The 115,343-nt window shown below is 49.6% G+C and carries 119 protein-coding genes and 4 pseudogenes (1 of these 123 running past the window's edge); 17 read left to right on the top strand and 106 right to left on the bottom strand.

Annotation, left to right across the window (positions count from 1 at the left end; genetic code table 11):
* The 13 genes from SD71_RS21330 to SD71_RS21270 all read right to left on the bottom strand — a co-directional run.
* Positions 1 to 530 carry the beginning of a sensor histidine kinase gene (locus SD71_RS21330; RefSeq protein ID WP_041067868.1) on the bottom strand. It extends 826 nt beyond the left edge of the window, so the window shows 530 of its 1,356 coding nt (coding positions 1-530); its start codon is at positions 528 to 530; its stop codon lies beyond the left edge, outside the window.
* Positions 527 to 1,270, bottom strand: coding sequence for a response regulator transcription factor (locus tag SD71_RS21325; protein WP_052476504.1), 744 nt, complete (start codon positions 1,268 to 1,270; stop codon positions 527 to 529). Before SD71_RS21325 ends, SD71_RS21330 begins: the two co-directional genes overlap by 4 nt.
* Before the next feature lie 56 nt (positions 1,271 to 1,326).
* Positions 1,327 to 2,220 carry a diacylglycerol/lipid kinase family protein gene (locus tag SD71_RS21320; RefSeq protein ID WP_041067865.1) on the bottom strand — a complete coding sequence of 298 codons (894 nt, stop codon included), beginning with the start codon at positions 2,218 to 2,220 and terminating at the stop codon, positions 1,327 to 1,329.
* A 47-nt stretch (positions 2,221 to 2,267) separates the two neighbouring features.
* The gene (locus SD71_RS21315) at positions 2,268 to 3,698 is read right to left on the bottom strand and encodes a UDP-N-acetylmuramoyl-L-alanyl-D-glutamate--2,6-diaminopimelate ligase (protein ID WP_041068083.1); all 1,431 of its coding nucleotides are present in this window, start codon (positions 3,696 to 3,698) and stop codon (positions 2,268 to 2,270) included.
* 144 nt (positions 3,699 to 3,842) lie between these two features.
* Complete coding sequence (locus SD71_RS21310; protein ID WP_041067863.1) at positions 3,843 to 4,376, bottom strand: DUF2179 domain-containing protein; 534 nt, start codon at positions 4,374 to 4,376, stop codon at positions 3,843 to 3,845.
* 22 nt (positions 4,377 to 4,398) lie between these two features.
* Complete coding sequence (gene ehuA / locus SD71_RS21305; protein WP_082034400.1) at positions 4,399 to 5,184, bottom strand: ectoine/hydroxyectoine ABC transporter ATP-binding protein EhuA; 786 nt, start codon at positions 5,182 to 5,184, stop codon at positions 4,399 to 4,401.
* A 4-nt stretch (positions 5,185 to 5,188) separates the two neighbouring features.
* Positions 5,189 to 5,851, bottom strand: coding sequence for an ectoine/hydroxyectoine ABC transporter permease subunit EhuD (gene ehuD, locus SD71_RS21300; protein ID WP_041067859.1), 663 nt, complete (start codon positions 5,849 to 5,851; stop codon positions 5,189 to 5,191).
* Positions 5,852 to 5,853: 2 nt separating this feature from the next.
* Complete coding sequence (ehuC, locus tag SD71_RS21295) at positions 5,854 to 6,507, bottom strand: ectoine/hydroxyectoine ABC transporter permease subunit EhuC (protein ID WP_041068079.1); 654 nt, start codon at positions 6,505 to 6,507, stop codon at positions 5,854 to 5,856.
* A 1-nt stretch (position 6,508) separates the two neighbouring features.
* Positions 6,509 to 7,378: an ectoine/hydroxyectoine ABC transporter substrate-binding protein EhuB gene (gene ehuB, locus SD71_RS21290; protein WP_052476522.1), complete on the bottom strand. Its 870-nt coding sequence runs from the start codon at positions 7,376 to 7,378 to the stop codon at positions 6,509 to 6,511.
* 212 nt (positions 7,379 to 7,590) lie between these two features.
* Positions 7,591 to 8,052: a divergent PAP2 family protein gene (locus SD71_RS21285; RefSeq protein WP_041068077.1), complete on the bottom strand. Its 462-nt coding sequence runs from the start codon at positions 8,050 to 8,052 to the stop codon at positions 7,591 to 7,593.
* A gap of 107 nt (positions 8,053 to 8,159) precedes the next feature.
* Entirely contained in the window at positions 8,160 to 9,128 is a 969-nt protein-coding gene (locus tag SD71_RS21280; protein WP_041067855.1) for an ABC transporter permease, read from the bottom strand.
* A gap of 100 nt (positions 9,129 to 9,228) precedes the next feature.
* Positions 9,229 to 9,720: a DoxX family protein gene (locus tag SD71_RS25280; protein ID WP_082034399.1), complete on the bottom strand. Its 492-nt coding sequence runs from the start codon at positions 9,718 to 9,720 to the stop codon at positions 9,229 to 9,231.
* Between the two features lie 43 nt (positions 9,721 to 9,763).
* On the bottom strand, positions 9,764 to 10,216 hold the full coding sequence (locus SD71_RS21270) for a hypothetical protein (protein WP_041067853.1): 453 nt from the start codon (positions 10,214 to 10,216) through the stop codon (positions 9,764 to 9,766).
* A 109-nt stretch (positions 10,217 to 10,325) separates the two neighbouring features.
* Here SD71_RS21270 and SD71_RS21265 point away from each other — a divergent pair, with 109 nt between their 5' ends.
* The gene (locus SD71_RS21265) at positions 10,326 to 10,613 is read left to right on the top strand and encodes a hypothetical protein (protein ID WP_041067851.1); all 288 of its coding nucleotides are present in this window, start codon (positions 10,326 to 10,328) and stop codon (positions 10,611 to 10,613) included.
* Here the strand turns inward: SD71_RS21265 and SD71_RS21260 are convergent.
* The 22 genes and pseudogenes from SD71_RS21260 to SD71_RS24105 form a co-directional block, all read right to left on the bottom strand.
* The gene (locus SD71_RS21260) at positions 10,604 to 11,452 is read right to left on the bottom strand and encodes a 3-hydroxyacyl-CoA dehydrogenase family protein (protein ID WP_041067849.1); all 849 of its coding nucleotides are present in this window, start codon (positions 11,450 to 11,452) and stop codon (positions 10,604 to 10,606) included. The two genes, SD71_RS21265 and SD71_RS21260, sit on opposite strands and share 10 nt — an antisense overlap.
* A gap of 24 nt (positions 11,453 to 11,476) precedes the next feature.
* Complete coding sequence (locus SD71_RS21255; RefSeq protein WP_041067847.1) at positions 11,477 to 12,658, bottom strand: acetyl-CoA C-acetyltransferase; 1,182 nt, start codon at positions 12,656 to 12,658, stop codon at positions 11,477 to 11,479.
* Positions 12,659 to 12,694: 36 nt separating this feature from the next.
* On the bottom strand, positions 12,695 to 13,987 hold the full coding sequence (locus tag SD71_RS21250) for a dihydrolipoamide acetyltransferase family protein (protein ID WP_041067845.1): 1,293 nt from the start codon (positions 13,985 to 13,987) through the stop codon (positions 12,695 to 12,697).
* A gap of 55 nt (positions 13,988 to 14,042) precedes the next feature.
* Positions 14,043 to 15,023, bottom strand: a complete 981-nt coding sequence (locus SD71_RS21245) for an alpha-ketoacid dehydrogenase subunit beta (RefSeq protein ID WP_041067843.1) — start codon at positions 15,021 to 15,023, stop codon at positions 14,043 to 14,045.
* Position 15,024: 1 nt separating this feature from the next.
* Entirely contained in the window at positions 15,025 to 16,035 is a 1,011-nt protein-coding gene (locus SD71_RS21240) for a thiamine pyrophosphate-dependent dehydrogenase E1 component subunit alpha (RefSeq protein ID WP_041067840.1), read from the bottom strand.
* Positions 16,036 to 16,096: 61 nt separating this feature from the next.
* Complete coding sequence (icmF, locus tag SD71_RS21235) at positions 16,097 to 19,327, bottom strand: fused isobutyryl-CoA mutase/GTPase IcmF (RefSeq protein WP_041067837.1); 3,231 nt, start codon at positions 19,325 to 19,327, stop codon at positions 16,097 to 16,099.
* A 15-nt stretch (positions 19,328 to 19,342) separates the two neighbouring features.
* Positions 19,343 to 20,485 (bottom strand): acyl-CoA dehydrogenase, encoded by a 1,143-nt coding sequence (locus tag SD71_RS21230; RefSeq protein WP_041067834.1) that lies wholly within the window; start codon positions 20,483 to 20,485, stop codon positions 19,343 to 19,345.
* 151 nt (positions 20,486 to 20,636) lie between these two features.
* Positions 20,637 to 21,779, bottom strand: a complete 1,143-nt coding sequence (locus tag SD71_RS21225; RefSeq protein WP_041068071.1) for an acyl-CoA dehydrogenase — start codon at positions 21,777 to 21,779, stop codon at positions 20,637 to 20,639.
* A 193-nt stretch (positions 21,780 to 21,972) separates the two neighbouring features.
* Positions 21,973 to 22,646, bottom strand: a pseudogene (locus SD71_RS21220) (class I SAM-dependent methyltransferase).
* A 22-nt stretch (positions 22,647 to 22,668) separates the two neighbouring features.
* Positions 22,669 to 23,040, bottom strand: coding sequence for a hypothetical protein (locus SD71_RS21215; protein WP_235427302.1), 372 nt, complete (start codon positions 23,038 to 23,040; stop codon positions 22,669 to 22,671).
* 262 nt (positions 23,041 to 23,302) lie between these two features.
* Positions 23,303 to 23,746 carry a hypothetical protein gene (locus SD71_RS21210; RefSeq protein ID WP_041067831.1) on the bottom strand — a complete coding sequence of 148 codons (444 nt, stop codon included), beginning with the start codon at positions 23,744 to 23,746 and terminating at the stop codon, positions 23,303 to 23,305.
* On the bottom strand, positions 23,746 to 24,108 hold the full coding sequence (locus SD71_RS21205; RefSeq protein WP_041067826.1) for a cupin domain-containing protein: 363 nt from the start codon (positions 24,106 to 24,108) through the stop codon (positions 23,746 to 23,748). Before SD71_RS21205 ends, SD71_RS21210 begins: the two co-directional genes overlap by 1 nt.
* The gene (locus SD71_RS21200; protein WP_152619540.1) at positions 24,105 to 24,470 is read right to left on the bottom strand and encodes a hypothetical protein; all 366 of its coding nucleotides are present in this window, start codon (positions 24,468 to 24,470) and stop codon (positions 24,105 to 24,107) included. Before SD71_RS21200 ends, SD71_RS21205 begins: the two co-directional genes overlap by 4 nt.
* A 323-nt stretch (positions 24,471 to 24,793) precedes the next feature.
* Positions 24,794 to 25,240: a VOC family protein gene (locus SD71_RS21195; RefSeq protein WP_041067821.1), complete on the bottom strand. Its 447-nt coding sequence runs from the start codon at positions 25,238 to 25,240 to the stop codon at positions 24,794 to 24,796.
* Between the two features lie 30 nt (positions 25,241 to 25,270).
* The gene (locus tag SD71_RS21190; RefSeq protein ID WP_041067818.1) at positions 25,271 to 25,969 is read right to left on the bottom strand and encodes a class I SAM-dependent methyltransferase; all 699 of its coding nucleotides are present in this window, start codon (positions 25,967 to 25,969) and stop codon (positions 25,271 to 25,273) included.
* 37 nt (positions 25,970 to 26,006) lie between these two features.
* Positions 26,007 to 26,534, bottom strand: coding sequence for a hypothetical protein (locus SD71_RS21185; protein WP_041067815.1), 528 nt, complete (start codon positions 26,532 to 26,534; stop codon positions 26,007 to 26,009).
* A 12-nt stretch (positions 26,535 to 26,546) separates the two neighbouring features.
* Positions 26,547 to 27,056 carry a hypothetical protein gene (locus SD71_RS21180; RefSeq protein WP_041067813.1) on the bottom strand — a complete coding sequence of 170 codons (510 nt, stop codon included), beginning with the start codon at positions 27,054 to 27,056 and terminating at the stop codon, positions 26,547 to 26,549.
* A 218-nt stretch (positions 27,057 to 27,274) separates the two neighbouring features.
* Positions 27,275 to 27,589, bottom strand: a complete 315-nt coding sequence (locus SD71_RS21175) for a hypothetical protein (protein ID WP_041067809.1) — start codon at positions 27,587 to 27,589, stop codon at positions 27,275 to 27,277.
* Positions 27,586 to 28,224: an OmpL47-type beta-barrel domain-containing protein gene (locus SD71_RS22710; protein ID WP_052476501.1), complete on the bottom strand. Its 639-nt coding sequence runs from the start codon at positions 28,222 to 28,224 to the stop codon at positions 27,586 to 27,588. Before SD71_RS22710 ends, SD71_RS21175 begins: the two co-directional genes overlap by 4 nt.
* Positions 28,158 to 30,839, bottom strand: coding sequence for a family 10 glycosylhydrolase (locus tag SD71_RS21170; protein ID WP_052476500.1), 2,682 nt, complete (start codon positions 30,837 to 30,839; stop codon positions 28,158 to 28,160). The genes SD71_RS22710 and SD71_RS21170 overlap by 67 nt, the downstream gene beginning before the upstream one ends.
* A 186-nt stretch (positions 30,840 to 31,025) precedes the next feature.
* On the bottom strand, positions 31,026 to 31,382 hold the full coding sequence (locus tag SD71_RS21165; RefSeq protein ID WP_041067806.1) for a hypothetical protein: 357 nt from the start codon (positions 31,380 to 31,382) through the stop codon (positions 31,026 to 31,028).
* Positions 31,383 to 31,438: 56 nt separating this feature from the next.
* Positions 31,439 to 31,609, bottom strand: a complete 171-nt coding sequence (locus SD71_RS24105; protein WP_161793429.1) for a hypothetical protein — start codon at positions 31,607 to 31,609, stop codon at positions 31,439 to 31,441.
* 104 nt (positions 31,610 to 31,713) lie between these two features.
* Here SD71_RS24105 and SD71_RS21160 point away from each other — a divergent pair, with 104 nt between their 5' ends.
* Positions 31,714 to 32,622, top strand: a complete 909-nt coding sequence (locus SD71_RS21160) for a metal-dependent hydrolase (RefSeq protein ID WP_326998804.1) — start codon at positions 31,714 to 31,716, stop codon at positions 32,620 to 32,622.
* A 62-nt stretch (positions 32,623 to 32,684) separates the two neighbouring features.
* Positions 32,685 to 32,918: a hypothetical protein gene (locus SD71_RS21155; protein WP_041067800.1), complete on the top strand. Its 234-nt coding sequence runs from the start codon at positions 32,685 to 32,687 to the stop codon at positions 32,916 to 32,918.
* A gap of 52 nt (positions 32,919 to 32,970) precedes the next feature.
* Here SD71_RS21155 and SD71_RS25275 read toward each other — a convergent pair whose 3' ends face one another.
* A complete protein-coding gene (locus SD71_RS25275; protein WP_235427299.1) occupies positions 32,971 to 33,570 on the bottom strand; it encodes a DUF3892 domain-containing protein in 600 nt (199 codons plus the stop codon).
* 218 nt (positions 33,571 to 33,788) lie between these two features.
* On the opposite strand from SD71_RS25275, the gene SD71_RS21145 reads away from it, so the two are divergent.
* Positions 33,789 to 34,418 carry a TraX family protein gene (locus SD71_RS21145; RefSeq protein ID WP_052476499.1) on the top strand — a complete coding sequence of 210 codons (630 nt, stop codon included), beginning with the start codon at positions 33,789 to 33,791 and terminating at the stop codon, positions 34,416 to 34,418.
* Between the two features lie 69 nt (positions 34,419 to 34,487).
* Positions 34,488 to 35,684, top strand: coding sequence for a NupC/NupG family nucleoside CNT transporter (locus SD71_RS21140; RefSeq protein WP_041067797.1), 1,197 nt, complete (start codon positions 34,488 to 34,490; stop codon positions 35,682 to 35,684).
* 1 nt (position 35,685) lies between these two features.
* Here the strand turns inward: SD71_RS21140 and SD71_RS22705 are convergent, their stop codons facing one another.
* From SD71_RS22705 to SD71_RS21125, 3 genes are all read right to left on the bottom strand, one after another.
* Positions 35,686 to 36,684 carry a glucosaminidase domain-containing protein gene (locus SD71_RS22705; protein WP_052476498.1) on the bottom strand — a complete coding sequence of 333 codons (999 nt, stop codon included), beginning with the start codon at positions 36,682 to 36,684 and terminating at the stop codon, positions 35,686 to 35,688.
* Between the two features lie 366 nt (positions 36,685 to 37,050).
* Positions 37,051 to 37,605 carry a hypothetical protein gene (locus SD71_RS21130; protein WP_152619538.1) on the bottom strand — a complete coding sequence of 185 codons (555 nt, stop codon included), beginning with the start codon at positions 37,603 to 37,605 and terminating at the stop codon, positions 37,051 to 37,053.
* 119 nt (positions 37,606 to 37,724) lie between these two features.
* A complete protein-coding gene (locus SD71_RS21125; protein WP_041067794.1) occupies positions 37,725 to 37,949 on the bottom strand; it encodes a hypothetical protein in 225 nt (74 codons plus the stop codon).
* A gap of 161 nt (positions 37,950 to 38,110) precedes the next feature.
* Here SD71_RS21125 and SD71_RS21120 point away from each other — a divergent pair, with 161 nt between their 5' ends.
* The 4 genes from SD71_RS21120 to SD71_RS21105 are packed head-to-tail and all read left to right on the top strand — an operon-like array spanning position 38,111 to position 42,509.
* The gene (locus SD71_RS21120; protein ID WP_041067791.1) at positions 38,111 to 39,757 is read left to right on the top strand and encodes a spore germination protein; all 1,647 of its coding nucleotides are present in this window, start codon (positions 38,111 to 38,113) and stop codon (positions 39,755 to 39,757) included.
* Positions 39,741 to 40,925 carry a Ger(x)C family spore germination protein gene (locus SD71_RS21115; RefSeq protein ID WP_041067788.1) on the top strand — a complete coding sequence of 395 codons (1,185 nt, stop codon included), beginning with the start codon at positions 39,741 to 39,743 and terminating at the stop codon, positions 40,923 to 40,925. The genes SD71_RS21120 and SD71_RS21115 overlap by 17 nt, the downstream gene beginning before the upstream one ends.
* Positions 40,922 to 41,170 (top strand): hypothetical protein, encoded by a 249-nt coding sequence (locus tag SD71_RS21110; protein ID WP_041067785.1) that lies wholly within the window; start codon positions 40,922 to 40,924, stop codon positions 41,168 to 41,170. Before SD71_RS21115 ends, SD71_RS21110 begins: the two co-directional genes overlap by 4 nt.
* Positions 41,163 to 42,509, top strand: a complete 1,347-nt coding sequence (locus SD71_RS21105) for a GerAB/ArcD/ProY family transporter (RefSeq protein WP_052476496.1) — start codon at positions 41,163 to 41,165, stop codon at positions 42,507 to 42,509. The genes SD71_RS21110 and SD71_RS21105 overlap by 8 nt, the downstream gene beginning before the upstream one ends.
* Positions 42,510 to 42,524: 15 nt before the next feature.
* Here SD71_RS21105 and csaA read toward each other — a convergent pair whose 3' ends face one another.
* Positions 42,525 to 42,854 carry a chaperone CsaA gene (gene csaA / locus SD71_RS21100; RefSeq protein WP_041067782.1) on the bottom strand — a complete coding sequence of 110 codons (330 nt, stop codon included), beginning with the start codon at positions 42,852 to 42,854 and terminating at the stop codon, positions 42,525 to 42,527.
* Positions 42,855 to 43,004: 150 nt separating this feature from the next.
* Here csaA and SD71_RS21095 point away from each other — a divergent pair, with 150 nt between their 5' ends.
* Entirely contained in the window at positions 43,005 to 44,072 is a 1,068-nt protein-coding gene (locus SD71_RS21095) for a permease (RefSeq protein WP_041067779.1), read from the top strand.
* Positions 44,073 to 44,401: 329 nt separating this feature from the next.
* On the opposite strand, the gene SD71_RS21090 is transcribed toward SD71_RS21095, so the two are convergent.
* The 20 genes and pseudogenes from SD71_RS21090 to selD form a co-directional block, all read right to left on the bottom strand.
* The gene (locus tag SD71_RS21090; RefSeq protein ID WP_041067776.1) at positions 44,402 to 44,764 is read right to left on the bottom strand and encodes a YidH family protein; all 363 of its coding nucleotides are present in this window, start codon (positions 44,762 to 44,764) and stop codon (positions 44,402 to 44,404) included.
* Between the two features lie 138 nt (positions 44,765 to 44,902).
* Positions 44,903 to 45,817: a hypothetical protein gene (locus SD71_RS21085; RefSeq protein ID WP_052476495.1), complete on the bottom strand. Its 915-nt coding sequence runs from the start codon at positions 45,815 to 45,817 to the stop codon at positions 44,903 to 44,905.
* A 97-nt stretch (positions 45,818 to 45,914) separates the two neighbouring features.
* A pseudogene (locus tag SD71_RS21080) lies at positions 45,915 to 47,609 on the bottom strand (M3 family oligoendopeptidase).
* Between the two features lie 28 nt (positions 47,610 to 47,637).
* Positions 47,638 to 48,297: a bacillithiol biosynthesis deacetylase BshB2 gene (gene bshB2 / locus SD71_RS21075; RefSeq protein WP_041067773.1), complete on the bottom strand. Its 660-nt coding sequence runs from the start codon at positions 48,295 to 48,297 to the stop codon at positions 47,638 to 47,640.
* A 23-nt stretch (positions 48,298 to 48,320) separates the two neighbouring features.
* Entirely contained in the window at positions 48,321 to 48,665 is a 345-nt protein-coding gene (locus tag SD71_RS21070) for a YojF family protein (protein WP_041067770.1), read from the bottom strand.
* A gap of 1 nt (position 48,666) precedes the next feature.
* Positions 48,667 to 49,635, bottom strand: coding sequence for an MsnO8 family LLM class oxidoreductase (locus SD71_RS21065; protein WP_235427298.1), 969 nt, complete (start codon positions 49,633 to 49,635; stop codon positions 48,667 to 48,669).
* A 128-nt stretch (positions 49,636 to 49,763) separates the two neighbouring features.
* Complete coding sequence (locus SD71_RS21060) at positions 49,764 to 51,275, bottom strand: DHA2 family efflux MFS transporter permease subunit (protein ID WP_041067767.1); 1,512 nt, start codon at positions 51,273 to 51,275, stop codon at positions 49,764 to 49,766.
* Positions 51,268 to 51,720 carry a MarR family winged helix-turn-helix transcriptional regulator gene (locus tag SD71_RS21055; RefSeq protein WP_041067764.1) on the bottom strand — a complete coding sequence of 151 codons (453 nt, stop codon included), beginning with the start codon at positions 51,718 to 51,720 and terminating at the stop codon, positions 51,268 to 51,270. The genes SD71_RS21060 and SD71_RS21055 overlap by 8 nt, the downstream gene beginning before the upstream one ends.
* Before the next feature lie 150 nt (positions 51,721 to 51,870).
* Positions 51,871 to 52,530: a response regulator gene (locus tag SD71_RS25270; protein ID WP_235427296.1), complete on the bottom strand. Its 660-nt coding sequence runs from the start codon at positions 52,528 to 52,530 to the stop codon at positions 51,871 to 51,873.
* Positions 52,531 to 52,562: 32 nt separating this feature from the next.
* Positions 52,563 to 55,100 (bottom strand): ATP-binding protein, encoded by a 2,538-nt coding sequence (locus tag SD71_RS25265; protein ID WP_235427293.1) that lies wholly within the window; start codon positions 55,098 to 55,100, stop codon positions 52,563 to 52,565.
* The gene (locus tag SD71_RS25260; protein ID WP_235427291.1) at positions 55,034 to 55,621 is read right to left on the bottom strand and encodes a HAMP domain-containing protein; all 588 of its coding nucleotides are present in this window, start codon (positions 55,619 to 55,621) and stop codon (positions 55,034 to 55,036) included. Before SD71_RS25260 ends, SD71_RS25265 begins: the two co-directional genes overlap by 67 nt.
* Before the next feature lie 17 nt (positions 55,622 to 55,638).
* Positions 55,639 to 55,875, bottom strand: a complete 237-nt coding sequence (locus SD71_RS25255) for a HAMP domain-containing protein (protein ID WP_235427290.1) — start codon at positions 55,873 to 55,875, stop codon at positions 55,639 to 55,641.
* A gap of 17 nt (positions 55,876 to 55,892) precedes the next feature.
* Entirely contained in the window at positions 55,893 to 57,293 is a 1,401-nt protein-coding gene (locus SD71_RS25250; RefSeq protein WP_235427288.1) for a HAMP domain-containing protein, read from the bottom strand.
* Between the two features lie 52 nt (positions 57,294 to 57,345).
* On the bottom strand, positions 57,346 to 58,995 hold the full coding sequence (locus tag SD71_RS21045) for a response regulator (RefSeq protein WP_041067761.1): 1,650 nt from the start codon (positions 58,993 to 58,995) through the stop codon (positions 57,346 to 57,348).
* A 286-nt stretch (positions 58,996 to 59,281) separates the two neighbouring features.
* Positions 59,282 to 60,471: pseudogene (locus SD71_RS21040) on the bottom strand (DHH family phosphoesterase); the annotation flags it as partial.
* 15 nt (positions 60,472 to 60,486) lie between these two features.
* Positions 60,487 to 60,804 carry a hypothetical protein gene (locus SD71_RS21035; RefSeq protein ID WP_052476494.1) on the bottom strand — a complete coding sequence of 106 codons (318 nt, stop codon included), beginning with the start codon at positions 60,802 to 60,804 and terminating at the stop codon, positions 60,487 to 60,489.
* Positions 60,805 to 60,880: 76 nt separating this feature from the next.
* The gene (locus SD71_RS21030; protein ID WP_041067759.1) at positions 60,881 to 62,032 is read right to left on the bottom strand and encodes an MFS transporter; all 1,152 of its coding nucleotides are present in this window, start codon (positions 62,030 to 62,032) and stop codon (positions 60,881 to 60,883) included.
* Positions 62,025 to 63,179, bottom strand: coding sequence for a cysteine desulfurase family protein (locus tag SD71_RS21025; protein WP_235427287.1), 1,155 nt, complete (start codon positions 63,177 to 63,179; stop codon positions 62,025 to 62,027). Before SD71_RS21025 ends, SD71_RS21030 begins: the two co-directional genes overlap by 8 nt.
* Complete coding sequence (gene mnmH / locus SD71_RS21020) at positions 63,149 to 64,225, bottom strand: tRNA 2-selenouridine(34) synthase MnmH (RefSeq protein WP_052476493.1); 1,077 nt, start codon at positions 64,223 to 64,225, stop codon at positions 63,149 to 63,151. The genes SD71_RS21025 and mnmH overlap by 31 nt, the downstream gene beginning before the upstream one ends.
* Before the next feature lie 15 nt (positions 64,226 to 64,240).
* Complete coding sequence (gene selD / locus SD71_RS21015) at positions 64,241 to 65,290, bottom strand: selenide, water dikinase SelD (RefSeq protein WP_041068046.1); 1,050 nt, start codon at positions 65,288 to 65,290, stop codon at positions 64,241 to 64,243.
* 307 nt (positions 65,291 to 65,597) lie between these two features.
* Here selD and SD71_RS21010 point away from each other — a divergent pair, with 307 nt between their 5' ends.
* On the top strand, positions 65,598 to 66,092 hold the full coding sequence (locus SD71_RS21010; protein ID WP_041067756.1) for a C40 family peptidase: 495 nt from the start codon (positions 65,598 to 65,600) through the stop codon (positions 66,090 to 66,092).
* Positions 66,093 to 66,161: 69 nt separating this feature from the next.
* Here SD71_RS21010 and SD71_RS21005 read toward each other — a convergent pair whose 3' ends face one another.
* The 6 genes from SD71_RS21005 to SD71_RS20990 form a co-directional block, all read right to left on the bottom strand.
* On the bottom strand, positions 66,162 to 66,812 hold the full coding sequence (locus SD71_RS21005; RefSeq protein ID WP_041067753.1) for a DUF421 domain-containing protein: 651 nt from the start codon (positions 66,810 to 66,812) through the stop codon (positions 66,162 to 66,164).
* A 64-nt stretch (positions 66,813 to 66,876) separates the two neighbouring features.
* Positions 66,877 to 67,491, bottom strand: coding sequence for an NAD(P)H:quinone oxidoreductase (gene wrbA / locus SD71_RS21000; RefSeq protein ID WP_041067750.1), 615 nt, complete (start codon positions 67,489 to 67,491; stop codon positions 66,877 to 66,879).
* Positions 67,492 to 67,613: 122 nt separating this feature from the next.
* Entirely contained in the window at positions 67,614 to 67,817 is a 204-nt protein-coding gene (locus SD71_RS23785; RefSeq protein ID WP_152619537.1) for a hypothetical protein, read from the bottom strand.
* A gap of 120 nt (positions 67,818 to 67,937) precedes the next feature.
* Complete coding sequence (locus tag SD71_RS22700) at positions 67,938 to 68,408, bottom strand: phosphatase PAP2 family protein (RefSeq protein ID WP_161793428.1); 471 nt, start codon at positions 68,406 to 68,408, stop codon at positions 67,938 to 67,940.
* A gap of 213 nt (positions 68,409 to 68,621) precedes the next feature.
* Positions 68,622 to 69,218: a DedA family protein gene (locus SD71_RS22695; RefSeq protein WP_052476491.1), complete on the bottom strand. Its 597-nt coding sequence runs from the start codon at positions 69,216 to 69,218 to the stop codon at positions 68,622 to 68,624.
* Between the two features lie 75 nt (positions 69,219 to 69,293).
* Positions 69,294 to 71,951 (bottom strand): beta-N-acetylglucosaminidase domain-containing protein, encoded by a 2,658-nt coding sequence (locus SD71_RS20990; protein WP_052476490.1) that lies wholly within the window; start codon positions 71,949 to 71,951, stop codon positions 69,294 to 69,296.
* Positions 71,952 to 72,064: 113 nt separating this feature from the next.
* Between SD71_RS20990 and SD71_RS20985 the strand changes: the two genes are divergently transcribed.
* Positions 72,065 to 72,346: a hypothetical protein gene (locus SD71_RS20985; protein ID WP_041067747.1), complete on the top strand. Its 282-nt coding sequence runs from the start codon at positions 72,065 to 72,067 to the stop codon at positions 72,344 to 72,346.
* Between the two features lie 43 nt (positions 72,347 to 72,389).
* Here the strand turns inward: SD71_RS20985 and SD71_RS20980 are convergent, their stop codons facing one another.
* The 7 genes from SD71_RS20980 to SD71_RS20950 form a co-directional block, all read right to left on the bottom strand.
* Positions 72,390 to 73,136, bottom strand: coding sequence for an SDR family NAD(P)-dependent oxidoreductase (locus SD71_RS20980; protein WP_041067744.1), 747 nt, complete (start codon positions 73,134 to 73,136; stop codon positions 72,390 to 72,392).
* Positions 73,137 to 73,227: 91 nt separating this feature from the next.
* On the bottom strand, positions 73,228 to 73,416 hold the full coding sequence (locus SD71_RS24270; RefSeq protein WP_041067742.1) for a hypothetical protein: 189 nt from the start codon (positions 73,414 to 73,416) through the stop codon (positions 73,228 to 73,230).
* Positions 73,417 to 73,444: 28 nt separating this feature from the next.
* Positions 73,445 to 73,744 (bottom strand): spore coat protein, encoded by a 300-nt coding sequence (locus SD71_RS20970; protein ID WP_041067739.1) that lies wholly within the window; start codon positions 73,742 to 73,744, stop codon positions 73,445 to 73,447.
* Between the two features lie 12 nt (positions 73,745 to 73,756).
* Positions 73,757 to 73,966 carry a hypothetical protein gene (locus SD71_RS20965; RefSeq protein ID WP_041068040.1) on the bottom strand — a complete coding sequence of 70 codons (210 nt, stop codon included), beginning with the start codon at positions 73,964 to 73,966 and terminating at the stop codon, positions 73,757 to 73,759.
* A gap of 24 nt (positions 73,967 to 73,990) precedes the next feature.
* Entirely contained in the window at positions 73,991 to 75,127 is a 1,137-nt protein-coding gene (locus SD71_RS20960) for a zinc-dependent alcohol dehydrogenase (protein ID WP_041067736.1), read from the bottom strand.
* A 16-nt stretch (positions 75,128 to 75,143) separates the two neighbouring features.
* Complete coding sequence (locus tag SD71_RS20955; RefSeq protein WP_041067733.1) at positions 75,144 to 75,506, bottom strand: spore coat protein; 363 nt, start codon at positions 75,504 to 75,506, stop codon at positions 75,144 to 75,146.
* A 15-nt stretch (positions 75,507 to 75,521) separates the two neighbouring features.
* Positions 75,522 to 75,758, bottom strand: coding sequence for a hypothetical protein (locus SD71_RS20950; RefSeq protein WP_041067731.1), 237 nt, complete (start codon positions 75,756 to 75,758; stop codon positions 75,522 to 75,524).
* Positions 75,759 to 75,968: 210 nt separating this feature from the next.
* Here SD71_RS20950 and SD71_RS20945 point away from each other — a divergent pair, with 210 nt between their 5' ends.
* Positions 75,969 to 76,880: a DMT family transporter gene (locus SD71_RS20945; RefSeq protein ID WP_235427285.1), complete on the top strand. Its 912-nt coding sequence runs from the start codon at positions 75,969 to 75,971 to the stop codon at positions 76,878 to 76,880.
* Here SD71_RS20945 and SD71_RS20940 read toward each other — a convergent pair.
* From SD71_RS20940 to SD71_RS20900, 10 genes and pseudogenes are all read right to left on the bottom strand, one after another.
* The gene (locus SD71_RS20940) at positions 76,858 to 77,772 is read right to left on the bottom strand and encodes an NAD(P)H-quinone oxidoreductase (protein WP_082034396.1); all 915 of its coding nucleotides are present in this window, start codon (positions 77,770 to 77,772) and stop codon (positions 76,858 to 76,860) included. The genes SD71_RS20945 and SD71_RS20940 overlap by 23 nt on opposite strands.
* 243 nt (positions 77,773 to 78,015) lie before the next feature.
* Positions 78,016 to 79,599 (bottom strand): S-layer homology domain-containing protein, encoded by a 1,584-nt coding sequence (locus SD71_RS20935; protein ID WP_235427282.1) that lies wholly within the window; start codon positions 79,597 to 79,599, stop codon positions 78,016 to 78,018.
* Between the two features lie 273 nt (positions 79,600 to 79,872).
* Entirely contained in the window at positions 79,873 to 81,048 is a 1,176-nt protein-coding gene (locus SD71_RS26090) for a stalk domain-containing protein (protein ID WP_326998802.1), read from the bottom strand.
* On the bottom strand, positions 80,943 to 82,022 hold the full coding sequence (locus SD71_RS26085; RefSeq protein WP_326998801.1) for an alkaline phosphatase PhoX: 1,080 nt from the start codon (positions 82,020 to 82,022) through the stop codon (positions 80,943 to 80,945). The genes SD71_RS26090 and SD71_RS26085 overlap by 106 nt, the downstream gene beginning before the upstream one ends.
* 102 nt (positions 82,023 to 82,124) lie before the next feature.
* Positions 82,125 to 83,697: pseudogene (locus tag SD71_RS20925) on the bottom strand (SagB family peptide dehydrogenase).
* Between the two features lie 21 nt (positions 83,698 to 83,718).
* Entirely contained in the window at positions 83,719 to 85,665 is a 1,947-nt protein-coding gene (locus tag SD71_RS20920; protein WP_041067727.1) for a TOMM precursor leader peptide-binding protein, read from the bottom strand.
* Positions 85,662 to 87,572 (bottom strand): putative thiazole-containing bacteriocin maturation protein, encoded by a 1,911-nt coding sequence (locus SD71_RS20915; RefSeq protein WP_041067724.1) that lies wholly within the window; start codon positions 87,570 to 87,572, stop codon positions 85,662 to 85,664. The genes SD71_RS20920 and SD71_RS20915 overlap by 4 nt, the downstream gene beginning before the upstream one ends.
* Positions 87,573 to 87,582: 10 nt before the next feature.
* Positions 87,583 to 88,041 (bottom strand): hypothetical protein, encoded by a 459-nt coding sequence (locus SD71_RS22690; RefSeq protein ID WP_052476488.1) that lies wholly within the window; start codon positions 88,039 to 88,041, stop codon positions 87,583 to 87,585.
* Positions 88,042 to 88,178: 137 nt separating this feature from the next.
* Complete coding sequence (locus tag SD71_RS20905; RefSeq protein WP_041067723.1) at positions 88,179 to 89,420, bottom strand: DUF445 domain-containing protein; 1,242 nt, start codon at positions 89,418 to 89,420, stop codon at positions 88,179 to 88,181.
* Positions 89,421 to 89,618: 198 nt separating this feature from the next.
* The gene (locus tag SD71_RS20900; protein ID WP_235427280.1) at positions 89,619 to 90,464 is read right to left on the bottom strand and encodes a phosphatase PAP2 family protein; all 846 of its coding nucleotides are present in this window, start codon (positions 90,462 to 90,464) and stop codon (positions 89,619 to 89,621) included.
* A gap of 194 nt (positions 90,465 to 90,658) precedes the next feature.
* Between SD71_RS20900 and SD71_RS20895 the strand changes: the two genes are divergently transcribed.
* Positions 90,659 to 91,165: a C40 family peptidase gene (locus SD71_RS20895; protein WP_052476487.1), complete on the top strand. Its 507-nt coding sequence runs from the start codon at positions 90,659 to 90,661 to the stop codon at positions 91,163 to 91,165.
* Between the two features lie 98 nt (positions 91,166 to 91,263).
* On the opposite strand, the gene SD71_RS20890 is transcribed toward SD71_RS20895, so the two are convergent.
* Positions 91,264 to 92,097, bottom strand: coding sequence for a sugar phosphate isomerase/epimerase family protein (locus SD71_RS20890; RefSeq protein ID WP_041067721.1), 834 nt, complete (start codon positions 92,095 to 92,097; stop codon positions 91,264 to 91,266).
* Between the two features lie 245 nt (positions 92,098 to 92,342).
* On the opposite strand from SD71_RS20890, the gene SD71_RS20885 reads away from it, so the two are divergent.
* The gene (locus SD71_RS20885; RefSeq protein WP_235427277.1) at positions 92,343 to 93,380 is read left to right on the top strand and encodes a glycosyltransferase family 4 protein; all 1,038 of its coding nucleotides are present in this window, start codon (positions 92,343 to 92,345) and stop codon (positions 93,378 to 93,380) included.
* Here SD71_RS20885 and SD71_RS22685 read toward each other — a convergent pair.
* The 11 genes from SD71_RS22685 to SD71_RS20820 form a co-directional block, all read right to left on the bottom strand.
* Entirely contained in the window at positions 93,364 to 94,305 is a 942-nt protein-coding gene (locus tag SD71_RS22685) for a DUF4871 domain-containing protein (RefSeq protein ID WP_052476486.1), read from the bottom strand. The two genes, SD71_RS20885 and SD71_RS22685, sit on opposite strands and share 17 nt — an antisense overlap.
* Complete coding sequence (locus tag SD71_RS20875; protein WP_041067717.1) at positions 94,295 to 94,846, bottom strand: RNA polymerase sigma factor; 552 nt, start codon at positions 94,844 to 94,846, stop codon at positions 94,295 to 94,297. The genes SD71_RS22685 and SD71_RS20875 overlap by 11 nt, the downstream gene beginning before the upstream one ends.
* Positions 94,847 to 94,953: 107 nt before the next feature.
* Positions 94,954 to 95,739: a YheC/YheD family protein gene (locus tag SD71_RS20870; protein WP_152619534.1), complete on the bottom strand. Its 786-nt coding sequence runs from the start codon at positions 95,737 to 95,739 to the stop codon at positions 94,954 to 94,956.
* 111 nt (positions 95,740 to 95,850) lie between these two features.
* Positions 95,851 to 96,735, bottom strand: a complete 885-nt coding sequence (locus SD71_RS20865; RefSeq protein WP_041067714.1) for a radical SAM/SPASM domain-containing protein — start codon at positions 96,733 to 96,735, stop codon at positions 95,851 to 95,853.
* Positions 96,736 to 96,814: 79 nt separating this feature from the next.
* Complete coding sequence (locus SD71_RS20860; protein ID WP_041067712.1) at positions 96,815 to 97,321, bottom strand: metallophosphoesterase family protein; 507 nt, start codon at positions 97,319 to 97,321, stop codon at positions 96,815 to 96,817.
* Positions 97,322 to 97,440: 119 nt separating this feature from the next.
* On the bottom strand, positions 97,441 to 97,620 hold the full coding sequence (locus tag SD71_RS20855) for a hypothetical protein (RefSeq protein ID WP_041067710.1): 180 nt from the start codon (positions 97,618 to 97,620) through the stop codon (positions 97,441 to 97,443).
* Positions 97,621 to 97,662: 42 nt separating this feature from the next.
* Positions 97,663 to 98,169: a GNAT family N-acetyltransferase gene (locus SD71_RS20850; protein WP_041067708.1), complete on the bottom strand. Its 507-nt coding sequence runs from the start codon at positions 98,167 to 98,169 to the stop codon at positions 97,663 to 97,665.
* A gap of 48 nt (positions 98,170 to 98,217) precedes the next feature.
* Complete coding sequence (locus SD71_RS20845) at positions 98,218 to 98,733, bottom strand: GNAT family N-acetyltransferase (protein WP_052476485.1); 516 nt, start codon at positions 98,731 to 98,733, stop codon at positions 98,218 to 98,220.
* A 1,110-nt stretch (positions 98,734 to 99,843) separates the two neighbouring features.
* Positions 99,844 to 100,776: a manganese-dependent inorganic pyrophosphatase gene (locus SD71_RS20830; protein ID WP_041067705.1), complete on the bottom strand. Its 933-nt coding sequence runs from the start codon at positions 100,774 to 100,776 to the stop codon at positions 99,844 to 99,846.
* A 96-nt stretch (positions 100,777 to 100,872) separates the two neighbouring features.
* Positions 100,873 to 101,400, bottom strand: a complete 528-nt coding sequence (locus SD71_RS20825) for a methylated-DNA--[protein]-cysteine S-methyltransferase (protein WP_041067703.1) — start codon at positions 101,398 to 101,400, stop codon at positions 100,873 to 100,875.
* Between the two features lie 14 nt (positions 101,401 to 101,414).
* The gene (locus tag SD71_RS20820) at positions 101,415 to 101,963 is read right to left on the bottom strand and encodes a bifunctional transcriptional activator/DNA repair enzyme AdaA (protein ID WP_326998800.1); all 549 of its coding nucleotides are present in this window, start codon (positions 101,961 to 101,963) and stop codon (positions 101,415 to 101,417) included.
* Between the two features lie 143 nt (positions 101,964 to 102,106).
* Between SD71_RS20820 and SD71_RS20815 the strand changes: the two genes are divergently transcribed.
* Positions 102,107 to 103,006: a DNA-3-methyladenine glycosylase family protein gene (locus SD71_RS20815; protein ID WP_041067699.1), complete on the top strand. Its 900-nt coding sequence runs from the start codon at positions 102,107 to 102,109 to the stop codon at positions 103,004 to 103,006.
* A gap of 233 nt (positions 103,007 to 103,239) precedes the next feature.
* On the opposite strand, the gene SD71_RS20810 is transcribed toward SD71_RS20815, so the two are convergent.
* The 5 genes from SD71_RS20810 to modA form a co-directional block, all read right to left on the bottom strand.
* Positions 103,240 to 103,776 carry a dihydrofolate reductase family protein gene (locus SD71_RS20810; RefSeq protein ID WP_041067697.1) on the bottom strand — a complete coding sequence of 179 codons (537 nt, stop codon included), beginning with the start codon at positions 103,774 to 103,776 and terminating at the stop codon, positions 103,240 to 103,242.
* A gap of 202 nt (positions 103,777 to 103,978) precedes the next feature.
* Positions 103,979 to 105,025 (bottom strand): IS1595 family transposase, encoded by a 1,047-nt coding sequence (locus SD71_RS20805; RefSeq protein WP_052476483.1) that lies wholly within the window; start codon positions 105,023 to 105,025, stop codon positions 103,979 to 103,981.
* 259 nt (positions 105,026 to 105,284) lie between these two features.
* Positions 105,285 to 106,265, bottom strand: a complete 981-nt coding sequence (gene msrA / locus SD71_RS20800; protein WP_052476482.1) for a peptide-methionine (S)-S-oxide reductase MsrA — start codon at positions 106,263 to 106,265, stop codon at positions 105,285 to 105,287.
* 85 nt (positions 106,266 to 106,350) lie between these two features.
* On the bottom strand, positions 106,351 to 107,022 hold the full coding sequence (gene modB, locus SD71_RS20795) for a molybdate ABC transporter permease subunit (RefSeq protein WP_041067695.1): 672 nt from the start codon (positions 107,020 to 107,022) through the stop codon (positions 106,351 to 106,353).
* Positions 107,019 to 107,795, bottom strand: coding sequence for a molybdate ABC transporter substrate-binding protein (gene modA, locus SD71_RS20790; RefSeq protein ID WP_082034408.1), 777 nt, complete (start codon positions 107,793 to 107,795; stop codon positions 107,019 to 107,021). The genes modB and modA overlap by 4 nt, the downstream gene beginning before the upstream one ends.
* A 119-nt stretch (positions 107,796 to 107,914) precedes the next feature.
* On the opposite strand from modA, the gene SD71_RS20785 reads away from it, so the two are divergent.
* Positions 107,915 to 108,754, top strand: a complete 840-nt coding sequence (locus SD71_RS20785) for an alpha/beta hydrolase (RefSeq protein ID WP_041067693.1) — start codon at positions 107,915 to 107,917, stop codon at positions 108,752 to 108,754.
* A gap of 65 nt (positions 108,755 to 108,819) precedes the next feature.
* Here the strand turns inward: SD71_RS20785 and SD71_RS20780 are convergent, their stop codons facing one another.
* From SD71_RS20780 to SD71_RS20755, 6 genes are all read right to left on the bottom strand, one after another.
* Positions 108,820 to 109,179, bottom strand: coding sequence for an ArsR/SmtB family transcription factor (locus SD71_RS20780; RefSeq protein WP_041067691.1), 360 nt, complete (start codon positions 109,177 to 109,179; stop codon positions 108,820 to 108,822).
* Complete coding sequence (locus SD71_RS20775; RefSeq protein WP_041067689.1) at positions 109,179 to 109,607, bottom strand: SRPBCC family protein; 429 nt, start codon at positions 109,605 to 109,607, stop codon at positions 109,179 to 109,181. The genes SD71_RS20780 and SD71_RS20775 overlap by 1 nt, the downstream gene beginning before the upstream one ends.
* Before the next feature lie 81 nt (positions 109,608 to 109,688).
* Entirely contained in the window at positions 109,689 to 110,591 is a 903-nt protein-coding gene (locus tag SD71_RS20770) for an ATP-dependent DNA ligase (protein ID WP_041067687.1), read from the bottom strand.
* Positions 110,592 to 110,593: 2 nt separating this feature from the next.
* Positions 110,594 to 111,568, bottom strand: a complete 975-nt coding sequence (gene ku, locus SD71_RS20765) for a non-homologous end joining protein Ku (RefSeq protein ID WP_052476480.1) — start codon at positions 111,566 to 111,568, stop codon at positions 110,594 to 110,596.
* Positions 111,569 to 111,625: 57 nt separating this feature from the next.
* Complete coding sequence (locus SD71_RS20760) at positions 111,626 to 113,545, bottom strand: MHYT domain-containing protein (RefSeq protein WP_052476479.1); 1,920 nt, start codon at positions 113,543 to 113,545, stop codon at positions 111,626 to 111,628.
* A 36-nt stretch (positions 113,546 to 113,581) separates the two neighbouring features.
* Complete coding sequence (locus SD71_RS20755) at positions 113,582 to 115,138, bottom strand: family 10 glycosylhydrolase (RefSeq protein WP_041067685.1); 1,557 nt, start codon at positions 115,136 to 115,138, stop codon at positions 113,582 to 113,584.
* Positions 115,139 to 115,343: the final 205 nt, after the last annotated feature.

The following is a 115,343-nucleotide window of genomic DNA, read 5'->3' as shown; positions in this document are numbered from 1 at the left end:
CTGCTGAGAACCCGGCTTGAAATGATGACAGGGATGAGAGCCATGCCTGTTACGGCAATCAGGACGTTTCGCAGCACCCGCAAGTTCTCTTCCGTCTCCCGGAGGCTCTGTGTCACTTGAATATTGACGACCTCTCCATCCAGCCAAATTACGGGAAGGGACACCAGTACGTAACGGTGGTTTAGGTGCTTGATCACCTCAACGTTCTTGTCCGCAAAAAAGCGGACTTCACGCTCAGTGAGGGATGATTCGGAAGATGAAGTAACCGGAGAAAGACCGGTGCCTGTTGGAGTAACAACGCGAAGCATGCCTTCCAACGGCACATAGGCCCTGAGCAAATCCTCCGCAGGAATTTGATGAACGGATTTGCCCATCCCTTCAGCGATTGTAGAGGCCTCCGCTTCAATTCGTTCGATCTGGCTGTTTAAAGATACGCGGTAGAAAAGTATGTATACGAAAAGATTAAGAACGATAAGCAAGGCCGCGAACAATACCGAGGAGTAAAGATGGATTTTATTGCTTAATCTCATTTGCTGTCCTTTAACACATAGCCCACGCCGCGGATCGTATGAATAAGTTCAAATTCCCGGCCGTAGTCTATTTTCTTGCGGATATAGCGGATATACACGTCCACCACATTCGTCTCGCCGTAATAATCATATCCCCATACGGCCTCCATGATTTGCTCCCGGTTAAGCACTCTTCGTTTGTTCTTCAGCAAATATACCAGCAGATCGAATTCCCTCGGAGTCAATACGATCTCGTCGCTTCCTCTGAAGACCTCCCTGGTTCCCCCATTTACTTTCAAGTCCGCAGCAGTCAGCCATTGCTCGGGAATCGCGTCGGAATAATTTGATGTTCGCAGTCTTAACGTAGCGCGTATTCGGGCAAGCAGCTCTTCAATAATAAAAGGTTTGGTCATATAGTCGTTGGCTCCTAGGTCGAGGCCGGACACTTTATCCTCAACAGAGCCTTTGGCCGTAAGCAGGATGACGGGGGTGTCGGCATCCTGCGCACGAATGCGCCTTAACAGCTCGATGCCGCTCATTCCCGGAAGCATGATGTCCAGAAGAACGAGGTCCCAGCCTCCGGTGCGGTACATTTCCAGAGCATCGCTGCCGTTGCCCGCCCTCGCGACCCGGTATCCCTCCATCTCCAACTCGATCTCCAGCAGTCGGGATATTTTCTCCTCATCATCTACGACCAATATCGATTTACCGGCCAAACCGGTCACCTCCCCCGCCGCACTTGTTTGATATAATTTTAACATAACGAAGAAGCATCCTCATCCAAAGATGGATATCATTCCCATAATGAAGCTCGATTTCAGTCATCTTGGAAATCACCGAGAATCACAGAGAGATGCTGCCTCATATTTTCAAGGTAAACAGGCGTTCGCCCGCTAATTTCACCGTCACAATCTATCCGCTGGTCCGGTGTTGCTAGAACGGTAAGCTTATCTGCTCTGAAGTAGCTGATATTGTCGCTTTCCGGAATGTCGCTCGTCATTTTCGACTGTATGGCCTGCCAGGCCAGCTCAATAGACGTTTCCTTAATGATGAGCACATCGAATAAACCGTCCTGTAAGTCGGTCTTGGGGAAAAAGGTTTTTACCCCGCCCGTGTAGGCCCCATTACTGACGATTAATAAACATGCTTTCCCGTTATATTCAAATCTCTCACTTTCAACCTTTAATAAGAAGGGTTCGAATCCCGGTATGGTCTGCGCTGCAGAAAGGTAATAGGAGAGTTTACCAAGCTTGTCCTTTAAATTCGAATCTATATTTGTGGAAACTTGTGCGATTAGACCGATACCCCAAAAATTCAGGAAATACTTGTCTCCGTATTTGCCGATATCCACTTGTCTGATTCGATGACTCATAATTTGTTCTGCTGCCGCTAAGGGATCCTGAGCCATTCCGATCGCTCTTGAGAAATCATTGCACGTTCCGCCCGGCACAACAGCGAATAACGGCCGATTCTCCAATGGAGCGAGCGCGTTAATCAGTTCATGGATCGTGCCGTCTCCTCCTGCGCCGACAATAAGCTGGACTTCAGAAGCGATCTTTTTAACGAATCCTGCACCGTCCCCGGCTTCCTTTGTCTCATAGATCGTGACATCGTCGTACTGATCTCTCAATTTATGTGCAATACGATCGATATTCTCCGGCAACTGCGCATTGCCTGCAGCTGGATTTAGAATGATGGCGGCTTTCTGCATGTTCGACTCCCCTCTCTATAGTAGGAATTAAACATTATGGAGCAATGTTAAAAAGACAGGTATTCGATGGTGTGCTGGTCGGTGCGGCACGGCAGCGCAAAGGGCTTCTCGTAAGGCTCTCTGCCTTTTCCCGTAATGGCGACATAGTCACCTTGGCTTACCCTGTTCCATGCATATTGGATGGCTTTGGTCCGATCTTCGATTACCACAGCAAGGTGCCTGCCGAGCTGTTTGGCCAGTTCCTGAAGCTCCGCTGTCATGCTCTCAGCTGGGACTCCCTGTAAATTGTCTAATGTTAAAATGATGAGATCGGACCAGGCAGCCGATATTTCCAGCATTAGCCGGCGTTTAGAGGGGTCTCCTCTGCCTCGAAAACCGAAAATGTGTATGATCCGCTTGGGTTTATGCAGATGCAGCGTTCGCAGAAACTGCTGAAATCCATCCGGTGTATGAGCATAATCCACAACGAATTTCGCGCCACGCGGATGCGGATAAACTTCAAATCGGCCGGGAACGCCGGGGAATCCGCGAAGCGCCTCTTGTATTACGGCCGGCTCGATACCCATTCGCCGCGCTGTGAGCCAGGCCGCTGCAGCATTCCAAGCGTTATACATGCCGGGAAGCGGCATTTTTATTTCATATCGGGTATCTCCATCCTGCACCTCAAATTGCAGATCGGCCTCTTGAAGTACACGGAGAATTTGCAGGTGATCTCTGTCCGTTTGTCCGAAAGTTCTCACATTCCTGTTCTGGCCTTGCAGCTTCTCAATCAGCCGATTCCCCCATTGGCATCTGCTGCTGATTATCGCTTCGCCGGGCTGCTTGATCTGATCGAATAATCGGGCCTTCGTCTGAAAATACCGGTCCATCGTCTTGTGATAATCCAGATGATCATGAGTAAGGTTTGTGAACAATGCATAGTCATAATCGATCGAACCGACTCTGTCCTGGTCGATTCCGTGTGATGAAACTTCCATGATTACCGCCTGGTCACGGCTCTCATTCAACCACTGCTGCAGCTGCAGCGCATCCGGAGTCGTCTGCGATGATGGCATCTCGATGCCGTTGATTCGGTTAGATACCGTGCCGATTAATGAACATGTCAACCCTGCCTGCTCGGCAATATGCTGCAGTATATGTGCCGTCGTCGTTTTCCCGTTCGTACCGGTAATCCCGATCATGGTGTGGCGTGTGGAAGGATGGTCGTATAACTGGCCGGCTATTTGCGCTAATGCCGCACGGGCGTTAGGCACACGGTAATAAGGCACCGGCAGATCCGTCAGATTCCTCTCTCCTGCTACGCACGCAGCACCCGCTTTGATCGCTTCTCGTATATAATCATGGCCGTCCGCCTCCATACCGGGAACGGCCACGAACAAATCTCCTTTTTTGATTTTGCGTGAATCGAATTGAACGCCGGAAAGCTGGAGCCGCGCGCCGTCCAGCATGATCGATTTTGTAGACGAATTTGGATCCATCACGAACTCCCTCAGCGTTTGCGTTGTATATGCCAACCTGGACTGATCCTTCGGCTGTTTTATTATGGGCAAAGGGTGTGAAACTACTCGGAAAGCAAAATATGAGCCTCTCCCGTGAGGGATTGGCTCATATTTATCGATCGTTTAACCGCGTCTCATTCCATCGGTGAGCTTGATCCAGAAACCGCCCTTGAAATTTTTGGGCTCATGGGAGATCACGAACGCCTGCGGTGATAAAGTTTTCAAAGTTTCCATCAGACGTTTCTCATTTTTCCTCTTCACGAGCACCTGAAGCACCAGCCGCTTGCCGTCTTTGCCGTCGGCGGGCCAAGAGGTTACGCCGTAGCCTCTTTTTCTCAAGTCATCGGCTAGCTGCAGTTGCAAGTAGTCGACAATGACTTGAACAACAAGATATCCAAGCGCCAAATATTCCTCAATCCAGCTGCCGAGGTACACGCCCATTCCAAAGCCGAGACAATAAGCCGCCATGTTGTAAGGATTGTTCACATTTTGCAGCACGAGGGTCAGCCCCATCAAGTAAACGAACACCTCAAGCATGGCCAGGACGGACGCGAGTCCTTTCTTGCCTTTGATCATCAGGATTAATCTCAAGGTAAAGATCGACACATAGACCACGTTGATGCTAATGATCGCAACGATTACGGATAGTGAAATCATAGTCCCGCTCGGGACTCCCCCCTCAATCGCGCAAAGCATAACCGGCTCGGAATCGCTTCAGGAACGATTGCAGCCGCTCGCTTTGCGGATTATCGAATATCTGTTCCGGTGTTCCCTGTTCAACGATTCGACCGTCTGCTCCAAAAATGACACGATCCGCAATTTCTTTGGCGAAATCCATTTCGTGCGTAATGAGCATCATCGCCATCTCGCCTTCTTCGGCAATTTCGCGGATCACCTCAAGCACTTCACCGACGAGCTCCGGATCCAGTGCTGACGTCACTTCATCGAACACCATCACTTTAGGTCTCATGACAAGCGCCCGGGCGATGGCGACACGCTGCTTCTGACCGCCTGACAGCTGTGCCGGATACATTTTCAATTTGTCTTCCAATCCCACTTTCCTCAGCATCGAAACCGCGCTTTCCGCCGCTTCCTCTTTGGACATACCCAATACTTTTCGCGGGGCCTCGGTAACGTTGCGAAGCACATTCATATGGGGAAAAAGATTAAAGTGTTGAAACACCATTCCTACGCTCCCTCGCATGCGATGGAGGTGTTTTTCGTTTGCCCGAATCAGTCGTTCTTTATCACGGATATGCCAGAGAAGCTCCCCGTCTAGCTCGATCGTTCCTGAAGTAGGCACCTCAAGCGTCATGAGCATGCGGCCCAAGGTTGTTTTACCAGAACCGCTCGGACCGATGACGGCCAGCTTCTCACCCGGAGCGATATCCAGATCGATTCCCTTAATGACTTCCAGATCTCCGTATGACTTTGTGATGTTAGAGTATCTTACAATCGACTGCATCTTATCACAATCCTCTTGGTAGATTCATTCGTTTTTCCAGCCTTTGTACCAGCAGGGAAGCCGGATAGCTGATCGCTAAAAATAAAATGCCGACAAGCGTATAAGGTTCAAACACCCGATAGGTATCCGACACGAGATTTTTCGCCGTCAGCAGCAGTTCCACTAACGTAATCGCCGACAGGATCGGCGTTTCCTTGAACATGACAATCAAGTAATTGCCCATCACGGGAATGATCGGCGGCAGCGCTTGAGGAAGCACAATGTTCCTCCATGTTCTCCATTTGGAGAAATTCAGAGCGGTAGCCGCCTCCCATTGTCCTTTGGGCACTGCTTCGATACCTGAGCGGTAGACTTCGGAAAGATAAGTGCTGTAGTGCAGCCCAAGTCCGATGATTCCCGCGGCAAAAGCGGAAATCTTGATATCCGCGAGCACAGGGAGACTGTAGTACAAGAAAAATACCTGAACCAGCAGAGGGGTGTTGCGTATAAATCCGATGACCGCCTTGGCCGCCAGCCGCAGGAACATATAGCGTGACCGAACCGCCGCAGCAAGCAGCAGCCCGCCGACACAAGCAACGGCAAAGCCGCAGAGCGTAGCCGATACAGTCATTTTCAAAGCACGAACAAGCTCCGGTAAAATTTCAAACACGTATTGCCAATCCCACATCGTTACACCCTCCCTGCCGTCAATTTCCGTTCCAACATGCGGATTCCGAAGGAAACAAGAACGGATATGACAAGATAACTGAGGAGGAGCAGCAGTAATATTTCAGGCGTCCATGAGATGTAGTTGTTTCTCAGTACCATCGCCTGATAAGTTAAATCGGCCATCGTAATGAAGTACACCAAGGACGTTGATTTGATCAACTCGATCATCAAATTGCCGAACGGGGGCAGCATTCTCATCCCTGCCTGGGGCAGAATAACACGGACAAGTCTCTGAGTCGGGGTCATATTCAATGCGAGCGCCGCCTCCCATTGCCCTTTCGATACGGCGAGGACGGAGCTTCTGACGATTTCGGAACCGTAAGCGCCGAAATTAAGTCCCACCGCGAGAACGGCCGCCGTCATCATCGGCATCTGAATGCCGACGAACGGCAGCGCGAAATATAACCAGAACAGTTGTACCAACAAAGAAGTGCCTCTGAAAATCTCAACATAAATGCCGCTGATCGTACGGACCGGCCAAAGTTTCGACAGCTTGCATAGTCCTGCAGCGAAGGACATGAAGACCGCCACTATTCCAGCAAATACGGCTACCTTGATCGTGACTTCCGCCCCCTGGAGCAATGTGGGCAGAAAATCAATCCATGAATTCGGCATGTTATTTACACAGTTCATCTGCAGTCACGTTGCCTGGCAGTTCCTGCTCCGTAAAGCCGAATTGCTGCAAAATCTTCAGAAGCTCGCCGGATTCTTTCATCTTTTTCAATTCGGCATTGTACGCTTGCTGAAATTCCGTATCGGCTTGACGGAAGGCGGTAGCGCCGTAGCCTTTCACGCTTTTGCCGTCTATCATAGGCTGTTCGAAGTCCTCAACACGCTCCAGATTGCCGTCGCTCGCTGAATCAAGCATCGCTTGCAACGCCGGTCCTGTCATGGTGATTGCCATCACACGGCCCGCTTGCAGCGCGCTTATAGCGGATGCCTGATCCGGCACCTGTACGATCCGGTCTTCAGGCACGCCCGATTTTTCGAGATAATCGATCTCTACCGCTCCGGTCATTACGGCCACTTTGGCCTCACTGTTGTCCGCAATGTCCTTGTAGCTGTTCAACTGCCCGGGGTTGCCCTTCGCTACCGCGATCGCTTCACCGATACTGTACTCCGGATCGGCGAACAGTACAGCCCGGCAGCGGTCCGGTTGTATGAACATCCCTGCCGTAACGAGGTCGAACCGGCTGGACTGCAAACCCGCGACCAATGACCCGAATTCGGTCATCTCCCCTTTCATCTCGTTAATACCAAGCCGCTTCAATACGACGCGGGCGATCTCAACGGCTTCACCCGTTAACTTGCCGTCGGCTGTTTTATACGCATAAGGGTTCTCATTCGCGAACCCGACAGTAATAGATCCTCGCTCTCTGGCCTCTGCCAGAGTTCCGCCACCCTCTTTGCCGGCGGCATTCGTGCTGCTTCCGGCTTGTCCGCAAGCGGCGATGGTCAGAATGAAAAACAGTGATGTCAAACTCATTAAAGCTTTACGCAAAACCAATCATCCTTTTCTGTTTTAGTTTTAGTTACAGTGCGTATCGTTGCGGTCGTGCTACATAGAACCATAATTAACCTTTAGTTAACGGGATTAAACGACCAAAATGTGGAAGACACTTTTATTGAATCGAAAAAAGCCCTCTCGCAATAGCGATGAGGACTTCGTTAGATTTTATTTTTTAACGACCGCGCACGTCAGTAAAACAGCAAATAAAGCAGGATGCTGACGACGATGCCGAACAAAGCTCCAACGAATACTTCAATAGGTCTGTGCCCGAGTAATTCATTCAGCGCTTTGTGAGTGTAGCCTTCGTATCCCTCTTGCTGGCTGGCGATTTCGGCTAAAACGATCCGATTGATCAATGACGCGTGTATCCCTGCATGTCTACGGATGCCTGCCGCGTCGAACATCGTGATTGCACTGAGCACCACAGCAATCGCAAATGCGGATGACGACAGACCTTCGGTGATCCCCACAGCTGCGGTCAAGGAGGACACGGCCGCGGAATGCGAACTCGGCATTCCCCCTGTGCTCACGGCGCGTCTCAGGTTCCAGGTACGCTTTGTAATGAAAAAGACAGGTATTTTGACAAGTTGGGCTAAAAGGATCGAAATCAAAGCGGCGATTAACGGAAAGTTATAAAAAATGTCAAGCATGGCATTCAATGGCTCCACCTCTTTCGATGCAACACTCCTAAAGAAAGCGGGATTCTTAAGGTATTGTTAACCATTATGAATGCCTTACTCACATGTTGAACGCAAATTTATGCGGACTTCGTTCGTGTTCCGGACAACCGTACTCGCGGATCGGCCAGCAAATAAAACATATCCGCAATCCAATTTGCTGCGACAACGACTGCGCTGACGATCATCAGGATCGCGATCAACGTCGGGAGATCACGAGTTTGGGCTGATTTGACCATTAGCCAGCCGATGCCCTGCCAATTAAACACCTTTTCAATAACGACAGATCCGCTCATGATAGCGGGCAAATCCAGAGAGAGCATTGTAATGATCGGAATGTACGCGTTTCTTAAGGCATGACGATAAATCACCTGTCTTTCCGGTACTCCTTTAGCGCGTGCGGTCTGCAGGTAATCTGAGGGAAGGATATCCAGCATGCTGTTTCGTATAAATTTCAAATAATACGCGAGCATGCTGATTGTCAATGTGGCAACAGGAAGCACCATATGTACAAGCAAATCCCCAAGCTGCCCTACCCGATCCGGTCTGTGCATACTGCTAGGCGGCAGCCAAAAAAGCTCCATCGCGAAAACTTGCTTCATCGCAATGCCGAGATAGAATAGCGGTATCGAAAAACCGATCAGTCCCAGGATCAGCGCTGTCGTGTCGGATAGCCCATACGGGCGTCTGCTGTTGTACACAGCCCAAGGAAAAGCGATGAGCAGCGCTAGAGTCCAGGCGGTCACCATTAGAGTCAGGCTGCGTTTCACATACGTCCAAATGTATTGATCGATTGGGGTGAAATTATAGTTCAAGCCCAAATATCCATCGGTGAGGCCTTTTAACCAACGTATGTACTGTAGGTATATCGGCAGATCCAGCCCGTGAAGATGCTTTTGTTCTTCAATAAATTGACGCTGCTCTAAAGTCATGCCGATCGACGCCCACGGATTTCCCGGCATCAAGTGCATCAAAGTAAAGCAGACTAGCGAGACCACGAAAAGCACGATAACGGTATGAATGCTTCGCCTGACAATGTAAAGCCACATGAGACGACCCCCTGCACAAGACAGCTCTATATTTTTTTGAGCTCTATATTTTTATGAGCATATTCGACGATTTTCCATGAATATCCTTTATTTTCCACGCTTAGTTGCCCCAAAATACAAAAACGGTGCAGCAACTGGCTGGCACCGTTTGTTGTAATACAATTTGTTTATTAGTCTGACGCGTGCGGGCTCGTGTTTTTCTAACGCTCGCACCGCTGCGGCCGATCATCGTGTCGACTGCGTATAATGTGCTTCCGTTGATGGCCAGGTGCAAAGCTGATGCCAACAATGCGAGGTCCAAAGCATAGCCGCCGACCAAACCCATACTGAGCTTAACCGCAAAGATGGCGACAATCATTTCTATCGCGAACAGGCTGCCGAAAATGCGAGTGCCTAATCCTACGATTAGTGCGATTCCGCCGACTGTCTCGAGCAAAGCGATAACCGTTGCCATGAAAGCCGGAAGCCCATTGCTTTCGAAAAAAGCACCTGTGCCGCTCAGGTTCTGAAATTTCTGTATGCCGTTCATGAGATAAATCACACCGATTGCAACACGGATGATCAAACCGCCGATTTGCGCTTTATCGTTCACGCGAGAATTCCTCCCAATTTCACTACGTTATGTAGTGTAGTTTTTAGTTATCGTCTTGAACGCTCCAAGTTGGAGAGGTAATCATCCAGCCTATAGGAGCACCGCCAACGCTATGGGTTAATGTACGACCGTCAATAACTGCTGCAGTTGAATTTGGGGCTATCTTCCCTACAGAAGGAACGTTCCAATAGATATTGCTTGAGTTCACATCCTTGTCTTTAAAACTAAACATGACAGGCGAATTAAATTGTGAGAGTTTAATATCTGCTTCCAGAACTTGAAAACTAACATCGTTGGTAAAAGCACCTGCCGGTATATCAATCTTGATCCCGCTGTGGCTGATCTGGGCTGCTTCCCCGGCTTTGATCTTCTTTTCTGCCACCACTTTGGTGAATCCAAACTGGGACATATCAGCGGCAGATGCAACAGCAGCGAATAAAGACATGGACATAATGACTGACATAATAATTAATGCTGTTAACCGTTTTTTCTTCACTTTGATCTCCTCCTTCATTTTGACGCAATCATAAAAGATAACGGCGAGGCGAGTGATACGGTTTGACGCATTTTAATTTTTTATCTCTCAGAAGGAGATTCGAGACCAGTTGCCAAGATTTAATCAGATTGTAGCGGCTTATAGAGCGAATGCTCTGCTTTTTACAGATTTAAGCCGACCAGAGCGGCTTAAATGGCGGAAGAAACGTGAATTCCGAGAAATAACCCCGTCGCAGCGGCTTAAATGGCAGATGGAGCCTGATTTACTGGAATTAAGCCGTTCGCAGCGGCTTAAATGGCGGCTGGAGCCCGATTTACGAGAATTAAGCCGTTCGCAGCGGTTTAAACGCAAAAACACCTCCATTCAGGAGGTGTCTGCGCAAAGCAATCAGTTATAGCTGTAAAAACCTTGTCCGGATTTACGGCCCAGCCGCCCGGCTTTTACGTATTTACGCAGCAGCGGACACGGGCGATATTTCGAATCTTTAAACCCTTCGTATAGGATCTCCATAATGGAAAGACACGTATCCAGCCCGATGAAATCCGCAAGCTCCAGGGGTCCCATCGGATGGTTCATGCCGAGCTTCATTACCTTGTCCACCGATTCGATCGATGCGACACCTTCGTAAACGGTATACACAGCTTCATTGATCATCGGCATCAAGATTCTATTGGAGACAAAACCGGGAAAGTCGTTGACCTCCACCGGTGTTTTCCCCATTTTCTCGGCTAGCCGGAACACGGTTTCGCATACTTCCTGGGATGTTTCCAATCCCCGTATCACTTCAACGAGAGGCATGACCGGCACCGGATTCATGAAATGCATTCCTATGACCTGCGCCGGCCGTTTCGTCACCGCGGCAATTTCCGTAATCGGAAGTGAGGAAGTATTCGACGCCAAAATAGTATGCGATTGACAGATGGATTCCAGATTCCGGAAAAGCGATGCTTTCAGTTCCATGTTCTCGGATATCGCTTCAATGACCAGATCGGCTCGCTCCACTTGTTGCAAGCTGTCCGAGACGATGATCCGGTCAAGAATTTCCAACTTCGCTTCCTCCGAAAGCTTACTTTCCACATTCCGGGTCAATTGCTTAGCTATGCCGGACAGGCTTTTCTCCACGCTCTCTGAGTAAACATCGTAGAGCAGTACATCTATCCCGGCCGCAGCCGCCACTTGCGCGATCCCGCTGCCCATTTGTCCTGCGCCTGCGACCATTATGGTGCGAATGCTCATCTGATCGACCTTCTTTCCTGCTCCTTAAGCCTCGACACGCAGCAAAACGGCATCCCCCTGGGCAGCGCCGCTGCAAATCGCTGCGATGCCTAAACCTCCGCCGATTCTCTGAAGCTCATGGATAAGTGTTAGTATAATGCGGGTACCGCTGGCACCAATGGGGTGCCCTAACGCTATAGCTCCCCCGTTCACATTGACCTTCTCCGGATCCCATCCGACGATTTGGCCGCTTGTAAGTGTTACCGCCGCGAAAGCCTCGTTGATTTCGAATCTCTCAATCTGATCCAATGAGACGGAAGTTTGCCGAAGAAGCTTCTGGATCGCCAGTGCAGGCGTCGTCGCGATATACCTAGCATTTTGGCCTACCGATGCATGGCCGAGAATAGTGGCCAGAGGCTTCACTCTTCTGGCTAGCGCTCTCTCTTTGGACATCAGGATCAAAGCGGCAGCTCCGTCATTGACACCGGGTGCGTTACCTGCTGTGATGCTGCCGTCATTGAGAAACAAGGCCGGCAATGCGGATAATTTCTCAATACTGGCATCCGTCCGCGGCGCTTCGTCTTGAGAGACGGTCGACGTCCCCCGCTTGCTCACGATGGACACGGGAACGATTTCTTCAGCAAAATAGTCTTTATTAATGGCATTAATCGCCCGCTCATGGCTCCTCAAAGCCCATTCGTCTTGAGCGCTGCGGCTGATCCCGAACTCGGCGGCAACCTCGCTTCCTTGCACGATCATGTGCACTTTGTCGAAGGTACATTCCAGCCCGTCATGCAGCATCAAATCGACGAGGCCTTGATGTCCCATTCTCGCGCCCCACCTGACGCCTTCTGCAATATACGGAGCATTGCTCATGCTTTCCATGCCGCCGGCCGCAATGACGTCAGCATCTCCGGTGCGAATGATTTGATCGGCGAGCGTCACGCTTCGCATGCCCGATGCGCACACTTTGTTGATCGTTTCCGTGGTTACGTTCCAGTCCAAGCCGGCATGCCTCGCCGCCTGTCGGGAAGGGATCTGCCCGGCACCGCCCTGCAGAACCATCCCCATGAGCACTTCCTCGATGTCCGCAGCATCAAGTGATGAACGCTCAATCGCAGCTCGAATCGCGGTTCCGCCAAGTTCGACGGCAGAAACTTCTTTTAACGAACCGCCGAACTTACCGAACGGCGTACGCGCGCCGCCGACAATCACGGTCTCCCTCATCGTACCTGCCCCCTCTCTCACTCCTCAATTACCGAATCAATAAATGACCGTATTTTCGTCGTATTTCTCCAAGTACTGCTTCACGCGCTGAATAAACAGACCGCAGATTTTGCCATCCAGTATGCGGTGGTCTAGCGACAGGCAAAGATTCGCCATGGATCGGATTGCGATTGAATCATGGTTGACGACAACAGGCTTGCGGACAATCGACTCCAACGTAATGATAGCCGCTTGCGGGTAGTTGATGATCGGAACAGAAAGCACAGAACCGAATGATCCCGTGTTATTAAAAGTAAACGTGCCGCCTTGCATATCGGAGAGCGTCAGTTTGCCGTTTCTTGCTTTTGCTATCAACTCTTCCATCTCGATCGCCAAGCCTGCGATGGTTTTACGGTCTGCATTGCGAATAACGGGAGTAACAACGGATTCTTCCGAACCTACAGCTATAGAAACATGAATGTCCTTCTTCACTATGATATTGTCCTCAGCCCAAGTAGAGTTGAGCATCGGGTACTCTTTAATGGCATTAACAACCGCCTTCAATACGAAAGGAGTAACCGTAAGCCGCACGCCTTCTTTGGCGGCAAAGCTCTCTTTCACTTTTTCCCGTAACGCTACGAGACCGCTGACGTCAGCCTCAATCATCAGCCAGGCATGGGGAATTTCCGAGACACTCTGGAGCATGCGCTGCGCAATCATTTTTCGGATGGGAGATACCGGAACAATTTGATCTTCTGCAGTGAACATGCTGGCGGCAGGCTCTTTGCGTTCTTCAGTGCGCGAGTCACTTGCGTTCTCCGGGACAACTCTATTTGCGGGCGCAGCTTTCTCTTCGGGCTTAGATTCCGGACTCGCAGCAGGCTTAGAATCCAGATTGTTCATGATATAGGCCAGAACATCCTTGCGACTGATCCTCCCGCCAAGAGAAGTGCCTTGCACTTTGCGCAAATCAATCCTATTCTCTTCTGCGAGACTGAGAACAGCAGGTGAATACCTCGTTCTTTGATCAGCCTCATCTTTGTCTTTCTTCTGAGTTGCAGCCTTAGCCGGTTCTACCGGAGTCTCATTAGCTGAATCCGATCCCCGGATCAAGCAGATGGCGGCTCCGACGTCGGCGATGTCCCCTTCTTGCACCAAAATGCGGGTAAGCGTGCCTTCCATCGGCGACGGCATTTCCACATTCACTTTGTCTGTGATCAGCTCGCACAAAACCTCGTACTCTTGCACATAGTCTCCCGGCTGCTTCAACCATCTGCCGACAGTGGCTGACACGAGGCTTTCAGCCAAATGCGGTAAAGTTACCTCGGTACCGTGCTCCTCGTTCTCCATGCTCTCCATCCTCCTGAGCTCTATCAAACTTGGTATTCGGTAATCGTATCGGCTGCTACATTTCTGCTAACAGGCGCATGGCGTCTCTAACCTTGTCGGCATTCGGCAGGTAGAACTTCTCAAGCGTCGGCGCCATTCCAACGGCCGGGACATCAGGCGCGCATAAACGCATAATCGGAACATCAAGTTCGTAGAGCTTATGTTCGGATATGATTGCCGCCACTTCGGCACCAACGCCGCCGGTCTTGTTGTCCTCATGCACGATCATCACTTTGCCGGTTTTTGCGGCAGCCTCCAGTATAGCGGGGACATCCAGGGGCTGCAGCGTCCGCAAGTCCAGCACATGTGCGCTGATCCCCTCTTTCTGAACCTCTTCTGCAGCTTTTAACACATGATGAACGGTCATCCCGTAAGAAATAACGGTGATATCGTCACCTTCACGCTTCACGGCTGCCTTGCCGATCGGGACGGTGTAATCCTCATCCGGAACCTCGTCGGATACGTAGAGATAGCACTTTTTATGCTCGAAAAAAAGGACGGGGTCGCCATCGCGGAGCGCCGCTTTCAGCAATCCTTTGGCGTCGTAAGCGCTTGAAGGTGCGACGATCTTCAAGCCCGGCGTGCCGAAAAACACCGCTTCAGGACACTGTGAATGGTATAACCCTCCGCCTCCGGTCGCACCGTAAGGAGCACGAATCACGATCGGACATTGCCAATCATTGTTGGAACGGTAACGGATTTTCGCCGCCTCGCTGATGATTTGGTTGGCCGCAGGGAAAATAAAATCCGCAAACTGGATTTCAGCAATCGGCTTTTTGCCGACCATTGCAGCCCCAATGGCAACACCCACAATGGCCGATTCGGCCAGCGGCGTATCCAGCACACGGCGTTCGCCAAAGCGGTCCCTCATCCCTTTGGTCGCATTCATGACGCCGCCCTTGCCGACATCCTCGCCAAGCACAAAAACGTTCTCGTCCCTCTCCATCTCCTCGGACATGGCTGAACGGATAGCCTCCAAATAAGTCATGATCGCCATTTTATATGCCACCCCCGTCTTCAGCATAGACATGCTTTAATGCGTCCTCGGGCGAGGGATAAGGCGCTTTGTCGGCATATTTGGTCGCCTCATTCAATTCGCGCATAACTTCCTCATTCACCGAACGGTCCAGTTCTTCGTCCAACACGCCGCACTCGAGCAAATAAGCGCGAAACTTTTGGATCCCGTCCTGTTCCTTGTGGTATTCGACCTCTTCTTTCGTTCTGTAAATCATGTCATCGTCCGCAGTCGAATGCGGCGAAATGCGGTAAAGCATCGCCTCGATCAAGGTCGGACCCGCACCGCGAACCGCTCGTTCGCGTGCTTCTTTGACCGCCTGATAGACCTCAAGCGGATCGTTGCCATCTACGCGGACGCCAGGGAAGCCATATCCCGCGGCCCGGTCCACCACTCGTCCGGCTACTTGTCTATGAGCAGGAATGGAGATCGCATACTGGTTGTTCTCACACATGAAAATGACCGGCAGCTTAAAAACGCCGGCGAAGTTAAATGCTTCATGCACATCGCCTTGATTGCTGGACCCTTCACCGAAGCTCGTAAATGCGACGCGATCCTCTTGGTCCATCACGGCGCTGAGAGCAATACCGACGGCATGAAGAACCTGCGTGGAAACCGGGCTTGATCCGGTGACGATATGATGCTTCCTGTGACTGAAATGCGCGGGCATCTGCCTGCCGGCGTTGACGTCCTCCGCCTTCACGAACGATAAAAGCATAAGCTCGTGCAAAGTCATGCCGGCCGAGAGAACGACGCCGTAATCGCGATAGTAGGGACAAAAGTAGTCATGCTGTTTTTGTAAAGCGAACGCTGCCGCTACCTGCGCCGTTTCTTGGCCGATCCCGGAGATATGAAACGCGGTCTTGCCCGAACGTTGAATGAGTAATGCGCGTTCGTCATATCTTCTAGCCTTCAGCATAATCGTGTACATCTCTAGAACCTGTTCATCCGTTAAACCGATCTGCCTATGCTTGGTGACGGTCTGAGAGGCCATGCTAAACCCTCCGCTTCTACTTTGACAGAATGAACTGCTGCATGAACTTGTGTCCTGCCGATTACATATTGCGTCGATACTGTCCGCCTACTTCATAGAGGGCACGAGTGATTTGCCCCAAGCTTGCTACTCTAACCGTCTCCATTAACTCTGCGAAAATGTTCCCGCCATCAAGTGCCGCTTGCTGCAGTTTGGCTAATGAGGCAGGCGCTTCCGCCTGATGTTTCTCTTGGAATATTTTCAGCTGTGTCATCTGATGCTCCTTTTCCTCAAACGATGCGCGGGCTAGCGCAATGTTCAGCTCTCCTGCAGGCGGATTCGGATTGAGGAACGTGTTTACACCGATAATAGGCAGCTCGCCGCTATGTTTTTTCATCTCATACAACATCGACTCGTCCTGGATTTTTCCCCGCTGATATTGCAGCTCCATGGCTCCAAGGACTCCGCCCCTGTCGCTCAGCCGTTCAAGCTCCTGCAATACCGCCTCTTCCACCAGGTCAGTCAATTCCTCGATAATGAACGAACCTTGCAGCATGTTTTCATTTTTCAATAACCCGAGCTCTTTCGTAAGGATCAATTGAATGGCCATAGCCCGGCGTACCGAATCTTCCGTCGGGGTGGTGATTGCCTCGTCATAGGAGTTCGTGTGAAGCGAATTGCAATTGTCCTGAATCGCCATCAGGGCTTGAAGCGTTGTGCGGATATCGTTGAAATCGATCTCCTGCGCATGCAGGGAACGTCCGGAGGTTTGAATGTGATATTTGAGTTTCTGGCTGCGATCATTGGCTTTATATTTCATTTTCATAACCGTTGCCCAAATTCTGCGCGCCACCCGGCCGATTACCGTATACTCCGGATCAAGCCCATTGCTGAAAAAGAAGGAGAGATTGGGGGCGAAGTCGTCGATGTGCATGCCGCGTGACAGATAATATTCGACATACGTGAATCCGTTCGCCAGCGTAAACGCCAACTGAGAGATCGGATTTGCGCCGGCTTCGGCGATATGATAGCCCGAGATGGACACGGAGTAATAATTGCGGACCTTCTGATCGATAAAATATTGCTGGATGTCACCCATCATCCGCAGCGCAAATTCCGTGGAGAAAATGCAGGTGTTCTGCCCTTGATCCTCCTTTAGGATATCGGCTTGCACGGTTCCTCTTACCGAGTTCAGCGTCGTGCTGCGAATTCGTTCCGCGTCCTCGGTTGTCGGCTCTCTGCCTTCTTCACGGCGGAACCTGTCCGTCTCAAAGTCGATCGCTGTATTCATGTACATGGCAAGCAGAACAGGCGCAGGACCGTTGATCGTCATCGATACCGAGGTCATCGGATGGCAGAGATCAAAGCCGGCATACAGCTTTTTCATATCATCCAGCGTACAGACACTCACACCGCTTTCACCGATTTTTCCGAAGATATCGGGCCGCAAATCCGGGTCCTCGCCGTACAAGGTGACGGAATCGAATGCCGTGCTCAACCGCTTGGCTTGATCGTTCTGCGACAGGTAATGAAACCTCAAGTTCGTTCTTTCAGGCGTTCCTTCTCCGGCAAACTGGCGCTTCGGGTCCTCTTCTTTGCGTTTAAAAGGAAACACGCCTGCCGTATACGGAAACTCCCCGGGTACATTCTCACGGTACTGCCAACGTACAAGGTCTCCCCAATCCCGGAACTTGGGCAAGCTGACTTTCGGGATCTCGAGCCCGGATAAGCTTTGTGTCGTCAGCTCAGTCACGATTTCTTTGTCGCGGATTCGCGAGACAAACGTACTTCCCGTATAGCGCCGCTGTAATTCGGGCCATTGATCGATCAAGTTGCGTGTCTGCTTCTGCATACGCTCCTCATACGATTCCTTAAGCTTTTCCAGCGGCGTGATCATGTCGGCTGAATCCTGTTGCTCCCGCAACGCTTGAACCGATCCCGCGATTCGGTAGCAGGCGCTTGCGAGTTCGGCTTCACTTTCAGTGAACGCTGTATAAGAACGTACTGTTTGTGCGATTTCACCTAAATAACGTGTGCGATCAGTCGGAATAATGTCCTGCTTCTTAGGGTCATGCACATGGGAGAAATCGGGGAGCGGCCACTGAAGCGAACACTTCCGGTTCACAGTGTCGATCAACGCCGCAAACAAAACGTTCACCCCGGCATCGTTAAACTGACTGGCCATCGTACCATATACGGGCATCGTTTCGACCGCACTGTCGAATAAGCCGTGATTTCTCTGATATTGCTTCTTCACATCCCGAAGAGCGTCCTCCGAGCCCCTGCGATCAAACTTATTAATGGCGATCAGATCGGCATAATCGATCATGTCTATCTTCTCGAGTTGGGAAGGCGCGCCGAACTCGCTTGTCATTACATACAAAGACACATCCGCAACTTCGGTAATCCGGTGATCCCCTTGCCCGATCCCGCTCGTTTCCACCAGGATCATGTCAAAGCCTGCCGCCTTCACCACCGAAATGACGTCACGAATGCTGCCCGACAGCTCATTGCCGGATCCGCGTGTCGCCAAGCTTCGCATATACACCCGCTCGGAGTCTACGGCGTTCATGCGAATCCGGTCGCCGAGCAGCGCGCCGCCCGTCCTCTGCTTGGTCGGGTCCACCGACAGTATCGCAATGGTTCGATCCGGATATTGCCGCAGGTATCGGCGCACCAATTCATCGGTTAGGCTGCTCTTCCCCGCACCCCCTGTACCCGTGATGCCGATAATCGGACAATGGTTTGAAGCAGGCGGGATTAAGTCCTTTACATTGTGATCCCGGGTATTCTCGACAACCGTGATGAGTTGAGCAACGTTCCGATGATTGTCGGAGCGCAGGGCGTCCGGACTGGGCATATGCTCCGCAACCGTCGAAAAATCACACTCTTCGATCATCAGCCGGATCATTCCCTCAAGGCCGAACTCCCTTCCGTCGTCAGGCGAGAAGATGCGGGCAACTCCATAATCATGAAGAGCTTTCATTTCCGAAGGAAGAATGACCCCCCCGCCTCCGCCGTACAACCGGATCTTTTCGGCGCCTTTCTCTCTGAGTAAATCGATCATATATTTAAAATATTCGACATGGCCGCCTTGATAGGAAGACACGGCGATGCCTTGAACGTCTTCCTGTATCGCGGTTCGAACCACTTCACCGGCCGAGCGGTTGTGCCCGAGGTGAATCACTTCCGCCCCGTTTGCCTGAAGAATACGCCGCATAATGTTGATGGAAACATCGTGCCCGTCGAACAATGCCGATGCAGTCACGAATCTCACTTTATGCTTGGAACGATAAACGGTATCCGATTCCACGGCAGTTCCTCCTCTTCAGTCGGTTAACAACATGCGAGAAATAATGACACGCTGAATTTCGTTGGTACCTTCGTATATTTGCGTGATTTTGGCATCGCGCATATACCGTTCAACAGGAAAATCCTTCGTATAGCCGTATCCACCAAAAACCTGCACGGCTTCGACGGTTACCTCCATCGCGGTGTCCGCAGCGAACAGCTTGGCGAAAGCGGATTCCTTGCCATAGCTCAATCCTTGGCCTTCCCGCCATGCCGCCTGATAAGTAAGCAATCTGGCCGCTTCGATCTTGGTCGCCATGTCGGCGATCTTGAACGCAATCGCTTGCTGGGATGCAATCGGCTTGCCGAACTGCTGACGCTCTTTCGCATAAGCAATAGAGGCATCCAGAGCTCCCTGGGCAATACCTACCGCTTGAGCGGCGATTCCGTTTCGTCCGCCATCGAGTGTCATCATCGCAATTTTGAAGCCTTCGCCTTCTTGGCCGAGCAAATTCTCTTTCGGAATGCGGCAATCCTCAAAAATAATTTCCATTGTCGGGGATGACCGAATACCCAATTTTCTTTCCTTTTTGCCGAATGTAAAGCCCGGTGTGCCTTTTTCAATAATGAACGCGCTGCATCCTTTATGTTTAAGCTGCGGGTCTGTCAATGCGAACACGACGTAGATCTCTGCATCGCCGCCGTTCGTAATAAATATTTTGGAACCGTTTACAACATAATGGTCACCGTCGCGGATTGCCGTTGTTCTCATGGAGCCCGCGTCGGAACCGGAGCCATTCTCGGTCAAGCCGTAAGCGCCAAGCTTTTTACCTTCCGCCATCGGCCGCAAAAATCGTTGTTTCTGCTCTTCCGTTCCGAATTTATAAATGGGCCAGCCGGCAAGAGAGATATGCGCGGAAAGTGTTACCCCGGTCGAGGCACACACGCGCGACAGCTCTTCCACCGCCACCACATAGGTCAAGTAGTCCGAGCCCAATCCGCCGTAATCTTCAGACCATGGAATGCCGGTCAATCCGAGTTCACCCATTTTGTCGAACAATGCCCGATCAAAACGTTCTTCTTCATCCCGTGCCGCTGCGCTGGGCGCGATTTCGTTCTTGGCGAAATCACGCACCATCGCGCGGATCATTTCAAGCTCTTCCGATAAGGCAAAGTCCATGCCGCAGCCTCCTTCGTACAGTCTTGAACGCACACGCAAAGACCCCACTGACTGGATCAGCGAAGCCTTTTTATTTTTATTCATGTTGTGGCTAGGGGATTCGGGCTATTAAAATGAAACCGGTTACAACAATTGCCCTGAAGGAAATGGTTCACTCAGCCAGCAGCATGCGTGAAATGACAATATGTTGGATCTCATTCGTGCCCTCGTAAATTTGTGTAATTTTAGCATCGCGTAAAAACCGTTGGACGGGGTAATCGTGGCTGTAGCCGTGCTCCCCGAATATCTCCACGGCGGCGAGTGTAACCTGGACTGCCGTATTGCTGGCGAAAAGCTTGGCGAAAGCGGACTCTTTGCCGTGAGGCAAGCCCATGCTTTTGCGCCATGCCGCCTGATAAGTAAGCAGCCTGGCCGCCTCAATTTTATTGGCCATATCCGCTATTTTGAAATCAATGGCCTGATGTTCGTTGTTCAGCCCACCAAGCTGTCTGCATCGTTTGACATAGGCAATGGAAGCATCCATTGCGCCTTGGGCAATCCCTAAAGCCTGCGCTGCAATTCCGCTTCGTCCGCCATCCAGAGCTGACAACGCTATTTTGAAGCCTTCACCTTTCGTACCGAGCATGTTCTCGTGCGGTACGCGGCAGTTATCGAACATAATCTCCATCGTCGGTGAAGAACGGATCCCCAGCTTTTTCTCCTTTTTGCCGAAATGAAAACCGGGTGTTCCTTTTTCAACAATGAACGCGCTGGTTTCTCGTCTGTGCCGGTCGCCGCCGCTAATCGCAAAAACGAGGTAAAAGTCCGCTTCTCCAGCGTTCGTAACAAATATTTTAGAGCCGTTCAATCGATATCCGTCGCCATCCTGTACTGCCTTTGTGCTCATCGCTCCGGCATCGGATCCTGATCCGCTTTCGGTCAAACAATAAGCGCCCAGCTTCTTCCCTTCCGCTAACGGCCGCAGAAATTTTTGCTTTTGCTCTTCCGTTCCATAGTTGTACATGGCCCAGCCGGTGAGAGAAGTATGTACGGACAGCATCACTCCGGTGGATGCGCATGCGCGGGACAGCTCCTCAACGACCATCACATACGCGATGTAGTCCGATCCCAGGCCGCCATATTCGACAGGCCAAGGAATACCGGTCAAGCCAAGCTCGCCCATCCTGTCGAACAGTCTTCGATCAAATCGTTCTTCCTCATCCCGTTCGGCCGCGGTAGGTTCAACCTCATTTTTTACGAACTCGCGCACCTTCGAGACAATCAATCTCTGTTCATCCGATAAGTCAAAGTTCATTCCGTATCCCCCTTCGACTTCAGACGCCGACAACACCATTCTATGCGGATATCACCCTCCAATAACCACCTCCTTAAACAAGATCATCGTTAAGCTGTGGCTGCTCATGAAATGCATATTTGTTCGTCTACAGACAGAATTTACTAGTATTTCACACATAAATCAATACACTGAGCAATTAAAAACCAAACAATTACTTCTTCCTCCACAGAGAAGTCCATAAAAAGGGCACTCCAAATGTCGGATCTTCAGAGCTGTTTTCCCGCATTTTCCTGAGTTCAATACACTCGAAGTGATCAGATAATATATATCTAAGTTTCTCTTCTGTAAAAGCAAGTCCGCCCTTCATCGATCTCTCTTGATAGACATCCCAATCCGTCATTTCTAATTCAGGTCCGCCAATCTCTCCGTAACCGGGGCAAAACATGTCAGTCCGAAATAGCCTTGCGGTTTGAGTCCGTTATATATCATTTGTATATATTGCACTCTTCGATGTGGCAGCAAATGGTGCAGACAGCCTGAATCGTATACAAAATCGTATTCTTGTTGCGGCGCCAGGTTAAACACCGATTCACATTTGAAATTGATGTTAAGCCCAGCTTCCTTGGCTCTTTCTTTAGCCCATTCAATCGCGACTTCAGAAAGATCAAATGCATCAACTGAAAACCCGCGGCTTGCTAAAAATAGTGCGTTTCGCCCAGGTCCGCATCCGAGTTCCATTGCCTTGCCTGCGTGAATCTTTCCGTCCTCTATGTACGATACAAGGTTTTCGCAGGGCTTGTTTACAAAAAAGGGAATGAGCCGCTGCCGATTTGAATAAAATGGCTCCCAAAATTGCTTTTCAGTCCGGAAGCTAGAATCTAACATCTCAAAGAGCTCATCAACATTTTTAATCGTCTTTTCCACCTGGATACCTCCGGTCAATAATGTCCTTCAAGTTTTTTTCGTTTATGCCCCTTTGGCAGAATTGGAACGGTTGCCCGGAAATCCGCTGTACTCGATCCACGATCTGCCCTAAGTGATAACCGCAATGTTCGACCACATGGTACACCGAATGCATATCAAAGCTCGACTGCTTGCTCTCCAATAAGTAAGTTATTAATTGCTTCCACATTTCAAAGGAGTATTTAACCTGGTTAATTAATATGTCCGGCTCCATATCATGAACAACCGGGAAGTAATTTTCAATCCCTTCTTTGTTCTCGACACGTTGATCGGATTTAAGATATTTGTCATGATTTCTCTCAATATGTTTGCACATATGCAGAATGATTCCGCCGATTGAATTAGAACACTCTTCGCTGTGCCACAATTCGTCTTTTTTTGATTCGTTGAAGACACTCAAGCAACTTCGGATAATAATGATCCATCATTCGGTGCAATGATATTTTCAGAAAAAGATCTGCCGACTCGTCTCGCACGCTTATCACTCCAAAACAAAAGGAACCGATTCCGATTCCTTGTTGTAAGTGTCCTGATGTAAGTGTCCTTTTTGTAACTGTCAACCTAAAGCACCACGATCATTACTTTTTCTTTTCCGGCTTCATCAATGTCAGATTCTTCAATCCATTTTTCTCAAATTCAATTTCATATTCTTCCGCGATTTCATACATTCTCTCTCTATGTGCTTCGTTGAAACTAACCGGTCCGAGTTCCCGCAGCAGATCCCGTTCCGCTAATTTCAATGAAAGCTGTTCCCAGAACGTGTAGTCATCGTAGTCCTCAACGATAGGCATTATGGACTCATCGAAATCCATCGTCGTATAGAATTGCTTGCCTTCTTGTTGAACAACATCGTCCGCTTCAAAAGTTGTCGCATGAGATAATATGTAGTCATAAATTTCTTCATATTGCTCGAGCATCTCGTCGCCTTCTGCGCCGGTACGCGAAGCATTGGCAACCCAGTTACCCAGAAACAAAAGTTCTATTAAATCTCTGTATTGCTTCTTGTTCAATTCGATTTTCATCAAAGTACCCCTCCGTATTCAGGTAAATAATGTTTAAGGTTCTTCCCTTCAATTACGATAGCGGTCATACCTTTCTCACTCTTTGATTCGTGCCATTCCCCTGCATCCCACAAGGCTGCGAAGCCCGCTGTAACAAAGATTTCTTCTCCATCCTCTCCTTTTACCCAGCCCTCCCCTTCAACGATAAGAAACAACTGCTCGGTTGTAGCCTGATGGTACCCTACTATTCCGTCTGCACCAATAAACATACATCCGATATGTATTTCGTCATAACTTATTATAATCCGATTCATCAATAAGTTCCTGCTGTTAAAAGCAGTGATCTCTTTAGCTTTGATCCTGTCATTTTGCAAGATTTTCATCGCAATTTTTCCCCCTGAATTGTTTCTGTACCTTCAGAAGCGTTTGAGAGAAGACTTTCGTCAATGGATTCCTGTCTGATCATTTTTCCATCTGCATTATAGGTTGTGATTTCAAATTGCTGCCCTTGTGATTTATCGAGAAATACATAAAATAGCTTGAAGTCGCGGCTAATCTCTACAATCTTCGCTTGTTTCGACAGACCCGTAGCTTTGTCTCTAATAACGATTCGTGATTCTTGAGGGTGTTGGACATAGCCGAACTGCATGGGAAAAGGGCTGTCGCCGAACTCTGTGCCCTCGGTACTGGGTAGGTACATACTGGAATCGTCAATGCGGACATCTTCGCCTTTGCCAGTAGACAAGCCCCCTCCATAGCCCATTTTCCAGCCTGATCTCGTCTTTCTCACAAACTCTGCTGATACGTCCAGGACGTCATCTTTCGTGTTCCTCCGGTAAAAAACGACGACTCCACCCTCGACAGGCTCTTTGTGAATCAAATAGTGTACGTATGAATCGCCCCGCACCTTGCTATCGCTTCTAGTATCGTTTCGCTTGAGCCATCATCACTTCTGTAGTAATAAATTGATCCGGCAAGAGCGAGCAGTAAAAGTAATAGTATCGGGAATAGAAATCTCTTGCGCAAAAGATCCCTCCTTGTATTCGATTGCGTCGTAAGTCTGATTTATCAGGCTTCTTTCCGAAATTCTTGTTTAATCTCATCCTTCGGATCCCACTTCGACCAAGCCGCTTCCAGCAAGTTGCCTTCGTTATCTCGAAAGTAAAAGTATTTGGCTTCTCCGGCTCCAAGTGTATGCAAGTCTTCTACCCAGACGCCATTGTTCGTTAAGTAAGCATGTGTGTACTCAATATCAGGACAATTAATAGCCATAATGGGAAAAGCATTTCCGTTCCTTGAGATTTCCAACGGCCTGCGGTCTTCCGTTTCAATAAGGAGCAATGCAATGGAATTTCGATGCGGATGATGCAGAACAGCCAAATAGGAACCGCGGTCTTTGAATTTATCAATAAGCTTGAATTCCAGGTTCCGCGTATACCATTCAATCGATTCATCGATCCTTGTCGTTGGCACATACACATATCCGATTCTCGTAAAAGCAAACTTGCCGCTCATTCGGATCACTCCTTCAATGAGATGTTTTCGTCAGTCCTGAGTTCTCCACCAGATCCCCGTACATTCAGGAATAGTGGCGGTCTTTGTTTTACTGATCCAATCGCCTAATGAATCCCCGAAAAAGTCGCGGCATAATGCTTCCGCTTGTTCTACCGAGTCAAACTGATAATCGGTCCTAATGGCTTTGTGTTTGAATCCGAAGTCCTGTTCAAGTCTCGTAAAATAGCTTTGCAGAAAGTCAGGCGGCTCCGGCCGTTCATTTCCAGTGCCCAAGGTTTCCAAGACAATCACGGTACCGTTGGGCTTCAACACCCTGTTCACTTCATTCAATACCCGGGTTAAGTTATCACTCCAGTCTTCGTTATTGCTGCTGGCGAGATAACAGATACTCCATCCTGCCATGACAATATCCATGCTTTGATCCTCCAGCGGCAGTTGTCGCAAATCTGCAACGGTTGTTTTCCAATTCGTCAGTTTCATCTGCGACAACTTGCTTGCAGTGAGCTTGAGCATATCAGCAGCGAAGTCTAAAGCCACAATGCTTTTGCATAGGGGCGCAACCATGCACGATAACCGCCCGGTTCCGGCTCCGAGATCGGCAACGTCTTTATGATTAAATTCTGCAATGTCCAAAAGTGCTGCAGAGATGTTGTTCATGTAGTCTTCTTTTGAAATAAGCAAATCGTATGGAGTTGCAATGTGTTCATAGATATCGTCGTTTCTAAGCAAAGCTGGTGCCTCCTCTCATTGACATGACCAAATCCCATTAGTATCGAATCTCTTCATCCTTTTTCACTCTGATCTCGAACGTAATGCTTCGTATAATCGCTTTCTTTTCGCCCATGTAATCGTCTTTTTTGTTAAACAGATCAATTTCATCGTCAGTCCATAATCTTATGTAAAAGTCATCTTTATAGTAATAATTGTGATAATTTGGGTTGGAGTCCGATTGAAGTATGTATCCTTTAGTTTCTAAAATTTTGACGGCTTTTTCGAATGTATCACCGAGATGGATGTTGAAAATGGACACTTTACGATCTGCAGTCGTCATTTGTTTGACCTTACCCAGAGTGTCTGAATAGAGGCCTGACAGCTTTAATTGAGGATAAATAAAATTTAGCTGGCAACCGAAGCACTGTGGTTTAGGATCCGGCCCCTTGCCGTGTATTCTCTCTACCTCATCTCGAGTCATGAGAAGCGGTACTTTAGGCGAGGTTGGGAAATCAGCGAACATGAGCATTGAAATGATAATCGCCAACAATATTCCTGAGAATATCAGAACTTTTCTCATCATCTGTGTGGTTGCCTATGATCTTATTTTTCTTATGACATGAGCGACTCCGCGGGCTCTCAGGACAAGCGCTAAAGACAAAGCCAATTTGAAAATAGTTACTCCTATTTGGAGCCATACCTTATCCCGCTGATCTTCAAACGAATCAGCAAAATCAGTCGTAGAAAGCTGAATTAATTGTCCAAAGAGACTGATCAGCACTGGCAAGCTCTCTATAAATACAAAAGTACCTACCAAGGTAAGCCCCAAAGTGTAGAGCTGACTTTCCTTGATTGCAGCCACCTTTTCCTGAGTGAACTGCTCGTTACCTACGACTAGATTTGCAATCCAAGCGGTTTTAATCCAAACAAATAATCCAAGAACGAGGAATAAGGCTCCGGTGATAAAAGCCAAAAAAACGATCCCCCAGAGGCTGAATGATGATGCTACATTCATAAAGTAATAAGGATACAAGATTTGAACGATATTAATGAGGTGTTCCAAACCTTTGATCATCGTGTACAGAGACAGGATCCGAATCAGCACGAATGATAAATCCCTCGGTTGTATATAAATTCCTCCTTTAAATTTGAATTACAGAATGATGCGATGCCACCCTGCTTCACCTAAAAAGTCCGCTCTTTCTGTTCGACAATATGCTTGTTAATATTCGTGCTGGCATCCATTATTTCCTCTTTTTACCTTGTTTCACGAAAAGAAAAGCGCCACCACGTGAATAACCGGGTGGCGCTGGAGTTAACAATTTAGCCTTCCATAAGTGCTTTTGCAAAGCGGATAAGAGCAGCGGCACGCTCTTCCGTGATCTTATTGCCGCTGAGTGCGGACACCTCGTTGATATACGCATGATAGTTGCCCTTTTCAAGCTTTTCCAACAGGGACACGCTGACGCCTTCCTCACCTTCACCTTCAACAAACTTTTCCGTGAGCACGGACAGACTTTCAGCAGTCGCTGCAATTGTGTAAGTTGCCGTTGCGGCAGCCGAGTTGCCCGCTGCGTCAATCACTTGCACCTGTATATCATGTGTGCCGAGTTCCAATTCATAAGCCGGAGAATTCACCAGTGGTGAATCACAAGGATGATCTGCAATCCCGGATCCGGCATCGGTTGCAGTACAGTGATCATTACCGTCTGATCCACAGTGTAGGTTTGCGCTCCGTGGATCGTAATGACAGGCGGTGTCCGGTCGATAGGAATCCGGATGTTGGCCGCATTCTCGATGTTGCCGGCCAAGTCTGTTGAACGGTATTGGATGAGATGTTCTCCATCCGTGGTCAGCGTCAGAGGTTCCTGATAACGCAGCCACTGTTGCCCATTGTCCAAGCTGTATTCCGTCTGCACTACGCCTGTAAGATCATCTGAAGCGCTAAGCGTAACCGATACGTCAGACACATACCAATCACCGCGCTTCTGTCCTTCTACCGCAGCTTCTGTGACGGGAGCCGTGACATCCAAGATATTGGTAATGGTGATTTCATTGCTTGCCGGACTTTCGTTGTGAAGCCGGTCGACGGCAGTCACCAGATAAGTATACCGGCTGCCGTCCACTGCGGTGTTGTCCGTATAGGTTTGCAGCCCTGCACCCTGCTTACGAACAGTACCCAGCAGATGGGCAGCATCCTCAATATTTACGGATGAACCGGCATCAAACCGGTAGATCGCATAATATGCGGCATCGCTGGCGGCATCCTCCAAGTGAGCCGTACACCTTCAGGTTTGCGGACAGCAGTCTTCATTACAGCAGGCTCAGGTGCGACAGAATCGAGATGCGGCATAGCAGGTATAAGTGCGGGATAACGATAAAGGTCATTCTTTAACCGGTCAGTAAACCCGAGCAGATTGGATAAAATCGATTTGGTGCTGAAAAAGATACTGCCGTCTACCTGATCGAAATTGCGGTCATAGGCGATCTGATTCGGCATTTCATCCGGGTTCAGCCAGGATTCGGAGGAACCGATTCGGTAAGTCGCTTTGCCGCTGTATAGCTGAACATTCGTACCCTGAGTGACTTGACTCCACCACTCGATCAACTTGTCGTAGGCGGCCGGCGTATAACCCATATACCAGTAAATCTGTGGAGTAATGTAGTCAATCCATCCTTGTTGAATCCACTTTTTCGAGTCTGCATAAATCGCATCGTAGCTGCTTAAGCCGTTCGTATCCGAACCCGTCGGATCCTGCGCTTTGTTTCTCCAGATCCCGAACGGACTGATCCCGAACTTGACATAACTCTTTTCTTGCTTAATGGCTTCATTTACAGAACGAATAAATGAATTTACATTGTCTCTGCGCCAATCCGCTTTGTTCGCGAAGCCAGATCCGTAAGTCCGATATGTGGCTTCGTCAGGGAAATCGACCCCCGCTACCGGATAGGGATAGAAATAGTCGTCAAAATGCACCGCATCGATATCGTAGTTTCTGACTACCTCCATGATTCCTTCACGGATGAAATTCTGAGCTTCCGGAATGCCGGGGTTGAAATAGAGCCTTCCCCCATAGCTGACCACCCAGTCCGGATGCAATCGCGCCGGATGGTCCGGCACGAGCTTGTTGATGTCATCGTGCAGGCTGATGCGGTAAGGATTGAACCATGCATGGAATTCCATATTCCGCTTATGAACCTCTTCGAGCATGAATTCCAGCGGATTATAACCCGGATCTTTGCCTTGCTCGCCGGTCAGCCACTCCGACCATGGCCCATATTGAGAAGGATAGAAGGCATCGGCCGTCGGCTTGATCTGTACGATTGCCGCATTCATGCCCGCCGCTTGCAGCTCGTTAAGTTTGGCAATAAAGTCGCGTTTTTGCTCTTCAGCCGTTACGACGCCCTTTTCCGGCCAGTCGACGTTATCGACACTGGCGATCCAAGCGGCGCGAAGCTCTCTTTTCGGCACAATAGGCTCCTTATTCACGACCAGGTAGAAGTCGGTTGTTTTACCGCTGTACACTGCGGTAATTCGTGTGGTGCCGAACTTAATCGCGTTGATCAATCCGGTGGAACTGACTGTCGCCACTAAAGGGTTACTGCTGGTATACGTGACACCGGAGGTTATTTCAACCGGTTCGGGAATCCACGTATATGTGCCCATGACCTTGGCTTGCTGCGTCTGTCCGATGATCATCGCCTTCAAGCCCGGAAGCTCGATCTTTTGCAATACGGGTACAGGTTCGGTCACTGTAAGTGTGTAAGAGGCAGATGAGCCGCCGTAGCTCGCTGTAATTGTCGTGGAGCCGACTTTCAATGTTGTGATTTGTCCGGCAGCGTCGATTGAGGCGATATCCGGACTGCTGCTCTGGAATACGGCGCCGCTGATAATCGTAACCGGATCACCCATACCGTTGTATGCTGCGAACACTTTCAGCCGGTCTTTACTTCCATTCTCCAGTTTGGAGAGTGCTTGGAGCTCGAGCCTTTGAGGAGCAGGAGCCTCAGTGCTTACAGTCAGCGTATACGAGGCTTGCGGAGCGTTACTAAAGGTCGCAGTAATGACTGCTGTTCCTGCCTCCAATGCGCGAACCGTACCGCTCGAATCGACAGATGCGACCTGATTATTGCTGCTTGCGAACGACACACCGCTTGTGATCTCCACGGGTGCCTGACTGCCCTGATATGTCGCATATACTTTAGCCTGCTTGGCATCGCCGATTTGCATCGGCGGAAGCCCGACCAGATCGAGACCGAAAACCGATGTATCGGTGTAAAATGCTTTAAGCTGGTCAAAGTAGAGCGATCCGCTGTTTTTGTTATTGTCTTTGGTTTCGGTCACGTAAATCTGATTAAGCTTTACCGGACCTGCAATAGCGGCCGGCAGATTTGCAGTGACGTATTTCCAACCGTTCCAATTGAGCCCTGTGGAAGTTGTAAAGTCTATGGCCGTTCTGGCGCCGCTCGCATCTTGCACCTGCCCGCGCAGCCAGTGATTTCCCGCATCGCCATACACCCATAGCCCTAATTTCTTAGGTGATCCTTGTAATGTCCGTCCCGCGGTGCCGCTCGGGTCTTTGAAATTGATGTAAGCGGCGGACGTACCGATCGTTCCTGTGAAATCGTAAGTTAGTTTTGCTGCGCGGTAGCCGTAAGGAATGGATTCCGGGCGGCTGATCAAGTCCAACTTGACTGAATTGGCTCTAGCCGAGGCAGGAGCAATGTTGGTCAGCGACTCGAATGCTTCGACATTTTCAACTGCAGCTGTTTCCGCGTGGACAGACGTTAAAGCGCTTCCAAAACCGAACGCAACGGACCCGGAGATGAGGATGAATGCCATTAACATACGAATGAATCGAGATGCTTTGTCATAATTGCGCGTCACAAGTTTCACTTCCTTCTAATGGGATTATGCTCTTTTAACACTATTCTTGATTTATGGCCGATAACCTGCCTTCGGTAAAAAAAAATTTCATTAATTTACGAAATAAATAAAATAAAAAACCGCAATTTGCGGTTTCAGTTAACAAAGGCGATATGCTTTTTTCCAATTCATGACGCGTGAAGAAAACTATGTAGTTCTGCCGTATTCATTTTCCAGTGATAACTTGTACTCCGCGCTCGGAGTCCTGACGCTGAAATGGTCTTGGCTGCTGTCGGATATGAGCAAGCCTTCTGCGGATATCACGTAGCTGTCCCCGGGAAGGACGGCGTCGCCGCTGTCGGTGACAATCGTTCCTTCTCCATGGAGAACAAAGGCGCTGCCGTCCGTATATCCGTCTATCGAATGCCTATTGTCCAGATAGTCGACTTTCGATAAACGGATATGTACGCTGTCGGAATCGCCGTCTTCCCGTTTGTGGATGAAAATCGACTTATTGATGTTGCCTTCCAACCAGTCCATAACATTTTGCACCGATGACTCCATATTCACGCCTCCTGTAGTTGTTACAATACCCCCGGGCTTACGACCGGGGGATCGGTTCAAGATTGCTCTTTATTAAATGCGCTCCGCTCTGCAAGATTCGTTTCGGTTCCGTAGACAATTTCAGCTGCGCTTTCGGTGTCGAGCTCCGGAACAGGCAGTTTGTTCGCCCGCGTCGTTTGGACGTCCCATTTGCTGGCCTTATCTTTGGATTCTTTGTTGTCAGCCACTTAGTACACCTTCCCTTTTACCCGTATTTAGGTAGGTGACTCTTAAAAAAAATTATTCGGCTCTTTCGAGCGTTGTTTATTGCAGCCATCCACAATAAAATAGGATTACGAGTATCGCACTGGAGCTGGAGGAGAGGATCCGCCTGGATTACATCACCCATTCACTGTTTGGAGCCGCGATGTACGCAGCTTTGAAGAAAACCGACATGGACAGCAAGACCAAGTGGTCGTTGTTCGCCACTTCGGTGGGAGCCAATACAATTCCGGATATTGATTTGTACTGGGCGAAAGCCAGTGCGCAATATTTGATGCTGCACAGAGGGATTACGCATTCTTTCATAATGGTTCCCGTGTGGGCCGGCCTGTTCTCTTTGTTATGTTATCTTATATTTCGCAGGAAAGATGTCCGGATCTTCTTCACTGCCGCCGCAGGCGTTCTTCTTCATATTATCAGCGATTGGACGAACCCTTGGGGAACAGGGCTGCTCGAGCCTTTTACCTCGCGCCGTTATGCGATCGGCATTGTACCGAACAAAGGTTATGTTTTCTGGGGAATCGCTTCTGTAGTGGTCCTTCTTCTGCTGCTTTTCAGGCAAAAAGAATACAGGCTTCGCATATGCCGGTCTTTCTGGGTCATTGCAACGTTATATGTCGGCTTCCAGATCGCATATTCCGCATACGTTTATGTGGACCTGAAAGCTGCCGGATATGATCAGGTGGCGATTCGCGCCGACCGCGCGCCGGGAGGCATGTCCTATTTCGCAAAGAAAGATGATGTCATCATCGAAGGCAGGCATGAACTCCTTAGCGGTGTGCGCGGTACGGTGAAGACGTATATCAATGATCCCGTAGATTTAGATTTGCTCAAAAAGGATCGCCGGGCGAAGGATATCCTGCTCTTCGCACCTTTCGTAGCGACACAGGATCTCGGAGACAGCATCCGGTTATTCGATCCCCGTTTTGCCGGCCGTGTGGGTCTGTTGGAAGTCATCGTTCCTAAATCTCCTGTATAAATCATCCATAAATCATGCATATTGAAAAGGGTTGATTACAGGAACAGGAGGAAAAATGGACTATGAGTGAGCAGACGAAGATCAGTCAAGCCGAGAATGCCCTTGAAGCGGTTCAGCATGCGGTGGACCAAGCGGAAAGTCATCCCTCTGACCAGAAAATCGAAGAGGCCGAGAGAGCTATGCGGCATACGCAAGCCTCTGTACAGCAAGCCCAGGACGCCGGCGGCGACCGCGCTGATCAACTGCAGCAGCAGGTGCGGCAAGAGCGCGCTGAGCTGGGCGGCACCAACGAGTAATATAACCCTATAGAAATGACAAGAGCCGCTTAACGCGGCCTTTTCTTTTGCCTTAAAATCGAGGCAGGTTGGAGAGGTTATTGCTCTGTTCTCCATCAGGGTAGGATCTTAATGTCTTCTGCCCTTCCCGGTTTCTGCCGGTATTCACATCTTCAATGAGCCCGGCCTCTGCCATTCCGATGGCGGTCGCAATATCTACGACGGAACCGTTTTGAAGTTGAACTGCTGCGATGGCGCCGTTCTGATAGTGAACCGCTTGGATGATCCCCTTGTTCGGATCAATGGTGTGAGGCCCCACGCCGTATTGGGTGCCGTCCCGCATGAAGGTTCCGAATTGAATGGGCTGACCGTTCGGCCCGTACCCTGTAAAGCCGCCTTGGAAACCGACATTACGCGCGTCTGCATTATTGATCCCTGTATTCCGCTGCCCAAACGCCGCATAAGGGTTGCCGGATGCACCGGGAACCGGCATGCCGCCCTGAAAATTTTGGCCATTGTAAAAATTACGGGCTTGGGGCATGAACGATTGCTGCTGCATAGCCATCATGCTGTTCCGAAAGTCCGGAATCGGCTGTCCGTTCCACGCAAAATTGCCGTTGTGTGTAGGTTCAACAGCATTTTGATAACGAAAATCCGGGCCCCATTGATACATATGCTCATCTACTCCTTTTGTATCGGCCGTTAGAATCAACGCGTAATCTCGCTGACCACAAATTGGCCGTTCTCGGTGTATACTCGATATAATTGATTAAATCCTTCCGCAGATTCAGGCGGCTCAACAGCGATTCCTCCTGTTGGCCGTCGTCCGGTTGATTTAGATTCTCTCCAAAGACCGCACCAAGTATGTGAAAAAGAGGGGGTTCTCCATAGATGATGCAGCTAATCGCAATGGTAACCATGCTGATTGACCACATAGGATTCATCTTTTCCCCTCACACCGATATTTTGCGCATCATCGGACGAATCGCGTTTCCGTTGTACAGCTGGTTTCTGGTGCAAGGTTACTTGCATACGCGAAACCACAAGAAATATATGATGAGACTGCTGGCGCTTGCGTGCATTTCTCAGGTTCCATATACGTTAGCTCTGCAACGTTTTGAACTGAATGTCATATTTACACTTTTGCTATCTTTGTTGGCGCTATATGCGGCAAGCCGGATCGCATCCGGCACACTTCGGGCCGCGGCGCTGGGCTCCATCATCGCTGCAGCCATCTTGGTACCGATGGATTACGGCATATACGGAATTCTGCTGACTTTCATTTACCGCTATCTTCGCGACTGGCAGATGGTTGCCGGGCATTTGTTACTGAATGCGGCTTTTTTCCTTGCAAGCGGCGGCAGTCAGTGGCTGCAGCTTTTCAGCGTTCTGGGAACCGTGATCATCGTGAATCCCGTTCCCTATCGCGGCACTTTCTTTAACAAATGGGTGTACCGCAGCTTTTATCCGGCCCACCTGCTTCTACTATTCGGCGTCTCCGTATTGCTTGAGCGCTTCTGACGCGCATAGACTCAGCAGATTCTGGACACAAATGAAGGTGTTCCTTTAAATCGGGGAGGCCTCTCATTCATGTACGTCGCACTTAATGTGATCGGGATTATAGTGGTTTTCGCACTCGCGTTTTTATTTTCTAATGACCGGAAAAAAATCGATGTGAAAGCGATCCTAATCATGCTGGTGCTTCAGCTTCTCATCACGTGGCTTATGCTTACCACCAAGGTCGGCGGAAGAATAATCAGCGCTGTTGCGGACTTTTTTCTATGGCTCATCGACTGTTCGATGTCCGGAATCCGTTTTGTGTTCGGGGAACTGGCACCGACCGAAGGCATGCCTTCGTTTTTCATTGCGGTGTTAATGCCGATCATTTTTATCGTAGCTTTCTTCGATATTCTGACCTACTTCCGCATACTTCCTGCCATCATTAACAGCCTGGGCTGGGTTCTGTCGAAGGTGACCCGAACTCCCCGGTTCGAGAGCTTCTTTGCAACGCAAGTCATGTTTCTAGGCAATAACGAAGTGCTGGCGATTACGAGAGAACAACTCGAAAGAATGAGCGATAAACGGCTTCTCACCGCATGTCTGCTAGGGATGTCATGTATCAGTGTCGGTGTTCTGGGCGGTTATATGCAGCTTATTAACCCGACGTATGTGCTTATTGCCATTCCGTTAAACGCTGTAGGCGCGCTGTTGATGACATCCATAATGAATCCATACAAAATAACCCCCGAAGAAGATGTCGTATACTCGCCGAATAAAACGGAGCGCGGCAACTTCTTCAACGTGATTACCGGAAGTATGTTAACCGGCGGCAAATTGGCGCTTATTATTGCCGCGGTTCTCATGGGTTTTATTGCTCTCATTGCCTGTATCAACGGAATTCTGAACCTGTTCCATCCGGATGCTTCACTTGAGAACGCTTTTGCTTTCGTCTTCTCCCCATTCGCATTCTTAATGGGTGTGGAACCCTCTCAAGTCATGACCGTTGCCCGTTTTATGGGCGAAAAATTAGCGACCAACGAGTTCGTGGCCATGGGTCATCTGCATCCGATCCTCCCAAATCTAAGCAGGCATACGGAAGCAGTCATTTCAGCTTTTCTCGTTTCGTTCTGCAACTTCTCTACCGTGGGAATCATTCTAGGCAGCGTAAGGACCTTATTTAACGAGGAGAAAGCGGCTTTCGTCGCCAAAAACACATGGATGCTGCTGGCCTCGGGCATATTGGTTTCTTTCCTTACTGCGATGGTCGTCGGTTTATTCGTATGGTAAATTACACCTTGCCGAAATCGTCGTTCATGATGCTTTTTACCATACCCGGCCATTTAGGGTTAGCCGGACAATACTTTCTGGCCACCTTCTCAACGGTTACGTAACCTTTATCTACATACTTCTCCGCGATCAGCTGTCCGAATTTACGGACACTGTCCCCCTTTGTTTCGAAGCTGAACGCTCTGTTGAATGCATCGCCGTCAATGGCGTTCAACCCGAACAGATTATTTTTCTTCTTGGCCAGACGGCTGCTGCCATTGCCGCTTTCGAGCTTCATAACGGCGATCGTGAAATAAGCGTTAATGCCATACTCGTCCTCAATCTCCAGAATAGCTTGCTCCAGCTCGTGATCCGCAAGAGCGGTCCCCTCAAAAATTTCTGCAATATGCCCGGCCGTCAGACCGGAATCCGATAAAACTGCCGACGTCGGTTTCAGCGGCTCTGCAGCCGGTTCTTCGAATTCAGCCAGTTCAACTGTTGACGGTGTGGCCATCATGTCATCGCCGGCAGCCGGTGCTGATAAAACCTTGACTTCGCTCTCGTCCTTGTCCTCATCGTCAGCGACCAATCTGGCAAATCCTCCATGCACATAGCCGCCTCCCTCCAGTCTCAGCCAGCCGTTCTTCGTTACCGATAAGACCTCAAGCACCGTGCCTTTTTCAACGACATTAATGATTTTGGATGTTCCATACGCGTTTGCCCGAACATTAAGGAAATAAGCGGTCGTCTCATATTTATCGACTGCCGCTTCTTTAACCGCGACCTTGTCTTCCGGTTCGTTAACTGCAGTGCGTATGATCGGAGCGATGAATTCTTCAGCCTCAATATCCGCTTGCTCAGCAACCGGTAACTGCTGTTTATCAATGCCCGCAGCTTCAGCTGAATTCTGCGACGCATTTACGTGATTGTGGTTGGCCGTCCCAAAATACATGCCCAATGCCAGTATCATTGCGGAACATAGTATGTAAGCAAAAAAATGCTGGTTGATTTTATTTTGCATGGTTACCACCTTTCGTTTTTTTAACAGTGATTCTATCAGGGTTTGACGTAAGATACATAGATTGTACATATAAGCTTGTGAAAAGCTTGTCACACTGTCTGTAAACGGTGCAGTTTAATTTGTCGCATTCATAGAAAATCCGTCAAACGAATGAAAAAAGCCATAAAAAAACCGCGCACGCGCGCGGCTTCTTCAATATTTTGCTATGTAACACTCTCTGCTTCTTTGGCGACGATCTCCCAGAATGAGTCCACAGTCAGTAATAAATTAGAGCCTCGAACGGGATGGATATAAGGGTCATTGTTCCTGAAATAATGCTGATGCCCTCCCAAAACCGTGATCGTGCCGATGTAACCCGGGGCGTATTTATACCGATTCCAGTAAAAAAAAACCTCGCCCGTTCCTTGCCCACCCTCCCCAGCTCCCGAGCCGGGTAACCGGATCCACTTGCTGGCCGTTCTCGTCTATGGCCACGAAATAACTCACCCGCTCGGCAGGCAGCATCCGGATCGGAACCTTGGGAGACCCTACCATAACGATACGGAAGTCCCTGATCGCGCCTTCTGCCCGCAATAATACCGCCGCTTCGTATGCGGCTACCCCTCCCCCGCTGTGTCCGATCAACAATACGCGGCGTCCCAACGAAAATTTCCGGATCTCATCCGCCGCCTCCTTGCCGCCCGATCTCCATCGGCCGGGCAGGCGCAGGCGGGCTAGATCGCTGCCGACATCCAGAAGTTGCCTGACAATACTTTGTGAATTGTCCCCATACGGGAGCAGTTCGCGAACGACTGGCTCCCGGCCGGCCTCCCGGAACCGCCGCAGAAGCTCACGTTTGCACTCGCGAAAAATCGCGGCTGTCGAACTGATGCCTGCCAGCAAATATATGTCCCATTCCGAGCCATCCACCGCTTTAGTCATCTTCATCACCGCCCCGATTTTTTGCAATGGCATATATTAGTATGTGACGGAGGACCCGGCCTTCATTCCCATTAACGGCTTCATAAAAAAGACCCCAGCTCGTTCTCTGGAGTCTTAAGTCAGTTCGAATCCTGACTGTCCTTTAACCGTGGGACATCATCATTGCAGATGATTACGTCTCTATATTTCAACAGTTGGATGGCCACCTTGACTTCTAACTTTGACAGTTTCGTTGCCTTGGCCAATTCGGATATATCGGTTTCCCCGGCTTGCAATTTATCGTAAACCATCTTTTCAACTGTGGTGAAATTGTTCGTTGACTCCCTGCTTTCGTTTTTTTCCAAGATGCACCGCCTCCAATAAGCAAAAGCCTTGAAGGTTTTTAGCCATATCTTCACGTTTCTAAACAGGAAATATCTGACTCGAACAAGATTAATAAATTAAACCATTTTTGGTGAACATACACAGGTGAAGCTGATAATCATCGCAGGCAGGTGAAAAGCCTATGTGTCCCGACAACAGTACATCCGATAAAAAACCGGACTACGAGCAGGTACAATTCGAATTCATTACCGAGCTTAAATCCCTGCCCCTGTCCGCAAATCTTGAAGAACATCGAGCCTTTTTGAAACGCATATTCAAGGACTGTTCGGACATCATCGTTCGTCCGTTTGTAATAGAGAAGGATATTCAGGCGATCGCTGTTTTCGTTGATGGTTTGGTGAAAACGGAGCTGGTCGACAATGCTCTGGAAAACCTCATGATCTTCGAAGGCCAGGAAAAAGATGTCGAGTCGCTGATGAACCGGTCTCTGCCGGTATCCCAGGTCAAAACAACCGATAACTACGGAGATTTCCTGGAAAGTGTTCTGTCCGGGGATACGGGTATTCTGGTGACCGGAAATACAAAGGCTTTGCTTCTTGGTATTCGGGGTCCGGCGACTCGTTCGGTTGCAGAACCGGAGACGGAAGGTGTCGTCAGGGGGCCGCGGGAAGGTTTCACGGAGAACCTGCGTGTCAATACTTCATTGGTCCGCCGCAGAGTCAGAACCCCGCTGCTGAAGATGAAGCCTTTCGTCCTGGGCCGACAAAGCAATACGAGCTTAGTGGTTGTCTATATGGAAGGGCTCACAAATCCGGGTCTCGTGGAAGAAGTCATCGCCCGGCTGAAAAAAGTCGACCTGGATGTGCTGCTTGAATCGGGATTTCTTGAAGAATACATACAGGACAGCGCATGGTCTCCTTTTCCGCAAATGCAGGTGACCGAGAGGCCCGACACCACCGCACTCGCCCTGATGCAGGGACGCATAGCAGTGATCATCGACGGTACTCCTATGGTGCTTCTGGCTCCAACAGCCTTTTATCAGCTTCTTCAAGCCTCTGAGGATTACTACGAGCGGTTTCAGATGGGCACATTACTTCGCTGGCTGCGTTATCTTTTTTTGTTTATCTCTCTCTTTACTCCGGCGCTGTATGTAGCCATAACAACGTATCATGCGGAATTGATACCGACGACCCTTCTGTTCAGCATCGCATCCGCCCGCGAGCATATTCCCTTCCCGGCAGTGGTTGAAGCGCTCATTATGGAAATTACATTCGAAGCGCTCCGGGAAGCCGGTATCCGGCTGCCCAAGGCCGTCGGTTCCGCCATCGGAATACTCGGAGCGATTGTCGTCGGACAAGCTGCCGTTCAAGCGGGAATCGTGTCGGCGCCGATGGTTATCGTCGTCTCGATCACCGGTATCGCTTCATTCACGATCCCGAGCTTTAACGGGGCGATAGCGGTCCGAATGCTTCGATTTCCATTCATTATTTTGGGCTCGTTGTTCGGCATCTATGGCATTCTAATTGGCTTCATGGTTCTGATTGGTCATCTGAGCAACCTTCGTTCTTTCGGGGTTCCGTACATGTCTCCGATCGGGCCGATCAAGTTCCGGGATCTTAAAGATATTGCTGTGCGCGCTCCCCTCTGGGCAATGAAGAAGCGTCCCGGTTTCATGAATGTACTGGATGATATTCGTACGAAACCGTCTCTTTCGCGGAAAATCTGGGAGCAAGGCGGAATGAAAGGTACGAATGTCGATCATGACCGTCGCGACAAGCCCTCCGGACAACAGCCAAAGGAGGAAGATTCGAATGGAGATCAAAACTAATTCGGCTTTTAGAATTGGTTTGCTGTTACTGGTTTCCGCGCTGCTGCTCACTGGATGTTGGGATCGACGCGAAATCAACGACGTTGCCTTCATTTTGACCACTGCTATTGATCTTGAACCGGACGGGAAGATTCGTGTAAGCATGCAAATTCCCCTGGCCGGACAACTGGGAGGCCCAGGCGGAGGCGGCGGCGGTTCCGGCGGCGATAAAACATACTACATAGATTCTGAAACGGGGAATACCATCAGGGACGCGATTGCCAAGGTTCAAGCGCGCTCGGCTCGACGTCTTTATTCCGCTCACAGGCGGGTGATCATAATCAGCGAGGCTCTAGCCCGCAAGTACGGGATCCGGGAAGCGTTCGAGGCGATTGCCCGGTTTCCTGAAAATCGTATTACCGCATACATGATCATTTCCAAAGGCAAGGCTGCAGACCTCGTGAACACCGATCCTAAGCTGGAAAGATTCTCAGGAGAAGCAATCCGTGAGCTGGCAAAGTCACAGGGCCGCATTGTCATCAATATCAAAAATGTTGCGCAAGCCTTGAGCAACCCCAATACGGATCCTCTTCTTCTCTACATGGGAGTAAAAGAAACGGAAGGCTCTAAAGACAAAGCTGCTCAGCCGGAGGTATTGGGTTACGCTCATTTCCGGCAGGAGAAAATGGTGGACGCCTTCGAAGGTCCGAAGAGCAATGCGGTGAATTGGCTTCGCAGAGAGCCGCAGCCCTATGATTATGACATCCGATACGGAAAAGGCAGCATCAGCTTAGAGGTGACGGAAGGCAGAACGATAATCGAACCGCAGTTCAGTAATGATGGAAGTATTTCATTCAATGTCAGGGTCATGGGCAGAGTGGCTGTAATGGAGAACTTGTCCGGAGCCGACCTAACGAGCACGCGCGCATTTAGAGGGGTTCGGCGAGCCGCAGCTGAAAGGATCCGTGAAAACCTGATGGATACGATCAGACAAGCACAACAGAGAAAAACAGACCCCTTCCAGCTCGGTATGCAAATTTGGAGGGATTACCCTCGAATCTGGAAGGACAGGTATGAGAATAACTGGCGTGACAAGCTTAGCGAAGCTAATTTCGATTTGGATGTCCAAGTCGACATCGTACAAATCGGCTATATCTCTAAAAATATCGCTGAGGTGACCCGGCAATGACCATTTTCGACGTATTCTTTGCAATTGGATGGATCGGTTCGCTTCTGCTCGATTATTCAATATGGAACAAAAACAACAAGAAAAAGGATGTTAACAAGCCGCTGTATCTGTGCCTGAACGCGATCACGTTAGCACTGTTTGTCTCTCACGTAGCCAATATACGCATTACGATGCCAACCCAGCTGTTGGCACGGAATGTGGCTCCGTGGATAAAATCGATGATCGGAGGTATGTTTAATGGCTAAGTATTTTCTCAGCGGGCGCCAATTGGCCTGGCTGGTTGCGGTTTTTATTGTCGCGCCTGCTGTAATTAACATGCCGCAGCATTTAGCAAGATTGGCCTATATGGACGCTTGGGTAACACAGATGCTCCCTGTCATATATGGTTTTGCTGTGTGTTACGTCTATTACAGGCTGGCTAAAGTTTTTCCGGGCAAAAACTTTTTCGAAATTTGTTTCCAGATCGCTGGTAAGTACGGAGGAGCTCTCATCAACATCGTATTCCTGGTGCACATCTGGTTCATTCTCGCTAAGAATACCAATTTATTTATCGGTTTTATCAAAACAAATCTGCTGCTCAGAACCCCCTATGAAGTCTCTCTGTTTTTGCTCATCCTGGTGCTGATTTATTATGGGAAAACGAGTGTTGAAGTAGCCACGCGGGTGAATGATATGTTTTTTGCTCTGATTGCCTTTCTGATCATTACGATTCCCCTTCTGCTGAGCAATGACATTAGCATTTTCCAAATGCTGCCCATTTTTGTCGAACCGTTGCCTGATCTGGGCATCGCTAATGCGTTGACCGCATCATCGTATGGCGATATCACCGTTTTTGCCGCTTTTCTGCCGGTCATCGCAAATTCTAAGATGCTCTACACATCCTTTCGGCACGGCCTCTCAATTGCCGCTCTGCTAATTACTTGGATTCTTGTGACGGAGATCTGTGTGCTGGGGCCAAGCATCACGTCTCGGGAGATCTATCCGACATACGCCTTAATCCAGCAAATACATATTACCGACTTTCTGGATCGCATGGAGATTTTTATATTCAGCATCTATTTTCCGTCTTTTATTGTATGTATCGTCATTGCATTTTTGGCCATTCTGACCGGTCTCGGCAGTTTCGACAGGTCGAATCGCCCTCAGGCTTACAATAAAACGGCCGGATGGTTCCTTCTGATGACGCTTGTATTTGCCTTTGAAGGCACCCCTGAGGTCAGCACATTCGCGAATTACGCATATCCGGTTTACGTGTTTGCCGTTCAGCCATTGGCGCTGGTCATTGTTTTTCTGCTAAGCTTCAGAAAAAAAGCCAGAGAAGGTTCTCCAACACAGGATCAGAAGTCATCTGAGTCAAATCAACCGTCAGCTGCAAGTTTCTCCGCTTCTTCTATTCGGTCGTTCCGAAGATGGAAGCTGTTCACCTATATCCTCATCGTGCTTGGCATCGCATCAGTGATCGTCGGTTGGATGGTGGCAAAAGATGTTCAATGGATCGCGAGAGTGTGCGCTGCCGTATACATGCTTGTATTAATCCTGTTGGTGTTCACAACGTATCGGGAGATGAAAAGCGTAGAAACCTAAACATACACGACAAAATCAGCTGATTCTCGTACCATTTTGTACCGGAAACTCCGGGCGCAGCAGCACGACATCTCCTTCCTCCGGCACACCGCCCAGCACAAGCACTTCGGATTGAAAACCGGCTATGCGCCTTGGCGGGAAGTTAACGACGGCCGCCACTTGACTGCCCAATAAGCTCTCCGGGTTATACCTGTGCGTCAGCTGAGCTGACGTTTTCTTGATACCCAATTCTCCAAAATCAATTTCCAGTTTGATTGCCGGTTTCCTTGCTTCAGGGAACGGTTCTGTTTTGATGACGGTTCCGATACGGATGTCCAGCTTTGTAAAGTCGTCTATCGTGGCCATAAGTCCTCCTTTAGGGGTGGCGTGCGCGAACACTCGCATATCGACCACCTTCTTCCTGTTTTTACTGTATTTACGCTTAACAGATCCAGACTCCTTCCTATATAATAGAAGTTATGCTATTTTTCAAGACAGATATGGAGGGAAATATTGATGCAACCCGCACACAGTTTGAAGTTAAATGATCAACGCAGTACGGTAAAAGCGGCGGTCATGATCATGGTATTTGTGTTAATCGTTATAGCCGGTTTAACTTATGTAAAATGGTGGCCGTATTATCATAAAGCGCTGACTGCTGCGACGGCTCATTCCATCGGTTCCTCCATCCTCTCGGGTGCCAATGACGGTACTTGGTCATGGAGCTCCGCTTGGAGCTATGCCGAAAAATATTTCAAAGCGATATGGAAAGCAGCCGTACTTGGCATACTGCTTGGCTCTTTGGTACAGGTGCTGCTGCCAGCCGGATGGCTTCATAAAGTACTCGGCAAGGCAAGTATGCGAAGCACCTTATTGGGAGGCGCCGCCTCGATCCCCGGTATGATGTGCTCCTGCTGCGCAGCTCCTATCGCCGCAAGTCTTAGAAAAAAGAATGTCTCTGTCGGCGCCAGCTTGGCGTTCTGGATCGGAAATCCGGTCCTGAATCCGGCGACGCTTATCTTTATGACTTTTGTACTGTCGTGGAAATTTACTCTGATTAGAGTTTTGTTCGGGGTCCTTTTAACCTTTGGAGTCAGTTATTGGGCAAATCGTTTTGCGGACCGCAATGCCGATGCCGTGACAGAAACAAAGGTCCTTGAACCCGAAATGATGCCGGAACAACAACAGAAACCTTTCTTGTTGCGCTGGCTTAGAGCGCTGGGCTCGCTAGCTCTGCAGGTGATTCCAGCCTATATCATTACCGTATTATTGCTGGGCGGTTTGCAAGGCTTAATTTTTCCGACTTCCATGAGCACCGGTTTTATCGCGATTATCCTGTTTGCTGCGGCAGGCATGCTGTTCGTCATTCCGACAGCCGCAGAAATTCCGATCATCCAATCATTCTTGGCGTTAGGCGTTGGCGCGGGACCGGCGGCGGCCTTGCTGCTCACGCTGCCTGCCGTCAGCCTTCCTTCACTCTTTATGGTGGCGAAATCTTTCCCCAAGAAAGTCCTGTTATTCGTAGCTCTGTCCGTTATCGGAGTCGGTATATTAAGTGGAATTGTCGGTTCTTTGCTGCTTTAGAACATTAAAAGCCAACGACCTTGTGTAAGACGATTTGGTCGTCTTACAGCTCCACACAAGAGCGAATTTGCACGTGTAAGGTGGGTTCGCCGCCTTACATCTCCGTACGAGAGTGAGTTTGCGCGTGTAAGGCGGGTTCGCCGCCTTACATCTCCACACGCGAGCGAGTTTACTCGTGTAAGGCGAGTTAGCCGCCTTACAGCTCCACGAATGGGCGAGTTGGCGCGTGTAAGACGGTTTGGTCGCCTTACAGCTCCGCAAGAGATCGAGTTTGCTCGTGTAAGGCAGGTTCGCCGTCTTGTCGTTGGCTTTTACATTATACTTATAAGTCAATAGAACATTAAAATGACGACCAGAATCACTAGACAAATGTCAACAACACCTAAGGTGACCAGCATTAGCCATATAAGCAATGCAGTCGTTTGGAACGCTTCCTCATTGATTCCTCTTCTCTTAACAAAATAATCTTTAGTGGCAAGCCCCATGATTGCGCCGCCTGCCACTACTGCGCCTATGCCGACCACAGCCGCGACCCGGTGGCCCGCCATACCGTATGGAGAGGATCGGAAAATAACACCTGCCGCGAGAAAGCCGAGTCCGACTATTGTGATGCTTGTGCGGATCCAAGCCAGATAGGTTCTTTCATTAGCCAAATGCTGTTGGACATATTTCGCATCTTGTCTGTTAACCATTAGCTGCTCCCCTTTGCAGACGCGCTGACAAACGTCGGAATCCATATTCAGCAGAGCAATAAATTAGTATTACCCAGTTGAAGTCATTGTTATAGATATACGAAGAGCCCCGCATCGCTTGCGGGGCTCTCTTCATTATTATTGATTCGAAATGGAGCTGAGAGATGTAAACGCGAACGGTCCGAAGCCTTCACTCGCCTCGGTGTGAGGCATGTTGACCTTGATCAGGTAGCCGATGCCGTCCACCTCTTTGACGATCACTTCGTTCGTGAGCTTGTCGCTGCTTCCGATCATCATCAATGAAGCGCCGCCCAGCATAGGGCTGATTTCGTCAGCTTTTAGCTCTCGCACTTCGCCCAGCGCGGCCAGCTCTTTCTCTGCATCCGTTTTGATTTCATCCCATTTAAAGCCGGATGGCAGCTTTTCAATTTCCACGTAATAATCTTTATCGATATCCATGCTCAGCTTGCCCACTGCGGCATCGAATGTAAAACCGTCGAACACATAGAGCGCATACCCACCAGCTTCCGCCAATTTACCTGTCCGCTTTTCCTTGTCTCCCTCAAGCGTCAGCGTGAACTCTTTGGTCGCAGGCAGATCAGCTTCGGGTTGTACGGAGCCGCCGGCTTGGTTGGTGCCGCCGCCTTTACCATTTGCAATGAGTTCCTTGTTGATCTTGGTTAGAATCAGCTGCTTACCGGCATCCTTACCTTCAAGCGCTTTTTCCACATATTCGAAAGCCACCTGATCTCCGGTTTTAAAGCCGGTCATAGATGTCGTGTTTTCGTCGAATTGGAAGCTGGCACTTTCACCGGCCATTGTGATTTCCACCGTATGTGAATCAGCCAAGCCTACAAACTCTCCGGTACCCTGCTTCGTCTCACTCACCGCATCCGGAGAAGCAGACGGGCTGCTTGCTGCTGATGGAGAAGCTGCGTTTTCAGTTTGTGCCGGTGATAGCGCCGGCTCTTCCTTCTTGCCGCAGGCCGCAAGTCCGGATGCCAGTACGGCTGCTAATAGTAGAATGGTCAGTTTCTTCATTTTGTTGTTCATTGTTGAACACCTCCGAAGCTATAAACGCATCAAACCCGAAAATGTTACAACAAGAAAAGATAAATAAAAAAGACGCCCGAAGGCGCCTAATATAAAGTTAAAGCTTAGTGTCTTCCACTTTATTCAACCAATTCTCAATGTCCCCGATGACGGATACGACACAGCCGTCTTCGAATGGCGAAATCAGGCCTGCGTATTTCACCAATTCAACGAATGATCGGCTTCCGCCCACCTGGCATAGTTTCAGATAGTCGGCCCATGCCGCCTTGTAATCCTCGTTCATCCGAACCCAGAATTGCATAGCGCAAATTTGAGCAAGCGTGTAATCGATATAATAGAAAGGCGAACGGAAAATATGCTGCTGCTTTTGCCAGAAGCCGCCGCGCTCCAGGTATTCATTTTCATCATAATTGCGGTGAGGCAAATATTTCTTCTCGATATTGCGCCATGCTGTCTTACGCTGCTCCGGTGTCGCTTCGGGATTACCGTACACGAAATGCTGGAATTCATCCACCGCTACACCATAAGGGATGAAAAGCAGAGAGCTTTCCAAATGATGAAAACGATATTTCTCCGTGTCTTCCTTGAAGAAAAGCTCCATCCACGGCCACGTGAAAAACTCCATGCTCATGGAATGTATTTCGCAGGCTTCCATCGTAGGAAAACTATATTCCGGTACGGTATAGTTACGGCTCTGGTAGACCTGGAATGCATGACCCACTTCGTGAGTCAGAACATCAATGTCGCCGGATGTGCCGTTAAAGTTAGAGAAAATGTACGGAGCCTTATACTCGCTCAAATAAGTGCAGTAACCGCCGCTCTGCTTACCTTTTTTACTCACCAGATCCATTAAGCCGTTATCCTGCATAAAGGTAAAGAATTCATGAGTTTCCGGCGAAAGCTCTTCATACATCTTGGCGCCGTTCTGTACAATCCAATCCGGGCCGCCTTTTGGAGCGGCATTCCCTGTGCTGAAGCTGAAGCCTTCATCGTAGAAGTTCAGTTTATCGACGTCGATACGCCTGCGTTGGCGTTACTTCAGCTTTGTAGCTGCCGGAACGATGTGCTCCAACACCTGAGTCCGGAAGTTTTGAACCATCTCTGCGTTGTAATCCGTTCTGCTCATCCGCGCATAGCCAAGCTCGATAAAATTGCTGTAGCCCAGCTTTTTAGCCATCTTGGTACGAACCTTCACCAACTCATCATAGATGCGGTCAAGCTGCTCTTCATGCTCGGCCATAAATTGATATCTGGCTTCCCCAGCGGCTCGTCTTACTCCCCGGTCGGTGGACAATTCGAATGGTGTTAATTGTGCCAGCGTACGCTCTTCGCCTTCGAATGGAATTTTAGCAGATGCGATCAGCTGGCTGTATTCAGTGGAAAGCTTATTCTCTTGCTGCAAATCTTCGATAATCTCCGGGCTGAAAGTTTTTAGGGACAGTTCCGCTAACCGGAACAGCTGACTCCCCCACTGTTTCTCTAACTGCTCTCTAAAAGCCGAATTTACGAGTGCCCGGTAGTAATCTGTTTTATATTCTTGAATGATCGGGAGGATCTCGTCCATGTAATCCTGCTCGGCTTTGTAGAATTGATCATTCGTATCAATGGAATGACGAATCCCTACAATTTCGACCTGTGTTTCTACTTCGCTGCGCAGTTTGTTGATCGCTTCAATGATACGGTTTTGCTCGTCAGCGCTTTGTGCCGCATTGAAGGCATTGAGCAGCTCCTTATAACGCTGCTCAATGTGTTTCACATCCGGACGTTCATAACGATATTCACTGAATTTCACGACAACTCATCTCCTCTTGATCCCCTTATTAAGAATCAAATTTATAGGTCCAGAACCTTTCGGTTCCGAAACGCTCCGCGATTTCTTTGTCCTTCAGCTTCTTGCTGCCGACCAGCTCGGCCGCTTGGAATTGGGAGCGATGCGCACCGATGGCGGCCATTTTCTGCGTCATGAAATCTTTAACGTCATTAATGATATCGGCTTTACCGATTACCTGCTCGTGATTGTTGGCAAAAGCAATGCAATGGACGACGGGCCGCCGGTCTTTGGGCAGTCTGCCGATCGTTCGGATCACTGCAGCTCCTGTCGCGTCATGATCGGGATGTACCGCATGGCCCGGGTAAAAGGTGATGACCAGCGACGGGTTAAGCTCTTCAAGCAGGTCATCGATTCGTCCGTCCAGAAGCTGCGGGTCTTCGAATTCGATGGTTTTGTCATGAAAGCCCAGCATTCTTACATCTTGTATTCCGATCGCTTCGCAAGCCTCTTCGAGTTCCTTCTTACGAAACTCAGGGAGGGTTACCCTGTTGGCGAAAGGCGGAAATCCCATGTTTCGGCCCATCTCACCTAAAGTTAAACATGCGTACGTCACTTGTGCGCCATTATGTATATACTTGGCCAGCGTGCCGGATGCGCCGAAGGCTTCATCATCCGGATGCGGCAGTATGACAAGAATCCGTTGATTCATGCAGTGTTCATCTCCTCTGTCAATTAGAATGGCTTACGGCTCAATTGCAAGCATACGACCAGCTTGCCCTGAAGATCATGACCGGCGAGCAGCAGTCTCTCCGTCTCCGTCTCTTCCCAATGGGTAAGTCCTTCCGTGTACACCCAACCGTTCTCCATTTTCAAACCGACCCGATACGGACCGACACCTGCGATGGATCCATGAGAGTACCGGATCTGGGCGTTGGTTATGAAGTTCGCAGCCGGATGTTTGGAAGTGTCAAAATGAGCAGCATAGGCTCCGGTGGTCATTTCCATATGAATATAAAGGGCTTGATCTTTCAGTTCATCGATCTTGCGTTGAACTTCTTCTTGAATGATAAGCTGCATTTTAGTTCCTCCATATTTCTGAGAGAAGTTGATAAGAACGGATCCTCTTCTCATAATCCTGAATGGTTGTGACAATGATGAATTCGTCTACACCCAGCTGAATAGACAGCTGCTGGAGCCGTTCCATCACGTCAGCGGGGGTGCCGATAAATAATTTGCGCTCGTCTAGCGACGACGGTCCGCCGGCTTCACCGTCCTTGCGAAATAAAGCTGCCCCCGTTAACGCCAACTCTTTGGCTTGTTCCGCCGTATCGGCACACACAGCGGCCACTGCAACGATAACCCTCGGCTCTGGACAAAGTTCGGAGGGAGTGAAGGCGTCACGGTATACGGGTAAAATCTCCTCGGCACCGACATCGCTCATGAACTGGCCGAACACGTAACCTGTTCCGAACTCGGCTGCGTATCCCGCACTCTTCCGGTTCGTGCCCAGCATCCATAACTCAGGCGGTACAGGAGGACTGGGCCGCGCGGTTACCGGTTCACCTTCAAACCTGTATGTGCCCTGAAGGAGTTCCGTTAGGGAGCGAAGTGACTCAGGCAGCTTGCTTATATTCTCAATAAAATTGCCGCTTAATGCTTGTGTGGCGTGTGCCGATCCACCGGGCGCCCTGCCGATTCCAAGGTCCACGCGATCCGGGTACAAGCTTGCCAGCAGATGAAACGACTCAGCTACTTTGAGCGGTCTGTAATGCGGCAGCAGCAATGCGCCTGAACCGATACGGATGCGGCTGGTCCGCGCGCCTATATGTGCAAGCAGCACTTCCGGCGATGTGCACGCAAGCTGCTTCATGTCATGGTGTTCGGCCACCCAATAACGGTTATATCCCCATGCATCGCCGGCTTGAGCAAGCTTAACCGCTTGTTCAAGAGCTGTCTTGTCATCTGTGTTATCTATTACCGGAACGAGATCCAAAATACTAAGTTTAAGTTCGCTGGCTATTCTGACCCCTCCTGCTGATTGATCCAATGAACAGTAGGATTTACCTATTTCATTATAATGGAACACTCAAGAAATAGGAATTTTTTCAGGTGCAACAAAAGATCACCGTCCTTCAGCCGTAAATAAGATGGCTGTTGACGGTGATTCTTATTTGCTTATTGCGAAGATGATACGGAACTGCTTGCCTTATGCTGAACTTCAGTTGATCTTGCAACTTCGACTTCCTTGTGGAACTGGACTTTACGGATGAAAAATGCGAGAACCAATGCAGCTGCAGCCATCCAAGTGGCAATGATAAAAGAGTAATTGATGCCGTACAATGTCGCTTGGCCGGTAATTTGCTTCATCACCGCTTGATTTGCCGGATCTGTCGGGTCTATTCCCCGCGAGATAACCAAGTCTTTGCCGTGAGATTTGGCTGTAGTGGTCATCATCGTCACGAGGAAAGCAGTGCCAAGCGCACCGGCGACGTTACGAAGCGTTTGCGACATTGCCGAGCCATGGGCGTTCAGACGCTGAGGCAGCTGGTTCATACCGGCCGTCTGGATCGGCATCATCATCAAGGACATGCCGAACATGCGAAGCGTATACATGATAATCAGGTGGTTATAGGTGGTCTCCGCCGTTAAGAGGCTGAATTCATACGTTGTAATTACCGTTATGGCCAGACCCACTACAGAAAGCCAACGGGCTCCGATTTTGTCAAAAACGATCCCGGTGATCGGAGACATAATTCCCATTAAGATCGCTCCGGGAAGCAGCAGCAATCCGGACTCGAATGCCGTAAACCCGCGAATCGTCTGCAGGTATATCGGCAGCAGGATCATTCCGGAGAACATCGCCATTGTAATAATGACGTTAATTACTGTCGTTAAAGAGTACATATCGAACCGGAACACGCGGAATTCCAGAATCGGCCTTTGCACTGTGAGTTGGCGCCATAGGAAGAACAGTAAAGCCAGCACTCCGACCAATAGGCTGATCTGCACCCTGATGCTTCCCCAGCCGTCAGCACCTGCATCACTGAAACCGTACAGTAATCCGCCAAAACCAAGTGTGGATAGAATAACGCCCAGCACATCAAGCTTCGGCAGCGATGTCTTCGTAACATTCTTCATGTTAATTGCGCCATAGATAAGTCCGAAGAGCGAGAAAGGCAGAACGATGTAGAACAGAACTCTCCAAGAGTAGTGCTCCACAACCCAGCCGGACAGCGTCGGGCCGATAGCCGGTGCCAATATCATGGCAAGCCCCATCATTCCCATCGCTTTCCCCCTCTGTTCAATCGGGAAGATCGTGAGGAACACGATTGACATCAGCGGCATGAGAATACCTGCGCCTGCTGCCTGAATTAAACGACCGGTAAGTAATGCAGGAAAGTTAAGCGCAACTGCACAGACGACCGTGCCGATTGTAAATAAAGTCGTGGCTGCTATAAACAACTTGCGTGTTGTAAAACGGTCGATCAAGAACGCGCTGATCGGAACCAAGACACCATTCACAAGCATATAACCGGTTGCAAGCCACTGAATGGTATTTGCGCCGATGTCCAAATCGTCCATCATCTTCGGAAGTGCCACGTTGAGCAGTGTCTGGCTCAGGAACGCGACAAACGAGGCGATCAAGATCGATGCTACGATCGGGCCTCTTTTCAAATTTTCAATCATGCGGGTCTCCCTCTTTGCTTTTGTGTAAAATTTGTGAGATGTTGCCTAAAATCCTGAGCAGATGATTGTGATCCTCTTCGGGTATTTCAGATAGACCCGACAGCCGGTTCGTACGAATTTCTTCGATGCGCCGACACATCTCCTCCCCCTTGCCGGTAAGTTTCAGCTCGACGGAACGGCGGTCTGTGTCGGGAATGTTGCGTGATACCCAGCCTGCCTTCACCATCCGGTCGATAATCCCGCTTGCCGTACTGCTCGTTGACCGAATCCGCTCGGCAAGCTCGTTAAGCCCAATGTTCGGATGCTCCGATAACATGCGAAGCGTAAAAAACTGGATCGGCGTAATGCCATTACTTCCGGTGATCTGCTGAATGGCCTGGTAATACGCCTGATTCACTTCCCGAAAAGAAGTGAACAGCTCTCGCAGGCGCTGCTGTTCGTTCAATCCCTTCACTCTCCGTCCCAGAATGTTCGCAGCCAAATATTTCGCATGCGAACAATTATACGCAGGCACTGATTTGATGTCAAATTAATCCTGAACAATGAAAAGAACACGCAGCATGACAGCCTGCGTGTTCTTTCTTTACCCGGATGTTTACTTATCCAGCCATGTACGCATCATGGCAAGGAGATGAGCGCTGTTAACCGGCTTCGTAATGTAATCCGAAGCGCCTGCTTCCAGGCAGAGCTCCCGATCCCCTTTCATCGCTTTGGCAGTCAGAGCGATAATAGGCAGTTCCTTGAATTCCGGTATTTGACGAATCGCACGGGTTGTCTCATAGCCGTCCATTACAGGCATCATAATGTCCATCAGCACGATCTCGATGTTCGGATTTTGCTCCAGAATCGAGATCGCGTCCTGGCCGTTCTCCGCCGGGATGACTTTCATATGATGCCGTTCCAAAATCGTAGTAAGAGCAAAGATATTGCGGATGTCGTCATCGACGACGAGCACGTTTTTGTACTCGATCATCTCATCCGACTTGTGAACTTTCTCAAGCGCCTCTCTTGAACCGGACGGCAGATTTTCCGCTTTCCGGTGCAGGAACAAGGTGGTTTCGTCCATGATCTGAACATGTGTCTTTACTTCTTTGATAACGGCCGTTTTCGACAATTCGTCCATTTCGCTCTGTATTTCCGGAGAAAGCTTCTTGCTGCGGTTGATCACAATCGGCACATATTTGTTATTCGGATTTTTGTGCATGTCGCGTACAAACCGTACTACATTCATTTCCGGAAGATCATTATCCAGCAATATACAGTCAAACTCTTTCGAATTCAATTGATTTAAGCTTTGCGCCCCGTTTCTACGGCAGTGATTTTAATGTCGGTATTGTCGAGCAATTCCACGAACTTTTGTCGCAGCTGATCATCCTTGGCCACCACAAGCAGGCTTTTCACGCTTTTGTCGGCGAAGGCGTTTAACTTGTCCAAAGCATTTTCCAGCTCTTCGTTGTTCACCGGCTTACAGAAAAAGTCGTAGACGCCTTTCTGAAAGAGCTGAATTTCGTCCTCCTCCACCGTGATGACACAGACGGGAATATGGCGGACATTGATATCATTTTTCAGATGCTCCAGCACAAGCCCGCCATCCGTCTCACCTAGATGCAGATCGAGGGTAATCGCAACAGGATTGTATTTTTGCACCAATTCCAAAGCATCCAAACCTTTAGTGCTGATAACCGTCTTGATGCCTTTTTTGCGCAGAACCTCAAGAATGATTTCATTAAACTTCTGATCGTCTTCAATAATCAGGAATACACGATCGCCGGGCTCAATGTTGTCGCGGTCGTCGGTAATGACGTCCTCGGCATTCGCATAGCTGCGGGTCCGCTTAGGCGGCGTTACATCAATCACTTCAGGCATGTGTTTCTGCTTCGGAGCCGGCTGTGGAGCTTCCGTGTCCAAAGGCAAGTACAGATTGAATACACTTCCGCTGTTCACTTCACTGTAAATCGAGATTTCACCGCCTAACATTTCGGCGATTTCTCTCGAAATAGCGAGCCCTAATCCTGTTCCGCCGTATTCCCGATTCGTGCTGCCGTCAGCCTGTTGGAACGCCTCGAAGATAATCTTCTGCTTTTCCGGCGCGATGCCGATACCCGTATCGCTGACGGAGAAGCAAAGCACCGATTGAGCGCGATTCAGCGTATCATTGCTTGGGTTCCAGCCTTCGCTCGCCTTGCGGATCAGCAGCATGATCTGTCCTTCTTGCGTGAATTTGAATGCGTTGGACAGCAGGTTTTTCAATACTTGCTGCAATCTTTTCGAATCCGTCATAATCGTTGAGGGAACATCCTGCTCAATTTTGATTCTGTAATCGAGTGTTTTCTCATCGACCATGTGGCGGAAAGTCCGGTCCATCCCGTCAGCCAGTTCTTGTATGGAAACATCACTGTAATCGGGCGTGATCGTTCCCGATTCAATCTTGGACAGATCAAGAATGTCATTGATTAGATTGAGCAGCTCATAGCCTGAATCTTGAATCGTCTTGGCGAATTTCACCTGATAGTCGGTCAGGTTATGATCCGGATTCTCGGCAAGCTGTTCCGCCAGCAGCAACAGGGAATTCAACGGCGTACGCAGTTCATGGGACATGTTAGCCAAAAACTCGGATTTGTATCTGGAGGTCAATGCGAGCTGATCGGCTTTTTCCTCCAGGAAACGTTTGGCGACTTCAACTTCATTGTTCTTGCTTTCGACTTCCGCTTTCTGAACAACGAGCAGCTTCGCTTTTTCCTCAAGCTCCTCATTCGTGTTCTGCAGCTCCATTTGCTGTTTCTGCAGCTCTTCCGTCAGCGATTGCGACTGGATGAGCAGTTCCTCCGTACGCTGATTCGCTTGCATCGTATTAATGACGATCCCGATGGATTCCGTCAGCTGATCCAGGAAGGCGATATCGATTTCGCTGAATTGACGGAACGAAGCCAGCTCCAATACAGCCAGCACCTGTTCCTCGAAAATAATCGGAAGCAGCACGATATTCAGCGGCGTCGCTTCACCGAGACCGGACGAAATGACTACATAATCGCTCGGCACGTTGGTCAGCAGTATACGCTGCTTCTCGACCAGACATTGCCCCACCAGACCTTGGCCTGCCCGATATTCGTTGGACAAATGCTTGCGATGCTGATAGGCGTAGCTGGCGAAGAGTTCAAGAACAGGCTGGCCGTCCACCGGATCGTTGATATAGATAACACCATGCTGCATGGAAACCAAAGGTGCCAATTCCGATAAAATCATGCGGCACACCGCATACAGGTCGCGCTGTCCTTGCAGAAGCCGCGAGAACTTGGCCAGGTTGGTTTTGAGCCAGTCCTGATCGGTATTGATTCGCGTCGTTTCCTTCAGGTTGCGAATCATTTCGTTGATGTTATCTTTCAGAGTCGCAACTTCGCCTGACGCCGACACGTCGATCGACCGGGACAGATCGCCCTTCGTAACGGCGGTCGCAACGTTCGTGATGGCTCGCACCTGTGTGGTCAGCGTACTCGCCATGTAGTTAACGTTGTCGGTCAAGTCACGCCATGTGCCGGCCGCTCCCGGAACGCTCGCTTGTCCGCCCAGTTTACCCTCGGCGCCAACCTCACGTGCCACTGTTGTGACCTGATCCGCGAAAGTTGCCAGCGTATCGATCATGTTATTGATCGTATCGGTCAGCTCGGCAATTTCGCCTTTGGCGTCAACCGTAAGCTTCTGTTTCAAATTACCGTTCGCGACCGCGGTAACGACCTTGGCGATTCCGCGCACTTGATCGGTCAAGTTCGTCGCCATGATATTAACGTTGTCGGTAAGGTCCTTCCAGATCCCGCCGACTCCGCGCACCTGGCTTGTCCGCCCAGCTTGCCGTCCGTACCGACCTCACGCGCCACCCGCGTAACCTCGGAAGCGAACGAGTTAAGCTGATCCACCATCGTGTTGATCGTATTTTTCAGTTCAAGCAATTCGCCTTTAACGTCAACGGTAATTTTCTTAGACAGGTCACCGTTTGCAACCGCCGTTGTAACGCCGGCGATGTTACGCATCTGTACTGTAAGGTTGCTGGCCATATAGTTAACCGTATCGGTCAAGTCTTTCCAAGTACCGGATACGTCTTTAACCTCCGCCTGGGCTCCCAGCTTTCCTTCGGTACCGACCTCGCGCGCAACGCGTGTAACCTCTGAAGCAAAGTTGCTCAGCTGATCCAGCATCGTATTCATCGTGACTTTCAGCTCGAGCATTTCACCTTTAACGTCAACGGTAATCTTCTTGGTCAGGTCACCCTTCGCAACAGCTGTCGTAACGCCGGCGATGTTACGCACCTGGTCCGTAAGATTACGCGCCATGTTATTCACGCTTTCGGTCAAGTCCTTCCATGTTCCGCCTACGCCTTTAACCTGCGCCTGGCTCCCAGCTTGCCTTCGGTACCCACCTCGCGTGCCACCCGTGTAACTTCGGATGCGAACGTGGAAAGCTGGTCCACCATCGTATTGATCGTATTTTTCAGTTCGAGCATTTCACCCTGTACGTCTGCTGTGATTTGCTTCGACAGGTCTCCGTTGGCGACGGCTGTCGTTACAACGGCGATGTTACGCACCTGGTTCGTCAGATTGGAAGCCATGTAGTTAACGCTCTCGGTCAAGTCGCGCCATGTTCCGGCAACGCCTTAACCTGAGCTTGACCGCCAAGCATACCTTCCGTGCCAACCTCGCGCGCTACCCGGGTAACCTCGGAAGCAAAGTTGCTGAGCTGATCGACCATGATATTAATCGTGCTTTTAAGCTGCAAGATCTCGCCTCTGGCGTCTACCGTAATCGTCTTTGACAGGTCGCCTTTCGCAACGGCAGTCGTGACCTCGGCGATGTTACGCACCTGGTTCGTCAGATTGCTCGCCATATAGTTAACGCTCTCGGTCAAATCCCGCCATGTGCCGGATACACCCTTAACGTCCGCTTGGCCGCCGAGAATTCCTTCCGTACCGACCTCGCGCGCCACCCGCGTAACCTCGGATGCGAATGTGGAAAGTTGATCCACCATTGTATTGATCGTATTTTTCAGCTCCAGGATTTCTCCCGAGAACTCGGCCGTGATTTTCTTCGACAAGTCGCCGTTCGCGACAGCAGTCGTTACGACAGCGATATTACGCACCTGATTCGTCAGGTTGGACGCCATGTAGTTAACGCTCTCGGTCAAATCCCGCCATGTGCCGGATACACCTTTAACATCCGCTTGCCCGCCGAGCTTGCCTTCCGTGCCGACCTCGCGCGCCACGCGCGTAACCTCGGAGGAGAAGGTGGAAAGCTGGTCCACCATCGTGTTGATCGTGTTTTTCAGTTCGAGAATTTCGCCTTTTGCATTAACCGTAATTTGCTTGGACAGGTCGCCGTTCGCAACGGCAGTCGTTACGGCGGCGATATTACGCACCTGATCCGTCAGATTGGTGGCCATATTATTCACGCTGTCCGTCAAGTCTTTCCATGTACCGGAGACGCCTTTTACATCAGCTTGTCCTCCCAGCATTCCCTCCGTACCGACCTCACGCGCAACGCGCGTAACCTCTGAAGCAAATGTGCTCAGCTGATTAACCATCATATTGATGTTGCTGGCCGTGCGCTGGAACTCACCGGTCAAAGCTCTGCCCTCAAACTCGAGCTCCACTTTTTGGGACAAGTCCCCTTTGGCTACCGCATTGATGACTCGAACCATCTCGCTGGTCGGTTGGATCAAATCCACAACAAGGCCGTTCAGAGCTTCCGTTACCGTATCCCACGACCCGCCGATATTTTTGTGAACGAATCTTCTGCTTAGCTTTCCTTCTTTGCCTACAACCCTGGCAACCGTCTCGACCTCGTTAACGAGACTCTCTTGATAATCCATTATTTCATTAAACAGATCGGCTACCTTACCGGACATTCCCGTTTGATCGTAGGGCATCCGGTAGGAGAAGTCTCCTTTTTTCATTGCCATTAACGCATTTAATAATTGGGCGGCATCTAAATGATCGTTCGTAGATGCAGCGGTTGACTTTTGGTCGGCCATTATTTCATCCCCCATGGGTTTATTAGCGACGGGTTCGCTCGGCGTCTCTTTTCTATTTAATATCTTGCATCATATATTGCAGGATAAGCTTCCGCACATGGTCCAGCCGGATGGGTTTAGCTAGAAAATGATCCATGCCCGTGGACTGGCATTTCTTCTTCGTCTGTTCCGACACATTCGCGCTCATTGCTACAATGAATGGCGGAGCCGCCAGCCTCCGCTGTTTGATTTCACGAACCGTTTCCCAGCCGTTTTTGACCGGCATCTGAATATCCAGGAACAGCAGGTCGTATTTTGCGTGATTTAACGCTTCTAGTACCTCCGCCCCATTCTCGGCAAGATCGGCGGTTAAACCGAGAGTTGCGAGCATATGCCGCATTAATTTGCGATTGACGGGATCGTCCTCTCCGATCAGTATTTTAAGCGGTGCCGTATGCGGGTTTTCCAAAGACTCGTCGAACTCGAAAAGCGGCTGTGTCACATCGGCAGGAAGGTCGAACGGAGGCCCGTTGGCAATGTACGGCTTCACCTTTATCGTGAAAATGAATGTCGCTCCCTGCTCTTCCGTCGTCTCTACGCGAATCGTACCTCCCATCAGCTCAACCAACGATTTGCAAATCGACAATCCGAGGCCGGTACCCTCAAATTTGCGGCTGGTGGAAGAGTCCAATTGGGAAAAAGGTTGAAACAAATCGCCTATTTTATCTGATGGGATACCGATTCCCGTATCTTTGACAATAAACTCGATCGTAAGAGAATCTTCCTCTTCCGCGAGCTTATTCACGATAATATAAACGCCGCCTTCGTTGGTGAACTTCACGGCATTGCCCACCAGGTTAATAAGTACCTGACGGAGCCGGTTCATATCGCCGGATACGAATGTCGGCAGCGAAGGATCCAGCACGACGAGCATCTCCAGATTCCGTTCACGAGATTTTGCCGTAAATAAGTCTACCGTCTCCACCAAGCAATAGTTAAGAACGAAAGGTTCATCGTCCAGCTCCAGCTTGCCCGACTCGATCTTGGAGAAGTCCAGAATATGGTTGATTACGGAAAGAAGAGCATTGCCGCTTCTATGAATGATTTCCGCCATTTCGGCGTACTGCTCGGGAATATCCGAGGCAAGCAGCAAATCCGACATTCCGATAATGCCGTTGAGCGGAGTTCGTATTTCATGGCTCATCATCGCGAGGAATTCCGATTTCACTCTTGAAGCGATTTCAGCCGATTCCTTTGCCTGGATAAGATCCTGATTCGATTTCTCCAACTGCTTGGTTTGTCTCTGCAGCAATTCGCTTTGAACTTGAAGCGCCTTGTTTGCTTCGAACATGCTTACATACCCCTCGATTTTGGACTTCAATATTTGAGGGATAAAAGGCTTGGTCATGTAGTCCATGGCGCCGACGGAATACCCGGTGAAATAATGCTCGGGTTTGTTGCTTGTTGCGCTTAAAAAAATAATCGGTATATATTTCGATTTTTCGCGCGTGCGAATAATACTTGCCGTCTCAAATCCATCCATGTCCGGCATTTGGACATCCATGACGATGACGGCAAATTCTTCATCAAGCAGGCATCGTAACGCTTCCCGTCCCGAATAAGCCCGTACCAGACGGTAAGGTTCGCCGGAAAGCACCGCTTCTATTGCTACTAGATTTTCCGGATGATCATCAACGAGCAGAATGTTGACTGGATTGTCCATTTGACCTCCTGAAATCATGAATTCATCTATTAAAAATGCAGTTTCGTTTTTAGACGCATAGGTTTATGTACCCATATAAAATACGAGTGAAACACAATTAATAAAATAAATTGTCGCAGGAAAATCATATAAAAATAATAAAGCACCCATTCCGTTTTTGGTATGAGTGCTTCTGATTTTTCGCCTCGATGCGCCTTTTTATTCATTAATGTTGATACGCGTTTGTTTCAGGATGCCCGGCAGCCGTTATGACCGGATCCAAACCGTTAAAACCGCTGTCCGATTCCTTTTTTGAAACAAGCATATGTTCCATTAAATACTTCACGAACATCTCGTCCCTGACCAGCCAAACTCGATGATGGCGTTTCACAAAACGCTGGGCTTCTTCAAAAGATGAAAAAGCCTCGTCTAATATTTGCCCGTTCAGATCTATGCGCCAATTCCGGCCTGTCGTGAACACATACAATTGGTCGGCGTCCCGGTTTTCGTATAAGTTGCCGTACTCCGAGCCTTTAACGTTGAACCGGTTGCGATAAGCATCCGGGCGCACCGGCTCGATGCCGAACGGAGCCTCCACATATTGTTCATAGGCTTCAACCGTCAAGGGGCAGCCCGACGCTTTCGCATGGCCTCCGCCGCCGTATTTGCCGGCGATTTCCGATACATCCACATGATCATGGATCGTCCGCAAGCTTACCTTACGGCCTCCCATATTTAATATTGCGATGTAATCGAGATGCGTGTTCTCTTTGCCGAGCTCACTCGAGAGTTCGGAATGATAAAGCTCTGCATGCACGATGCCGACACAGCGGTCATCAATAAATGTCTGCACAAGCTCCCGCTTTTTCCTTCGAACGTAGCGTTCGATCTTCTCTTCTTCCAGATCCAGAAGCTTTTCTTCAAATTCGTTAAAGGAGAACGGCCCGCCGGCCCTTATGCGCTCCAGCATATTCTCTTCAAATTCGTCGATCGACCATAGGAAAAACAAGTCGTTCAACCGTCTGGCCTGGAGATTCTCATTGGCTTCCCATTCCCACGTATCGTATTGACGAACCAGCTCGACGAACTGGCTGAGAGATTCACTGGGCGGCATGAACCCCTGTTGAATCACGTAATCGTAAAAGAGAGAGGTCGCCGACGCCAATCTTCCGTCATCGTAAGCTACGGTCACCGCTGCCAGGGGTATTCGTTCAACCGAAGAGCGGATTTGTGATGGTCGATCAGCTTCACCTTAGCGCCGGATTCTGCGAACTCTGTTAGCCGTGTGGCATTCGCTTCGTGTACGGAGAGATCCGTGATGAAAAGGAAATCGTTCTTCTTGCGTTTATTGGACATGCGCTCAATGAACCTTTGTACTTCCGGATTCAGTCCGTCTACGGAATTATAGCGGATTTCCACATTTTCCCCGAAGGCGAATTTTGCAACGATTCCGCAGCCGACTCCGTCAAGGTCGTTATGTGTAAATAAATGATACATGCTGCGCTCCCCTGCTCATCGGTAGACAAACCCCGTTTCCAGCTTGTGAGACTGCAGTTCCTCTTCCGGATCCCTTTCCCAATAGGTGCCTTCTCGAAAATAGTCCTGGCACACCCCATCCAAAGACGTCAACGTTTCGATGAGAGCTTTGAGATCGCACGTATGAAACATATCCTTCAGCTCACGGTTCTCTTCGGTCCGCGAATACATATGAATTTCCATGCAGCCGTCCCACCGAACGTTTACATCAAGAAGCCTGTCGTCCGTTTGCAATTCCAACGCCGCTGTTCCGCCATCGACATCGCGCACATGCCTTGCCTTGATTGTCCACAAAAGGAAGTCACCACCTTAAGGGGTAGCATGCCCAACCGCCGAACAATTGACACCGCATGATCTGATTCGCATGAGATCAGGCTGTCAACGCCTCCGCTGCCCGTTTGGGTCGAAACAGAAAACCCAACACGGCGAACAACAAGAAACCCGCGCCCAAGAACAGAAACATACTGTGATTTGAAATATAACGGATTCCGTAGCCGCCTATTCCCGGCCCCAATATACTCCCGATGCTGAAGTGGATCGATGCAATGACGTTCGCAGCCGGCAAAATCCGTCTCGGTAAATTGTCCGCGGCATAGGCCAGACCCAGCGAGAAAAACGACCCCACCAATCCCCCGGCTAAAGAGAAAAAAATAAACAACAACGGCAAGTTATCTCCCGCTGCCGGAATTGCAAAGAACAGAAGCGCGCCCACTGCCCCGCAAGTCATCAGCACCGGCTTACGGCCGATTTTATCACTCCATATTCCGAGCGGCAGCTGCAGAATGAGTCCTCCGATTCCGAACGCAACGAGCAGCAGGGATATCCATTGCTGATTCAAGTCGATACGAAGTCCGTACAAAGGAAAGCTGCTGTTCATCGTAGCTTCCATAATACCGTACAGAAAGCTTGGAATAAGGGCGAACCACACTAAACGGTAGGTACGGACAAAACGGTTCTCTTCCGATGCGCTTTTGGCGACTCGCTCCGGAATTTCATTGGGGATTCGGAGTACTAACAGAAGCACGGCGGCAAAAAATAAACTCGAGACTAAAAAGGGAACCGTAGGCCCGAGAGGCAGCAAATTAATGCCGAGCGGCCCCAAGCTGAAACCCGCTCCGTACGCCATTCCATATAAGGAAATATATCTTCCGCGGCGGTCCGCAGGGCTCGAAGTGACGATCCATAACTGGGTGGCGAAATGAAGCGAGCTGTCTCCCACGCCAACGAGCATTCGAAGCACGAACCATACGGCAAGCGACTGGGTTAGGGGAAATAGCAGCGTCGTCAGCGTAACCAATATCATTCCCGCTATAATGACTCTTTTATATCCAAACCGGATGACAGGCTTTTCAACAACAAACATCGTAAAAAATATCCCGATATATAAGGCCATGGAGTTCATGCCGTTCAGATCCGACGATACGCCTGCCCTTTCCAGCAGGATCGAGAGCAGCGGCAGCAGCAAGCCTTGGCTCATCCCCGCCACCACAACGACGAGCAGTAAAGATATTAATCTAACCATAAATCGGAACTCTTTCTTTGAACATAGAGACGGCTGCCCGCACCATATGCTCGTCGGTATATCTCCCGAGGCTGATGCGTACCGCCCCTCCGCCTCTCTCAACCGGCACCTTCATAGCTGCCAGGACCGGCGATAGAGTTGTCTGCCCCGAATGGCATGCGGAACCTGTGGACGCCGCAATCTCAGGCATTCGCCCGAGAATTTCCTGTCCGCTGTATCCGTGGAAGTTGATATTAAAAGTATTCGGCAGTCGATTCACCGGGTGGCCGTTCAACGAAACGGCATCTTGAAAGTGGGCTTTCATTTGTGACCAGAACAGCTTGCCAAGCTCATCGATCCGATTGTGTTCATGTCCTTCGCGGACAAGCTCCGCCGCTTTACCGAGCCCCACGATATATGGAACGTTCTCCGTACCCGCGCGCATCCCGGACTCATGTCCGGCCCCATGGATCAGAGGCTCGATCGACGTACCTTTCCGAATATATAAGGCTCCGATCCCTTTGGGCGCATAGAACTTATGACCCGCAAGCGAGAGCATGTCCACGCCAAGCTCATCCACGCGAACAGGAATCTTGCCTATGGTTTGAGCGGCATCCGAATGCAGGTATACACCGTGTCGGCACGCGATATGCGCAATTTCGGCGATCGGCTGTATGGATCCCGTTTCGTTATTGGCATGCATGACGGAAATGAGTATCGTCCGATCCGTGATGGCTTTCTCAATGTCCTCCGGAGACACGACACCGTACTCATCAACTTGCACGTATGTGACTTCGGCGCCGATAGATTCCAAGAAACGAGCAGGCCCTAGAATTGCGGGGTGTTCTATGCCGGTAGTGATAATGTGGCTGCCTTTGCGGCGAAGCGCGTAATAGATGCCTTTCAATGCCAGATTATTGGCCTCGCTTGCTCCGCTTGTGAAGACGATTTCGTCAGGAGCAGAACCGATCAGCGCGGCGACCTTGGCGCGTGCTTCTTCTATGGCGTCATGAAGCTGATCGGCCGCCCAATGAGAAGAAGACGGATTGCCGAAGCAATCCGTCAGGAATGGCTGCATCTCGTGCAATACCTCCGGTGCAATCGGAGTACTCGCGTTATAATCGAGGTAAATCTGCTTCAGCGAGCTTTCACGGGCTTCTTTTGACATTCAGCCGCTCCCCTCCCGGCAAGGAATTTCTCCACTTTCTCTGCCGCTGCTAGTGCAGATTCCGCGCGGATGACCGTCCGCTTCTCCGGTTCGTACTCGGAGACGGTATGGTCATACCGGGGATCATAGTAATGAACGAGCAGCAGTTCTACGGCTCGGCGGTAATCTTGTTCCCTCATGCTCTTCTCGATTTCCGCTGCAATCGGCGTATGCAGCCGCGGCTTGATTTTAAGAAACGACTGCAAGCATTCTTCAGCAAATTGTTCAGGACGATAGTCATCCAGGATGTTGTGCACACGTTCTTTCAAAGGGAGCTCGATCCATAGCTGATGCGCCCGTTGTTTCTTTTCTACCAACGGGTCGGGCAGCGTGACGTTCCCGATTCGTTTGCTCTCCGCTTCAAAGAAGATATAAGGCGCTTGCCTGTAACGGATCAGCTCTTCGATCAGCAAGGAATCGAACGTTTTTTGATTGCTGGCTTTACGGCCGATATGCCCGAATATCGATCCTCGGTGACCGGCCATATCCTCAAAATCCAGAACGGGATGCCCCCGTTCTTTGAGATATCGGAGTATCGCGGTTTTGCCGCTTCCTGTGTAGCCGTTAAGAACATACGAAACAGGTTTAAACCCGGCTGCCGCCTCGTTCAAATGCGCAATAACCCACTGGCGGTAAGCTCGGAATCCTCCCGTCAGCCGATAAGCATGAATGTTCATCAGGGAGAGCAGTGTTGCCGTCGTTCTGCTCCGCATTCCGCCCCGCCAGCAGAAAACGGCCTTGTTCCCGGGAATCTCGGAGAATCGCTTGATGAATGCCGGCAGCTTGGCCGATACGATCTCCAGCCCTCTCTCTTTGGCCGCCTGAACGCTTACCTGTTTATACAGCGTGCCGATCTCCGCTCGCTCGTCGTCATCGAACAATGGAATGTTCAAGCTTCCCGGAATCGTCGAATCCTCAAATTCGGAAGGTGATCTTACATCGATGAGTACGAAATCTTTGCGGTTCCGAAGCTCGGCTAACTCCTCCATTGTCAAGTCTTGAAACATTCTCGATAACCCCTCTTATTTCACCGTAATATGTCCCGGATGATCCGCAATGACTTCACCGATCAAGCTCGCTTCAACACCCGAATCCCTTAATTCTTGCAGAAGTTGTTCCGCTTGCTCTCCTTTTACCGAAATCAGGAGACCCCCGGATGTAACGGCATCGCACAAAATCCAACGGCCTGTCTGATCCATCGTATCCGGAAATGAAACATCGTTCTCTACATGTGCGAAATTGTTCTTCGTTCCGCCCGGCACAAAGCCCTTATCCGCGAGCTCCCTCACTCTTGGCAGCAACGGAACATCCTCAGCGGTAACGGTTAAGCCGACTTTGCTGCCTTTTGCCATCTCCAGCGCATGTCCGATTAGACCGAAGCCCGTTACGTCCGTGCACGCATGAACGTCATATTTCTCCATCACTTCAGCGGCTGTCTTATTCAGTGTTGCCATCACTTTGGTGAGCCGTTTCGTTTCTTCATCCGTCAATTGATCTTTTTTGATAGAAGTCGTCAGAATCCCCACGCCGATCGGTTTGGTCAGGATCAGCCGGTCGCCGGGTTGGGCCCCAGCGTTAGTGCGGATCTTGGCAGGGTGGATGATCCCCGTCACGGCAAGTCCGAATTTCGGCTCTTTGTCATCGATGGAGTGCCCTCCGACAAGTGTCGCTCCAGCCTCCTGAACTTTGTCCGCAGCGCCCCGCAATATATCCGCCAGAATACGCTTGTCCAACGTGGAAATAGGAAACGCGACAATGTTTAATACCGTTAAAGGTTTACCGCCCATTGCATAAATATCGCTGATTGCGTTCGCGGCCGCCACTTGCCCGAAATCATAGGGATCATCCACGATCGGCGTAAAGAAATCAACCGTCTGCACAAGTGCCGTTTCATCGTTCAATCTATACACGCCTGCATCGTCGCTCGTATCCAACCCCACCAGCAAGTCCGGATTTCCGGGCGCCGGGGGAAGGCTCCTTATGACTTGCATGAGATCGGCCGGCCCGATCTTACAGCCGCAGCCGCCCTTGCTCGACAAAGATGTCAATTTTACGTTGTCCGACAGTTCCATATTAAAGGCACGACCTTTCTCTTCATCTTTACCTATCAAGCGAAAAGAGCCCAAAACCGGGAGGTCCTGGACTCTTTCCGTTTCTGTAATCACTATTATAGCACTAAATTTGTGTCTGACTAAGTCACGATTCTTTCCCAGAGTATCCGCTCATCTCTGCATTAAAGACTTCTCATTGTTTTCTAAGGATAGGCATAAATCCTTGCTGTTATGCGGAAATCGCTCTTGTTGGGAAAAATTAGGGCGTTTTGTTTCTGGTATATTGTTTCTTAACTTGCTAATCAAATAACTGGAGGGATATCACATAGTGTTTCAGACAACAAAACTCTTTCGCAAAGTAATCAGCGTAGGTATTTGCGCAGCAATCGGATTTACCGGTCTCGGTTTCGGACAAGCCGGCACAGCGGAAGCTGCGACACCTAAAACGAATAAAATTATCAAAACGGGTGCCAAGTATTTGGGAGTTAAATATCGTTTCGGAGCTCCATCGGGTGTTACATACGCCTTTGACTGCTCATCCTTCACCCAATTCATTTTCAAAAAGAACGGCATTTACCTGCCCCGTACTTCACGGGCACAAGCTGCAAAAGGAATCAGAGTATCAAAAGCCAACTTGAGCAAAGGCGACCTCGTATTCTTCAAAAGTCCCGGCCGCTCCGGAATCGGACATGTCGCCGTGTATGCCGGATACGGAAAGATCCTTCATGCCGCAGGGAAATCGGTGAAATTCTCGAAACTAAGCTCCAGCTATTGGAAGAAAAATTATGTGACCGCCCGCCGTGTTGTGAAACACTACGCATAACCTTAACGCACATGAAAAACCAGCCGCCCGGTTACTTCCGGATCTGCTGGTTTTTTTGTTGTTCAGGCGCTAACGCCCGGTGTACCGTTCAACATGCAGAGAACCGTCACCGAGAACTTCGGCATAGAAGATATCTTTTATCCTGGTGTTCCGGCCGCCGGTTTTAGCAAGCTCGTGCAGCAGCCAGCTCTCGGATAAACCCAGTTCATTCAGGTTCTTCTTCAACGCTTGTCCGTCCGCGACGATCTGAGTGGGGATATATTTAGCTGCGGGCGTTTGCTCTTGCTTTTTATATATACTGATACTTCCGTTTGATTCGAGTATCGCTAAGTCCACTTCAGAGACCGAAAAAACATCTTTCTGCCGAAGCAGGAGGATCATATCGTCGATCGTAATTTTGGTCGAAGCCAATGCTTTTTGGTCCACACGGCCATGCCGGATCAAAATCATCGGTGCCCCGTCAATCATCCTCTTTACCGATCGTGATTTGGTGGATATAAATCCGAGCAGCAGCGTCAACCCGGACCAAATACCCACTGCGAGTAATCCCTGGTATAGGGGAATGTGCTTCTCGGTTATGACAGATGCGCTTAAACTACCTAGCGTAATACCGGTTATATAATTGAAATGCGTCAGCTGACTCATCTGCTTCTTCCCCATAATTCTTGTTAACAGAAGAAGAAAGAAAAAGGAAATGATCACTTTCGCATACAGATGCATTCCGATACCCCTTCAAGAGTTTTCCAATTATTGTCTTCTTGAAGGCTGTTCTTTATGCGCGGTCTTATCCTTGCAAGCCTTTTTTCAAAGCCTCGGCAACGGTGACAACGCGCTTGGCTTGGTGAATGGCAGCTGCTTTCACGTCCTCTTTCATTTTGCCGTCCTGATCTACGGAAACGCTTGTCCCATATGGATTACCGCCCGCGGTAAAAACTGATTGATCGGTATATCCCGGCGCGACAACGATGGCGCCCCAATGGTACATCATCGTATACAGCGAAAGAATGGTGGCTTCTTGTCCGCCGTGAGCGTTTTGAGCTGACGTCATTGCGCTTACGACTTTATTGACCGTTTTTCCTTGCGCCCAAATCCCGCCGGTTGAATCCAGGAATTGCTTCATCTGCGCGGCCATGTTTCCGTAACGTGTCGGCATGCTGAAAATGATGGCGTCTGCCTGCACCACATCATCGGGGGTAATTACGGGAACGTTGTTCGCGGTCTGCGCATGAGCTTTCCACGCCGGATTGGAATCGATCACGGACTGCGGCGCTGACTCTTGGACTTTATAGATTTTCACTTCGGCACCCGCTTGCCGTCCGCCTTCAGCCGCCCACTGGGCTAACTGATAGTTCGTGCCTGTTGAACTGTAATATACTACCGCCAAATTAACTTGTGCCATCGTAATGTCATCCTCCTCTTCTGCCGAATCGACGTACACCCTTTTTTAACGCGGACCCTGTTATTTGAACCATCTTCTTTCCTCGTAAATGTTCATAAAGCTAAAAGAAAAAAAAACCCGTATTAAACGGGTTCCAGCTGCAGATAACGATAGGCAAGAGTTTTGTGGTGATGTTCTTGTGCCGCATATTGGTAATAAAGTAAGGGATCAGCAGCGAAGGCCATTTTAAGCCGATGAAAATATTCCGAAAGAACAAACTGATGGCCTGCTGCATGAATGGGGCTGAGAGCTCCATAGACGTCACGTGGATTTGTGGTGTCCGGCAAAACATACACTCCTTTTGAATTTGGATTAGTCTGTTAGGCAATATCACTATATGGCAATTGCCCTGTCAAAGACACATCACAAATGCCCATTTTCAAGTGAATGTAACAGCCGCGGGCCAATTATTTGTCATTGCGGATCATACGAAGAATTTCCAATACAATCACATTTAAACTGAGCCATGTTCCGCCGAACGCATACCCTGCCGCAACATCGCTGGGATATTGAATATCAAAGTAGATTCGGCTTACTCCAACCGCTAAACACATAACAATGACGATTAAAATAGCGGATATGCGTGCGATTGCGCTGCCGGAGTGCCGAAACAGCAAATAGGCGGCGAACCCGTAGATGGAAAGGGAAATAAACGATTGCTCACTCGGAAAAGTGAACGGCAGGCTTGAACCGATGGGGCCGGGGCGGTGAAACAACAAACGAAGTCCTTCATCCAGTACTTCCCCGCCAATGATGACAACGGCCAGAAACGTCAGCTCAAGCCGCCGGTTTTTTTCGTTAATCCATATCCACACAACTGCAGTAATAATCAAAGGTATCAGAAAATAAGCCGAGCCAATTAAGCCGAACGTACTCATCGCCCAGCTCCAGCGATTTCTGAAAGCTTGATGAATAATGTACCTGACTACCTCGTCAAATAATGCAAATTCATGTGCAAGCAAATCTTGAATTAATCCGATCATCAAAGTCAAAAAAGGTCACAAAAAACGGCAAAAGCAACAATAACGACGAACTTCACTTTACCCATCGTTCGATATCTTTTGAAACCCTCATCTATCAGTGCGGACAGCTTATTTTTTTATTCGCTCCTTGTAGGTCCTATACAAATAAATCAGCATAAATCCAACTGCCGTTATAATCCCGAATGTAAGCATATATCTATTTATCGTGTGATGGTATAGCTCCCACTTCGGTCCGAGTAATTTACCTAACGTGATGAACACCGTAACCCATATGATAGCACCAGGGTAAGCGAAAGCTGCATATTTCCGAAAAGGAAGCCGAGTAATGCCTGAGAAGTATCCGGTTATATGCCGTACGCCCGGAATGAAATAAGCGATGATCAAAAGCTTGTTTCCGTACCTTTGAAACCAGCCCGATACCCGATCCAGTTTGTCGGGTCCCAGATGTATGCGTCTTCCATGCTTTTCGAAGAAAGGCCGGCCCAACCGGTACCCGATCCAATAGGATGATGTCATACCCAAGCAGACACCCAAGCCGGCGACAACAATAGATGTTAACCAAGTAAGATGCCCTTGATAGACAATAAGGCCTGCGTAACTCATCAAAAATTCGCCTGGAAGAGGAAGTGCAAGCATCTCGAGCCATAAGGCAGTGAAAAGCACCGCATATCCGTATTGTTCCAGCAAATGCGTTAAGTACTCCAATTCCTTTTCCTCGCTTGTTGTAATCGACTGTTGGCAAGAACCTCCCCTTTAAATTGCCCTAATCTTGGAAATTGATTACTGTGGATTGCCCTGCACGATCACCCATTCTCTTACCTGAACCCACTCGATCTGGGAATCGATTGCCTTGAATCTTATAAATTTGGCTTGTGTTCCCGCAGGCAGCTCAACACTGATTTCCGGCTGATCGATGTATGTTCCGATGGCTTGCCAGCTTAAGCCGTCCGTGGAAATTTCCAAAGCACCGCGGTGAATATAGTCGCTCGATTGTCCGTCGCCCATCATGAAATGGATTTTGCTGATCGTTGTGAGCTTTCCAAGGTTAATGCCCACATAGTCTCCTATTCGCGGAGCTGCGTTGCTCCAGTAATAGGTCTGGCTGTCGCCGTCAACCATATTTTGCGGCACATAGACATCCCATGTACCCATCGAAGTCAAAGGCTGTACCGCATTACCGCCGGACCCCCAAAAATCATACATTTGCGTCGCTTTGCCGAGGAAAGAATCTATGACTCCTTGAGCGGCAACTTTTTTGTTCGGCACCGGGTACGTCCCCTTGTCGACGGATATCGTAACGACCCCGTTATCGATGGAAACTTTAGCTCCGATAATCGCATTTTCCTGCAGCCATTTCTCGTAATGAAGGCTGAGCACATATCCGTTATCCGGAATGATATTGTTATTGCCGCCTTCTTTCACGACCTTCCCGTCAACAACCGTAATTTCATAACCCCATTCGTTCGTGCCGGTACGGTTGCCATATTCAGGGGTGTATTGGATCAGTTCGGATTCTCCGCGTTCACGATTAATGCCATTAAGTATCCTGCTGGAGCTTCGGTTTGCCGGAACGAGAACATCAACCGTATCCCTTTTCATCTCCTCGGTTAATGCCGTCCGATAGTGCAGCGCAAGCTCTTTATCTCCCGCTTTCATTGCGGCAAGCATATCCAAGGCGATCTGACCTGCTATTCCATAGTGGTGCAGCTTCAGAATCCACGGCTGCATTTCGTTCAGAAAGTTCTTATTGCCGATCAGTTGCAAAGACTTGGGCAGCTGCTCCAGCTTCTTGAATTCAGCTTGCAGAGCCTGCATTTGAGCAGTCGCGTCTCCCGCCTCAAAGGCAATCCAATACTGCTGTATCCGTGCATTAAGCACAGGAGATTCTTCTGCGCGAAGAATCGACGACTGATTATTGTCCGCAAAGGTGCGAAGTGCGTCTTCCGCCGTTCCGCCGAATTCCCTCAAACTGTTGCTCCATGATTTCATAGGATCATAGGCTCCTGGGTTCCATGTGTAATCGGCGGTCGTGTATAAGGCGATTTTGGAAGCCTCCGCGTGCTCCATAGGGTTGGCCGTCAAACCATGGACATGGTGTTCCGCCAAATCGGCGTCTCTTCCTTCAAGCGGACCGAGCAGCACCCGCTGAGGGATATAATCCGTGACCGGGTAATTGTCCCAGATGAGAAGTTCATGCTTAAATATGGAGGCAATCCGGTCGGCTTCCTCCGACGTTATTTGGGCGGGGGTAATATTAAATCCGGTCCAATATACCAAAATATCGGGATTCACCGAAGCGGCGAACGTTTCCCGGTATGGGCTCGAATCCGACTGGTAGTACTCCGTAGGCACGGTTATTAATGGCGCTGCGCCAGGATGCTTTTCGATAAATTCGTGTAAAAACCGGTTTAATAAATGAGCTTGAGCGGAAGCGGCAGGACTTGCGGAGACGCCGAAGTTCCGTTCGTCCTGCTCGCAGTTCATCTGGAGAGTAATGTCGTCCAGAAGCAGCGCATAATCCCTTACACCGAGATCCCACATCGCTTGGGCTTTGTCCACCAGAGCCTGAAAGTCTTGATCGCTGGAGTAGCACACATCCATTCCCGGAGACACGGTAAAGACAAAATCCACATGCTTTGCCTTGGCCGCATTCACCAGCTTTCCCAGCTTGGCCAACTCTTCCTGCGGGTAAGGTGTCCTCCATTTATCACGGTGATAAGGATCATCTTTGGGGGCGTATACATAGGTATTCATTTTATGCTTGCCCATAAAGTCAAGCATGCCGAGCCGATTTTCGTACGTCCAGGGCTTGCCGTAAAAACCTTCAATAATGCCGCGGACCGGCATTGCGGGAGAATCGTTGATCGAAATTTCGGGCATCCACACACGGCCCGATGCTGATGTAACGATTTGGCGGAACGTTTGAACAGCGTAATAGATACCGTCGGCATCCGCGCCGGACAGCAGGATGTGTTTGCCGTGATCTCCTCTGAAGGAGCTCACAACGTAACCTTCAGCAGGCAACCCGGCCGGCAGATCCTTGAATTCGACTTTATACGATTGCTCAAATTGTTTGGCGTCTTTCAGGCTGCCGAGCCATATTGTCACCGGTGCGGAAGGCTTTTTGTCATCGTAATTTGATACCTTCACGGCTTCGATGCCGAAAGATTTCAAGATTTCCTGCAATTCGGACACAACAGCTCCTTCCGTCTCTTCTCCTTTTACAAGACCGATGGAGCGGGGCAGTTGAAATCCGTTCCCGAGCACTTGGACGCTTTTAGGAGTCGGACTAATGAGGGGTTCGCCGCCCTTGCTTCTATTCATGTCTTCTGCATACGTTTTGTTATGTACAATGGTTAGTAGAGTGAAGAATAACGACAGCATTAGCATCAACCCGGGAAGCGAATGACGGCTCAGCCGGAGGCCAGATACGTTCATCTTACACGCTCCTTAAATTATAGTCGTTACCATATTTTACCACAATCCACGCAACCCGAAACAGCTGAAATGCAGTATTTGAATGGCCGATTTGCAAAAGGGGAAATATACCTATGAAAGGAGTGTACATGATGAAGCCGAATGACCTGCCGAACACGCCGAATGTGCCTGACGAGGCAATTCGAGAACCGGATACATTGCTTGCAAATCGCAGAGAGTTATTTAGAAAGCCTGATGATAGATTGAGAGACGCCCGCGACGGTGATCCGCAAACGTTGTACGAGGATACGGAGCCGCATGAACGCTTGGGCTTCAGAGTCGATGATTCCAAACCTCTCGATCTCAGCGGAAATCCGGATACCAGGCTGGAGGAGAATTCCGGGGATCCTTATTGATTCGATCAAAAAAGTACTTGATCGTCCGATCAAGTACTTTTTTTTACTCCTCATAGATCATTTTCCTTGTCATGCCGCCGTCGATCACCAGGTTAATGCCGGTGACGAAATCGTTGTCAGGTTCGGTTAAATAGAAACAGCCCTTGGCTATGTCCCCCGGTGTTCCGACTCTTTGCGCAGGATGCTGGGTATGGTCCTCTTCCCGTAATCTCTCGTAATCTCCGGTTTCGATCCATCCGGGACTTATAGCATTAACGCGGATGCGATCGGGCCCGAGGGATAACGCCAGCGCATGAGTCAGGGAGGCGATGCCGCCTTTGGACGCGGCGTAGGCTTCCGAGTTCGGTTCCGACATCACAGACCTGGTCGAAGATATATTCACGATTGAACCTCCGCCCTGCCTTTTCATTAAGGCGGCAGCCTCACGGGAGCAAAGGAATGTTCCCCGCAAGTTCGTGTTAATCACGTAATCCCACTCTTCCAGAGCCAAATCGAATGGGCTTTTGAACACACCTAGGCCTGCGTTGTTGATCAATATATCAACTCGTCCCCACCTGTCCGCCGCTTCCCGGAACAATCGGACGACCTGCTCAGGCACACTCAAATCAACGTTATGTATGGAACACATGCCACCTGCATTGATGACAAGACTTTCTGTTTCTCTTGCTTTGTCCATATCCTTGTCGACGATGACGACCGTTGCCCCCCGGTCGGCGTACGCAAGGGCCAGCCCGCGGCCGATACCTCCCCCGGATCCGGTAATGACGACAACTTTTCCTTCAAACGGCATGTTTGCCCATCCCCTCTGCTACGCAAAAAAGAGTTGCTCTTAAGTCAGAACAGACTTAACAACAACTCCTCCTTGTAAACAGTACTGTGATTTAACGGTCTTCCTTCTCTTCCGGGACATCGTATTTGTTAATATGCGCCGTCATCGCTTCCACCGCTTCGCCGCCTTGGGTGCTTTGCGGAACTTCCTTCACCCGATCCTCGGTCTTGTCGATAAAGTTCTGATGGTCCGCACGGATTTCTTCGATACTGTTGTTTTTCACGTCACGGTTATTGTTCACGTTATCACCCCTCCTTACTGTCCCGGACTCAGGTGGTTGGAATAGCTAAAGCCGTCTGCGCATTTTGCATATCTAGCTGGATCTGCTCATTCATGTTATACGGATGGTAAAAACCTCTCGACATCATATATCCGCTAATCCGCTCATGGGTTTCAATAGCTTCATCAAGATGTCTTTGCAGCACTGCTTTTACCTCGGGGGTTGCAGATTCAGTCGCAGCGACCGCATACATTTGAATGCCCGATTTGGCTGAAATAAGCAGATCCATCGCAATAACCTGATCCGTCATAGCATTTAATCCCGTTAAATGTTCAACGATCGTGTTCATTTGTTCTTCCTCCTATTGAATCGCCTTTGACAACAGTCCATTCAGTTCCTGAAGCTGTCTCGTGGAGAGAGCGACATCCATCTGCATCAAGTTCTGCAGTTCCGGGTCTGATACTAATGCCCGCATCGTTTTTGACTTGGTCAGACAGAGCGTTTTAAAGGCGGTAACTTCGTGAAGATCAAGAGTTTCGTGCGCCATCAGCTTCGTATCGAGATCTGACATCACCATGAGAAACCCTCCTCTCGATTATGGTTTGAGAACGACTTTAATGCAGTCATCCAATTTGTCGTCGAACAGTTCATAACCTTTCTTTGCATCCGATAGAGGAATGACATGTGTGATGACATCCATCGGGTCAATCTTACCTTCGGCAACGAACTTGTACATGAGCGGCATATAAGGAATAACCGGCGCTTGTCCCGTACGAATATTAATGTTTCTTTGAAAGATGTCTCCCAGCGGGAAAGCATTATATCTGGCTCCATAAGCGCCTGTGATTTGAATCGTTCCCCCTTTGCGTACAGCTTGGGTAGCGATAATCACCGGGTTCAGAGATCCTCCTTGAAGCTTCAGGCCGGTCGCAAGAAATTCCATCGGAGTCATCTTGGCATCCATACCTACAGCATCGATAACGACGTCAGCTCCGCCTTTAGTGATCTCCTTGAGATGGTTTCCGATGTTTTTTTCTTTTTCGAAATTCACGATTTCTACGTTATTCCGCTTTTTAGCGCGGAGCAAACGATATTCCACGTAATCCACCGCGATAACCCTTTTTGCACCTTTTAACCAGCAAAATTTTTGCGAGAAAAGTCCCACCGGTCCGCAACCCAGCACAATGACGGTGTCCCCGTCTTTCACACCTGCATTGTCAACGGTCCAATAAGCGGTAGACATCGCATCCGCGATTACAGCCAATCTTTCATCTTCAACTTCGCTGTCCTCGGGAACTTTGAATGGGGTAAAATTGCCGTAAGGAACCCGCATGAAATCTGCCTGTCCTCCCGCGTAGCCTCCCATCGTCTCCGTATAGCCAAAATAAGCGCCCATATCCCCATGCGGATTGGAGTTATCACACTGGCTTGTCAGATCATGCTCACAATACCAGCAATGACCGCATGATACGTTAAAAGGAATGATGACCCTATCGCCTTTTTTAACTTTGGTGACATCGGGACCTGCTTCTTCAACGACCCCTACAGGTTCATGCCCGATAATATAGTTTTGCGGAAAGTTAGGCACCATTCCGTGAATCAAATGCAAGTCTGATCCGCAGATCGCGGAACTGGTGATCCTAACGATCACATCATCCGGTTTTTCAATCTTCGGATCTTCGACCTCTTTTACCTCCACATTTTTAATGCCTTGATACGTAACGGCTCTCATGATAGTTCCTCCACTCTTATTTATCTGGCGTCGCGAACATACCGAGCCGAGTCGTGTTATCAGGATACAGTTTCAAATTCGAAACCTTAATCATCTCGTCAGCGGATAGAATGTCCAATTTATATTGTTCGCTGAGATGGTGAGTATGGAGCCAGTGCTTATTCAACATCAGCTGTGCAATCTCCTCATGCATCGCAAGACTTTCTTGCAAGTGTTTGCGCAGCATCGTTCTGGCTTCAGGTGTCGCGGTTTCAGCTATCGCAAAAGCGCAATTACGAACGCCGTTTTTCGCACGAATTAAACAATCCATCGCAAATAGCGCGTCCGCTCGATCCGGCAGGTTCTCGGCATTTGTCGGGTCCAAATAATCGTTGTTCATATCGTTCACTCTCCATCAGTGGATTGGGACATTGGTGTTCACGTCAATGCGGAATGGTGCATGACTATAGATGGTTTCAAGTTCGGATAATTGCCTTTTGGACATCTCTACATCCCTCTGCATTAAATGTTTGAGATCTTTATCAAAGACCAAACCCTGCATCAATTTGGATTTGGCAAGACACAGGGTTTTAAAGTTCACCATCTCGTGAATTTCCATGGATTCGTGTGGACCTAAGCTTTGCACGTTCATTGTCGTTCACCTCCAGTTATCAGTAACGGTATTATTTTCCCCCGCGCGGCTCGGCTTATCCAAGCTGCGCTTAAGGAAACTTCCTCCAAGAAAAAAAGCTGCCCGAGGCAGCTTATACCGTTACAAGTTATTTCGATAAAACGCATTGATCTTTCCTGCCGGCAGCATTACAATAGCTTAGTTGTTATCGGAAACAGGAAGGAATCTGACGTGAAAACACCATCACCGCTTACGCTTATCACCGCTCTTGTCACAGGTATGATTGCTATTTCATTCGCACCTATTCTCGTGCGTTATTCTGATGCTCCGGTCTCGGTTCAGGGCATGTACCGGATGTTGTTTACGGTCATCCTTATGTTACCTTGGGGCATTAAATACATTAAACAAATACGGCTCATATCAGTGAAGGATTGGCTGCTGCTAAGCGTGGCCGGGTTTTTCCTGGCTCTGCACTTCTTGCTCTGGATGGAATCGGTCAACTACACGTCTATCGCCAGTTCGACCATTATTCTCGCGTTGGAGCCCGTATTTGTCATGATCGGCGCGTACTTTGTGTTCAACGATCGCCCCGGCAAAGCCGCGGTTATAGGACTTTTCATTGCATTGATCGGTGCCTGCTGTATCGGCTCAGGCGATATCGGCATCTCACGGTCGGCGTTCATCGGAGATGTGTTATCTCTGCTTGGAGCACTGGCAGTTGCGGTGAATATGCTTGTCGCGAAACGAATATTAAGCCGTGTACCGTCTTATTTGTACAGCCTGATCGTCTTTACGTTCACCTTCGTCTTCTTCGCGGCTTATAATTTTACGGTAAACATACCTGTCTCCGGCTACCCTGCTAAAGAGTGGTTCGTCTTCCTTCTGCTGGCCATTGTCCCGACCGTATTCGGCCATATGATCTTCAACTGGCTGCTTCAGTACGTGAAAGCGACGACAGTGTCGATGACGGTATTCGCCGAGCCGGTCGGAGCGAGTCTGCTGGGCGTTTGGCTGTTTCAGGAATATATCAGCGATTTTCAAATCATCGGCGGCCTCGGTATCATTATCGGACTCGTGATGTACTTAAGATCGGAACAACAGCAGCAAAAAAGCAGCAAGTCTACTGTTCAACTCGAAGGATAATCTTCCCCGTATTCCTGTTTTTCTCCATATGTTGATGAGCCTCGTTGACCTTTTCCCATTCCCACACGGAGTCAATGACAGGCTTAAGGCGGCCCTGTTCAAAAAGCGGCAGGGCAAAGGCAGCGAAGCCGGCGGTCAGACGAATTTTGTCGGCACGGGATCTGGAGCGCAAAGAGCTTCCGATCAACTGCAGTCTTCGTCGAAGCATGAAGCCCAGATCCACATCCTTCACTATGTTTCCGCCCATGGTGGCAAGTACGATCAAGCGTCCGTCGATGGCTAGCGCTTCCATATTCTGTTCCCAATATGACGATCCGAGAAAATCGAGAATAATGTCCACGCCTTTACCGCCTGTCGCTGCCAATACATCAGGAGCAAAGGGGCCTGCTTTATAATCAATTGCGCTGCTTGCCCCCAGCGAGATACAAGTGTTGCGTTTCTCTTCGCTTCCGGCGGTGACGATGGACGTCGCCCCTGCTTCTCTGACCAGCTGTATTGCAGCGGTGCCCACGCCGCTTGCTCCCGCATGAATGAGCACCGTATGATCGGGCTTCAGACCACCCAATTCGAATAAATTGAGATACGCCGTTAAAAACACTTCAGGCACCGCAGCCGCTTCTTCGAAAGAAAAATGATCCGGTATACGCATCGCCATACCGGCAGGAATGCTGACGCGCTCCGCATATCCACCCCCAGGGAGCAGTGCAAACACCCGATCCCCGCGCCTCCAGCCGCTTGTGTTCGCTCCTGCTTTCTCAACGACACCCGACATTTCCAATCCCATGATGGATGACTCTCCTTGCGGAGGCGGATACAGGCCCCGCTTTTGCAGAAGATCCGCACGATTAAGGGCGGTTGCTTTCACTTGCACCAACAACTCGTCATCAAGCATCTCCGGTTCATCCGCTTCAGCTATGTACAGCGATTTTTTTTTTGTCGTCGATATGTACCGCCCTCACATAAAACTCCCCTTTTCGATCAAATTAATGACATTAATAAACCTTCAGAAAGCTGATCGTTCATTTATCGTAATAACGATATTATAAACCGATTTGAGTTTAACACCCACTCAAACAGAATCAACGGTAAGATGCAACCGGCAAAAAAGCCGGGGTCTGTGTAGACCCCGGCTTTTTTATGAAAATTTGTATGAAGCATATCGCACTGCATTTTTGAGGCTCGTCCAAACGTCTTTCGTTTCCGCGCCCGGATACCAGTATGCGAATCCGGTGATGCCCCGGTCTGCCGCCATTGCCGCTTTCAGTGAAAGCGAACGGCTTTCCTCCGCCCAAATGCGATGATTGACACCCTGCTTGCCATACTCCAAGACGTACTGGCCCATTCCAGAGTTCCATTCTTTAACGGCATTAAAGTTCCGGGCGATTTCGCCTTGCCGCACAAGGGTGATATCTCCGGAATAAGCACCTGTATCCTTAATCCATTCCCGGCTGTAAAAAGGCAGAGCTAATATGATTTTCTTCCGCGGAACATAGGCAACCAGCTTTTCGGCCGCTTTCTCAAGCCAAGGCAGGGAAGAAACGGAACCTGCTGTCGGCGCGCCGGCCCAATGCTCATCATAACCCATCAATATGATATAGTCCGCACGATCACCTAGCGCCCTGTAGTCAAACGCCGCAGTCCAGCTCGTTCCCAAATCCGGCGACACGTTTACGGACAGTTTAGCGTTTACCCCGTGAAGCTCCGCGGCAAGTTCGTCTATGAACGCCGTCAGATTAGATCTGTCGCTCGCCTGCACATTTTCAAAATCGACATTGATCCCATGCAAACGGTATTTCTTAACGTATCCGATAAGCTGTTTGATTACCCAGCTCCTCTTCTGATCATTCGCCAGTATGGTGTGGGTAAGCTCAGCGTTCGACCGGTTTCCCAGCATGCTCCACACTTTCCTGCCATGCGACGAAGCCCATGAAATCAAAGCCGGATCCGTACTGTCGGATACTGATCCGTCCTTCTGAAGATAATGATATCTTGGTGATAAAGTATTGATCGAAGAGTTGCTTACTTGCTTAATGAATTGAGCCGTCGTGGAACCGTATTGCCAGCCGAGTTGTATACCCGCGGACGGAGATTTTTTCAGTTCGGCGGACCAACGCGGGTTGTGCAAAATTCGGTCCAGCACTGCGGCCATCTCTTGTCTGGTTATACTGTCCTTCGGTCTGAAGTTCCCGGCGTTCCCATTCATTAAGCCGAGCGTGGAGATCTTCCGCACGTCAGCCGCAGCCCACAAGGCAATATCGCCGTTGTCCTTATAACTCACACTTCTCCAGGTTTGTCCAACATCTTGCTGCTTCAGCATCCGCATGATCATAACCGCCGTCTCCTGACGAGTGATCCTGCCCAGCGGTCGAAACTTCCCAGAGTCTTTACCATAAGCCAATTTCAAATCGGATGCCGCTTGCACATCCCCATAGTACCAGGAGTTTCGGGCAACGTCGGTATAAGAAGGCAGATCGTTCGCTGTCGGCTTCAGACGCAAAATACGGATTGCCATGGCCATGAACTCTGCGCGTGTTACCGGCTTTTTCGGTTCGAATTTGCGCCCGCTCGTGCCCGAAATGATGTTGTTCCGATACAAATCCATGATTTGTTGTTTCGCAAAACTGTTCGAGATATCGACGAAAGGAGCGGCGTTGTTTCCGGATTGCGCAGCTGCAGTGTTCACGCTAAAAATATTAGCCGCTGCTGACGTGCACATCATATATATTAAGATCCTGTAGAGCTTCACTAGGATAGCCTCGGTTCTAATAGATTATAAGCATATTACCATCCTATCAGAATCAGGCAGAGACGTAGATTCTAAAATACTGGAAGAGTTAATACTATTAACCTTATTTGAAAAATTGCTTAGTGCCATTAAATATAAGCAATCCACCGAATACAACCATTGTCATTAGCAGAGGTCAGGGCATGGCAGCAGCAAAAAAGCCGCCGGAGAATAACTCCGACCGCCTTTTTTGCTGCTGCATCATGATCATTGATTGAAAAAGTTGTCCATCAATTCGGCCGGTAAAAGCACTCTGCCTTCATGGAAGTCCACTTTACCTTGCAGCTTCATTTTCTGCCCATTGATCGTTACTTCAGAAGAACCGATTTTTACATAGAGCGTCTTGTCCTTAAAGCTGACTGTCAGGCTGTGCTGTTTTTGGTTCCACTGCACTTTGGCACCGTGATGATCGGCCTCTTCTCGCACGACTATGTTGCCTTTACGCGGTTCATTGGACTGGCCCAGCTTGGCGATTGAAGGAAGTCCGCTGATATAGCCTACGGAGCCGGACTTTTTGTTATCCCACAATTTGTTGATATAACTCTCCACTTCAGCCTTCAAAGGCTCGGGCACGATCATTTCATCCCCCGGATGCTGCAAGTTACTCATAATATAAGCAAAGCCGTTCAGGTCATCCACCATTTGCAGTCCGGTTGCTTCCGCACCGGCAGGCACGGACATGATGCGGGACAGCTTCTTGGTATCGACGTTATAAGCCCAAAGGAAGTTGTTCGCGTGCATGCCGCTGTCTTCACCGATAAATAATGTTCTCAGACTTTGAGAGAAAGAAACATTATCGGGGTTGGCCACTTTATCTACCGCTGCTGTGTTGCCTTTCTCATCCGCTTTAGCCAAATCTTCGCCGATAACCAATGCTTTCATCGTTGCCGGAACGTAGCTGCTGTTGATGGCTGCTTGGCTGGAGTCCTTCTGGCTTCCCTGCAAGGAAAGCTCATAAGTCGCTCCGGATTTCATCTTCGGCAGTTGAATGTGATCCGCCGGGTCTTCGCCTTTCGTATCCTTTTCCATACTCTTTTCAAGGTAAGATACCGCGATGTACACCTTTTTGTCTTTCTCGTTGACGGATACGCCTTCCATCTTGTTGAACTCGGAGGTTGCGCCAAGAATTGCTCCGTACCGGCGCGCTTCCATGAACGCTGCGGCTTGCTCCATGCCCGGCTTCACTTTAAGCCATTCAACCTTGCCAGACGGGTAAGCTTTGATTTTCGTGAATCCTGCGGTGTCCTTGTCTGCCGTTTCAAAAATATCGCTGAATTTCAAACCTTTATCGATATAAGACTTAATTTCGTTGTCTGATGCCTGTCCGAGCTTGATCCATTGCAGATCGGCGGCGCCGCGTCCTTGTCGCTCGTCTGAATCCATTTCGCTGCATAGAGAGTACCGGCCGAGAGATCTTTTGCTTGATCAGCGACATACATAAACATCATTGTATTCCCGCCGTCATCTCCGAATATGACCGTTTTGCCGTCTGGCGCAACTTTGCCAAGCTCATGAGAAAATCTTCCCATACTGTAATGCTTAACAACCGTTGTCGTATTGTCGGCATGCACGGTCACTTCGGGGATGTATCCATATGCATACGGATTTCCAACTTTTTTATCGTCCTGATAGTAATATTTTGTAAAAGAACCCACGAGCGGGGATTTTGCCGGATCGAGTTCATAGGCGCGTGCGTCAGGTTCGTACTCTTCACTGCTCAGATGAGTGTTCCAAGGCGTTAAAGATCCGTTACAAGGAATCCACAATCCGGCTGCCGCTGAGAAATCCACTTTTTTTACATCCGTAGCTTTGAGCTCGCCGGTTTTTTTGTTCTGGTCAATCGTGCTTAAACTGATGGATGCCGGAATCATGCCGTACGCAGATTTGCCTGCATTATCGCTTGTAATGTACTCGTAATGCGTAAGAAGCGAAAGCGCGTTTCCTCCAAGAGCAGTCTTACCCGCCCCGGGTACACTCAACAGACTGTTGGAATCAGGAGCATCGGATACGAACGGCGCCGGTTTATCCGGCACACTGTTATCCATGATCGGTTTGCCGTTAACATCCACCGCTAAGCCGGCGGGGGTTCCGTTAATCACATCAGTTGATTTGAGTAAAGTTTTATAAGTCAGTGGAAAGTTCTGAACTGTGCCGTTAGTAAAAGTTACTTTAAGCGATGCGCCCGAGTATGCCTTCGCCATTTCCTCCGCGGTCGCCGGCGCTGCCATGCCCACAAATTCTACGGATTTAATTTTTTTGCTTGCCTCAGCTTGTACAGCCCCCGGAAACAGTGACGGCGCCAATAGAGCAAGCCCCAGCACCGGAGCGATCAGCTTCGTCGGTTTCAGTCTTTTCATTTCCACACTACCTCTCTATTTTTCTCAACTCCTTTCTAAGCGTATCTCTCATTTGTTAACTGGAGTTAAAGTGAAACGCAGAGTTTCTTCAATGTTTAAATTTTAATGATGGAAGCTTCCTTCCAGTCGGCAGCGGGAACGGTGTGGTCCGATAGGTATTTGTATGAGACAAGTTTGACCTTGCGGTCCCATCTTGTAGATCTCATCTGTAGTACTTGCCTCAAAGCCGAGCAGCGGACGCCCGCCCATACCGAGTGCGGACGCTGCCAGAAGAAGACGCTGCACCATCATTCCGGTTTCCATCTGCTGGATCCGATATCCCCTGTAGCCGAGCTCCAACTGCAAATGTTTAATATCACCTGCTGCGTGCATGCACAGAGGGACCTGAAACAGATTCACATTATGCAGGGTCATGCCGTGCTGGACCCATCCGCGCAGATCCCCCGGCCTCACCGATAGAAGTCTATGGGATTCTGCATCGTAACGATAAGCGCCATCCGGGATGTCTGCAACACGATACAAACATCCATAGAGCGAGACGCGCCGCTCAGCGGCGCACTGGCCTTCATCCAAGTCGTTTACATAGTGAAATGAAGACGACGCCTCCTGCAGCAAAGAACCCAGCGTCGCAAGGCTCACTTCCCGCAGCACAAATTCCGTCTCCAGCGAATACCGATTTCGGCTCGTCACGGCAAAATCATAAGCCGCCCTTTTTACCTTTGGCAGATCAAATGAACTTGCGGGATTCAGCGGTTTACGGTCAGTTTCTATGTGCCGAAATGATACGGAAGCTTCCATCATAGAAGCTGCGTTCATTCGAATCAGCCAAGGGTACTCTATAATCTTGGTGGACTTCAAATAGTGATCGTGGTGAAGCTCCGGCAGGTCCCGCAGCAGCTCTGAAGCAATTACATTCCGCTCGCTGCCGCTTTTAAACCAATTTTCGGCAGGCTGCTCCGACAGAGGAATGACGGCATATACGCTTTCCTCCTGCTCCTTCACTCCGAGCAAATGGTTTACCGCCCTGTCCAGATACTGGAAGTAAACAGCCGCCGAATATCCGAACCGTTTGGCCGTTTCCAGCAGCTGCCCCATCAGAACCCCTGCATCCAAACCCTGAAGCCGATAAGAGAAGTTATGATATTTAAAAAAAGTTTTTCCAAAACATAGTCGTCACCAATACGGCGCCGAAGCATTTCGTGAAATCACAACGGTGTCCCACAGCCTGCTCCAAATAGGAATCATAATTCCCTTCCCTGAGCAGAACCAGCCTGTGATGCAGCACATCGTAATGGTAGACGCCTTCAGGTAAATCATTCAGTTTTAAATAAATGTACAATTCATTCGGATATAACGCGCCGCCGGAAGACACGACGCGCCTATTCATGAACAACGGGTCTCCGGAATGTGGGGAAAAGTCCGTTTCATACACGGAATGACTGACCTGAGTCAAACCGTACGCGTACCAAAGAAAATAGCCCGCCTGATCGAGGTTGGGAGTTATCGGCATGTCATTCTCGAGCGTGAGCGGCACGTCGAGTTTAAGCGGGAAAACGGGCAGACGGCGGTAAAGCTTGTAAGGCAGCGGCGCATCCTTCCAATCCGCTTCATGCTCGATCGGTTTCGCTTTGTCGGTGTCAAAATGTAAATGGTGCACAAACGTATCCAGATCCATGCTGATGCCTCCCGTGTCTGATTATGGAAACGGATGCGGGTAAGGATTGAGCTGTTCAGCGGTTAAGATCTGCCTTGCATATCCCAGCTTCATCGGCACTTTCAACACCCTTTCCAAGCCGGTCAGGCGGGTAAGATGATGTCCGAACGTCATCGGCAGCATCCCCGGAATGAGTACCTTGACGCAATAAAGACCGTTTCTCAGCGTTTCGGGAGTCGTCTGATCCACAACAATCACATCCATGTTGAACCGGTGTAAACCGGTCAGCAGATCCTTAAGGTCATCGGTAAGATCCGCATGCCATTCCTTCCGCTCAAATTCCTCATTAAACGTACGCAAAGGCCGATTTTCCTCTAACAAAAACGCCAGCCTCTCCTCCGCTTCCGGCAAGCCGTACAGCATCGAATGATCATCCATTTGCCGCACCAGATAGGGATCGTCAAGCATGCGCATGTAGTGCTCGCGATGGCTTTCAAATTTGTCGTTCAGCGTCTCCAGCATTCCGGCCGTTTCCTGGATGGCGCTTTTCACAGCCCGGACCGGATCCGGATGAGCGCCGGCTGCGCACATCAGGTTGATCCCTTGCCGTGTTCTATTCTTCGCGAGTACCCACACACTTGGGATCCCATGCTCCATCGTTGCATTGAACAAATGCAAATCATAGTTAGTCACCGCTTGCAGCCGCTCAACCATCAAACGATATTCCCGATCATCGATGGAATATAGATCCATACGAGGAATCGGCAGTTGCGCGTACCAAGTCATCAGAAACGAATCCCGCTCGACGACCTCTAGAATGCCGTAAAATATCGCCTCCTCCAGACTGCCGCCCAATGCGCATCCGTTAGAAGTCTCATAGACGAAACCATCCCCGTGACCCATACTGTAATAAGCCAACAGCTCCGGAACGAGGATCGGACGATTATGCAAAAAGGAATGACCCCAGACCCAATTCATCGTTCTGTCGGGATGAAACGGTTGAAACGGATAATCCGGCCGCTCATAGTGCTCCTTCGCATGAACGCCCGCATGCAGGGGATTCAACGCAAGATGTTCTAAGTTACGGTAGCTGTCGCGAACGGCTGTGCGTTTGCCGCGAGGCATCATGCCGCACCGTCTTTCCAATCCCTCCAATATGGCAGTTAATTCGCTGTCGGTATAAGACTGAGTGCGGCCTGCGGTACCCTCATCCCCTCCGAACATAGGCATATTCACGAGTACATCGGCAAACGGCGAAACCATGTCGAGCATTTTACCGTTAAATAAGCCCGTCCGAGGGTCCAGATAATCCTTGATCAGTACATCCTTCAACTCATCCGTCGAACGGCATCGGTAACTGCCTGTGGAAAGCTTCGGGCTGGGCTGCAGCGAGATTCGCGCCGTCTCTTCAGAATCGTCCGGGAGCTGGGAGCATACGGAGCACAGCGGCTCGGGCAAGATCATATGTCTGGAACTGCTCAAGCTTTGCAGGTTGAGTAAAATGATGTGATCTTCCGTTTGTGCGGTCTGTCCCTGTATGACACGTCTTGCCTCAGAGGCAATTAAGCAAGCAGCTTGAAACAGGCCGTTTCGTGCAGCCCATGCATCCGGCGGTACGTGCGATTGTGAAGATTGCCGCTCTCTCAACTGCCAATGCTCTCTGCGGTCGCTGCCTGTCATAATCCGGCGCAGATCAGCGCATTCCGCGCAGCCGGGACGGCCGGGGCGAATAAGAGGACCGATGACAGCCTCGCCGAACGACGCAAAACCGCGCAGCCAAGAAGTGCCGGTTCGCTCAGACCATTGCTGCGCCGACTCATCGACGGACGGCTGACAGCCATCGCTCGCTACTATTGCCAATACCGCGCGCTGCATCGTTTCATCAGGGAAATCGGTGTAACGCACAACACTCCATTGCTCATCTGTTAAATGTTGAAATACATAGTCCGCCAGAACTCCTTCGCCGATGATCGCAACGAGCCGGGTCAATTGAACACCTCCTCGCCGAACGAAACGCCGTACCCGCCGGACAGCTCTTCTTTTAACCAAGTTTCCCATGTCAGGTCGAACACACGGATCTTTTTGCCGTGCTGCTGCAAACGATTCAGAGCGTTACACAATACATCCGCATGTGATGTCTCTTTATATTCCTTGATGACCCGGTGATCCGGCTTGTCAGAGAGCAATCGCACGGATGAAACCTTCACTCCTTGAACCGGCGGCAGCTTCGTGTTTTGGTTTTGTGCTCTCAAGAGTGCCTGCTCCAATGCATGTCGCAATGCCAAGGCAGTCTCCAATCCTGAGCTGCCGTACCAAGAGCCGTTTGTGCCGACCCACATCACCGGAAATCCGGCTGTATCCTGCCCCCGTCCGATCACAGGTTCTCCTTGCATTGTGGTTAGAACACGAATATAAAACCGGGAGCGTTCATCTTCAATCGCTGCAATAGGCATTTCAACGACATCAGGTGTCAGTCTCGCATCCCGATTGCGCAGCTCTTCGTTCAAGCATTTATGAATTCCACGGCAGATGCCTTCAGCGGCGGTCTCCCCTGTGCCGACCCCAACATAATCAGGCGCCCTGGCCAGCCGGGCCAAATACGCCTCGATTCCGGATAAGCCTGCGTTCCGCCTCGCTTCCTCATGATTGAGGCCCATACTAATGATCTCAGGCAGCAGCTTTGCAGGACCGAACGAAAGAGGATCAGCAGCCTGAACGCGGCATTGGGACAACGGAAGCTGCAGCAGATCGCCCTCCTCCCAGAGATGCAGAATCCCCGTGTGCGCCGATGTCAAACGGTTAATGAATGAAAGCAGGCTGCCGGCTTCTTTTGTCTCCTTAGCTTTATTAAGCAGCGTATCAAAGTCGTTTATTCTTTGAGCCTTGGGCCGGCCGATTACGAACGGATGCGGGTAGAATGAGTGCCAGCCGCCTTCGAACGTTTCCAAATCAAGCAGGAACCATCTATTCTCCGGTTTGGATCCGGTAACTCCCGTTATCGATTTAAACAGCTCAAACACGATGACGTTCGACAGCAGCGCGCCGGCGGTCACTGAGAAGGTGTGTAACTCCGGATCCTTGGTGATGGCGGATTCATGCACGCGGCGCCAAGCCGACTCCCAGCAGCCGTCGGAGTCCGGATGTACCAACGGTCCGGCCATACCTGCCTGTCGTACAATCAGCGCAGGCAGAAAAATCTTTTTCTCCTCTCTGCAGGCGTTATGAATGGCCTTGAGTTCAAGACTGTCGCCCTGCGTAGACACATATAAAATGCAATCATAGGGCCGAACGATTTCGTGCCAAGAAGAGGGCGTTTCCTCAGAACGGCCAACCTCTACCGTCTCTACGGCAGGATCGGTTTTTCGGGCGTAGGCAGCAAGTTCTTCCAACCTAGTTCGATCAGTCGGCGTCGTATCCGTAATCCACATATGAATGTTAGGCAGCCCGGATTCCAACAACGCTGAAATAAGCGAGACATACATAGGGCCGCAGCCTGCAGCCAACACTTTAACCTCGCGGTACTTCTGGAAACGGTAAGCTCCCGAGCCCGTAAAGCTGTCCAGAAACTCCATTTGGGAAGAAAACTTCCGAACAACCTCATCCGTTAATTCATGAGGGCTGTCCCCGCTGACATCCCGGGCGAAGCCGTTTTTCTGCAAAGTTTCCGCGATTTCATAGACCCGGCGGCTGTAAGGCTCCGGAAGGCCCTCCGTCAAGTTGTCCATCGTATGCTCTCCATTGAACGCAGGCAGCAGCTTTTCAATCCACCGGTCGATGGATGTTCCTTCCATACGGAAGGAACCTAGATTGTTCCGAAAATAAACTCCCCCGTCGGTGTCAGGGAGATAGAACGTATCCGACTTCACTTTCAGTCGCGCGGAAGGGTTCAATCTCACACCTCCTCTTTCATTGAAACGACATTTTTTCCACTTTAAAACATATGTATCGCGTCTTGTCCCACATGACACCGTTAAATTTGAACATCGTTGAAGACGCAAAGGGCAGCCGGGAATATCGGCTGCCCTTTTGTGAAACGGGTATTAACTCATTACCAGCAGCGGCCGCCGCAACGGAAGCACTGATGGCATCTGAAACCGCCGCAGAAACCGCCGCCGCCGCAGAAACCCCGCATCTGAAGCCGCCGCAGAACCAAAACCGCCGCATCTGAAGCCGCCGCAAAAAACCGCCGCCGAAGCCCCCGCCGAAGCCCCCGCAAGCACCAAACCCGAATCCCGCGCAGAAGCCGATACATAACCGGGCAGCGTCCCCTTCGTATTGCCCTTGGGCTGCCGCTATAGGCGTGAATTCACCTGCATTATAAGCACCCACATCCAGATTTTGAAGATCCCTTTTGAAATCATCCATGTTCTCTAACCTCCAGCTAATTTTCGATAACATATGAAAAAAAACTCCGCTCTTGTTCCTGGTCCACCTGCCCATGTATACAAAAAAAAGCCCTCCGATCATAATCGGAGAGCAGAATTACCGTTACGGACAGAATGTTACAGTTGGATCAAAGAGAGCACTATACCGACGGCAAACCCGCACAATGCGCCGTTGACACGGATCCATTGGAGGTCTTTTCCCACCTTCTCTTCCAGCATACGTACCAGGGTTGCATCGTCCATCTGTTCCAAATTCTCTTTCACCAGCTTACCGATCCTGTAATGGTTCGCTTCGACAAGCCGGACCACATAGTCGGTCAATCGATCTTCCCAGGCGGCTGCCTGTTCGGGATGCTCATTCAACTTGCGCACAATGAAGCGGTAGACGGCAAACACCGCACGCCCGCCTCTTTGTTGATCTTCCTGCAGCTTCGACAGAATAAATGCTCGAATATGCTCCATCCGGGAATGCAAGAAAGCCTGGCCCTTATCCCCTTCTATTTGGTCTGCGATCAACTCTTTAAGCCGGGCTAACCGCTCGTCATCTTCCGCCAACAGGAACAGCCGTACCCGTATTTCACGAATGATGGTTGACCGGTACGCATTTTCTTCTGCAAGTAAATCTCTAATGCCGGATTCCAACAGATTTTGCAGTATACCGCCCAATTTCTCTTCATTCATGAAGCCTATGAAAGCTTGAAAGGCGAATCCCATCAAGCCGCCCACCCTCAGCTCATTCAGCTTTTCGCTTGCCAATCGCCCGAGCAGCATCCGTGTATCCGGACGCGCCGACCAGTCGGCAGCCTCATGCAGAATGTAATCAAGAGCCTTTTCATCGTAGCCTTGGTTCATCATCCTCGTCATTACGGTATTTACACCGTTCTTCATATCCAGTTCCCTGATATAGGCGGTGATGCCGGATTGAATGAGAGGTACGGCTTTCTCCAAAGGCAGCCGCGTGATCGCTTGGATCAGCAGTTCTACAATGCTTGTCCTGATCTTTTTCTGCCGGATCAGCTTCGTAATCTCAGCGGAAACAAGGCGAAACAGGTTCAATTTCTTTATTTTGTTCTCAATGCTTTCCTTGTTCAAAAGTTCATTTTCCATAGCTGAGATGAGTGAATTCACGATTTTGTCTCTATTCTTGAGCAGCAAAGAGGTATGCGGAATCGGCAAGCCGAAAGGATGGCGGAACAGTGCGGTTACTGCAAACCAGTCGGCAATACCACCCACCAGACCGGCTTCAAAGCCTCCTTGCAGCAGGAACACCCATGTGCTGTTGTGAGGGAGAAACAAAGTGATGAGAAACCCGGAAGCCATTACGGCGAGCGACAATCCGGCTATGTATCTTGTGTTCATGCGGCAGCCTCCTTCACTGAAAGTACTTAAAAAACAAGCCACCTACCCATTGAGTGTCCGGGAAAGGCGGCTCCACGTCATTATCTTTTCAACAGGACGAAGAATGCAATAAGAATAATCGCTATTGTCGCCACATAAATGGCCGTCAGTCTCAACCATTTTGCGCCGGTTTTCTTCTCGTAATCGGGGTTTTCCTGTTTATTTTCGCGTGAGAAGCCGACCATGAACGTTGCGGCTAGAGCGATGATCATAATGATGAAGATAAGGATCAAAAGATAATTGACGTTCATACGATACCCCTTCGGCTAGTAGAATTGCGATCTCAGTAACTTCATTTCTTTCGAAAATATACTTCATAAAAGAGTACCCGTCAAATCTCCTCTGCTGTAGAACTAAATGTCCGCTAAACGGCAGGTTTTTTCGAAAATTCTCGAAAAATCCGATACACGCCGCCAGCCAAGCGCAGCTGGCTAAGTATCCCCCAATCACATCGCTGGGATAATGCACACCCAGATAAATGCGGCTGATTCCGATCGTTAGAATGATTATCGACGCGGCGGCGATCAATGCAACGCGGCCGATGACGTTTTTAATATTTTTCCACAATAAATAACAAAGCACCCCATAAAGAGTGAAGGCCGCCATTGAATGTCCGCTCGGATAGCTGAATCCATTCGCCTCGACAATACGATTTAACGTTGGCCGAGCACGGTGAAACAGGAGTTTAAGCACGACATTCAGAAGTGCCGAGCCGCTGACGACACCAACGAAGAAGACAAGCTCCCACCGGTATTTCAGAGGAAAATAGAGCGCACATCCGATAAAAACGGTTATGATGGATACCGGGTGTCCTGCCCCAATGAAAGTGAAGAACTTCATCACTCCGGTTAGACCGGGGGATTCCATTCCCCTGATCATAGAAATCCCGGCGCTGTCAAACCAGTCGATATTATTTTCCCCGATCAAGACGGCAATTACGGCAAAGCCGATCGCACAAATGAAAGCGACCATAAATGCACGGGCAAAAATCACTCTCCAAAACACAGCTGCACCTCCTTAACAAACCCTGCTGAAAGTCAATAAGAATTTTCTCATTATATTCTCATGATTTTATAACAAAAGAAATAAAGCCTATATTTTCTATAGCTTTTTTGCTATTCTAGTAAATTATGTGAGTTTTAAATATGTTATGGTGGTTACGTGATTATCCAACACGCAACCAGGGAGGACATCATTGAATGACAACCAAGAATCGCATAAGTAAATTGATGCTGGCCGCAACACTGACCTTTGCTATGCTTATGACCGTCGGCAGCGTGTTCGTTAACGCCAAGCCGGCCAATGCCGCTGTCCGCAGCTCGAGTTCCACTGCAGATCGCGTTATCGAAACAGGCATGAATTATCTCGGCGTTCCATATGTGTTCGGAGCGAAATCCGGCAGAACGAGCGCATTTGATTGCTCTTCATTCACACAATATATCTTTAAACAGAATGGGATCAGTATTCCCCGTTCGTCCAGACAGCAATCCAAAGTTGGCGTGTATGTATCCAAGAACAACTTGCAAGCCGGAGATCTGGTTTTCTCAGATACGAACCGTGACGGCAGGATCAATCACGTAAGCGTTTATATGGGCAATGGTAAACTGCTTCATACTTATAGAAAAGGAATCGGCGTTACGGTTTCCAATTTTGAAGGCAGCGCCTGGGACAGAACTTACGTTACTGCCCGTCGTGTTATCAATTAATGGACAAGCTGTGATCAATCCATCCAATATTAAACCCACTTTTGACAGATTGTCAAAAGTGGGTTTTTTCGATTTTGTATGTCGGGACACGCTCCGTTCTAGTTAGGAAAATGTCTGCGGACGGCATTCTCCGTCGTCTGCTTCCCTGTTTCGATTGTCGTCTCCGCATCCCATTCCCAATACTCCGGGCGCAGCAGCTCCACCGAAACCATCTCGTTATATCCGATCTCTTTTAATGTGGTTAGGATCAGATCCAGGTCAATCACCCCTAATCCCGGCCACACCCGATGATGGTCGCGAAGCTCTGCAGCTGGGACATCGTCGCTGTCACTGATATGCACTACGAAAATTTTACGAGGGTCCGCTTTTCTTACATCGTCAATCTGGGAGTTCATCGCATAAAAGTGAAAGCAATCCAGGACTATGCCAACGTTGTCCCGGTTCGCGGCTTGAACGATTTCGTAAGCCTGCCCGAATGTGTTGACCGAGCAATTCGGATAACCAGCGAATTCCAATGCGAGACTTACTCCGTATGGTTCAGCCAAATCCGACAACAGTCGCAGGACACGTACCGTCTCGGATTTGATCACCTCCCGGGAGTAATCCCCGATGCCGAAGGTTGGAAGGACGGTGATCTTGCTGCATCCGATTTCTTTTCCGGTTTCACAGAGAAAACGAAGATCATCCTCGATGCGGCGGAATCCCGCTTCATCACGGAACGTTATGATTTCAAGCGCGTTAAAGGCATAGGGCTTGATCCGGTTCAGCTCGAAAAATCGTTTCAAGTCGTTTACGGTATGCTGGGTCAAAAACTCTTTTAATTTGTCATGTCGGATTTCGATATAATCGTAACCGTGTTTCTGACAATAGATAAGATCATTCTCAAGCGTGGAATTTCCAAGCGTTGTAGCTTCATTAAATGCGATTTTCATGAGCGGCCTCCTTCTAAGCAACATTACGTATTAATACCCGCAATCGCTGCAGCCTGCTCATTGATTCGCATTTAACCGGCAAATTATAACTGTTTCCTGTGTGGAAGGACATCCGCCTAACGCTAACGTCACCGATTTCACATAATCTGTTTTGTGAATCTCACACGGAAAGCGGGTGCTTACACTTGCATATACTCATCGTTGCCCCTGAGCGAATCCCGGTCCCCCCGGTTCTTGGAGGTTCAGTGGAAATTTCCATTCTGGCGATCGCGAAACAGTTGGCTCGCCTTCATCAGGTTACGATCGTCAGCCGTGCTCACAGCCGATACCCACGTCAGTCCGTCATTGACGGCGTCCATATTCACCGGGTGCCGACCGGTCAACCGAAGAAGTACTTGCAGCATGTTATTAATTTTATGCAAAATAAAAAGTTCGATTTGATCCAGATCGATAACCGGCCCCGATTCGTCGGACCGATTAAACGTGCTGCTGTTGATACTCCTATCTCCTTGTTCCTTCATTCCCTGACTTTCGTCAGCCCTCCGTACAGCACACGCCGAACAGCGACAAAAGATTTAGCCTTAGCAGACCTGATCATCGTGAACAGTTCATCATTAAAATCGCAGCTCTCTACGCGTTACCCAGGTGCAGCCGAACGAATCCGGCAAGTATGGCTCGGTGTAGACACCGGCAGATTCAGGCCTTCCCGCCGCCGCAGCGCAGCGAAAGCTTTCAGAGTATTATTCGCGGGACGATTAATTCCCCGTAAAGGAGTGCCGGTGTTATTGAAAGCCGCAAAGCTGGCGGGTCGGGTATCCTCCAGACCGATTCAGGTCGTCATTGCCGGCGGCTCGAGCAGGAGCGGTTATGCGAACAAGTTGAAGGCGTTATCCCGATCGCTTCGAGTGAACGCGCGATTCTTAGGCGCCGTGCCCCATACCCGGATTCATCGGGTTTTCCGACGGGCGGATATCTTTGTTTGCCCTTCACAAAAACATGAAGCATTCGGCCTGGTGAACGTGGAAGCTATGTCTTCAGGCTTGCCTGTCATCGCATCAAGCAACGGCGGGATTAAAGAAATCGTTCGCCATAACAGAAATGGGCTGCTCGTCAAACATTATCATCGCCCCAAAGCTTTTGCGGACGCCATCGTTCGGTTGATGAACGACAGCCGTTTAAGGAACAAGTTGAAGCAGCAAGCGCGTGAAGACTGCCTGGCGAATTTCAGCTGGAGCGCATCCGCCAAGCGGCTTAGCGATATTTACACTACGGAGTTTGTTTAACTTCCACAACGATGCTTGGCAGTAATCTGTCGTCCAGATATGGTAATAGCCGCCACCGTCCCGGTTCAGGAAGCGACATACTGGACGGAATATGAGCATCCGCACCGTTATTCTTCCCCCCGAGATTTGAAGCTTCGAATACATTAATGATGCGCGTGTCTCCTTGTTTAATTGCCTTAACCTGAAACTTGCCCTCAAGCTCTTCCTCGCTGCCCCAAAAATGCCACATATATTTGTTCACTTTACCTGCAATGAAACCTGCATCGATAAACCCGACTTCTTTCTCTATGCCTCTCATCAAATAAACTCCGGACCTAAACTCCGGCGTCTGTTCCCACGAAGCCTCCCGAACCTGTAACACGACATTAGCGTAGTCTTCGCCATCCAACTGCACGACATAGCGCCATTTGCCGCTTATGGGCAGACCGGCAAAAGCGACAAACCGCTCAAGCCCCGGATATCCGCTGCTAGGCTCTGTTATCTTCAGAGGCTTCTGAACCGTTACTTTTAAACCTGTGTCGAGGTGCTCAGCCTCTATTGAAAGCTGCCTGCCGCGAAATTCCTCAAATGAGGCCGTGAAGTGGAACAGATAACCGGTCGTCTTTCCGGCTTCCAGATTAGGATCGGGAAATACAGCCAGCAGCTGCCGGCCGTTCTCTGTATATTGTTGGCGAACCTCCGTATCCGCAGCCTGCCTTGCGCCAGACGGTAGAAACGGAATCCGCCCTCCCGGCAAAGATAGTGCGGCAATAATCAGAATAAGAGATACAGCCGCCATGGAAACCGCCCAAACCTTGCGCGGCAGAGGCGGTTTTTTTGAATTCACCGTTTGGGTTATACGCTGCTGAAGCTCAGGCGTAAAATGGGAGCGGTTAAAAGGGGATCCCTCCATGTGTGCGGCCCAGTCTGGTTTTTCAAATTCCATACTCTCTCTCCTCCTTCAGAAGTTCTGACATCCGCTGCTTTGCACGGAACATGCGTGATTTCACGGTGCCTTCGGAAAGCTGCAGCATCGCGGCTATTTCTTTGATCGCCATACCGTAATGATAGTCAAGGATAATCACTTCTTTGAGCTTGCGCGGCAATTGCATGACATGATCCCACAGCTCAGCGGACTCCAGCCGGTCGAACATGACAGCCTCTGCTGAAGGCGACGCCCGCTCTCTTGGAATCACCTTATCCAGCAACGTTACTTTTCGGATAAAGGCGCTCTTCAAGTAGTTCAGCGATTTGTTGCGAGCGATCGTCAACAGCCAGCTTTTCACGCTGCTCTCTCCACGGAATGAATAAAGCCCTTTAAACGCCATAATAAACACCTCTTGACAGATATCATCGGCTGCATCGAAGCGTCGCGTCAAAAAGAAAGCGAAGTTCCAAACGTCATCGCCGTACTGTCTCATCAGGTCGGTGAGAACCTCGTTGCGATCGTAACCCGAAGTCAACGACACCCAGTATGGACGTTCCACAATGAACCACCTCTTCTCCAATAAGACAATCGAAGGCAAATAAAAGTTCCCTAATCTGCAAGGGAATCTATCATTTCTATGTATCAAATTAAAGAAGGATACGATCGCTATCGTATCCTTCTTTTTATCAATCGTGCTTTTTGCGGAACGCGTCTTAACCGGCCGTAAGCCTGTGCGTACCGTTTGATTTTTCTGAACACCGCCTGATCGGGCAATCGCCTGAAAATAAAAGGATCCGGCCGCGTATTCACCTCAATGATCCATGGCTTTAGCGTGCTGTCTATACCCACATCCAATCCCACTTCACACACTCCGGGGAAGCGTGTGCGCATGACCTTTCCCGTGTTTACACCGATCTTCTCAAGCGTGCGGATGTGCTGCGCCATCCCCGCTTCGCTGAAATGCCCTTTAAGCAGCCGGGGAACCGGCAGCGGTGTTCCACCGTCGTGATAATTCGTAACAATTTTATGGGGGGCCGCCAATCTTCCAATCATGCCGGTCGTTTCCCATCTTTGGCGCGGATTCATCTGAACCATTACGCGCACATCAAATCTGCGTCCTTGATGGGTCAGCAGATGCACGCCTCGCTGCACCAAGTATCGCCGGCCCTTCGTCTTTTTCCGGATCGCCCGGAGCATAAGATCATATGAAGCGTAAGAGCGAACATGGCGTCCAAGCTGGAATCGAAATTGTCCGTCTGCCTTTTCAACCCGCATTACGCCTTGTCCGTGAGTACCGATATCCGGCTTCACATACACCATACCGAACTCATTCAGCATATTGTATAACTGCGGGCGATTGAATTTGACCGTCTTAAGAACAATTTGCCTTAACCGATTATCTTCAAGCAGGGCTTTTGTTTTGCTCCATTTGCTGCCGACATGCCGAGGCAAGCAATACCCTCCCTTACGTTTCAGTTACCTGCGATCATTTTATGTGAAGGCTTGTAACAAGGGGACAAAAACAGGCTCATGGTACATACGAAAAAAACCCGTTAATTGCGCTTAACGGGCGATGTTGAACCTTTGTCTGTAACCGCATTTTTTGCAGAGCTCTTCTACGACTTCCCGCCTCGAGAACCCGTTGTACAGGTTGTTAGCTCTCTCTCCTTCTATAATCTCGGAAAATGGCTTATCGTTGATATTCCCCAGGTTGATGACTCCTTCCCCATCCAGACAGCAAGGGATAACGGTGCCATCCGACAAGATCCCCGCCTGATTGCGAAGAGCGTGGCAGAAGCCTTTACCTTCATCCTCTTTCTCCTTCAGATCCGGCCATTTGAACTCATGATCCTGGTTTAGATAAATCCGTTCCGCAAGTTTGATTCCTTTGCCTCTAACGAATTGATCTTCGAGCTTATAATCCAGGTTAAATTCCTTCTCGATCAGTGCAAGAATTTCGCTGTTCCGGTTCCTCTCCAGATTCGTGGAATTGTCCTCATCGAGATTCCAGAGCCTGAAAGAGATCAGTATATTATGTTTATCTGCCGCTTCTCTCGCAAACGACAACACGCTCGTTATGTAGCCTTCCTTGTCGGTAGAGCCTGCATGTCCGTCAAAGCTGTGCAGGGAGAAGTTGATTTGCCTGAGCGCCGGTTTCCCCAGTAATTTGTGCTTGGCCTTATGGAGTAGCGTGCCGTTAGTCGTGAGATTGACCTTAAAGCCCTTTTGATGGCTTAAATCCAGCAATTCGTCGATCTTCGGATGAAGCAGCGGTTCGCCTTTCACATGGTAATAAATATGATCCGTATGCGGTTTAATCTGATCCAGTATGTTATTGAAAGTCTCAACCTTAATAAAGGCAGATTTCCGTTCTGTTGGCGGGCAGAAGCTGCATGCTAGGTTGCAGACGCTGGTAATTTCGACATAAAATTTCTTGAACTTTTTCAAATGATAGACTCCAATCAACCTTCAAAATAAATAAGCTAGCTATAGAACATTATAGCAAGCTCATACTATGCGTCTATACTTATGTTTTGTCCGTGTAATAAATATGTTTCGCTTTAAGAGTTCCGTCGGTCACGTGCATGATTCCGAAAGAGTAAGATGGCTGCCTCCTTTTGTCTGTGGGGGAGCCGGGATTGAAGACCAGACAGCTTCCGATCTGCTTCAATAAAGGGATATGCGAATGCCCGAAAATAAGGGCATCGAGCCGAGTCCCTCTGAACGTCTCCCGCGCCCTGCTTTCCGTATCCGTCCGCCCGCCTATGCCATGTCCGTGAACCACGCCGATCCTGCATCCCTCAAATTCAAGCAGCTTCTTATAACCGAATTTCTTGATCACTTCCGACCCGTCATTGTTCCCCGCCACACCGTATGTCGGCGCGTAAGCCGTTAAGGCTTCATACACGGAAAGGCTCGTCCAATCACCGGCATGGATAATAGCGTCAGCCGACTGCAGATCCTGCAGCAACCGATCCGGCAGCTTCTTGTTCATTTTGGGCATATGCGTGTCGGATACAACTACGATTTTCATCCGTAACGCCTCACTTTGCATTAATGAGTAAGCAGCGCTCACAAACATTCTATTTTTATCCTATGAACGTCATCCAAAAGAAAGAAGCCGTTTGTTAACGGCTTCCGCTGACTCGGGCGTCAAAGCGTTATGAATATGGAGGCAGCGATTCCCGCAATAGCGATCCAGAAGACATAAGACTTGACCACACCTTTCAAAAAGAACTCCGGTCCCTTTCGCACCCATGCATAATAAATGAGCGTCGCCGTGAAAAGAAATAAAGAGCCCAGGAACAAATAGTTGGATATCTGAATGATCATCACGCACATTCCTTTCTGAAGCCGGTCGTAGCTGCAGATCGATTATAGCCGATAAACCATTAATTCTTCGTCGTAATATTCGCCATTGTATTTTAGTGCGTTTTTTTCCAAACCATACACGATAAATCCTGCTGATTGATATAACCTTTTCGCAGACGCATTATCTGTAACCACACCTAAGTTAATTTGTTCAAGACCATCGGCTGATTTTGCTCTTTTGATCGCCTCAACAATGAGCTTTTTGCCGATTCCCTGGTTCCTGAACATAGGATTCACATACATACCCCAAAGGAAACCTTTATGTTTTACCTTGATCGACTGCTCCTGCTTAAAGCCAAGCATTCCGACAATGCGGCCATCCTGCGTGCAGGCACCCAGTATAAAGCTGCTGCTTGAAGGAGCGAGCCGCGCTTTTACCTCTTCCATCGGCCGAACCGAATCTTCTTTGTATGTAGATCCGAAGGTTTCAGGAGATGTGATCAGGCTTTCGAGCCGCAGCTGCCAAAATGATTCCGAATCTTCAGGGGTAAGCAATCTGATTTCAATCAATATCGACCCTCCTTTTCAGCCTCTTCTACAGCCAAAGCCGGTAACCGGTCATCGTTGTTTTATAAATTTGTGGAGTATCATGGTTTGACCGTTAATCGACTCTTCCATTTCCCCGTCGAACACGAAACCGCTCGATTGATAGAAATGTAACCCGACACGGTTCTCTTTCTCCACCCACGCAAATATTTTTTGTATGGAATCATCACTTGAAAGCAGCTCATTCAGTAAGGATCGACCGATCCCTTGTCCATGAAACTCGGGCAAAACATAGATTCTGCTAAGTTCGCTCACTCCATTATCGGCTTCCGATAATTGGGCGTACCCGACCAGCCCCCCATCAACCTCGGCCACCAAGAACTTGCGAGGGTTATACGTCTTAACCCTTGTAACAGCCATCTCCAAGCTATTGACCGAATAGGCCTGCTCTAAAAATGAATGAATAAATTCTTGGCTATATATGGACCCGTATGTACTCTGCCATGTGATCTTGGCGACCTGCCGTATTCCGTTAATATCGTCGAGCTGTGCGGGGCGAATTATTACTTCTCTGGACGTAATGATCACCACATCCTTCTCCTATTGGTTAATTCCAGTCCCTCAAGACTTCATACTTTCTTCGCCTTCATCAATAAAAATAGCGGTATCCTCATTCGACGTTCGTATGTCTCAAGGCTATGAAAATTCTCTTGTCTTGGTTTTGATTCCCTCAGGCTTTCAATGTGAAACCCTGCGGTCTGTAATGCGGAGAAATAGTCCTCGATAGTTCTGTGATATTTGATTACTGAGGAGCCGAGCCACTCTTGCTCACGAATCCCGGTATGAAAATAATCATCTACTAACCAAGTCTGTTTGAAGCCCTCCGATTTGGCGCAGGAAGAAGTGATCACCGGATGCTCTACAGAAAATATAAAAGTACCGCCGTGTGCTAAAGCTTTATGTACATTTCTAAAGAGGATATCTATTTCAGCCAAGTAATGGCATAATTATCGGCTTCTCGATCGTATCGTTTGCATTTTCATTCCAAGCTCGTCTTGCTTCATAGTTTTTAAACACATGTTCCTGATCGTAGAACTGAGATCCGCTATAGCCCATACTGTCCTGCACCTCATTTTCGCAAATGTAAGCTACCAGGCCTTTGAAAGTACTTATCCGGGATCGCGTCTAGTTAGTGTAGGTTATGTTCCATGATTATACATCTGTTAAACAAGAGGTGAAACCTCTGCGTGTGCAAAATAAACGAACTAAAGACCCGCCACAAACCCTCGGCGAACTGTAAGGCTGCCAAACCGCCTTACACGATCAATTTCGCTTCAGCTGCGAGCTGTAAGGCGGCCAAACCGCCTTACACGATCATTTTCGCTTCATCAGCAAGCTGTAAGGCTGCCAAACTGCCTTACAAGATCATTTTCACTTCAGCGGCGAGCTGTAAGGCGGGCAACCCGCCTTACACGATCAAATTCGTTTCGTCAGTGAGCTGTAAGGCGACCAAACCGCCTTACACGATCATTTTCGCTTCATCAGCAAGCTGTAAGGCGGCCAAACCGTCTTACACGATCGGATTCACCGCATCGGCCAGCTGTAAGGCGTCGACAACTGAAAAAAAACGCCTCGAAGGCGTTTTCTCCAGCTGTTATACATGCGCGAATATATGAGCATGGTCGGGCGGAGTTCAACTTACCGTTGGTTGAAAATGTCGGTCAACACAGGAACGATCTGCGATTTACGTGATACGACACCTTTCAGAATCGCTCTGTTCTCGGAAAGCTTAACATTGTACGCCCGCTCCACTACATTTGCCGCACGTCCAAGGGCGATTGCGACGGAATCGTTATTCAGAATGTCCGTTACTACGAACACGAACAGATCCAGCCCTTTTTCCGAAATGATGTTGTGCAGTGCATTTTCCAGTTCCGCTTGACGTGCCAGTACATCGTTGGTGTCCACCGCGTTAACCTGCGCGATTTCCACTTTGGAGCCGCCCATCTGGAACTCTTTGGAATCCAAGGAGATCAGCTGAGCAATCGTTTTGTCGCTCAAGTCGGCACCGGCTTTCAGCATGTCCAAACCGTAGCTGTCGGCATTGACGCCGGCGATTTCAGCCAGCTCACGCGCTGCCGCCACATCCTCATCCGTGCAAGTCGGCGATTTAAACAATAAGGAATCGGAGATAATGGCGGACAGCATCAAACCGGCAATCTCTTTCGAGATCTCCATTCCGTTCTCTTTATACATTTTTTTGAGAATCGTCGCTGTACAGCCCACTGGTTCCGCACGATAGTACAGAGGGCCGCTGGTTTCGAAGTTAGCGATCCGATGGTGGTCGATTACCTCCAATACGCGAACTTGCTCGATATCGGACACGCTCTGCTGGCGCTCGTTGTGGTCGACCAGGATGACGCCTTTCACTTCGCCCGCAACCGTCTCTACGAGACGCGGAGCTTGTACACCGAACTGATCCAGAGCGTATTGGGTTTCACCGCTTACGGCTCCCAGACGGACAGGTTCGACATCCCAGCCCAATTTTGTTTTCAAGTCTGCATAGGCAATAGCGGAACAAATGGTATCCGTATCCGGATTTTTGTGACCGAAAATAAGTACTTTGTCCATCGTTATGCTCCTTAGAGGTTATTTGGCGAGAAAAGTATACCGCAAAACGATAGCGATAATCAAGATAACCGAGCAAACAAGTCGGATATTTATGACTTATGTCCCGGAGCCGCTTCTTTCCAGCCGCAGCAAGGCTTCCTTCATCTCTATACCGCCCCGGTATCCGGTCAGTCTGCCGCTCTTGCCTATAATCCGGTGACATGGCGCTATGATCAAAGCCGGATTTTTCCCGATTGCGCTTCCCACAGCACGTATGGCCGTGGGTTTCAGCAACCGCTGCGCAAGCTCTTGATAACTTACCGTCTGGCCATAAGGGATATCGTTCATCACCGTCCATACCGCTAGTTGAAACGGAGTTCCTCTTAAATCCAGCGGAACGGTGAACGATACCCTTTGTCCCCACAAATATTCCTTAAGCTGCTGCAAATACGGCTGTAAAATTTCTTCATTTTGTTCCAGGCGGTAATTTTTAAATTTCCTCTGTGCCCAATTCGCCAGTTCCGAAACATCCTGTTCCTGCGATCCGACATAGCACAGTCCGCGTTCCGTTGCAGCCACGACAAGCCGCCATGATCCGTCTGCTAAATACGCCCAGTGAATAATCTGCTCTTTTGAAATATCCATAAACACACCTCTTCCTATTCTCTTCCGCTCACCACAATGCGATAATTGGACGGAGCAACCCCTGTTCGCTGCTGAAAAACAGTGGAGAAATGAGCCGCATTCGGGATACCCACCGCCACAGCCACTTCCATGACCGTACGGTCTGTACTCGAAAGCAATTCTTTCGCTCTTTCAATTCTGGTTTGCTGAATATATTCCGCAGGTGTCATTCCTTTGATTTGCTTGAACGTCCGTTGAAGGTGATAAGGGCTTCCGTGAAACAATTCTGCCAGCTTCGCAAGCGTGAAAGGCTCCGAATAACGGGTTTCAATTACATGCGAAATCTGTGCAACCCATTCTTCATTGGGCAGTCTGCCGCCATCGGGTCTGCATCGTTTGCATGGTCGGAAATTCTCCGCAAGGGCCTGTTCGAAGCTTGAAAATATGCGCACATTGTCTCGTACCGGAATGCGGGATTTGCACGAAGGCCGGCAGTAAATCCCGGTGGTAACAACGCCATAATAGAAATGACCGTCATAAGCGGCGTCACTCCCGGCAATCGCCTGCCATTGTTCATCATTCATTCGGAAATCACCTCTCATTCCAGTATACCTCGGACAACGCGTCATGTTTAACCTTTCACAATGAACGAGCAAGATTACCAAAGAGAAACTGCCGAAGCTGTGTTACAACTTTTAATAGACAAATTTATGAAAGGAGAACATCTATGTACGTTGATATCAAGATTCCACTTCCGCTGGAATTCGATTATGCGATCAACATGGGCTACCTCTCCCGCTCTCCCAATGAAGTCATGTTCCACATTGACGACGGCAAGATCTTCAGGAGAATACCCATCGGACATGGAAATCCGTTAGTTGAAGTGAGCCGCGATAACCCCGGTTTTCTTAACGTGCGCTTGTTGGAAAATGCAGAGCCTTTGCTTAAGGAGGAACGTGAGGCGGTTATTCGGTATGTACGAGAATGGTTTGATCTGGATACCGACCTCACCCCATTCTACGAGCTGGCCGGCAGCGATCCGGTATTACAAAAGGTGGTTCCCGCTCTGTACGGGCTGAGAAACATCGGGATTGACGATCTTTTCGAGGCGGTCTGCTGGGGGATCCTCGGTCAGCAAATCAATCTAGCGTTTGCTTACACGTTGAAGAGGCGATTCGTGGAATCGTTCGGTCACAGCATGGATCATAACGGCGTGCGATATTGGACGTTCCCTTCTCCGGATGTCATTGCATCTCTTAGCACAGCTGATTTGACCGCTTTGCAGATTACCGGGAAGAAATCCGAGTACCTGATCGGAGTCGCCGGGTTGATCTCAGAAGGAAAGCTGAGCAAACGATCGCTACTCGATACGGCGGATTGCAAGGAGGCGGAGAAACAGCTGGTGTCCATTCGGGGGATCGGGCCGTGGACGGCCAACTACGTGCTGATGAGGTGTCTCAGATTCCCCTCTGCGTTTCCCATCGACGATGTTGGTTTGCATAATGCGATAAAAGCTGTATTAGGGTTGGAGCAGAAACCATCCGTGCAGCTGATCAGACAGTTATCCGCCTCCTGGACGAACTGGGAAGCCTACGCAACCTTCTACTTGTGGAGATACCTATATTAATAAGGCTATGTTAAATTCTAATGTTGATATTTGACCATAAGAAAACCGCCTTCGTTGAAAAGGCGGTTTATTCTATCGTTCTCCGTTAGGTCAATCGTCAATCCCATAAATAACTACGTCATTTCGCATAACTGAACAAATTTCAAAGAATAAGGGATCCTCTGACTGCCGCTACAGCCGGAGAATCCCTATTAAAGTAACGTGCCCTTTAGGCCGCTGGGTCAACCGCACAACTAAGCTGGAACGTAGGTCAACCTGATCACCTGCTCGCCAATTCGATCGCTTGCCACGAGGCGCAGCGGCGGCCGCGGACCGGCGAAGAACGGCTTGCCGTGACCCAGCACGACTGGATGGAGATAGAGTCGATACTCATCAACGAGACCGAGCTCCGTTAGACTGTGCGCCAACTCCGGCCCGGCAACTTCAATCTCCCCTTCATGCTGAGCCTTCAGCCCACGTATGGCCGCTGCGAGGTCGCCCTCGATCAGAGAAGCGTTCGGACCGACGGACTTTAACGTCCTCGACACCACCCACTTCGGTTTGCTTTGCCACGCCGCTGCGTATTCCCGTTCCGGTGCATCCCATTCAAAATGGTCTCCGTCCCAATACCGCATGGTCTCGTACATGCGGCGCCCGTACAGGCTGCCCGCCATGCCGCGCACGTCGTCGATGAAATGACGGAATAGCACGGGGTCGGGCTGAAATGCCGTGTGGTCGTGGTCGACGAACCCGTCCAGAGACTGGTTCAATGCGAAAACGATCTTTGCCATGCGACTGACTCTCCTCCCTGGTTTTCTCGCACATTCATCATCAGGATTACACTGTCCATATGCAGCCTCCTTTATGTCTACATTTTATCATCCAACAGCATGTCCGGTTTCTCATGGATTGCTAATGTGCACAGTCCTGGCCTGACCGAATACAACTTTAATTTAACGAAGGATGGTAAATTAAACAATTCTGCCAGTTAGTTTAACAAGAATAAGCAGAAAGCCGAAGTTTGGTGTTCGTGTCGGTCACAGAAAACAGGCACGATTTGACCAACATATTTTTCTTATTCGATGCGGTATTCTCATATTCCTTGCTGTCTAAGTAACGAAACCACGCCAAGTAATTCTGCAAATACTTTGTTGCAACACCATTGAAGCGATCCATCCATTTCTTCAAGCGGCTGTGGTAGCTGTTTACGTTTTGGATATGGTACACACCTTTCACACGTTGTTTTCCGTCGGACTTGAATCGGTAATGAGCCAAGCCTTTTGAATTCGCATAGGAGCTAAATGCCCTCCATGAATCAGTGCATAGCACGTTTGAGTCAGATAGATGACCACCAATCGCTTCGTCTAATTTTGTAGTCCGAATACGTCCACACCCAAGTACGCCAGAGTAAGTCATTTTCTGACGGTCACGGGCAACCAGCACGCACACTTGATCGTGGCTTATACCACGATATTTCGCTTTGCCGCCACGTTTACGTGGCTTGCGTTCGGTGATATTTCGCTTGCCCTTTTCCGAGTACAGAAAGTAAGTCTCATCCATCTCAACAATATCTTGAAATGCTTCGGTTGGAATCTGTTTTAGAGCAGAGAGAATCTTATGCCGCCAGTAAAACAAGGTGACATGCGTGACTTCATCGCTCAACTGCTCTGCACATTTTCTCAGAGAAAAGCCCTCAATCATGCATTCAATAAAACGAACCCGCATATGAGGTCGCCTCGTTCGTTGCAGAGGGGTGTTCGTAAGGTCATTGAACGTTTGGCGACAGGACTTACAACGGTAACGTTGACGTTTAATCTCTCCAGTGCGTGTTTTTACAGCGTACTTTCCAAAGCGGACGACAGAATGGTTTTTGCAATGCGGACAAACAAGCCCGTCTTTATGCTTCTGCTCTTGAATTTCATCAATCGCTCGAACAGGAACCGCAACTCCCTTGGTTCGTGACTGCAAAAAGTAGATAAGCTCTCGCTTACCATTATCGTCTAACATATCAGCAAGCTTTTTCATTTCCCTTAAATCCATGGACAAATCATCTCCGAACAGTGATATTACCCTTATTATAGAACGCTTGTTCGTAATTATCAAATATCAACAACAAAGTTTAACATAGCCATTAATAAAAAAGGGACTGTCTCAGAATTCGTAACGCTGAATTCGGGACAGTCCCAAGTTTATTGCAAGAACGAATCGCTAATTCACACTTTAAGTCGCACGAGACCATGAATAACGCTGAAAAACATCACTCTACACGCGAGGTGAGACGGCGCGTGATTTGCTGGTATCAATCCTCGAAAAAACTTCTAAACCGGCCGTAGCCTTCTTTTTCCAAGTCTTCTTTCGGTATGAAACGCAGAGAAGCCGAGTTGATACAGTAGCGCAAACCGTCCGGTCCCGGACCGTCGGGGAAAACATGACCCAAATGCGAATCCGCTTCGCGGCTTCTCACTTCGGTGCGGATCATTCCGTGAGTATAATCCTCATGCTCTTGCACCATACCTTTATCGAGCGGCTTGGTAAAGCTGGGCCAGCCGCAGCCGGAGTCATACTTATCGCGGGAGCTAAAAAGCGGTTCACCGGATACGATATCTACATACAAGCCTTCGCCGTGGTAATCGTGGAACTCATTGCGAAACGCCGGCTCCGTGGCATTGTTCTGTGTCACTTCGAACTGAATCGGAGTGAGGCGTTTGCGCAGTTCATTCCGGTCTTTATCCGTATCCCAATGACTGCTGATGAAAGTGTCTCTGCCCGATCCGCTGCGGTAATGTTTGTACCGGAGCGGGTTTTTATGATGATAATCCTGATGATACTCTTCCGCCGGATAGAACGCTGAAGCCGGCTCTATTGTCACAGCAATCGGACGATCGAACCGCCCGCTCTGCTGCAACGCTTCTTTGGAAGCCTCGGCTTGCTGCCGTTGTTCTTCATTATGATAAAAAATAGCCGGCCGGTAAGACGAACCTCTGTCGTGGAATTGGCCTCCCGGATCCGTCGGATCGACCGAACGCCAGAAAATGTCAAGCAGCTTGGCGTACGGGAACAAATCCGGGTCATACGTAATCTGGACAGCCTCCGCATGTCCGGTCGTCTCCGAACACACCTCTTCGTAGGTCGGATTAACCGTATGCCCGCCGGTATATCCGGACACGATTCCGTGAATACCCGGCAGCTCCTCGAAAGGTGTTACCATGCACCAAAAGCATCCTCCGGCAAAGGTAGCCAGCTCAGTCCTGGCAGCACTGCCGCGTTCATTATTGTTCAAGTGAAATCACCTCTTATGAAATGTCATACCCCTATTGTAATGAAAAAACACTCCTTATACCAATAAGGAGCAGGAGTGTGCCGGATTACCTTCGTGAATAGCCGCTGGCCGCGAGCAGCATGAGGAACGAGATCAGTACCATCGCTAACGCCCAAATCCACGCCAAAGAAGCTTCGCCCCGGTCAACGGCCATGTAAATTGCGGTAGGAATCGTTTCCGTACGCTGCGGTATATTGCCCGCGATCATCAGTGTTGCACCGAATTCCCCCAAGCCGCGCGCAAAGCCTAAAATGTATCCTGCAAGCAGCGATTTTGAAGCAAGAGGCATCGTAATGTAGCGGAACACCTGCCACTCGTTCGCACCCGTAGCGCGGGCAGCATCCTCCAGCTCGCGGTCCACTTCTTCAAAGCCTGCTCTCATCGTCCGGTAAGCCAGCGGAAAAGCGACGACAACGGCGGCGATCACCGCGGCAATCCAGGTGAAGACAATCGGCTGATCCAGCAGCCGTTCATAGGCTTGTCCGATCCAACTGCGCCGTCCTAACGTCATGAGCAGGACAAAGCCCACTACAGTAGGCGGCAGCACCAAAGGCAGCAGGAACAAAGTATCCAACAAGCTTTTGCCCCAGAACCTTCTTCGTGACATCCATCTGGCGGCAGCCATCGCAAGGACAAACACAATGAAGCTGCTGATTACCGCAACTTTAATCGATAGATATACGGGTGCAAGCATCTCTTTCCATTGCAGCAACATCATGGCTGTTCAAAACCGTGCTTTCTAAAAATTTCCATAGCTGAGGGACTCGTCAAATAATCATAGAATGCCTGTGCTTCGTTCGGGTGTTTAGATTCTGCCAGCAGGCCCGCAGGATAGATGATCTCTTCATGAGAATCGGACGGCAATTGCATCGCAACTTTTACTTTATTCGAAATCAAAGCATCCGTTCGGTAGACGAACCCCGCATCGGCATTACCCGTCTCAACATAAGTCAGCACCTGTCGGACATCCTTCGTGTACACTAGCTTCTCCTGCAGTCGGTCCCACAAGTTAGAGTACGTCAAAGCTTGTTTGGCATACATGCCGGCAGGCACCGAATCGGGCTGGCCTATAGCAATGTTACGAATATCGTCGCCGGCCAGCCGTTCAGCACCGGGCCACTGCTGTACTCCATCCGTACGCACGACGATCACCAATTGATTACTCATAACATTCTTGCTCTTGCTCACCAGCTTCTTGCCTATTAAAGAATCCATCTGCTGTTTGCCTGCAGATAGGAATATATCAGCCGAAGCGCCCTGCTCGATCTGCTGCTGAAGCGTGCCGGAAGAACCGAAGTTGAAAATCAGGTCGATCTCCTTTCGGTGTTGCTCAAAGTCAGCCTCCAACTCTCGTAAACTGTTTTGTAAGCTTACCGCTGCGGAAACGATGAGTTCGGTTTTTTTGGACGCGTTTGCTTTGCTGCCGGACTGAAGGGCCACAATACTGAGAAATATAACGGCAGCCGCCATTCCCAGGCAGAACCGCTTTATCATGTGAATTCCTCCCGCCCGGTTCATTTACGGCTATTTTAGCATAATGGCGGATATTGTCCTATCGGTTTGATTATGTTTATATCTATATAGTACCAAATTGGAGCGGGGGGCATCGGATGAAGCATAGAGAACTGGAATGGCGCTGCGTGGACGGCACCCGCATGCATGCCTGCGAATGGCTGCCTCAATATGAACCTTCGATTAAAGCGGTCGTAGGCCTTGTGCACGGCATGGGTGAGCATATGGGACGGTATAACCATGTGGCGCAGATGCTGACGCAAGAAGGTTATGCCGTGTTCGGCTTCGACCAGAGAGGGCATGGCCGTACGGAAGGCAAACGAGGGCATACGCCGAAGTACGAAGCTCTTCTTGAAGGTATCGATTTGATGCTTGAGGAAGCTGAGCGGAAATATCCGGATTTGCCTCGATTCTTATACGGGCACAGTATGGGCGGCAACGTCACGCTTAATTACTTGCTTAGAAGGAAACCGAAGTTGGCAGGTGCGGTCGTGACCGGGCCATGGTTAAAGCTCGCATTCAAACCGCCGTCCGCGGAGGCCGCAGTCGGCCGATTGCTGGAATGGATTTTTCCCAGCTTTACAAGCAACCGCCCGATGGTGGCCGACCATCTGACTTCAGATCCGGTCATGATCCAGAGGTATGTAAACGACAAGCTCGGTCATGGACAAATTACCGCGCGTTTCTTCTTCACTGTTCAAAAAGCCGGACTGTGGGCGTTAGCGCATGCCTCTGAACTGGAGGTGCCTTTACTGCTCATGCACGGGGGCGACGATCAGGTTACCTCCCTTAAATCCAGCAAGCTGTTCGCGGAACAGGCAGGCGATCTCATTACATGGAGGGAATGGCCCGGCTTTAAGCATGAACTGCATAACGAGCTCGGCCGCGAAGAGGTATTCACTACAGTACGCGATTGGATAAAACAACGTCTTGACTAAATAAAACGGAGCAAGCAGATACAATGCTTGCTCCGTTCCTATGTTGGACGATATTAAATCGCCCTTTATATCTTAGTATCTTCAGCAGCTCTTCCATTGTCGTCTTCGTCGTTCTCGACGAACCGTTTCAGCGCAGTCAGCTTGTTCTCCCAGAAGCGTTCGTAATAGTTAAGCCAACGCTTGAGCTCCAGCAGCGGATCAGGGTCCATTCGATACCTCGTCTCGCGTCCGACTTTGCGTTCACGTACCAGCCCCGCATCCGATAAAACGCGCAAATGCTTGGACACCGCCGTACGGCTCATCGGAAAATGTCCGCTGATCACGGTTACCGCCATTTCTTCCTCTGCAAGCATATGCAGCAGTTTGCGGCGTGTCGGGTCTGCAATGGCTTGGAACACATCATGCTTCTCAGAGGGCGCCGCCATCACCCTTCTATGAACTGGCGAAGACGCGGAAGTACGGCGGCTTCCCATCCATGCTTCATCCTGTCGCGAATAGTTGCATAATCCATGCCATGTTCGACCTTGCCGGCTGTCCATCCGCCGTGCACGAGTGTAAATTCCGTTTGTTCGCTGCCCTGCTCGTTCAATTCAAAAGTCACGACCCAATCGTCACCCCATGTAAAGATCAACCGATTCGGCGGGTCAATCTCCGTCACTTTGCAAGGTGAATCCCCGTATTGCGAATGAATGGTAAACTCAAATCCCATGACAGGCTGAAAATCGTTCGGCATTAACCAGGCTGCAATCGCTTCTGAATTGGACACGGCATCCCACACTTTGCGGATCGGCGCGTTTATAAGGATCGTTTGACGAATATCGGGCAATTTTTCTTGTTGTTCGGACACTAGCATCGTACCTCCAATAATTTTTAATACGAAACCAAAAGGTTTCTTAATTAATCATAAGAAACCTTTTGGTTTCATGTCAAGCTTTTACGGTGCTCCTTCCAGATTAAGAAGCTTAGGATGCCGCAGCGAGCCCTCTTCCGTCACCTCACTGCCTGTCACTCTTGCATTCACAGGAGTGACCAGCCAACGGACATCGGCACCTTTTAACCCTTCCGGCAGCGCGCCGAAAGGATTCACTCCGTTAACGGTGTCCAAACTTCGCAGCCAGGACTTCAGCTTCTCGTTCAACCCGGACGAGACTCTGCCGAAATAAACGCCGTTCTCTCGCATGACCATGCTGGAGACACGACCTTCTTTCCATATGATGCCTGCAATCTCCACGTCAAATTCCAGCAGCGCCTTCTTCTTGAACCAATCCTGATGCTCCTTGCCTTCCTTATAGGCAGACGACAGCTTCTTGCTGACCAGCCCTTCCCAGCCGTGCTGCTCTATCCATTCCCACAGCGCCGGGCCATTGTGGAACAAGTCTGTCGTGAACAGCGGAGGTTCCCATTTTGCCGCCAATTCGCGCAGCATCCGGTCACGTTCACGAAAAGGGAGCCGGCGCAGGTCTCGGCCGTCCAGTTCCAACAGATCAAAGGCGATGAACTGCACCGGAAGGCGTTCCGAAGCGGCCGGACGACTGCGCCCCGCCAGCGTAAATTTAAGCCGTTGCTGCAGCTTTTGAAAGCTGGGTTTCCCTGTTGACGGATCCATCACAATCGCTTCTCCATCAATGAGACAGGAACGGTCGATTCGAGATAATGCGGAAGTCAATTCAGGAAATTTGCCGTTTTGGGGCAGCATTTTTTTGGAAAATAACTGCATCCTTCCATCCTGCAGGGATGCAAGGATACGGTAGCCGTCCCATTTCAGTTGATACGCCCAGTCCTCACCCTGAGGCAGTCGATCGGATGAGATCGGAGACATCGGGACGAAAGGTTTCATGCTCATGAGCTCTTTTTCTTCGGACTGCCGGACACGTCAGCCGATTTCCCGCGTTGATCGCTCTTTTTAGAAACCCGTTTCTTTGCATCGGCCTTCGATTCAGTTGTCTTCTGTTCCTCCGCCTGCTTGCGGGAGGTACGGACCTTGCTTTCGGAAGATTTCTTGCCCTTGACGCCGGCGGATTTGCCGTCCTCTTTGCCGCTGTCCGTTACTTTCGTCTGACCGAGGCTTGCGCGCAGCGCCTCCATCAGGTCAATCACATTCGTCGGCTTTTCTTCCGGCGCAAACTTGACTTGCTTGCCCTGAATCTTATTTTGAATCGCCTCGTTCAACCGTTCCTTATATTCATCATCATACTTCTCAGGCTCGAATTTGGAATCCAGTTGACTGATGAGCATCTGAGCCATTTCAAGCTCTCGTTCATCGACGTCCATATCCTCCGGCAAGTTCGGGATCTGTTCCTTCTTACGAATTTCCTCCGCATAGAACATCGTGACCATAGACAATACGCCGTCCACGACACGTATGGCGGCAATACTGCTTTTGGATCTTATCGTCACGTTGGCGATCCCGATTTTATTCGTCGTCTCAAGCGCCTTGATCAGAAGCTTATAGGCGCGGGAGCCGGTCTCTGCCGGTGCAAGAAAATAGGTTTTTTGAAAATAGATCGGGTCGATTTCCTTCAAATCTACGAAGTCCAGAATACGGATCTCCCTCGAGGATTCTGACGCTAAGGCTTCCAGCTCCTCTTTGTCGAAAGTCACATAATGTCCGGGCTCATATTCATAACCTTTGACGATATCGCTCCAACCGACTTCTTCTTCACATTTCGGACATGTGCGGGAATATTGGATCGGAACGTTTAACTCCTTATGGAGCATTTTGATCGGAATGTCATTTTGCTGGGTAGCCGTGAACATCTTTACCGGGACGTTGACGAGCCCGAAGCTGACTGCACCCTTCCATACTGTCTGCATCTTCATTCCTCCCAAAAGAGCAATTGGGAAAACCGAAAGGTTTGCCGTAACATTACCTTACCCTGTTCTGGAGGAATTTGACCCAATTCGACAATCAGAGACGGCTTGTTCAACGACAGCTGTGGTGAATGGAATTCTGAATCCGAAGGCTGCGCCCTTCTTGCGTCCCTCTTCGATCCAAATGTCACCGCCCATCGCGCTTACGAGTTCGCGGCAAATCGACAGCCCGAGTCCTGTGCCTTCCAGCTTGCTGCGACCCGTAGAGGAGCTAAGCTGCGAGAAAGGCAGGAACAACAAATGAAACTGACTCGGATGAATTCCGATGCCCGTATCGGTGACCGTGAACTCAATCTCGGCTGTATCCTGTCCTGCATGAAGCAATTTAGCTTCCAATGACACACTGCCCGTGTCCGTAAACTTTACGGCATTGCCCACAAGGTTAACGAAAATTTGACGCAGTCGTATGGGATCTCCAGCCAGAAACTCCGGTATCCTTTCATCGATATCGCTTTGCAGCTGAATTCCTTTGTGTACGGCGGTGACTGTAAAAAGATTAATGCTCTCTTCCATGCAACATCTTAGATGGAAAATTTCATTCTCCAGCATAACCTTACCGGCTTCCATCTTGGAGAAATCGAGTATATCGTTAATAACCCGCAGCAAGGCTTGTCCGCTCTTCTCCTGAATCAGCAGCAGCTCTCGCTGATTCGTATCCAGTTCCGTTTCCGCCATCAGCTGATTAATTCCCAGAATGCCGTTAAGCGGCGTACGGATTTCATGGCTCATCATCGCCAGAAAATCGCCCTTCACGCGATTCGCTTTCTCCGCGGTCTCTTTCGTTTCAATTAAAGCGGTCTCGGCATTCTTCTGATCGGTAATATCCCTTGCAATGGCGTATATGAACAGCTTGTCCTCAACCGTTAACGGGAACATCGTCGAACTGAGCACGACGCGGTTTCCCTGCTTATGCCTGATATAACACTCTATTTTATGTATGTTTGCAGCTCTGTTTTCTTGCTCATACTGCGACTTTACTCGACTCATTTCTTGATCATCGCAGATAATCTCACGCCAAGTCATCTTGGCCATTTCTTCCGCCGAATAACCCGTCACCAAGTAAGCTGCCGGATTGGCGCTCAATATTCTGTTGTCCGCGGGATCATAGCAAATGACCATGTCCGGACTGTGCTCGAACAGGGACATGTAGCGGCGTTCATTGAATGCAGCGGTCCTGAGCACCCTTTGCCGGTCCATAAACAGTGCGGTAAGTATGGCAGCCAGTATAAAAAGTGTCCCGCCGCCTACCATCTGAGCTAGATTGGAGCTGTCGATGACCTTAAGCTCTCCCGCAGGATGCGAAACGATTTCACCGTTAAAATAAGTACCTGCCATAGCCGTGTAATGCATTGCCGGAACCAAGATGCCCATCACAAGCGAGCCGGCCGCTTTTATTGCGGAAGGTATGCCTTCAAGACGTTTCGTTCTGTATTTAAAGGGTATGTACAAAGAAGCTGCTGAGAGCATCAGCGCAATAAAGACGGATAACACGACAAACACAGGCGAGTAATTGATTTGTATCGGCGTGTGCATCGACTGCATCCCGGTATAATGCGCCGACACAACAGCACTCGCAATAAACAACCCTCCGAATATAAAGTGCGGCACCTTAACTCGAGGCCTCACAATCAACATTAAAGCGGCAAAAGCCGCCGAAATGGTCAGCAGCAGAGAGAGCAGCAGAAGCATCAAATGATAGGTGACGGTAAAAGGCAAACGATAGGCAAGCATCCCGATAAAATGCATAGACCACAGACCGATGCCTATTACCAGGGACGCCAAAATGATCGACCGCAATCTCCGTTGTGCGCTGGAGAGGAGACGATCGACCAGATCAAACGCCGTATAAGCGGAAACGATGGATACTAGAATGGATAGCAAAACCAACCCCATGTGGTACTGGCCGAATTCATGATGCACGGCGCCAACTCCTACGACACGTCATAAATACGGAAATTATTTAAGTCCGTAATAATCTCTGAGCGCCGGAATCAGCCCCAGAGGATTTCTCCTCAAGTCTTTCGCACTGAAAAACACATCCCCTTTGACCTCGACATAATTTTTGTTGTATTTTAACTGATTAATGATTTCTTGGGCCGAATTCCAACCTGCTTCTTTCGTTCCGAGCTTATATGGGGAATGCCCGATGTACAAGTCGACATTGCGTCCCCGTACTTCATTCGCCCACCAATCGACCAATTTATCATATCGAGCCGGATTGAAGCTTAAGCTCCAATAAATTTGCGGAATGACATAATCGATCCAGTCTTGGCGGATCCACGTGCGGACGTCGGCATGCATATTGTCGTAAGCGGTGATACTGGCCGATGTATCTGAGCCTGTACGGTCATCGGCTTTATTGCGCCATACCCCGAACGGGCTGATTCCGAACTGCACTGTGGGCTTGGCAGCGTGAATCGACTTGCCGAGCTGCTGAACGAACTGATTGATATTATCTCTGCGCCATGCGTCGATATCCCTGATTCCTTTGCTATTGTAGGATGCATAAGCCTGTTCGTCGGCGAACGTTCCGCTGGACGGGTAGAAATAGTCGTCAAGATGAACGCCGTCCACATCATAAAGCTTAACGACCTCCATGATCGCATCGATGATGTGCTTGCGAGCGGCGGGAATCCCCGGATTAATGTACATTTTCCCGCCCGATGTCACGATCCAGTCCGAATGAGCGACAGCCACGTGATTGGAAGCAAGTGTGTCCGTCTTGGTGTCCGTACCGGCGCGGAACGGATTGAACCAAGCGTGGAACTTCATGCCCCTTGCATGAGTCTCTTCGATCATGAAAGCAAGCGGATCATAGTCCGGAACAGTGCCCAGCTCCCCCTGCAAAAATCTCGACCAAGGAACAATCTGCGAAGGATAAAAGGCATCGGCGTTCGGGCGCACCTGAACGAATACCGTGTTCATGCCCATGTACTGCAATTCATCCAAGAGCTGCACATACTCCTGCTTCTGCGCTTCTTGGTTGCCATACGAGCCGGCAGACGGCCAATCCAAGTTAAAGATCGTAGATACCCATACCCCTTTAAGCAGACGGGCCGTGCCTCCGTCATCCGATTCCAGCATGATGGCTTTGGAAGCTTGAACGTATGACACCTTTAGGCCAAGCTGTACGCTGACAAAACGAAGGGGAACCATCACGCGGCCGCTGCGAACCTGAACGGAAGCGTCCAGAGGAACCTTCTCTCCATTAACGAACGCATATTTCTGACCCACCGTCATTGTCAGCTTTAATCCGGCCGCCGAGATTTGAGCCGTTTTCGAGCTTTGCGTCCAGCCGACGGCAGCTCCCAGATTCTCGCTGATCACGCGAAGCGGCACCATCGTCGTGTTCAGATTCGGGATCACATAAGGCGGCACGTCGCTGTTAATTTTATTGCCGTCCAAATAAATACTGATGTTGGGCTGGGACTGTGCTTGCACCGAGATACTCAGTACGGGAATGCACAATAAAGTAAAAAGAAGAACCATCGTGATGCGTTTGCTGAATTTCATGTCATAATCCTCCGAAAAATGGCAGACTCTCAGGTTACGGAATAACCAATGTACTGTTTAGACGTAATTCGAAGAATCGAGTTGCACGGAAAATCGATATGTATAGTGTTGCCGCTAGACCATAACGTCCAGATGCTGGCGGGATTGCCTGTCCGTGAGTTGCCGAATATAATGACCATATCTCGGTAAAGGAAAAGGATGCCTC

Origin of the sequence: Cohnella kolymensis (assembly GCF_000829465.1) — a bacterium.
In the GTDB taxonomy this organism is placed as follows: Bacteria; Bacillota; Bacilli; order Paenibacillales; family Paenibacillaceae; genus Cohnella; species Cohnella kolymensis.
This window is presented reverse-complemented; position numbering and strand designations above follow the sequence as displayed.

What these genes read in the sequence shown, in the direction of transcription:
- SD71_RS21325 (WP_052476504.1), bottom strand. Translation starts at nt 1,270, where the DNA reads ATGTTAAAATTATATCAAACAAGTGCGGCGGGGGAGGTGACCGGTTTG.
- SD71_RS21320 (WP_041067865.1), bottom strand. Translation starts at nt 2,220, where the DNA reads ATGCAGAAAGCCGCCATCATTCTAAATCCAGCTGCAGGCAATGCGCAG.
- SD71_RS21315 (WP_041068083.1), bottom strand. Translation starts at nt 3,698, where the DNA reads ATGGATCCAAATTCGTCTACAAAATCGATCATGCTGGACGGCGCGCGG.
- SD71_RS21310 (WP_041067863.1), bottom strand. Translation starts at nt 4,376, where the DNA reads ATGATTTCACTATCCGTAATCGTTGCGATCATTAGCATCAACGTGGTC.
- ehuA (WP_082034400.1), bottom strand. Translation starts at nt 5,184, where the DNA reads ATGCAGTCGATTGTAAGATACTCTAACATCACAAAGTCATACGGAGAT.
- ehuD (WP_041067859.1), bottom strand. Translation starts at nt 5,851, where the DNA reads ATGTGGGATTGGCAATACGTGTTTGAAATTTTACCGGAGCTTGTTCGT.
- ehuC (WP_041068079.1), bottom strand. Translation starts at nt 6,507, where the DNA reads ATGCCGAATTCATGGATTGATTTTCTGCCCACATTGCTCCAGGGGGCG.
- ehuB (WP_052476522.1), bottom strand. Translation starts at nt 7,378, where the DNA reads ATGAGTTTGACATCACTGTTTTTCATTCTGACCATCGCCGCTTGCGGA.
- SD71_RS21285 (WP_041068077.1), bottom strand. Translation starts at nt 8,052, where the DNA reads ATGCTTGACATTTTTTATAACTTTCCGTTAATCGCCGCTTTGATTTCG.
- SD71_RS21280 (WP_041067855.1), bottom strand. Translation starts at nt 9,128, where the DNA reads ATGTGGCTTTACATTGTCAGGCGAAGCATTCATACCGTTATCGTGCTT.
- SD71_RS21260 (WP_041067849.1), bottom strand. Translation starts at nt 11,452, where the DNA reads ATGAGCATTCGCACCATAATGGTCGCAGGCGCAGGACAAATGGGCAGC.
- SD71_RS21255 (WP_041067847.1), bottom strand. Translation starts at nt 12,658, where the DNA reads ATGAGGGAGACCGTGATTGTCGGCGGCGCGCGTACGCCGTTCGGTAAG.
- SD71_RS21250 (WP_041067845.1), bottom strand. Translation starts at nt 13,987, where the DNA reads ATGGAGAACGAGGAGCACGGTACCGAGGTAACTTTACCGCATTTGGCT.
- SD71_RS21245 (WP_041067843.1), bottom strand. Translation starts at nt 15,023, where the DNA reads ATGGCGATCATGACTTATTTGGAGGCTATCCGTTCAGCCATGTCCGAG.
- SD71_RS21240 (WP_041067840.1), bottom strand. Translation starts at nt 16,035, where the DNA reads ATGGCCTCTCAGACCGTCACCAAGCATAGGCAGATCGGTTTAACGGAT.
- SD71_RS21230 (WP_041067834.1), bottom strand. Translation starts at nt 20,485, where the DNA reads ATGGACTTTGCCTTATCGGAAGAGCTTGAAATGATCCGCGCGATGGTG.
- SD71_RS21225 (WP_041068071.1), bottom strand. Translation starts at nt 21,779, where the DNA reads ATGAACTTTGACTTATCGGATGAACAGAGATTGATTGTCTCGAAGGTG.
- SD71_RS21215 (WP_235427302.1), bottom strand. Translation starts at nt 23,040, where the DNA reads ATGTGCAAACATATTGAGAGAAATCATGACAAATATCTTAAATCCGAT.
- SD71_RS21210 (WP_041067831.1), bottom strand. Translation starts at nt 23,746, where the DNA reads ATGAAAATCGAATTGAACAAGAAGCAATACAGAGATTTAATAGAACTT.
- SD71_RS21205 (WP_041067826.1), bottom strand. Translation starts at nt 24,108, where the DNA reads ATGAAAATCTTGCAAAATGACAGGATCAAAGCTAAAGAGATCACTGCT.
- SD71_RS21195 (WP_041067821.1), bottom strand. Translation starts at nt 25,240, where the DNA reads ATGAGCGGCAAGTTTGCTTTTACGAGAATCGGATATGTGTATGTGCCA.
- SD71_RS21185 (WP_041067815.1), bottom strand. Translation starts at nt 26,534, where the DNA reads ATGATGAGAAAAGTTCTGATATTCTCAGGAATATTGTTGGCGATTATC.
- SD71_RS21165 (WP_041067806.1), bottom strand. Translation starts at nt 31,382, where the DNA reads ATGGAGTCATCGGTGCAAAATGTTATGGACTGGTTGGAAGGCAACATC.
- SD71_RS21155 (WP_041067800.1), top strand. Translation starts at nt 32,685, where the DNA reads ATGAGTGAGCAGACGAAGATCAGTCAAGCCGAGAATGCCCTTGAAGCG.
- SD71_RS25275 (WP_235427299.1), bottom strand. Translation starts at nt 33,570, where the DNA reads ATGTATCAATGGGGCCCGGATTTTCGTTATCAAAATGCTGTTGAACCT.
- SD71_RS21145 (WP_052476499.1), top strand. Translation starts at nt 33,789, where the DNA reads ATGATGCAGCTAATCGCAATGGTAACCATGCTGATTGACCACATAGGA.
- SD71_RS21140 (WP_041067797.1), top strand. Translation starts at nt 34,488, where the DNA reads ATGTACGTCGCACTTAATGTGATCGGGATTATAGTGGTTTTCGCACTC.
- SD71_RS22705 (WP_052476498.1), bottom strand. Translation starts at nt 36,684, where the DNA reads ATGCAAAATAAAATCAACCAGCATTTTTTTGCTTACATACTATGTTCC.
- SD71_RS21130 (WP_152619538.1), bottom strand. Translation starts at nt 37,605, where the DNA reads ATGACTAAAGCGGTGGATGGCTCGGAATGGGACATATATTTGCTGGCA.
- SD71_RS21120 (WP_041067791.1), top strand. Translation starts at nt 38,111, where the DNA reads ATGTGTCCCGACAACAGTACATCCGATAAAAAACCGGACTACGAGCAG.
- SD71_RS21115 (WP_041067788.1), top strand. Translation starts at nt 39,741, where the DNA reads ATGGAGATCAAAACTAATTCGGCTTTTAGAATTGGTTTGCTGTTACTG.
- SD71_RS21110 (WP_041067785.1), top strand. Translation starts at nt 40,922, where the DNA reads ATGACCATTTTCGACGTATTCTTTGCAATTGGATGGATCGGTTCGCTT.
- SD71_RS21105 (WP_052476496.1), top strand. Translation starts at nt 41,163, where the DNA reads ATGGCTAAGTATTTTCTCAGCGGGCGCCAATTGGCCTGGCTGGTTGCG.
- csaA (WP_041067782.1), bottom strand. Translation starts at nt 42,854, where the DNA reads ATGGCCACGATAGACGACTTTACAAAGCTGGACATCCGTATCGGAACC.
- SD71_RS21095 (WP_041067779.1), top strand. Translation starts at nt 43,005, where the DNA reads ATGCAACCCGCACACAGTTTGAAGTTAAATGATCAACGCAGTACGGTA.
- SD71_RS21090 (WP_041067776.1), bottom strand. Translation starts at nt 44,764, where the DNA reads ATGGTTAACAGACAAGATGCGAAATATGTCCAACAGCATTTGGCTAAT.
- SD71_RS21085 (WP_052476495.1), bottom strand. Translation starts at nt 45,817, where the DNA reads ATGAACAACAAAATGAAGAAACTGACCATTCTACTATTAGCAGCCGTA.
- bshB2 (WP_041067773.1), bottom strand. Translation starts at nt 48,297, where the DNA reads ATGAATCAACGGATTCTTGTCATACTGCCGCATCCGGATGATGAAGCC.
- SD71_RS21070 (WP_041067770.1), bottom strand. Translation starts at nt 48,665, where the DNA reads ATGCAGCTTATCATTCAAGAAGAAGTTCAACGCAAGATCGATGAACTG.
- SD71_RS21060 (WP_041067767.1), bottom strand. Translation starts at nt 51,275, where the DNA reads ATGATTGAAAATTTGAAAAGAGGCCCGATCGTAGCATCGATCTTGATC.
- SD71_RS25255 (WP_235427290.1), bottom strand. Translation starts at nt 55,875, where the DNA reads ATGGCTTCCAATCTGACGAACCAGGTGCGTAACATCGCCGTTGTAACG.
- SD71_RS25250 (WP_235427288.1), bottom strand. Translation starts at nt 57,293, where the DNA reads ATGGCCGACCAAAAGTCAACCGCTGCATCTACGAACGATCATTTAGAT.
- SD71_RS21045 (WP_041067761.1), bottom strand. Translation starts at nt 58,995, where the DNA reads ATGGACAATCCAGTCAACATTCTGCTCGTTGATGATCATCCGGAAAAT.
- SD71_RS21030 (WP_041067759.1), bottom strand. Translation starts at nt 62,032, where the DNA reads ATGGTTAGATTAATATCTTTACTGCTCGTCGTTGTGGTGGCGGGGATG.
- SD71_RS21025 (WP_235427287.1), bottom strand. Translation starts at nt 63,179, where the DNA reads ATGTCAAAAGAAGCCCGTGAAAGCTCGCTGAAGCAGATTTACCTCGAT.
- mnmH (WP_052476493.1), bottom strand. Translation starts at nt 64,225, where the DNA reads ATGTTTCAAGACTTGACAATGGAGGAGTTAGCCGAGCTTCGGAACCGC.
- selD (WP_041068046.1), bottom strand. Translation starts at nt 65,290, where the DNA reads ATGGAACTGTCGGACAACGTAAAATTGACATCTTTGTCGAGCAAGGGC.
- SD71_RS21005 (WP_041067753.1), bottom strand. Translation starts at nt 66,812, where the DNA reads ATGCATCTGTATGCGAAAGTGATCATTTCCTTTTTCTTTCTTCTTCTG.
- wrbA (WP_041067750.1), bottom strand. Translation starts at nt 67,491, where the DNA reads ATGGCACAAGTTAATTTGGCGGTAGTATATTACAGTTCAACAGGCACG.
- SD71_RS22700 (WP_161793428.1), bottom strand. Translation starts at nt 68,408, where the DNA reads ATGAGTACGTTCGGCTTAATTGGCTCGGCTTATTTTCTGATACCTTTG.
- SD71_RS20990 (WP_052476490.1), bottom strand. Translation starts at nt 71,951, where the DNA reads ATGAACGTATCTGGCCTCCGGCTGAGCCGTCATTCGCTTCCCGGGTTG.
- SD71_RS20985 (WP_041067747.1), top strand. Translation starts at nt 72,065, where the DNA reads ATGAAAGGAGTGTACATGATGAAGCCGAATGACCTGCCGAACACGCCG.
- SD71_RS20980 (WP_041067744.1), bottom strand. Translation starts at nt 73,136, where the DNA reads ATGCCGTTTGAAGGAAAAGTTGTCGTCATTACCGGATCCGGGGGAGGT.
- SD71_RS20970 (WP_041067739.1), bottom strand. Translation starts at nt 73,744, where the DNA reads ATGAACACGATCGTTGAACATTTAACGGGATTAAATGCTATGACGGAT.
- SD71_RS20965 (WP_041068040.1), bottom strand. Translation starts at nt 73,966, where the DNA reads ATGTCAGATCTCGATACGAAGCTGATGGCGCACGAAACTCTTGATCTT.
- SD71_RS20960 (WP_041067736.1), bottom strand. Translation starts at nt 75,127, where the DNA reads ATGAGAGCCGTTACGTATCAAGGCATTAAAAATGTGGAGGTAAAAGAG.
- SD71_RS20955 (WP_041067733.1), bottom strand. Translation starts at nt 75,506, where the DNA reads ATGAACAACGATTATTTGGACCCGACAAATGCCGAGAACCTGCCGGAT.
- SD71_RS20950 (WP_041067731.1), bottom strand. Translation starts at nt 75,758, where the DNA reads ATGAACGTGCAAAGCTTAGGTCCACACGAATCCATGGAAATTCACGAG.
- SD71_RS20940 (WP_082034396.1), bottom strand. Translation starts at nt 77,772, where the DNA reads ATGCTTGATGACGAGTTGTTGGTGCAAGTGAAAGCAACCGCCCTTAAT.
- SD71_RS20935 (WP_235427282.1), bottom strand. Translation starts at nt 79,599, where the DNA reads ATGATGTGCACGTCAGCAGCGGCTAATATTTTTAGCGTGAACACTGCA.
- SD71_RS26090 (WP_326998802.1), bottom strand. Translation starts at nt 81,048, where the DNA reads ATGGATTCAGACGAGCGACAAGGACGCGGCGCCGCCGATCTGCAATGG.
- SD71_RS26085 (WP_326998801.1), bottom strand. Translation starts at nt 82,022, where the DNA reads ATGAAAAGACTGAAACCGACGAAGCTGATCGCTCCGGTGCTGGGGCTT.
- SD71_RS22690 (WP_052476488.1), bottom strand. Translation starts at nt 88,041, where the DNA reads ATGGATGATTTCAAAAGGGATCTTCAAAATCTGGATGTGGGTGCTTAT.
- SD71_RS20905 (WP_041067723.1), bottom strand. Translation starts at nt 89,420, where the DNA reads ATGAACACAAGATACATAGCCGGATTGTCGCTCGCCGTAATGGCTTCC.
- SD71_RS20895 (WP_052476487.1), top strand. Translation starts at nt 90,659, where the DNA reads ATGACAACCAAGAATCGCATAAGTAAATTGATGCTGGCCGCAACACTG.
- SD71_RS20890 (WP_041067721.1), bottom strand. Translation starts at nt 92,097, where the DNA reads ATGAAAATCGCATTTAATGAAGCTACAACGCTTGGAAATTCCACGCTT.
- SD71_RS22685 (WP_052476486.1), bottom strand. Translation starts at nt 94,305, where the DNA reads ATGGAATTTGAAAAACCAGACTGGGCCGCACACATGGAGGGATCCCCT.
- SD71_RS20860 (WP_041067712.1), bottom strand. Translation starts at nt 97,321, where the DNA reads ATGAAAATCGTAGTTGTATCCGACACGCATATGCCCAAAATGAACAAG.
- SD71_RS20855 (WP_041067710.1), bottom strand. Translation starts at nt 97,620, where the DNA reads ATGATCATTCAGATATCCAACTATTTGTTCCTGGGCTCTTTATTTCTT.
- SD71_RS20830 (WP_041067705.1), bottom strand. Translation starts at nt 100,776, where the DNA reads ATGGACAAAGTACTTATTTTCGGTCACAAAAATCCGGATACGGATACC.
- SD71_RS20825 (WP_041067703.1), bottom strand. Translation starts at nt 101,400, where the DNA reads ATGGATATTTCAAAAGAGCAGATTATTCACTGGGCGTATTTAGCAGAC.
- SD71_RS20820 (WP_326998800.1), bottom strand. Translation starts at nt 101,963, where the DNA reads ATGAATGATGAACAATGGCAGGCGATTGCCGGGAGTGACGCCGCTTAT.
- SD71_RS20815 (WP_041067699.1), top strand. Translation starts at nt 102,107, where the DNA reads ATGTACGTTGATATCAAGATTCCACTTCCGCTGGAATTCGATTATGCG.
- SD71_RS20810 (WP_041067697.1), bottom strand. Translation starts at nt 103,776, where the DNA reads ATGGCAAAGATCGTTTTCGCATTGAACCAGTCTCTGGACGGGTTCGTC.
- SD71_RS20805 (WP_052476483.1), bottom strand. Translation starts at nt 105,025, where the DNA reads ATGGATTTAAGGGAAATGAAAAAGCTTGCTGATATGTTAGACGATAAT.
- modB (WP_041067695.1), bottom strand. Translation starts at nt 107,022, where the DNA reads ATGATGTTGCTGCAATGGAAAGAGATGCTTGCACCCGTATATCTATCG.
- SD71_RS20785 (WP_041067693.1), top strand. Translation starts at nt 107,915, where the DNA reads ATGAAGCATAGAGAACTGGAATGGCGCTGCGTGGACGGCACCCGCATG.
- SD71_RS20780 (WP_041067691.1), bottom strand. Translation starts at nt 109,179, where the DNA reads ATGGCGGCGCCCTCTGAGAAGCATGATGTGTTCCAAGCCATTGCAGAC.
- SD71_RS20775 (WP_041067689.1), bottom strand. Translation starts at nt 109,607, where the DNA reads ATGCTAGTGTCCGAACAACAAGAAAAATTGCCCGATATTCGTCAAACG.
- SD71_RS20770 (WP_041067687.1), bottom strand. Translation starts at nt 110,591, where the DNA reads ATGAAACCTTTCGTCCCGATGTCTCCGATCTCATCCGATCGACTGCCT.
- ku (WP_052476480.1), bottom strand. Translation starts at nt 111,568, where the DNA reads ATGCAGACAGTATGGAAGGGTGCAGTCAGCTTCGGGCTCGTCAACGTC.
- SD71_RS20755 (WP_041067685.1), bottom strand. Translation starts at nt 115,138, where the DNA reads ATGAAATTCAGCAAACGCATCACGATGGTTCTTCTTTTTACTTTATTG.